Source organism: Klebsiella sp. GG_Kp175 (genome assembly GCF_040062325.1).
GTDB classification, from domain to species: domain Bacteria; phylum Pseudomonadota; class Gammaproteobacteria; order Enterobacterales; family Enterobacteriaceae; genus Klebsiella; species Klebsiella quasipneumoniae.
This window is the reverse complement of the sequence record NZ_JBEAFX010000004.1, coordinates 334,422-449,384: the sequence shown is the minus strand read 5'-3', so window position 1 is coordinate 449,384 and position 114,963 is coordinate 334,422. Positions and strand designations below refer to the sequence as shown.

Sequence of the window (114,963 nt, the reverse complement as noted above, 5' to 3'; positions counted from 1 at the left end):
GTATTACTGATGGTTTTCTTGCTCACTTTCACTAAATCCTGCGCGCTGGTGTCGCTGGCCATCCCGGGCACCTCCGGCCTGCTGCTGCTGGGGACATTCGCTTCCGCCAGCCTCGGTCATTTCCTGCTAATGTGGTCCAGCGCCAGCCTCGGCGCCATCGGCGGATTCTGGCTCTCGTGGTGGTTGGGCGTTCGCTATCGTCACCGCCTTACGCAGTTACGCTGGCTGACCGCCGAGCGGCTGGCCCGCAGCCGACTCTTTTTTCAGCGCCGCGGGCTGTGGGCGGTCTTTTTCAGCCGCTTTCTCTCTCCCCTGCGCGCCACCCTGCCCCTGGTCAGCGGCGCCAGCGGCCTGCCGCTGTGGTCGTTTCAGCTGGCTAACGTCAGCTCCGGTCTGCTGTGGCCGTTTCTGCTGCTCTCCCCCGGCGCTTTAAGCCTGAGTTTGTGGTAAAAAAAACTTTGTCTTTCAAAGAGATTCCTCAAATCCGCGATATGCTCTAGAATTAGGATAAGCACCTGCCATTTAAACTATTTTTTAATAATTGTACGATTATTTTAAATATGCTACCGTGACGTTATAATCACTGGAGAAAAGTCTTATGAAAATCGCGGTTTACAGTACGAAGCAGTACGATAAAAAGTACCTGCAGCACGTGAATGATACCTACGGCTTTGAACTGGAATTCTTCGACTTCCTGCTGACTGAGAAAACCGCCAAAACCGCCAACGGTTGCGAAGCGGTATGCATCTTCGTCAATGACGACGGCAGCCGTCCGGTGCTGGAGGAGCTGAAGGCCCACGGCGTGAAGTATATCGCCCTGCGCTGCGCCGGGTTTAACAACGTCGACCTCGAGGCGGCGAAAGAGCTTGGCCTGCGCGTCGTGCGCGTCCCGGCCTACTCGCCGGAAGCGGTGGCTGAGCATGCGATCGGCATGATGATGTCGCTTAACCGCCGCATCCACCGCGCCTACCAGCGTACCCGTGATGCTAATTTCTCCCTGGAAGGCCTCACCGGTTTCACCATGTATGGTAAAACCGCCGGGGTGATCGGCACCGGGAAAATTGGCGTGGCGATGCTGCGGATCCTCAAAGGTTTTGGCATGCGTCTGCTGGCGTTCGACCCGTACCCAAGCGCCGCCGCGCTGGAGTTGGGGGTGGAATATGTCGACCTCGCCACGCTGTACAAGGAGTCGGACGTGATCTCCCTGCACTGCCCGCTGACCGACGAAAACTACCATCTGCTCAATCGCGGGGCTTTCGATCAGATGAAGGACGGAGTGATGGTGATTAACACCAGCCGCGGCGCGCTGATCGACTCCCAGGCGGCCATCGATGCCCTGAAGCACCAAAAAATTGGCGCGCTGGGGCTGGACGTTTATGAGAACGAACGCGATCTGTTCTTCGAAGACAAATCCAACGACGTGATCCAGGATGACGTCTTCCGTCGCCTCTCCGCCTGCCACAACGTGCTGTTCACCGGCCATCAGGCGTTCCTCACCGCCGAGGCGCTGATCAGCATTTCGGAGACCACCCTGGGCAATCTGCAGCAGGTCGCCAACGGTGAAACCTGCCCGAACGCTATCGTCTGATTCCTTTCCCTTTTGTGCTCCTCTCCCCGGGGGGAGCACATTCAGATAATCCCCACAGATCCCCGCTGCGATACCGTTACACTGGCTTTGTTTTATTAGTAATGTGAATGTTTAGGAGTGAAAATGAACAAATTTGCGGCATTACTGGCGGCAGGGTTGCTGCTGTCCGGCTGTGTCTATAACAGTAAGGTGTCCACCGGCGCGGAACAGCTACAGCATCATCGTTTCGTGCTGACCAGCGTCAACGGCCAGGCGGTAAACGCTGGCGACCGGCCGCTGGAGCTGAGCTTCGGCGAGAAGATGGCTATCACCGGCAATATGTATGTTTCGGGCAATATGTGCAACGGCTTCAGCGGGGAAGGTAAGGTGTCGGACGGCGAGCTGAAGGTCAAATCGCTGGCGATGACCCGGATGCTGTGCCACGATGCCCAGCTTAATACCCTTGATGCGACCATTGGTAAGATGCTGCGCGAGGGCGCGCAGGTTGATCTGACGGAAAACCAGTTGACGCTGGCGACCGCCGACCAGACGCTGGTCTATAAGCTCGCCGACCTGATGCACTAGCCGGCGTTTTGAGCCCGCTGCGGGGCTGCCATTAATAGCCGCAGCTTCCGCCCGCCAGCGCCTGCTCGCTGCAGCGTTTACCGTTCGGCAGCGCGCACATGCCAATCGCTGAACCATCGAGCTGACGAGCCACCGATAACGAGCCTCCTATCATGGCGCAGTTGGCCTGACCGGCGTCGCTCATCGCCGCCCGCATTCCTGGCGTGACGTGCGCCGCCGTGGCCTGCTGAACGGGTTCACTACTGCACGCCGACAGCAACAGCGCCGCACACCCCACTAACATCGCAGCTCGCATTTTCTCTCCCCTCGGAAACGTCTTAAAAAGCAAACCCAAGAATAATAGGCAGCGTGGCGCGCGGCGTCGAGAGGGGAAGTACGTATTTATGCGTCTCATTAACATTTTCTAGCAAATTTCTGCGTAAAGGTTGATCTGCACCGGGATAGTCACCGGGCGATGGCTCGCCTTCACGTCCAGAAAAGCTACTTTCTCCGCGAACCGCGCAAAATATTGATCTGGTCACGGGTAGCCGTCGTATTGAGGACACAAATGCAAAAATGGCGGCGCCAACGGTTTGCTAAACTACCTCTTATATAATTACAGGGCGCGTCGCGGTTTCACGCGTCCATTCTTTTGCGCAATGTAAGGGTGTCTTCATATGATTACGATTGATGGTAATGGCGCGGTCGCTTCCGTCGCGTTTCGCACCAGTGAAGTTATCGCCATCTACCCGATCACGCCCAGTTCAACGATGGCGGAACAGGCTGACGCCTGGGCCGGCAATGGGCTGAAAAACGTCTGGGGCGATGTGCCACGCGTGGTCGAAATGCAGTCGGAGGCAGGCGCCATTGGCGCCGTACATGGCGCGCTGCAGACTGGCGCCCTCTCCACGTCCTTTACCTCATCGCAGGGCCTGCTGCTGATGATCCCCACGCTGTACAAACTGGCCGGCCAGCTGATGCCGTTTGTCCTGCACGTCGCCGCCCGCACTGTCGCCACCCACGCGCTGTCGATCTTCGGCGACCATTCCGATGTGATGGCCGTGCGTCAGACCGGGTGCGCCATGCTGTGCGCCAGCAGCGTTCAGGAAGCGCAGGATTTCGCGCTGATATCGCATATCGCCACGCTGCAAAGCCGGGTGCCGTTTATTCATTTCTTTGATGGTTTCCGCACTTCGCACGAAATCAACAAAATCGCCCCGCTGGCGGATGACACGATTCGCGCCCTGCTGCCGCAGGAGAAAATCGCTGAGCATCGCCAGCGCGCGCTCAATCCGGAACACCCGGTGATCCGCGGGACCTCCGCCAACCCTGACACCTACTTCCAGTCGCGGGAGGCCACCAACCCGTGGTACGACGCGGTTTATGATCATGTCGAGAAAGCGATGGATGACTTCGCCGCCGCCACCGGCCGCCATTACAAACCGTTTGAGTTTTACGGCCATCCGCAGGCGGAACGCGTGATCGTCATTATGGGCTCGGCCATCGGCACCTGCGAAGAGGTGGTCGATGAACTGCTGAGCCGCAGCGAGAAAGTCGGCGTCCTGAAAGTGCGCCTCTATCGCCCATTCTCCGCCGCCCACCTGCTGGCAGCGCTGCCGGAGAGCGCCCGGGCGGTGGCGGTGCTGGATCGCACCAAAGAACCTGGCGCGCACGCGGAGCCACTGTATCTCGACGTGATGACCGCCCTGGCGGAAGCCTTTAACCGCGGCGAGCGCGAGACGCTGCCGCGGACCATCGGCGGCCGCTACGGTCTCTCTTCCAAGGAGTTCGGTCCGGAATGCGTGCTGGCGATATTCCATGAGCTGCAGGCCGCCCAGCCGAAGCCGCGCTTTACCGTCGGCATCTATGACGACGTGACCAACCTGTCGCTGCCGCTGGGCGAAAATACTCTGCCATCAGAGGCCAAGCTCGAAGCGCTGTTCTACGGCCTCGGCAGCGACGGCAGCGTGTCGGCCACCAAAAATAATATCAAAATCATCGGCAATTCCACCCCGTGGTTCTCCCAGGGGTACTTTGTCTATGACTCGAAGAAGGCGGGCGGCCTGACCGTCTCCCATCTGCGGGTCAGCGAAAAGCCGATTCGTTCTTCGTATCTGATTTCGCAGGCCGATTTCGTTGGCTGCCACCAGCTGCAGTTTATCGATAAATACCAGATGGCCGAGCGGCTGAAGCACGGCGGCATTTTCCTGCTCAACACGCCGTACAGCGCCGATGAAGTCTGGTCCCGCCTGCCGCAGGAAGTGCAGGCCACCCTGAATCAGAAAAAAGCGCGTTTTTACGTGGTCAACGCGGCGAAGATCGCCCGCGAATGTAGCCTTGGGGCGCGCATTAATACCGTGATGCAGATGGCGTTCTTCCATCTGACTCACATCCTGCCTGGCGACAGCGCGCTGGCGGAACTGCAGGCGGCCATCGCCAAAAGCTACAGCAGCAAAGGCCAGGAGCTGGTGGAACGCAACTGGCAGGCGCTGGCCCTGGCCCGCGAATCGCTGGCGGAAGTGCCGCTGCAGCCGGTGAATGCCAACAGTCCGAACCGCCCGCCGGTGGTCTCCGACGCCGCGCCGGATTTCGTCAAAACGGTCACCGCCGCGATGCTGGCCGGTCTCGGGGATGCGCTGCCGGTCTCCGCCCTACCGCCGGACGGCACCTGGCCCATGGGCACCACGCGCTGGGAGAAACGCAACATCGCCGAAGAGATCCCCATCTGGAAGGAAGCGCTATGTACCCAGTGCAACCACTGCGTCGCCGCCTGCCCGCACTCGGCAATCCGCGCCAAAGTGGTCGCGCCGGAAGAGATGGAGAACGCTCCTGCCAGTCTGCACTCGCTGGACGTCAAGTCCCGCGATATGCGCGGGCAGAAATACGTACTGCAGGTCGCCCCGGAAGACTGCACCGGCTGCAACCTGTGCGTGGAAGTGTGCCCGGCAAAAGATCGCCAGAATCCGGAGATCAAGGCCATCAATATGATGTCGCGCCTGGAGCATGTGGAAGAGGAGAAAGTGAATTACGATTACTTCCTCAACCTGCCGGAAATCGACCGCAGCAAACTGGAGCGTATTGATATCCGCACTTCGCAGCTGATCAGCCCGCTGTTTGAATACTCCGGCGCCTGCTCCGGCTGTGGCGAAACGCCGTATATCAAACTACTGACCCAACTGTATGGCGACCGGATGCTGATTGCCAATGCCACCGGCTGCTCATCCATTTACGGCGGCAACCTGCCCTCGACCCCGTACACGACCGACGCCAACGGCCGCGGCCCGGCGTGGGCCAACTCGCTGTTTGAGGATAACGCTGAATTCGGGCTCGGCTTCCGCTTAACCGTCGATCAACATCGCCAGCGCGTGATGCGCCTGCTGAGCGAATTCGCCGACCAGCTGCCGGCAGAGCTGAACGCGGCGCTGCATGCCGAGGCGACGCCGGAAGCGCGCCGTGAACAAGTGGCGGCCCTGCGCCAGGCGCTGACCGGCGTGCAAGGCGCTGAAGAGCTGCTGACCGATGCCGACGCGCTGGTGGAGAAATCCGTCTGGCTGATCGGCGGCGACGGCTGGGCCTACGATATCGGCTTCGGCGGCCTGGATCATGTGCTGAGCCTGACGGAAAACGTCAACATTCTGGTGCTGGATACCCAGTGTTACTCCAACACCGGCGGCCAGGCGTCAAAAGCCACCCCGCTGGGGGCGGTCACTAAGTTTGGCGAGCACGGTAAACGCAAGGCGCGCAAAGATCTTGGCGTCAGCATGATGATGTACGGTCATGTCTATGTGGCGCAGATTTCGCTGGGCGCGCAGCTGAACCAGACGGTGAAAGCGATTCAGGAAGCGGAAGCCTATCCGGGGCCGTCGCTGATCATCGCCTACAGTCCTTGCGAAGAGCATGGCTACGATCTGGCGCTCAGCCACGATCAAATGCGTCAGCTGACCGCCACCGGCTTCTGGCCGCTCTACCGCTTCGACCCACGTCGGGCGGAAGAAGGCAAGATCCCGCTGGCGCTCGACTCTCGCCCACCGTCAGACGCCCTGGCTGAGACGCTGCTCAATGAGCAACGCTTCCGTCGCCTGAATGCGCAGCAGCCGGAAGTGGCGGAGCAGCTGTGGAAAGATGCTGCCGCCGACCTGCAGAAGCGCTACGACTTCCTCGCCCAGCTGGCTGGCAAAGCGGAGAAATCACCGAGCGAGAGCTAAGGTTATTTTCCATCCCGCAGCCATAAAAAAAGCCCGAACATAAAGTTCGGGCTTGTCGTTTTACCGATAACAAAATCATTCCGCAGAATGCGACGGCAAATAAAAATGCTTGGCATGACAATAAAGGCATATAACGCCCGAATAATACGCGATCAAACTGACCATGTATAATTTTTATTTTGTATATTAGCTGAAGATGTATTCATCATAATTATCACCATTACTTCAGTATTATTTTATTTAGAATTTACTTATATCGTAACAATTGAGTCTTACCATATCTCAGACCGCTCCTTTAGCATGAGTTCACTTCCTTCCCGGAAGCTAAAACATAAAAACAGTTAAAGGAATTTCTTCATGAAAAGAAAAGTACTGGCCCTCGTTATTCCGGCTTTATTAGCCGCTGGCGCCGCACATGCGGCGGAAATTTATAATAAAGACGGAAATAAATTAGATGTCTATGGCAAGGTAGACGGTCTGCACTATTTCTCCAGCGACTCGAAAAAAGACGGCGACCAAACTTACGTTCGCTTTGGCTTTAAAGGCGAAACCCAGATCAACGATATGCTCACCGGTTACGGCCAGTGGGAATACAACGTTCAGGCCAACAATACCGAAAGCGCCGGCGATCAGGCGTGGACCCGTCTGGCCTTCGCCGGTATCAAAGTGGGCGATTACGGTTCCTTCGACTACAGTCGTAACTACGGCGTGCTGTACGACGTCGAAGGCTGGACCGATATGCTGCCGGAGTTCGGCGGCGACTCTTACACCTATGCGGATAACTTTATGGCAGGCCGCGCCAACGGCGTCGCGACCTACCGTAACAGCGACTTCTTCGGTCTGGTAGACGGTCTGAACTTCGCCCTGCAGTATCAGGGTAAAAACGAAGGCCAGAACGCCCAGGACATCAACGTCGGCACCAACAACCGCAGCAGCGACAGCGATGTTCGCTTTGACAACGGCGACGGTTTCGGTCTTTCCACCTCCTATAACTTCGGCATGGGCATCAGCGCGGCAGCGGCCTACACCTCATCTGACCGTACCAACGACCAGATGACCCAGACCAACGCCCGTGGCGATAAAGCTGAAGCCTGGACCGCTGGCCTGAAGTACGACGCCAACAATATCTACCTGGCGACCATGTACTCTGAAACCCGCAACATGACCCCTTACGGCAACGACGGCGTGGCCAACAAAACGCAAAACTTCGAAGTCACCGCTCAGTATCAGTTCGACTTTGGTCTGCGTCCGGCTATCTCCTATCTGCAGTCCAAAGGCAAAGATCTCTATAATACCGGCAGCTACGCCGATAAAGATCTGGTCAAATATATGGACGTCGGCGCCACCTATTACTTCAACCGTAATATGTCAACCTACGTTGATTACAAAATCAATCTGCTGGATGACAACGACAGCTTCTACAAAGACAACGGTATCTCTACCGACAACATCATCGCGTTGGGCCTGGTTTACCAGTTCTGATGCGCCAGCCCGCCGGTTCCGGCGGGCTTTCTCTCTCTGCATCGCAGCAGCTAAAACAAAACAATATATCCCACCGCTTAAAATAAGCGTCCGTTTAGTGATATAGTCGTGCTCAGTCAGTGCCTGCCCGAGGACGTCCATCATGCATCATCACCCGGTTAAATCTTCCCGAATTATCTCTGTCGCCTATGATGACGCCTCCGCCACGCTGGAAATTTGTTTTTATCACCAGCCGCCGTTGCAATATACCGGCGTTCCACCGCGTATTTTTCGTGACTTTTTACAGGTGGTGTCAAAAGGTCGCTTTTATGACGGCGTGATAAAGGGAAAATTTCCCGAACACAAGCCACGTTAATGTCAAAGTGTGACTGCGGTCATGATACAAAACGTGCCATAATGCCGTACAATATGAGGGGATACTTAAACAGGAGGTTTTATGAGCAGAATGATTCTTGTCCCCATCGATATCTCTGATAAAGAATTTACTGAACGCATTATCAGTCACGTTGAATCGGAAGCGCGGATTGACGACGCTGAGGTCCATTTCCTCTCCGTTATCCCTTCCCTGCCTTATTATGCCTCACTGGGAATGGCCTATACCGCCGAACTGCCTGGTATGGATGAGCTGCGTGAAGGAACGGAAACGCAGCTTAAAGAACTCGCGAAACAGTTCTCTATCCCGGAAGATCGGAAACATTTTCACGTTGCCGAAGGATCGCCAAAAGATAAGATCCTGGCCCTCGCCAAGTCGCTACCCGCCGACCTGGTGATCATCGCTTCGCACCGGCCGGATATCACCACCTATCTGCTGGGCTCCAACGCCGCCGCGGTGGTCCGCCACGCCGAGTGCTCGGTGCTGGTCGTCCGCTAGCGCCACAGCCCGCCGCCCGGCGGGCTGTTTATTTTTACTTCTGCTCCACCAGCTTGCCTGCCCGCAGCGGAAAGTGCCGGAAAGATGCTGACATTCCGCCCCTGAATCCGTACCATACACGCCACGGTTGTCTGTCAGACCTCATTAATTGCTACGCGCCAGCGCCACGTTGTCCAGCGGCTGGCACAACGCGTGCTCTTCTGATGCCACACTATGAATTGAGCCACTATTACATGCTGCAAAATCAAGAAATTAGTAAAAAAGAAAAATACAACATCGATAAGCTGCAGAAACGTCTGCGCCGCAACGTCGGTGAGGCGATCGCCGACTTCAATATGATTGAAGAGGGCGACCGCATTATGGTTTGTCTGTCAGGCGGCAAGGACAGCTATACCATGCTGGAGATCCTGCGTAACCTGCAGAAAAGCGCGCCCATCTCCTTCTCGCTGGTGGCGGTGAATCTCGACCAGAAACAGCCTGGGTTCCCGGAGCATATTCTGCCGGCGTATCTTGAGCAGCTGGGCGTTGAATATAAGATTGTTGAAGAGAACACCTACGGCATCGTCAAAGAGAAGATCCCGGAAGGGAAAACCACCTGCTCGCTGTGCTCTCGCCTGCGTCGCGGCATTCTCTACCGTACCGCCACCGAACTTGGCGCCACCAAGATTGCCCTCGGCCATCATCGAGACGACATCCTGCAGACGCTGTTCCTGAATATGTTCTACGGCGGCAAAATGAAAGGAATGCCGCCGAAGCTGATGAGCGACGACGGCAAACACATCGTCATCCGCCCGCTGGCCTACTGCCGCGAAAAGGACATCGAGCGCTTCTCCCAGGCCAAGGGCTTCCCGATCATTCCTTGCAACCTGTGCGGTTCGCAGCCTAACCTGCAGCGCCAGGTGATCGCCGATATGCTTCGCGACTGGGATAAGCGTTATCCGGGACGCATTGAAACCATGTTTAGCGCAATGCAGAACGTGGTGCCTTCGCACCTGAGCGACGTTAATCTGTTTGATTTTAAAGGTATCACCCACGGCTCCGAGGTGGTGGACGGCGGCGATTTAGCGTTTGACAGGGAAGAGATTCCCCTGCAGCCTGCCGGCTGGCAGCCGGAGGAAGAGGACGCCCGGTTGGATGAGCTGCGTCTGAACGTAGTGGAAGTCAAGTAACCCGCAAGCGTCTCAGGCCGCCGCCTGAGACGCGCTATGCTGCCCTTACTTCAGCAGTCGTACGCGGCAGGCTTTGCCTTTGATCTTGCCGTTTTGTAACTGCTTATACGCCTTCTGCGCCATATTCTGGCGGATCGCCACATAGACGTGGGCCGGGTGGACGTTAATTTTGCCGATATCGGCGCCATCAAATCCCATATCACCGGTCAACGCCCCCAGCACATCCCCCGGGCGCATTTTCGCCTTTTTTCCGCCGTCGATGCACAGCGTCGCCATCTCCGCCGTCAGCGGCGTGATAGCGTTGCCCGCCGGCGCCGGCAGCCAGTTGAGGGATAACTGCAGCATGTCGGCCAGAATGGTGGCGCGCTGCGCCTCTTCCGGCGCGCAGAAGCTGATAGCCAGACCTTGTTCGCCGGCGCGGGCGGTACGGCCGATGCGGTGCACATGCACTTCCGGATCCCAGGCCAGCTCGAAGTTCACCACCAGCGCGAGAGATTTGATGTCCAGGCCGCGGGCAGCGACATCGGTCGCCACCAGAACCCGGACGCTGCCGTTCGCGAAGCGCACCAGCGTTTGATCGCGGTCGCGCTGCTCGAGGTCACCGTGCAGCGATAATGCGCTCTGCCCGGCGGCGTTGAGCGCATCGCAGACCGCCTGGCAATCGCGCTTGGTATTGCAGAACACCACGCAGGACGCCGGCTGATGCTGGCTGAGCAGACGCTGGAGCAGCGCAATCTTGCCGTGACGGGAAACTTCAAAGAACTGCTGTTCGATAGCCGGTAGCGCATCGACGCTGTCAATCTCAATCGTTTCCGGATGACGCTGCACCCGACCGCTGATCGCCGCGATCGCCGCAGGCCAGGTGGCGGAAAACAGCAGCGTCTGCCGGTCAGCCGGCGCGAAGCGGATCACCTCGTCGATGGCGTCGCTGAAGCCCATATCGAGCATGCGGTCCGCTTCATCCATCACCAGGGTCTGCAGCGCGTCGAGAGAGACCGTCCCCTTCTGCAGATGATCGAGCAGACGGCCCGGAGTGGCGACGATAATATGCGGGGCGTGCTGCAGTGAATCGCGCTGGGCGCCAAACGGCTGCCCGCCGCAGAGCATCAAAATCTTGATGTTCGGCAGGCAGCGCGCCAGACGGCGCAGCTCGCCGGCAACCTGATCGGCCAGTTCGCGGGTCGGACACAGCACCAGCGACTGGGTCTCAAAGCGCGACGGATCGATATGCTGCAGCAGACCCAGCCCGAAGGCGGCCGTTTTTCCGCTGCCGGTTTTTGCCTGCACGCGCACATCTTTCCCCGCGAGGATCGCCGGCAGGGCGGCGGCCTGAACCGGCGTCATCGACAGATAACCCAGCTCGTTAAGGTTGGCTAATTGGGCGGCAGGTAAAACAGTCAGGGTAGAAAAAGCGGTCACAATGTATTCTCGTATTAAAGGACAGACGATCTGCAGGCGCGTATCCTCGCAGATCTCCGCGCCTGATGCGACAATTTAATCGGCTCTTCATCAGGCGGCGGATCGGGCTGCGGCTGCGGACGCGGTCGTGGATCGGGTAAAGGAACCGGATCGTTCGGCTCGGGCGAGATGGGGATAGACTGGGCTGTCAGCCCTGAAGCGTAATGCATAGTGGCCTCCCGGAAAGTGATACGGGCGTACCCGCAGGCGTAAACGGCCTGAAGACCGTCGGGTGTCTTAGTAAGCGTAGAAGCTGGTCAGGAGAGCGCAAAAAAAAAGCCGACTCAACAAAGTCGGCGTCGTACGAATCAATTGTGCTATGCAGTAATTCAAAAAAGGAAGTAAGACAATATGGAGCGCAACGCCCATCGCTTGACGTTGCATTCACCTGCGAGAGAGATATTGCCCTGAATGGGTAGAGGGTTTATTGATTTCGCTCAAACATTGCCGGGTTTTCCCGGCATCATCGCTGCTAAAAGGCGATTCTTTACAACCATTTACTGCGATGTAACCACCATGCAACACCACCGATGACAACGACTAACATCAGGCAGAAGAGGCTAAACCCCAGATGCCAGCTGTTGCCAGGGATCCCGCCGAGGTTGACGCCGAACAGGCCGGTTAAAAAGGTGCTGGGCAGAAACACCATCGCCATCAAGGACATCGTATAGGTCCGCCGCGCCAGCGACTCCTGCATAATCTGGGCGATCTCATCGCTCATGATCGCCGTGCGGGCGATGCAGCTGTCGATCTCATCCAGCCCGCGCCCCAGCCGCTCGGCGATATCCTGCATCCGCCGCCGCTGATCGTCGCTCATCCACGGCAGTCGCTCGCTGGCCAGCCGGGCGTAAACATCGCGCTGCGGCGCCATATACCGGCGCATCACGATCAGCTGTTTACGCAGCAGGGCAAGGAAACCGCGCGGCGGCACCTGCTGATCGAGCAGGTCGTCTTCGAGGTCGATTATTCGGTCGTGCAGTTGTTCAATAAACTCACTGGCATGATCGGTCAGCGCGTCGCAGACTTCCACCAGCCAGCTGCCGCAGTCCGTCGGCCCATTGCCCTCCTTCAGGTCGCCCAGCACATCGTCAAGCGCCAGCACTTTGCGCTGACGAGTGGAGACGATCAGCCGCTCATCCATATAGAGACGCATCGCCACCAGCTGGTCTGGGCGTTCATCGGTGCTGCCGTTGATGCAGCGCAGGGTGATCAGCGCCCCGTCGCCGATCCGCGTTACCCGCGGTCGGGTGCTCTCGCCTGCCAGGGCATCGCGCACGTTATTGGGCAGTAGCGGGGTGGCAGCCAGCCAGTCGGCGCTGTCGCTATGGGTATAGTTGAGATGCAGCCAGCAGGGCTTCTCTTTGTCGATAATATCGTTATCGGCGAGCGGCTTCACGCCCCCCTGCCCGTCTAGCACCCACGCGAAGATCGCGTCCGGTATCTGCAACTCCGAGCCTTTAATCGCGTCCACTCAACCTCCGTTAATCCATGCCTGTCACATTGCACCCACTCTGTATAAGGTACGCGAAAGCGCGCTTTTTCGCTGTTTATTGCCCGGTGAAAGGGGCTAATCGCTTCATTAAAAAGCGCTTTCCCCCGGGCCGCGCCCACCTTCCTCATTTAACGTTAAAGTGTAGTGAAATCAAGTTCTTCAGGTTTTGCGCGCCTCAGTGCGACTTTTTGCGGTTTATTTTGCGACTTTATGCTGTATTATGCCGTTTATTGCGTCAACTTGCGGAGTCTCTCGTCATGCATAAGCTCGCCCGACAAAAACACATCCTCGACCGGCTGAGTGAAACCGGTCAGCTGAGCATCAGCGAACTGGTTGATGCGCTGCAGGTGTCGGCCGATACCATACGCCGGGATCTCAGCGAGCTGGAAAACCAGGGGGTACTGCAGAAAAGCCACGGCGGCGCCATCGCGCTTAACGTCCCGGCGATGACGCGCCAGGGAAGAAACGCCCTGCTCCCCGGAACCAAGCAGCGTCTCGGCCAGCAGGTCGCCGCGCGCATCCCCTCCGGTTCGACGCTGTTTCTCGACGCCGGGAGTACCCTGCTGGCCGTCGCTAGCCAGCTGAAAGGCCCCATGACCGTGATCACCGCTTCGCTGGATATCGCCCAGCTGTTTAGCGACCGCGCCGATATCCAGCTCATCCTGCTTGGCGGCCAGTGGGACAGTGAGCAGCGGCTGTTCGCCGGCAGCGCCACGCTGTCGCTGGTAGCGCGCTACCGCGCCGATATCGCGATTCTCGGCGCCTGCGCGTTGCATGCCGAGCTTGGACTGAGCGCCAGCCAGGAGGCCGATGCCGACGTAAAACGCGCCATGCTCGCCGCCAGCGCGGAACACTGGCTGGTGGCGGACCATACCAAAGTCAACCATTGCGAACCCTGGCTGGTGGCCGGTCTCAGCGACATTCACCATCTTTTCCTCGATCGTCCCTGGCCTGAGCTGGGGGATGACCCTGCCCTCTCTGTACATATTGCTGATGCTTAACAACGCGGAGAACCTGATGAGTAACAACACGATAAATATCGCCCTGATTGGCTATGGCTTCGTCGGTAAGACCTTCCACGCGCCGCTTATCCGTTCGGTGCCGGGCCTGAACCTGGCCTTCGTCGCCTCGCGTGATGAAGAAAAAGTCAAACGCGACCTGCCGGACGTCACGGTGATCGCCTCCCCCGAAGCGGCGGTCCAGCATCCGGATGTCGATCTGGTGGTCATCGCCTCCCCCAACGCCACGCACGCGCCGCTGGCCCGCCTGGCGCTGAACGCCGGCAAGCATGTGGTGGTGGACAAACCCTTTACCCTTGATATGCAGGAGGCCCGGGAGCTGATCGCCCTGGCGCAGGAGAAACAGCGCCTGCTCTCCGTCTTCCATAACCGCCGCTGGGACAGCGACTATCTCGGGATCCGTCAGGTTATTGAGCAGGGCGTCATCGGCACGGTGAAACATTTTGAGTCCCATTTCGACCGTTTCCGCCCGGAAGTCCGCGTCCGCTGGCGCGAGCAGAACGTCCCCGGCAGCGGCTTATGGTTTGATCTGGGGCCGCACCTGATCGATCAGGCGCTGCAGCTGTTTGGTCTGCCGCAGTCGGTACAGGGCAACATCGCCACCCTGCGCGACGGCGCGGAGATCAACGACTGGGCGCACGTGGTGTTAAACTACCCGGCGCATAAAGCGATCCTGCACTGTAGCATGCTGGTTGCGGGGGGCTCCTCGCGCTTTACCGTGCATGGCGATAAAGGCAGCGTTGTCAAAGCGCGGGCCGACCAGCAGGAGAGCCAGCTGCTGGCGGGTGTGGTACCGGGGAGCGCCGGCTGGGGTCAGGATGATGACAAGCTGGTGATCTATGACGCCTCGCTGCAGGCCCAAACTCAGCCTACCCCGTCGGGCGATCAGCGCCAGTACTATATGCAGATCCGCGACGCGCTGAAGGGCCAGATCGCCAATCCGGTGCCGCCGGTTGAAGCGCTGGCGGTAATGGCCGTTCTGGAAGCGGCGGTGCGTTCCGCGGAAAGCGGCGTGGCGCAAACCCTCGACCTGACCGCCGACGAGCGCAACGCGCTGCGCTAAGCCTGTCGCTACTCCGGTTATCTGCGCGGCCCGCAGGTAACCGGGTCACCGCCCTGACTCCAGAAATAATCACTGCCTGTCAGCAGATTATCCTTTCTTTATCCTGCCTTTTTGCGTAAAGCACCGCTGGAAATTTCAGCCAATTGGGAGGAGGATAGAGAACAGATCGATCGTGATGAGAAAAAGGTTGCTGACGCTGTGGACGCGGTGACCGCAATACCGGACAGGAGAAGCTCATGTACTACACGTTAGGAGATACCACTCTCCATTTTTATCGCTATCAGTGCAAATTTTACGTCGCCCACTGGGAAGGAGGGAACGTGATGAACGAAAAATTTAAACCGTTTATCGAGCAGATCACTGAGAAGACCGGGCTGGACGCGAAGCGCGTCGAGACCGCCGCGCGCGATTATTTTACTAACGTGGATTAACAGGCAGCCTGTTGCTGTATACCAAAGGCCAGGCCGACGCGCCTGCCGTTGATGTTTCCCCTTCCGCCGCCAGGGATCTCGTTGCCGCTGGCGGCTTTTCTTCCTGCCGGCGCTAAACGGTGGTCAGTTTTGCAAGGATCGCGGCGAAGGTGTCGCTGACGTTATCGCCGGCGAGCATTTTTTTGCGCAAGGTGATACTTCTGCCTGTCGACGGGATGAGCAGCCGGACTTTCGCATCATGACTGCCGCGCTCAGCGAGAACTACCTCGCGCAAAGGAATAATGTAGGTGTCGGCATAGAGACCCGGTGTAAATATCATCGACTCGTCGCTGACGCCAATCACCACCCGATTCTGCAGACGATAGCCGTTGCACAGCGCCAGAATACCGGCGGCAATAAATACGCCGCCAATACCCATGCCAATCATTAAGATAATTATCCCGGCGATGAGCGCCAGCGCTCCCTGCGGATAAAAAGCGGATGCATTAAAGGTTAATAGCTGGTGATTATCGTTGCGGCCCATCGCCCCGGTTGTTGACCGCCACGGGGTAAAACCGGCGTTAATCCGCGTTTGAAAACTGAACATACTGCCGACCAGAAAGATCATGCTGATGGGTATCATCACGATACCGCCAATAAAGGCCAGCACAATGGCCAGATAAGGATAGCGGCCAGACAGCATAATGCTGAGCGCCTGAACCACCACGGCGATAAACAGGGCAAGAACCAGCCAGGACCACATGCTGTCCACCCGACTATGGAAATTCAGTTGTCCTTCATCGAGTAATAAATTACGCGCGACAAAACAGATAATAATATTGACGAACAGGCCAATCCAGGCCAGCTTGTGCACATGCTTCATACCCTACTCCATTATGTATTTTATCATTCCATTTCCAGGCATTATAAAATAAAGACTCAATGCCGGCTGGATAGTAGCAAAGCGGTACGCAAGATCAATAAAAAGCGCGCGGTCACCTCACATTCTCATTTATATTCAGCGTGATATTGTTAGTTATCATTTATCGTAATTATATAAACCATCCTATATATTGGCGCTATATGTTTTCAGCGCAATAATATCGCCCTGCCGCCAGGCAGGGCGTCGCAGATTAACGCTCCTCCAGCGCCGCCACCGGCTCCAGCGCGCTTTTCCTGCGCAGCAGATAGCCTGCGGCAAGGATCAGCAGCCATACCGGGATCAGGCAGACGGAGATGCGGATGTCCGGGGTCAGATACATCACTCCGAGGATCCCGGCGAGAAACAGCAGACACAGCCAGTTTGTCAGGGGATAGGCGAAACTCTGGAAAGCCGTTACCTTCCCGGCCCGCTGCATCGCGCGGCGGAACTTAAGATGAGTGATGCAGATCATCGCCCAGTTGATGACCAGGGCGGCCACCACCAGGGCCATCAGCAGGGCAAAGGCTTTCCCGGGCATCACATAGTTAATCACCACGCAAAGCGCCGTGGCGACGGCGGATACCGCCAGGGCGGTCAATGGGATCCCGCGGTGGTTCACTCGCAGCAGCGCACGCGGGGCGTTGCCCTGCTGAGCCAGGCCGAACAGCATCCGGCTGTTGCAGTAGACGCAGCTGTTGTAGACCGACAGCGCGGCGGTGAGCACCACCAGATTGAGGGCGTTGGCCACAATATTGCTGTCAATGGCGTGAAAGATCAGCACAAAAGGGCTTCCCCCTTCCACGACGTTCCGCCACGGGTAGAGTGACAGCAGGACCGCCAGCGACCCCACGTAAAACAGCAGAATCCGGTAGATCACCTGGTTGGTGGCTTTGGGAATGGTTTTATGCGGCTCATCGGCTTCCGCCGCGGTGATCCCCACCAGCTCAAGCCCGCCGAAGGAGAACATGATCACCGCCATAGCCATCACCAAGCCCGTGATGCCGTTAGGGAAAAATCCCCCGTCCTGCCATAGGTTGGCCACCGTCGCCGCCGGGCCGCCGTGACCGCTAAATAACAGATAGCAGCCAAAGGCGATCATGCTGATGATGGCGGCCACTTTGACAATCGAGAACCAGAACTCCAGCTCGCCATACACTTTGACGTGCGTCAGGTTGATGGCATTGATCGCCACGAAGAAGATCGCCGCCGACAGCCAGGTGGGTACCTCCGGCCACCAGTACTGAATATAGATCCCCACCGCCGTCAGCTCCGCCATGCTTACCAGCACGTACAACACCCAGTAATTCCAGCCTGACATAAACCCGGCGAAGGGCCCCCAGTAGCGGTTGGCGAAATGGCTGAACGAACCCGCCACCGGCTCCTCTACCACCATTTCGCCAAGCTGACGCATGATAAAGAAGGCGATAACCCCGGCGATGGCGTACCCCAGCAGGACCGAAGGGCCTGCCATACGGATCGTTTGCGCAATACCTAAAAACAGTCCAGTGCCGACCGCCCCCCCGAGGGCAATCAACTGGATGTGGCGGTTTTTTAACCCGCGTTTTAACTGATGCTCTTGCTGCGTTGTCATCTCTGACCTGCCCCTGTCTGTAAAAAGTCACTTTCGCCGGTAGCAACTTTCAGGCCAGCGGATCGCCGCGCAGCGGCAGACAAAAAGTAATTCATTGAATTATATTGAATTATTGTTTTCGCATCAGTTCCGGTAGCTGCTCATCGCGGCGCTGACCTGGCGCATCACACGCGAAAAATGGCCAGATTACGCACAGATCATGAGAAAAAGAGCGACTTAATGCATGAACCTGACCCGTTTTGGTGCATCCGCTTTGCCGCCGTCCGCCCAGGCTTCACGCCAGGCAAAAAACTGTTAGGCTGTTAGCCACTTTTACGTTCCGCTAGTGGCCACTATGTACAACATCGACGACTATGATCTGAAAATTCTTACCCTGCTGCAGGCCAATGGCCGTTTAACCAATCAGGAACTGAGCGAGCTTATCGGACTGTCCGCTTCCCAGTGTTCGCGCCGCCGTATCGCCCTTGAACAGGCGCAGCTTATCCTCGGCTACCATGCGCGTCTGGCGCCGGATGCCGCCGGGCAGGAGATGCTTGGCCTGATTGAGGTGCGTCTGCTGAATCACACCCCGCAATGCGTGGAGAGCTTTCATCAGATGCTCAGTGAAGTGGACGCCATTCTGGACGCCTGGAAAACCACCGGCGACGCCGATTATCTGCTGCGGGTAACGGTCCCGGACCTGCCCGGTCTGAGCCATTTGATCAGCCATATTCTGGCGCAAAACAAAGGGGTGGCCCATCTGAAAACTGCCGTTGTGCTCAACCGCCTGAAAGAGAACGGCCAGCTGATGCCGGGCACGACCCCGCTGCGCTGAACCGGGGCACAGTGCCCTGCGCTGGTGCAGACGCGGGGCCAGACAATGCGCGACAAGCGGCAAATTCGCACAATTCACGCATTAGGAAACCATAAAACGCACGACCCGTGCAATTTTCTCTTCCTGTCAGAACAACAGGTTAGGCTAAACCACGGCTATTTTTTCCGCAAACGATCGCCCGGGCACGCTCCTCTGGTGCGATTTTTGCAAACAAGAGCTTATCCTTGTTAACGAAAAGATAGTGCTTATTTATGGATAACGTCCTTTCCCCTGAAAAACTGACTCACACCTGGCTGGAGGATGCCCTGGCGCTGCTGTTCGGCACGCTAATGATCTCCTTTGGCATTATCCTGTTTCGTCAGGCCGGTGCCCTGACCGGCGGGACGGCAGGCATGGCCTTTCTGATCCACTACGCCACCCACCTGCCGTTCGGCGTGGTTTTCTTCGCCATTAATCTGCCCTTCTACTGGCTCTCCGTCCGGCGGATGGGCGCCGCCTTCACGCTGAAAACCTTCTGCGCGGTCGGACTGGTGTCGCTGTTCTCCGACCTGCACGGCTACTTTATCCATGTCGATCGCCTGAACCCCTATTACGCCACCCTCTTCGGCAACATCATGGTCGGTATCGGCTTTGTGGTGCTGTTCCGCCATAAAGCGAGCCTCGGCGGCGTCAATATTCTGGCCCTCTATCTGCAGGATAAAAGCGGCATCCGCGCTGGTAAATTCCAGATGGTAGTGGACGCCTGCATCGTCACCGCCTCGCTGTGGGTGGTTAGCCTGCCGATGCTGCTGGTCTCTGTCCTCGGCGCCGTGATTTTGAATTCGATTATCGCCATGAACCACCGCCCCGGACGCTATGCGGTGTAATGGCTTCACCTTTAACGGTCATTTCAGGAGTAACCACTGTGTTCCAGAACGTCGACGCCTACGCGGGCGATCCTATCCTGTCGCTGATGGAAGCCTTTCAACAGGATCCCCGGGCAGACAAAGTTAACCTCAGCATCGGGCTGTACTATAACGAGCAGGCCATCATCCCTCAGCTGGAGGCGGTCCGCCAGGCCGCTGACCGGCTACAGAGCCAGTTGCAAAAGGCCAGCCTCTATCTGCCGATGGAGGGACTGGCGCCCTATCGCCGCGCGGTCCAGACGCTGCTGTTTGGCGAACATCATCCGGCGTTGCGTACCGGACGCATCGCCACCATCCAGACGCTGGGCGGCTCCGGCGCGCTGAAGGTGGGCGCGGATTTTCTCAAGCGCTACTTCCCCGACTCCGCGGTCTGGGTCAGCGATCCGACCTGGGAGAACCATGTGGCCATCTTTGCCGGGGCAGGCTTCGAGGTGCATACCTATCCCTGGTTCGACAGCGCCACCCACGGGGTCAATTTCCCCGCCATGCTTGCCGCCCTCCAGCAGCTCCCGCCGCGCAGCATCGTGCTGCTCCATCCTTGCTGTCATAATCCGACGGGGGCCGATCTCACCCCCGAGCAGTGGGATCGGGTGATTGAGGTGTTGATCGCCCGGGAGCTGATCCCGTTCCTCGATATTGCCTACCAGGGCTTTGGCCGTGGGCTGGATGAAGATGCCTATGCCATCCGCGCCATCGCCAGCGCCGGGCTGACGGCGCTGGTCAGCAACTCGTTCTCGAAGATTTTTTCGCTGTACGGCGAGCGCGTCGGCGGCCTGTCGGTGGTCTGTGACAATGCCGATGCCGCCGGGCGCGTGCTGGGCCAGTTGAAAGCCACCGTGCGCCGCAACTACTCCAGCCCGCCGGGGTTTGGCGCCCAGGTGGTGTCGCAGGTGCTCAATGATCCCGAGCTGAATGCCCTGTGGCAGGAAGAAGTGGAGGCCATGCGCACCCGCATCAGTACCATGCGCGTCGCGCTGGTGAAGGCCCTGCAGGCAGCCCTGCCGGTGGGGGATTTTTCCTATCTGCTGACCCAGCGCGGCATGTTCAGTTACACCGGCTTTAGCGCCGATCAGGTAGACGTTCTGCGTGAAGAGCACGGCATCTATCTGATCGCCAGCGGCCGCGTCTGCGTGGCCGGGCTCAACCACGGCAATATTGCACGGGTAGCCAGCGCCTTCGCCGCGGTCTGCGCACGCTAGCCGGGGCAACCCCGGCGCGGATTAGCGGTTATTCGCGACGCAGCCGGCGAGCCAGGCGGGTACCCAGCGTCTGAATAAGCTGGACAATAACAATCAGCACCAGGGCGGTGGTGAGGGTGGCAAAGGCGTCGAAACGCTGATAGCCGTAGGTGATCGCCAGATCGCCGATCCCGCCGCCGCCCACCGTTCCCGCCATGGCGGTCGCGCCAAGCAGACCGATGGTCGCGGTGGTAAGAGCCAGAATCAGCGACGCCGCCGCCTCCGGCAGCATAAAGTGCCAGACGGTCTGCAGAGGGGTAGCGCCCATGGCGTCTGCGGCCTCAAGGATCCCCTCATCCACCTCCAGCAGCGAGCTCTCCACCAGCCGGGCAATATAGGGGGCGACAAAAACGATCAGCGGCACGATGGCCCCCGCGGTGCCGATAGTCGTGCCCACCAGCAGCCTGGTGAAGGGCAGGATCACAATCAGCAAAATGATAAACGGCAGCGAGCGCAGCACGTTAATCAGCGGATTCAGCGCCTGATGCACCACCGGGTTGGCCACGATGCCGCCGGGACGGCAAACCACCAGCACAATTCCCAGCGGGACGCCGATCAGCGCGCCAAAGCCCAGTGAGATGGCGACCATAATCAGGGTATCATGCAGCGCCAGCAGAAACTGCTCGCCGGTAATCGCGGTATCAATCAGATCAAACATGGGTGATTTTCACTCCTGCGTCGGCCAGATGGGTGATAGCGCCTTCGGTTTCGTCAGGCTCGCCGAGGAGTTGCACAATCATAAATCCCAGTATCCGGCCCTGAACTTCGGACATGCTGGCAAACAGGATATTCACCTCGACAGCATACTCGCGGATCAGGTGGTTAATGATCGGCTGCCGGGCCGTCGCGCCGATAAATTCGAGGCGTAAAGCCCGGGCGCCGTTATCGCGCTGCAGGAGCGACGCCACCCTCTGCGGCAGGCGATCGTGCACCACCGACTGCACGAAACTGGCGGTGACCGGATGCTGCGGCTGGGCAAAGAGATCGAACACCGTCCCCTGCTCAACAATGCGCCCGGCCTGCATCACCGCCACCTTGTGACAGATTTTCTGGATCACTGACATTTCATGAGTAATCAGCACAATGGTGATGCCATAGCGGCGATTAATCTCCTGCAGCAGCAGTAAGATCTGTACCGTGGTGTGGGGGTCGAGCGCCGAGGTGGCTTCATCGCACAGCAGCACCGACGGGTTGGTGGCCAGCGCCCGGGCGATACCGACCCGCTGCTTTTGCCCTCCCGACAGCTCATTAGGGTAGCTGTGCATTTTGTCGCTCAGGTCGACAAACGCCAGCAGCTCCGCAACCCGCGCCTGGATAAAGGCCTTGTCGCGGCCCTGCAAAATAAGCGGGATAGCGATGTTATGAAATACCGTTTTCGAATTCAGCAGATTAAAATTCTGAAAGATCATGCCGATATCTTTTTTGATCGCCTGCAGTCGCTGGCCGCTGCAGTCCTGTAGCGGCTCACCATTCAACACCACCTCGCCCTCGCCCGGCGTTTCCAGCCGATTAATCAGCCGCAATAAGGTGCTTTTTCCTGCGCCGCTGTAGCCAATAATGCCGAAAATATCGCCCCGGTCGATACTGAGATTAATATCCTGCAGGGCCAGAACCGGGTGCCCTTTTCTGGAAAAGGTTTTACTGACATGGCGAAATTCTATCATCGCGTTATTCATTTTAAATAATCAGGCAGCAGGTAACCATCATACTGCGGATGGCTGAGAATATATTTTTTGAAATCGGCAGAGTGATAGCCGTCGATAATATCTTTGGCAAACTGCGCCTTCTGATTTTTACCGGCAACGGTCACGACGTTAATAAAATGGCTGGTGGCGGCCTCCAGCTTTAATGCTGAGGTGAGCGCCATGCCGCTGGAGACGGCGAAATTGCCCTGAATCAGGCCATAGTCGACGTCCGGCAGCGCGCGAACCTGCTGGGCATTGTCCATCTCCTTAAGCACGATTTTATAGGGGTTAGCAACGATATTGCGCTGGGAAAAGGTGGCGGGATCGCTGTCCGGTTTAATCTTCACCCAGCCCAGACTTTCCAGCACCAGCACCGCGCGATATTCGTTCGACGGCTGGTTTGGCACCGACACCACCGTGCCGGCTGCCGGGGTGCCCAGGGTGGTCAGTTTACCGCCATACAGGCCCATCGGCGGTGTGGGTACCTGCACAATGCCCACGTTATCGGTCCCCAGCCGCTCATTGATCGCTTTCAGGTATACCGGATGCTGCATAATATTCGCTTCGATATCGCCGCGGGCTACCGCGTCATTGACCTGAATACCGTCGCTAAAATCTTTATATTCGATTTTATACCCTTTACTCAATAAATAGGGGGCGACCCCTTTTTCAAATTGCTCTTTATACGGCCCGGGATTGAAGCCGATACGAATAATTTGATCTGCGGTGGCGTAAAAAGAGGTAGCGGATAACAGGGCAAGCGTCATCCCGAGCGCAACTGACTTGTTCATAAGGTATTTTCCTGGAAGGTTGGCGATATTGAGCGATTAAATCACAGCCGCAAGAGGGTTGTAAGCCAGAACGCCGGATTTCCTTTTGCTTATTCCTCATAACCTTTTGCCATCCTGACATATCCTAAAAATAATCATCCTTTGCAGATATTGTTATTTAGCCAGGCGCCATAAATCCCTTAAAGATGGCAGATTATTGATGACGTAAACCTGGAAAATTATGCCTGATTTTGCTGCTTCACCGCTGGTGGACGCCCTGGAAGAGAATCTGTTCAGCCTGCTGGAAAACCTGGCCGCGGAGGTCAACACCGACATGCTGCCGTTGATCGACCTCTCCAGCGGCAGTCCGGATCAACCCACCCCGCCGGAAGTGATTGACGCGCTGCAGAGCGCCATTCATCGTCGTGAAAACCATGGCTACCCCTCATTCTGGGGCAAGCCGCAGGTCCGCGAAGCGATCGCCCATTTTTATCGTCGCCAGTATGATGTGGAATTCGATCCGCACAGCGAAGTCGCGGTATTTCAGGGCTCGCATATCGGTATTGGCGGCATCCCGCGGGCGCTGCTCCGTCCCGGGCAATACCTCATCTCCACCGATCCCTGCTATCCCATTTATCGCTCAGCGGCGCTGCAGTCCCAGGCGACGTTTTATGGCCTGCCGCTCAGGGCTGAGAACCATTTCCTGCCGGATTTTAACGACCTCCCCCGGGAGGTGGCTGACAAGGCCGGGCTGGTGGTGCTTAACTATCCGCATAACCCCACCGGCGCCCTCGCCACGCCGGCGCTGTTCGCCAGCGCCCTGCAGTTTGCCCACCGTCACCAGGTGCCGATCCTGCACGATTTTGCCTATGCGGCCATCGGCAGCGCGGCCAGTGACGCGCCGCTGAGCCTTTTCTCTCAGCCCGGCGCGAAGGCGTGGGGAGTGGAAACCTACACCTTCTCCAAGACCTTTAATATGGCCGGCTGGCGCTTCGGCTTCGCGGTCGGCAACGCCTCGATTATTCGGGCATTTAAAAAGCTGCACACCCACAGCTACAGCACGGTGTTTGGCGCGATTCAGGATGCGGCGATCGCCGCGCTCAGCCTGCCGGCAGAACGGATTGCGCAGCTGACGGAGGCGTATCATCAGCGCCGGGAGTGGGTTCTGCGTCGACTGGCCGCGCTGCGCTGGCCGGTTCGTACCGCACAAGGCACGTTCTTCCTCTGGCTGAGCGTGCCGCCCGGGTACCGTTCACAAGAGTTTGCCCGCCTGCTGCTGCAGGAGGCGCATATTCTGGTGGCGCCAGGCACTGGTTTTGGCGAAGGGGGCGAAGGGTTTATCCGCATCAGTCTGACGGCTGGGGACGACGCGCTGAGCAACGCGCTGGACCGTCTCGCCCGGCTGGCGCTGTTTTAGCGCCCGCCTCGCAGAGTCGTTACACCTTCAGGTAGCCCGCCATGCGTTGAATACGCGCGGCGGAATAGTCATAGCAGGCGCTGGCGGGTTTACCCAGTACGCGATATTTGGCGCCATTGTAAAAGGCGGTCTTATTCTCCTCTTCCAGAAAGCGCCGGGAGACGGTGTCGCTGAAAATACGGTCGCCATCCGACTGCGGCTGATAGCGGCTGGATTTGACGCTCTCCCACGCCACGCCGATCGGCTTATGGTCATAGCCGGTCATACAGAACAGCCGGTTGGAGGCCAGCAGATCGGCCTCGATGGTTTTAAATTCCGCCGCCGTAGCGGCGCAGGTCATGCTTAACAGGCAGGCCGAAGCCCATCGGTAAATTGTCATTATTCAGGCGATCCCAGAGTGTTTCCTCCATTGTAAGCGGCTGAAAATTCCGGATGTTCGCTTTTACCTATCGTTGTGCGTGAAAACCGCTTAAAATTTCCCACTCGGACTCCTCGTGAGTTGTCTTAACGACCTGTAGGCCCTCCCTGCGCAGGTCGTCACGCCGGGCCAAACACCGAGACGCCGGCGCAGAGGAGGTATCGCCTTTAACGATTAAACGCCCAGCTGGCCCCGCTGGTCAGCGCCCGCTCAAAGGCGGGACGGCCGGGGCCCGCCAGCCAGCCGGCGAAGGTGTGCAGCTGCGGATGCAGCTGGCGCAGGGCGTCGAGGTCGGCATGGCCCGCCAGCCGCCCGTCGTCTACCAGCCCGGTCAGCTTGTGCAGAAATGGGCTGGCGGCCAGCACCTCGTCGGAAAATCGCGAATAGGGGATCGGCCGTTCCGCCGCCGCGGAAAATAACGCCTCCAGCTGGCGACCGGTCACGCTGTCGCTGGCGATCTCGAACGTCTTGCCGGCAAACCGCGCCGGCGCGGCAAAAATCGCCGCGACTAGATGGCCGATATCCTCCACCGCCAGCACCTGCATCCTCCCCTCGGGCAGCATAAAAAAGTGAAAATGACCTTCATCAAGGCCAAAACCGGGCATCACCAACAGCTCCATAAAGGTGGCGGGACGCACGATGGTCGCCGCCAGCGGCAGGCGGCGGATATGCCGTTCAATTTCCGCTTTGGTGTCATAATGCGCTACGCCGGTGGGCGTCTCCCCCGCCGCGCTGCCGGAGCTGTACACCAGATGCTTCACCCCGCACTCGACGGCGAGGTCGGCGATGGTTATCCCGTAGCGTACCTCCTGCTCATCGGTCACCGTCCCTCCCGGCGAACTGGGCTGGACGCTGAAGACGCCGTCGACCCCGGCCATCGCCGCCCGCATTGCCGCCCGGTCTTCAAAGGTACCCACCACCAGCTCGGCTCCCCGCGCCGCCAGCGCGACGGCCCCGGCGGAGAAAGGATCCCTGACCAGCGCCCGAACCCGCCAGCCGCGGTGCAGCAGCGCCCGCGCCACCGAGCCGCCCTGCTGACCGGTGGCGCCAAAAACCAACACGCTTTGCGTATTATTCATCACTGTTTCCCCTTATCTGCAGCTTGTTGCCCGGCCTCTCGCCAGCGATAGTCACCTTGCTTATCCTCCTCCAGCCAGCCGCAGGAAGACCCGGCAAAATGCCCGGTGAACCATTGAGCATGATGGCTGGCTCCCCACGCCATCATCTCCCGTCGGGAGGCTTCCGCCTGCCGGGGATCGCCGCAGAACGCCGAGTTCCAGTGCGGATGGGTAAACTGGCGCGGGGAATGAAGAAGATCGCCGGAGAAACAGGCGTAATCATCTCCGGCGGCGAGGATCAGCGCGGCATGGTCCGGACTGTGGCCGGGGGTGGGCACAAAGGCGATCCGCCCGCCGACCCGCGGCCGGGCCGCCACATCGACGGTTTCCAGCAGGCCGGCTTCGATCACCGGCAGCAGGCTGTCGAGCCACAGCGCCCGGTAGCGTTCGCTGTTTTTCACCCGCGTCAGCTCTTTTGCCGAGCACAGGTAGCGGGCGTTGGGGAACAGCGGCACCCAGCGATCGTCCTGCCAGACGGTATTCCATCCGACATGGTCGGTATGCAGGTGGGTCAGTAGCACCAGGGTCACGTCCTCCGGGTTCACTCCCGCGGCGCGGAGATTCTCCAGATACGGCGTGTTAAGTTGATGATAGAGCGGATTGCCGCCGCGCTCCCGACCGTTGCCGGTGGCGGTATCGATAACAATCAGATCGTGGGGAGTCTGTACCACCCAGCTGTGGATCGACAGCGCGATTGGCTGATTATCGGCGTCCGCCTCCGTCGCAGGGAACGCTGCGGGATAGAGCGCCGCCGGCTGCAGGCTAATCTCGCGCTCCGGAACTTTGAATATCAGGCTGTCGCCTGTCTGGTAAGCTTGCATCACTCCCTCCGCGCGCATTGCGCTGGTTGATTTATCGGGGTGATATTCACTATGCTGCCGGGATAACCCACATTCAAATTGATTATCATAATGAAGAAAATCATTGAAAATGATTTTAGTCGTATCGATCTGAATCTGTTGACGGTCTTGATGGTGCTGTACCGCGAAGCCAGCGTCACCCGCACCGCAGAGGCGCTGCATCTTGGCCAGCCGGCCATCAGCGGGGCGCTGAAACGGCTGCGCGAGATGTTTGACGATCCACTGTTCGTGCGCAGCGCCAGAGGCATGCTGCCGACGCCGCGGGCGCAAGCGCTGATGACCGAGCTGCAGCCGCTGATGGAACACCTGCATTCGGCAATGTTTGGCGCCGGGGAGTTTTCCCCCGCCAGCGCCCAGCAGCTTTTCCGCGTCGGCCTCAGCGACTGGAGCGAACACTGGCTGATGCCCCAGCTGTTACCCGGACTGATGCAGGAGGCGCCCGGGGTGTCGCTCCAGACACTAGCCGCCGACCCCTTCCAGGTACGCCAGCTGTTGGAGGAGGATCGCATTGATGTCGCGGTATCCCTCAACAAACAGAGCCGCGGGGAGATCGTCAGTGAACCGGTGATGAGCATGGGGGTGACCACTCTCTGGTCGCCGCAGCAGATCCCCTGCCGCGGGCCGTTGTCGGTGGGCGATTTCGTCGCCTGGGAACATGTGATGGTGGCCTATCGCGAAACCGGCCACGGGGAAATAGACCGCCAGCTCGCCAGTCAGGGACTCGCGCGGCGCGTGCGCTTTGCCACGCAGAATTTCTCCACCTTTCCCCTGCTGCTGACCACCCTGCCGCTCTTCGCCACCGTCCCCCAGGGTCTGGCGCAGCGCTGGCAGGCGCAGTATGCCCTGCGCACGGACGCCCCGCCGGTGGCCTACCCGGAATTTACCCTGTGTATACTGCGTCACAAACGCCGGGCTCAGGATCCGGCGCTGAACTGGCTGATAGCGAGGATAAAACAGGCCATGCGCGGACCATAGCGGGAGCGAATACCACCGACATCAGGCCTCGCTGAGCGGGGGTTGCAGAACACGTCTGCTCCAGTCATAAAATGCGCGTACCGCCGGCGGCAGATAGCGGTTTTGCGGATAGACCAGCGACAGGAGAAGATCAGAAGCGGCCTGCTCCAGACAGGCGACCAGCGCGCCGCTCTGCAGATAAGGTTGCGCCAGATAGCTGGCGACGCGGATCAGGCCCAGTCCCTGAACGCCGGCCTGGATATAGGCATCGGTATCGTCGACCACCAGCGTCTCCTGCATGCGGATCGCGCAATCGCCGTCATCGAGGGAGAAAAGCCAGTCGATGGTCCGCCCGGTACGGTGGTTCAGGTAGCCCACCGCCCGGTGCTGGTGCAGATCGTCGATGCTCTGCGGCCGGCCGTGGGCCGCGAGCCAGGCCGGCGAGGCGAGGACCATCCAGCGGTAGCGGGCCAGAGGACGCGCCACCAGGGTGGTGGAATCTTCGATTTGTCCGCTACGGATCACGCAGTCGAATCCCTCCTGGATAATATCTTCCACGTTGTCGCTTGAGCAGAGGATCATCTCCAGGTCAGGATACTGCTGCAGAAACTCGCCGATCCTTGGCAATACGCAGTGCCGGGCAAGAGATTGCGGCATCCCCACCTTGAACCGCCCGGCGGGCTGGGCCGAGCGGCCGGGAAAGGAGGCTTCCATCGCCGCCATCTCGGCCAGCAGCCGTTTACACTCCGCGTAATACCGGCGTCCCTCGGCCGTCACGCTGAGCTTGCGGGTGGTGCGCTGAAGAAGCTGCGCCCCCAGCCAGGCTTCCAGCTCCTTCACTACCCGCGACACCGTTGAGCGCGGCTGCCCCAGCACCTCCGCCGCCCGGGCGAAGCTGTGGGCATCCACAACCGCAACATACAACTGCATGGCATCCAGTCTGTCCATTTCGTTCTCCACTGGCGGTTATTATCCCATTAAGACGAACAGTCTAACCCGAAATCCTGTTCTTATCTAATGATGCCCACCCCCCTACACTGAGCCTGTAGCCAGTCAATACAAGGCTTAACTGAGTAAGGAGTTAAAATGAAATCTGATAATCTTAACCACGAGGAAAAGGCATTGGTGCTGGGAGCGGGACAACTGGGCGCCGCCGTACTGGATGCGCTGGTACCTGCGGTGATCCAGCGCCAGGGCGCGGTCTCGGTTATCGTCTCGCCGGCGGCCTGGGATGAAGCCGGCCAGCTGCGGTCGGCAAACCACCGGGCGCTGGCCGACGCCGGGGCCACCTTTCTCGCCGTCGACATTGCCGGTAGCGACATGGAGACGCTGGCCGATCAGTTTCGCGGATTCACCACCGTGATTAACTGCATGGGGTTTGTCGCCGGTCCGGGGACGCAGCTAAAAATTACCCGCGCGGTGCTGGCCGCCGGAGTGCCCCGCTATTTTCCCTGGCAGTTTGGCGTCAATTACGATGTGGTCGGCAAAGGCAGCGGCCAGCCGGTGTGGGACGAGCAGTATGATGTCCGGACCCTGCTGCGCGCGCAGCAGGCCACGGAGTGGGTCATTGTCTCCACCGGCATGTTTACCAGCTTTCTCTTCGAGCCAGACTTCGATGTGGTGAATTTATCCACCCGAACCGTTCACGCCCTTGGCGGCTGGGACACCCAGGTGACCGTCACCTCGCCGGCGGATATTGGCCGCCTGACCACCGCGATTTATCTGCATCAGCCGCGGATCGTCAACGAGGTGGTGTTTGTTGCCGGCGAAACGACCTCTTATCGCCAGCTGGCGGAAACCGTGGAGCGCGTGACGCAGCAGACGTTCAGCAAAGCCGTTCACACGCTGCCCGCCCTGCTGGACCAGCTGCGGACGGACCCGGATAACGCCATGCTGCGCTATCGCGCTTCCTTCGCCCGGGGGGATGGCGTGTGGTGGCCGATGGGCGACACCTGGAATGCCCGCCACCATCTGCCGACCCAGGACATTGCCGGCTGGCTGCAGGCCGCGCGCTGATTTTCTCTCACAGGACAGAATGAAAATGAAGATGAAAAAGTTAATTCCACTGATCGTATTGAGTTGTCTGCTGCCGCTGGCGGTCAACGCCAGAACCATCACCGTCACCGGCCATACCCTGGACAACGCGGAGAGCAAAATTCGCCAGCAGGCCGCCCGCGAGGGCGCAACCGCCTATCGGATCATTGAGGCGCGAATGGGCAACAAAGTGCATATTACGGCGACACTCGACAACTGAACCACCGCTACCCGGCTCAGGGAGGAGCCGCCGCCATCCCGCGCGCCAGGTCAGGCGCTCATTTTTTCCCGTCGGCGATCGCGGCCCGGCGGCGCACCGTACAGGCGAGCATATTCCCGGGTGAACTGGGACACGCTGATATAGCCCACCTCGCCGGCCGCCTGGGCAATGCTCATCCCTTCCGCCAGCATCAGGCGGCGGGCGTGGATCAGGCGCAACTGCTTCTGAAACTGCAGCGGCGACAAGGTGGTCATGGCGCGGAAATGACGGTGAAAGACAGAGACGCTCATCCCGGCGGCGTCGGCCAGCGCGTCGACGCTGACTGGCTGCATAAAATCCCGGCGCAGCATCGCCACCGCCCGGCGGATCCGCGCCGAATGGCTGTCTACAGCGCCCAGTGCCCGGATGGCTGGCCCGTGAACGCTCTGCAACAGCCAGTAATGTAGCTCCCGCCGCAGCCCTTCGCCTAACACCGCCAGCGCCCCCGGTTGATCAAACAGCCTTGCCAGCCGATAAGCGGCGTCCGTCACGTCAGCATTCATCGGTTCGATACCGACGCGGGGCGCCTCATCCGGACCAGATGGGCCGGCCTCCTGCAGCTCGCGCAGGATAGCCAGGTCCAGCTCCAGCACCAGCGCGTAATAGGGAAAGCGCTGACTGGCCTCGGTGATCTGGCTGGTGGTGGGAACATCCGCGGCGATCACCATCGCCTCCCCCGGACCGTAGTCAAAGCTTGCCAGGCCGGTGGTCACGCTTTTGCGCCCCTGCAGCAGCATGGCCACCAACGGCCTGGCGATGGCCGCCTGCAGATCGCCGGGGTGCAGGGCCCGCACCAGGGTGATGCCGGGAACCGGGGTGACCGCCACCCCGCTGCTATCGACATGAGCATCGGCATACCGGCGGCAGAGAGCGAAGAGTTCGTCGCGCATAAGATCCTTTCAGGCAAGTTTTAAAGCCTGAGTATGCGCTATTTCCCGCCAGAGGGGAGTGTATGGAGAGGAATGGGCAAAAAATAACAAGGATTGGGCAACCCGGTCTGGTAGGCACCCCCTATTGTAAGGACTCCACACACCAGAGAGGATCGAACATGACTAAGATTGCACTTATCACCGGCGCCAACCGCGGCCTTGGCCGTCAGACCGCACTGGATATCGCCCGCCAGGGTGGGGACGTTATCGTCACCTACCGCGGCAATATTGAACAGGCGGAAGCGGTGGTGGCCGACATTCACGCTCTCGGCCGCAAGGCCATCACCCTGCCGCTGGATATGGCGCAGACCACCCGCTTTCCGACTTTCGCCGACAGCCTGAGCGCTGCGCTGGCCAGCGTCTGGGGACGGGACACCTTCGATCATCTGATCAATAACGCGGGACACGGCGAATTTGCCCCGCTGGCCGAAACGCGCGAGGCGCAGTTCGACGGGCTGTTTAACGTCCACGTCAAGGGGGTGTTTTTCCTCGTTCAAACCCTGCTGCCGCTGCTGGCTGACGGTGGACGGATCGTTAACTTCTCTTCCGGACTGACTCGCGTCTCATATCCTGGCTTCTCCGCCTACGCTGCGGCCAAAGCGGCCGTGGAGATGCTGAGCGTGTACATGGCCCGCGAGCTGGGCGGGCGCGGCATCACCGTCAATACCATCGCCCCCGGGGCTATCGCCACCGATTTTGGCGGCGGGCTGGTGCGGGACGACGCGGGGGTTAACGCGCAGTTTGCCGCGATGACGGCGCTGGGACGGGTTGGCGTTCCCGAGGATATTGGGCCGATGATCGCCAGCCTGCTGCGTGACGATAACCGCTGGGTAACCGCCCAGCGGATCGAAGTCTCGGGCGGACAGACTATCTGACCACTCAGGCCGGCAGGATACGCTCCAGCGCCACGCCTGCCAGCCGCACGGTCTCCAGAAGACGCGGGAGGCTATCCCCCTCCCGCGCTTTCGCCGACAGACCAAGCATCAGCGTATCCATATAGTCAGTCACCCGCAGCGCATCCTGCGGGTGATGGCGGGCGATATACTGCTGGATTTTGGCCCTCGCCGCAGCATGCCATTCGCCTGCCGCCACCCGAGCGTCGGCATCCTGACAATGTCCCCCCTCCAGCACCAGGCAGCCGGCGGCGGCCGGATCGGCTACATAGCGTCGAGCCGCCTCCTGCAGCACGGCGATGAGCGACGCCGCCACCGGCTGGTCGTCCTGCAACAGCGTCTCTATGGGGATGGCCCCGGTCTGGCTGTAGCGCTGCAGGACGCGGGTATACAGGCCGAGCTTGCTGCCGAAAGCGGCATAAAAGCTTGGGGGGTTGATGCCGAAAGCCTGGGTCAGATCGGCCACGCTCACCGCGTCGTAGCCTCGCGCGTGAAAGAGGCGCTGAGCCGTTTCAATAGCCTGTTCCGCATTGAACTGACGGGGGCGCCCCGGGGTACGCCCTTGTTTTGTAGTGGTCACTATATTAATCCTTGACAGCCTGTTTTGCCGCAGCATATTGTAATCATCACTACAATATCATGAGGTGCGGGATATGACAGCGTTTCACAACAAATCAGTGCTGGTTTTCGGTGGAAGTCGGGGAATTGGCGCGGCGATCGTCAGGCGCTTTGTCGCCGACGGCGCGTCGGTCAGGTTCAGCTATTCCGGTTCGCCGGAGGCGGCCGAGCGGCTGGCGGCGGAGACCGGCAGCACGGCGGTGCAGGCGGACAGCGCCGATCGCGATGCGGTGATAAGCCTGGTCCGAGACAGCGGCCCGCTGGACGTGTTAGTGGTCAATGCCGGGATCGCCATTTTTGGCGATGCCCTGGAGCAGGACAGCGATGCCATCGATCGCCTGTTCCGCATCAATATTCATGCCCCCTACCATGCCTCCGTGGAAGCAGCGCGCCGGATGCCGGAAGGCGGGCGCATTATTGTCATCGGTTCGGTCAATGGCGATCGCATGCCGGTGCCGGGAATGGCGGCCTATGCGCTCAGCAAGTCAGCCCTGCAGGGGCTGGCGCGCGGTCTGGCACGGGATTTTGGCCCGCGCGGCATCACGGTCAACGTCGTCCAGCCCGGCCCAATTGATACCGACGCCAACCCGGAGAACGGCCCGATGAAAGAGCTGATGCACAGCTTTATGGCCATTAAGCGCCATGGCCGACCGGAAGAGGTGGCGGGCATGGTAGCCTGGCTGGCCGGTCCGGAGGCGTCGTTTGTCACAGGCGCCATGCACACCATCGACGGAGCGTTTGGCGCCTGATGATCCTCGGCGGCGGCGCGCGCTTTGCCACGCCGCTGTCCTGACGTCATGGCCCACTGGATTCATCAGGCCAGGCTGTCGATCGCCATAAAATACGATCTTCGATGAGGATCAGTCTCGCCTCGGGGGACTGGTGCGCTTTGCGGATCCGTCCCCGGCGCCAGACTTAGATAACAAACCTCTCGCGCCACCGCGCCGCCGGGTGCCTCAAGGCTCAGAATTAAAACCCCTTTTCCACGCCATCCCACAGCTGCTGCGGCACGATATTGCCGCGGCGCTCGCCGTTTTTCCTGCAGCGTGGTGTGCCCCTGAACAGGACGCTTTTCTGTGGTAACAGACATTAGCGTTGGCGAAAAAGTTGCCGTTACCAAAAAAACATGAACCCGGTTACAAGATGCGCATGCCACCGTCTTCAGCATCCTGAGGAGGTCGCATTCTGCGGATCGCCAGGCTATATCTATGACACCTTTCTCCCACAACGAGTAAAAATAATGAGCAAGAAGATCCTGATGCTGGTCGGCGATTACGCCGAAGATTACGAAACGATGGTCCCTTTTCAGGCTCTGCAGATGATTGGCCACCAGGTCGATGCGGTCTGCCCGGATAAAGCCACCGGCGACTATGTGATGACGGCGATCCATGATTTTGACGGAGCCCAAACCTACAGCGAAAAGCCGGGGCACCGCTTCACCCTGAACGCCGATTTTGCCGCGGTGAAGGCCGAGGATTACGACGCGCTAGTGATCCCCGGCGGCCGGGCGCCGGAGTATCTGCGTCTGAACGAGCAGGTGATTAAACTGGTACAGGCGTTCGACGCCGCGCGTAAACCTATCGCCGCCGTCTGCCACGGGCCACAGCTGCTGGCCGCCGCCGGTATTCTGCAGGGGCGGACCTGCAGCGCCTATCCGGCCTGCGCCCCGGAGGTGCGTCTGAGCGGCGGGCATTATGCCGATATCGGTATCGATCAGGCGCATGTTGACGGCAATCTGGTCACTGCTCCCGCCTGGCCGGCCCACCCGCAGTGGCTGGCGAAATTCGCCGCCCTGCTGGCGGAGTAACGCATTTTCTCTGACCAGACAAATGGACTATCGCCGCGCTGGTGCTCTCTTGCTTACCGGCCGGCGGTTTTCGAGCTGCCGTTTCCGCTACAGTCAAACCTGACCAGCTCAGCGATACGCTGGCCGGGTTATCTCCTCGACTCAGATGCGCATTCCCCCGGAAACTTCAATGCGCTGAGCATTAACCCAGCGATGATCATCGGATAACAGCGAGGCGATCATCGGCCCGATATCTTCTGGCACCCCCGGTCGGCCAAGCGCCGTCATGTTCGCCACCGCCTGAGCGACCTGCGGGTTATCCCGCACCACCCCGCCGCTGAAATCCGTGGCGATGGCGCCCGGCGCTACGCAGTTTACCGTGATCCCGCGGCCGCCCAGCTCAAACGCCATATAACGGGTCAGGGTTTCCACCGCAGATTTCATGATCGCATAGGGCGCCCGGTTCGCCATCACGATACGGGTCAGTCCGGACGAGATATTCACAATTCGCCCGCCATCCGCCAGCAGCGGCAATAATTTTTGGCTGAGGAAAAAAACCCCCTTCACATGGATGCGATAAAGCGCATCGAACTCCGCTTCGGTAGCATTCAGAAACCCCATGCCGCTGGCATTGCCGGCATTATTAACCAGGTAATGAAACCGATCGGCCCCCAGCGCCGCCAGCGCCTCCTGAAAGGCGCTGACAAACCCGTCAAAGGTGTCGGTTTCGCCGGCGCTGAAGGGCAGCGCGATCGCCCGCGAGCCCTGAGCTTTAACCCGCGCGATCTGGCATCCGGTGTGTTAACGGAGGTGCTGGCTGATTTTCGCCCTGCGCCGCTGCCGCTCTCCCTGCTCTACCCCAGCAGCCGGCAGCTCTCTGCCCGGGTACAGGTATTTATCGACTGGGTGACGGCGCTGATGAAGGCGCTCCTGGCGCAGCAGGCATCCGGAAGGCTAAAATAATGTTTGCTATTATTTGCGGCTCGTGCGTTAATCGTTAAGTTGATTTACCAGACGAAAAGTTATTATCTAAGTACGTGTTCTCATCTCCAGGCGTTATCCCTGATACCACCTTCCTTTGAGCAGTCCCGTTAGTATTTTGCTTTTTCTGTAAACAGGCCCTGTCAGCCCCCTGTTGGCTCGTTAAACAAGCCCTCCGACTGACCCAATACCCGGCTTACTCCTAACAAAAATCAGCCGCGTTAATTTCCCTGAAAACGACCATTGTCTTTTCAACAGAACATTACCCATACAAGGTTTACATTATGATTGAACATATCCATTTTAGATGCCCATGCTGCCATGGCTCCCAGTACAGAACGTCCCAGTTTGACGTGACGGAAAAAAATCCCTTTGGTGCGAAATGCATTTTCTGCAAATCGGCCATGATGACGTTAGATACTCTTCGCCCTTATCACCTGGGCGCGCTGTCCACCGCTCAGGCCCAGCCATAAGACGGATGAAGAGGGTGAACGCGGGCGGGAAAATTCCCCCGGGGATTCACCTGGGGGCAAGCTCTGTTCCTTCACCTGACGCGATCGTCGGTGGAATGGCGAAGAACGGCATCCGGCAACGCTTTTGTCAGGGTCGTCACATTCTCCCCGGCGCGGGTTTCCACATTAAAATAGTCCACCGCGCGCAGAATAAGCCGCAAACCTCTGCCGCTTTCCGCTAACGGATCGACATCGAAGCGCTCATCGCCACGCGCCAGCGCCAGGCGCTCGGCCGGAAAGACCTCTCCCGCATCAATAAAGCGCAGCGTCACCCGGTCTTCCGCCGCGATAAATTCGACACGAAAAACACGTTGCCGATCCTCATGCAACGCATAGCGAATGATATTGGTGGCCGTCTCACAGACGGCAAGATCGAGCGCGAAGCGCCACTCCTCCCCGACGGACAGCGGCGCCATTTGTTGAGCCAGCCATGCCGCCAGCGGTGATAGCGAGCTGAGTTGGGCAGGAAAATTCATGACGTTATTCACGGGCGCGTCACGGATTGAACTGCGCAAGGGCTGAAGTGCGATCCTCGCAAATACGAAAAATACGATCCATCCTGGTCAGGGTAAACATATTGCGAATGCCGGGGTTCAGCGCGCACAGTGTCATTTCTCCTTTACCGTTCATCATTTTCATCAGGGAAACCAGCGTTCCCAAACCGCTGCTGTCGATAAAATCGATTTTACTGAAATCAACAATCAGATCGGTGCTATCTTCGCCTATCTCCTGGGCGATTGCCGCCTTAAAGGCTACCGCGACGGAAGCATCCAGCCGACGCACCGCCGGCGTCAGGATCGTCACCGAGGCCTGCCGTTCGGTTTCAATTTTCATCACTGTCCCCTGTACGTTCAATAATCAAGAGTGAAACATCATCGGCCATCGCCTGGGTCTCCTGCGCGTCGCCGCTGCGCCAGCGGATCAGGTGCCGGGCAAACCGCGGCAGCAGCGCGGGCAGTGGCTGCGTCACGCTGTCCTGCAGCCACGCTTGCAAACGCGCCTCGCCAAACTGTTCACCGCTCCGGTTTTCACATTCGGTGATACCGTCGCTGAACAGGCACAGCCGCTCTCCCGGCGCCAGCGAAAAACTGACATCTGCCCACGAGAGATGGTCTATCAACCCCACCGGCGCCCCGCCGCTGCCGACCGGGCGGACGGTAGCGTCCGGGCTAACGATAAAAGGCGTGGGATGCCCGGCCTGACAGAGTTTGCCCGCGCCGGTCTGCAGGTCGATCACGCCATAGATCAACGTGAAATAGCTGACGATCTCTGTTTCGTCACTGCAAAAACGACCATTGAGGATCGCCACCACCTCGGCCGGCGACGCCGGCTGGTTGTCTGCCGTAAAAAGAAAGCGCTCAACGGCCCTGCCATGCAGAAACTGGCGGGCGACGGCGAGCGACATCATCGCCGCCCCCACACCGTGTCCGGAGACATCCACGCAGTAAAATCCGAGACGATCGCCCAGCGGGAAGACGTTAAAAATATCCCCCGACACCCAGGCCGAGGGCAGGAAAATCCAGTCGGCGAAAAATCCCTGATGGCGCAGCTGATGAGCCGGGAGAACCGACTGTTGAATGCGCGCCGCCAGCTCCAGATCCTGTTCAATCTGTCGCAGCGCTTCGCTCAGCCGCGCATTGCGCGCGGCGAGGTCAGCCTCGAGGGAGAGGATCCGCGCCCCGGCGTGCAGCCGCGCCCGCAGCTCGCTCTGCTCTACCGGTTTGCTGAGAAAATCATCGGCCCCGGCCTCAAACCCCTGCGTTAGATCGCCAGGATCTTCGCGGGCGGTGAGCAATATCAGATAAACGTAGTGACCAAACTGGCGGCGGCGCACTTCCCGGCACAGCGTCAGGCCATTCATCTCCGGCATTTCCCAGTCGCTTATCACCAGGCTGACAGGCTGGTTTTCGAGGATCGCCAGCGCGTCGACGCCGTTTTCCGCCTCACTGACGATATAGCCCCACTGCGTCAACATCCGACTTAGCAGCCGACGATAAACCAGCGAATCTTCAACAATCAGGACGTGCTGTGCCGACATCGCGCCTCCTAAATCGGCAAGAACCAGATAAGGCTGATCGTGCCTTCACGAAACTTGCCGCTGCCGCTGTCATGCCCCGGGTAGCGGGTACCGGCATAGTTGGCATACTGCACAGAGAACGATCCCGGCGTATAGCCCGCGTAGCCAAAACTGTAACTATAATCGCCATTCCACGGCTGCTGCTGGCTGCTGTCCGGATACCAAAACGCGGTGGCGCGCACAAAAAAATGTTGTTTAAAGGTATATCCACACCCCCCAAGCAGCACATTTTTGTTTTTGCGGATATCGTTACTCTCCAGATCGTAATAACGCGGCACCCAGCTGTAGCCTGCCTGGCAGATAATGGCGTCGCCTTTGTTAATCAACAGCGCATGCTCCATGGGCTTCGGCAGCGAAAATTTATACGCCAGGGTAATCGCCCCCTGCTCAAAATAGGTGTGACGCTTGCTGCCCGAGGTCCAGAAGTGGTTATCGCCATAGTTACTGTAAACCAGGCTGAAGGTGTTGGCATGCCAGTCGTCGTAGCCAAAACTATAGCGAAAATCGGCGGTATAGCGGCTGGTGTCAGTCACCGGTAAACGGGATGTCACGTTGGCGAACCAGAAGCTGTAGGGCGAGTATTGCAGGCTAAGATTCAGAGTCTGATTATATTTTTTCTTCTGTTCTGCGCTGTCTGAGCTGTTGGGGACGGTCATCCACTGCTCTTTTAAACCCGAACTAAAGCTCAGCGCTCCCGAAAACACCTTGTCATTCCCGGAAAAAAGCCGTCCCCAGCGGCTGGTAAACACGCCGGCCTGCACCGGTTCACCATTTTTATCACGCAGCGGTTGTGCGTCGTTCTTCTCTGCGCCTTCCGCACCTGCGATGGCGCACCATAGCGCGCAGGCCAGCATATATTTCTCCCGCATTTGCCCTTCCTTAGTTAGGTATCCAGCGTGCGGCGACGCGGTATTTGGCCATCAGCCACAGAACGCCCAGCGCAGCGGCATGGATCAAGGTGTTCACTATCCACGCCTGGCGCCACAGATCGAAGGTGACCAGCTGGCTTACGGCGAGCACGATGTAAACATGCAAAATAAAGGTGTAGAGCGAACGCTGCCCGAGCGGGATCAGGAACCAGCCTGCCAGCCGGTTAAGGGGGCGCCAGCACCAGGTCAATAGCAGATAAATGGTGACCATCAGACTGATATCATTGAGGATCCGTACCGGACCGAGGCCGTTTTTCGCCGCCCAGGTATGGTAAAAGGCGTTAAAATCCGCCGGCGGGATTACGTGCATCAGCAGCGCGGGCGGCATAAAAGGATTGGTATGATTCTGGGCGACAAACGCAAGGATAAGCGCGATGAACACCAGCGCCGCCACGGCGACTTTGCCGGGCGGCGTGCGGGCGAAAGAGATCAGTTCCGCTTTGTACCAGCCGCAGCACATGCCCAGCACAAAGATAAATTGCCAGGCCAGCAGGGGAAAGGCGAATTCAAATTCGCAGGGCGTGACCCGTATCGGCCAGCGTTGCCAGCAGCCGTATATCAGCAGCGAGGCGCCCAGTAAGGGGTAGACGTGACCCTTTTGCAGCATTCCCAGAAACAGCGGGCTGAGCATTAACAAAAAAATATAGAGTCCGAGGATCTGCGTCTGATGCGGGCCAATCTGCAGATAGAGGATAATGTTAAACCACGTCTCTTTTATTTGCGGGGTGAGCGGATAGAGCGACCAACTGGTCCCGGAAAAGCGGTCGGTAAAATGAGTGACTTCATAGACATTAATATAAGGCAAATATCTCAGCAAAAGAAAAGAGACAATAATAATAATATTAACCTGATATATTTTCCATGCGCGAAGATAAAGCCCCCAGCTCACCGTCAGTAATACTGCCTTTTGTAATCTGACACGATTTAGCATCCCTAACATGAAGCCGGACAGGATCACAAAGCCCTCGGCACCGGTAGTCAAACCAAATCGTTCCCAGCTGAAAATATTAAATATCGACATCACTTCGGTATGCGCCACCACCATCATCACGAGAGCAATACCGCGCATAAAGTCGATACGCAGGTCGCGATCCCCGGTCAGAGAGTAACGCCAGGGCATTGATTTATGAGTTTCTTTTTGCGAAATCGCTGAAGCAACCTGGCTCATTAGGGATCCTGCTGTCTACCCTGCAACATTTATTACAAATTATTTAGATAGTGTAGAATGGGCTATCTTGCAATGCTCGTTTTATAAATTCCGCCGGCGTGCATCACACTATGTTAAGTCATCCCGGTGACTATCAGTTCGCGCTGTTGAAATTTTTGCGCCACCATCTACACTCACTTTACTGTTATTTATAAGCCCCTGTGCGTTCTGCAGAACGCCCCCAATCGATAACAGACCTGTCATTCAAACTCAGCGCGGAATCAGGATATCCTTGCTATGGATTTTTATTTTTCCCGTTTTGAACATCGCCGACCGCCTGAACCGCTCAGCACCCCGCGCTGGGTGAGAATGATTTGGCAGGTATTAGCTGTGGCCGCCCTGGTGCTTGGCGCTAATTATATTTACTGGCGCTGGACCGCCTCCTTAAACACGGACGCCCTGTGGTATGCGATTCCTCTGGTGCTGGCGGAAACCCTGGCGTGGATTGGCACAGTTCTGTTCACCATTAATTTATGGCAGGAGAAAGATCCTCCGCCAGGGGTCCCCCCGACGGAGATCAACGACTGTCTGCGCGCGGATGAAGCGGTGGAGTCGAGGCCGATTAAAGTCGATCTGTTTATCGCCACCTACTCCGAAGACGTGGAGCTGGTCAGGCTATCGATTCGTGACGCCATGCGGATGACCTATCCTGGTCCGCTCGATTATAAGGTGCATGTCCTTGACGACGGGCGTCGCCCGGAGATGAAGGCGGTCTGCGAGCAGGAGGGGGCGAACTATATCACCCGTCAGAGCAATATCGGCTATAAGGCCGGTAACCTGCGCAACGGGCTGGAACATACCGATGGCGACTTTCTGATCATCTGTGATGCCGATACCCGCGTTTTCCCGACCCTGCTGAGCCACACGCTCGGCTATTTTCGCGATCCGGACGTCGCCTGGGTGCAGACCCCACAATGGTTTTTCGATCTCCCGGAGGGGGAGGATCTGGCGCGCTGGCTGCGGCGTAAAGCAGGCGGCGCAGGCTATGGCGTGGGCTGGCTGGCGCAGAAAATCGTCGGTCCGGTGACCATTGGTCGCGATCCTTTTTTCAACGATCCGCGCATGTTTTACGACGTGATTTTACGGCGCCGCAACTGGGCTAACGCCGCGTTCTGCTGTGGCGCCGCCTCCGTTCACCGACGGGAAGCGGTGATGCAGGCGGCGCTGCGCAGCTATGTCTGGAGCGTTGACGCCGAAATCGCGCGTCATACGCGGGATATTTGCGACCCGGCAACGCGGGAAGCGCTGCAGGACGCCATGCGCCCCCACGTTGCCTTCGATACTGAACTGACGCCCTATAAGTTCCACGTCTCGGAAGATATTTATACCTCCATCCTGCTGCACGGCGACGCTGCCCGCCGCTGGCGCTCGGTAATGCACCCGCGGATTGAGTCGAAAATGCTCTCTCCGCAGGATATGCTGACGTGGATGATCCAGCGCTTTAAGTACGCCGCCGGATCGCTGGATATCCTGTTCCATGACAACATCTTCAACCGACGCCGCTTTAAACTCTCGCTGCCGCAAACGCTGATGTACGCGACCACCTTCTGGTCGTATCTGGCCTGCGTGTGGAACACCGTGTTCCTGATCTCGCCTGTTATCTATCTCTTCACCGGCATTCCGCCGGTGTCGGCGTGGTCTACCCCTTTCTATCTGCACTTTTTACCCTTTTTTATTGTCTCCGAACTGGCCTTTATGTTCGGCACCTGGGGCATTTCTGCCTGGGACGGCCGGGCCTCTTACCTCTCCTTTTTCTCGATGAATCTGCGGGCGCTGGACACCGTTTTGCGCGGGGAGCAGATCAAATTTCACGTTACGCCGAAAGAGCGACAGACGGGTCGTTTTCTCTATCTCGTCAAGCCGCAAATTGCCATCGTTTTGCTCACCCTGACGGGGCTGATATGGGGCGGTATTCAGGTGGCGCGCGGTCAGGTTGACGACCCCTCCGGGTACGTCATCAACATTTTCTGGGGCGCGGTGAATATTGCCGCCATGCTGCCACTGATCTTCGCCGCCATGTGGACGCCCCCCGAAGAGCAGGAGGCGAGCCGATGAGGATCCGCGACGCCCTGCTATCCGCGCGCAGCTATCTCACTATCCTCATTGGCTTCCTGCTGGGTTTTGCGATTGTCGTGTGGGTGGAAAAACAAATGCCCGCGCGCGTCGAGAGCAGCGGCGGGATGACGTTGAGCCAGGATTTTCCGCCGCTCCCTCCCCCGCGCGAGCTGACCTTTGACGAGGCGATCTGGGCGCGGGTGGCCTGGCAGTATTATGTCAACAATACCCAGCCAAACGGCCTGGCCAACGCGCACGATGGCGAACCCTGGCTCAGCCTGTGGAGCGTCGGCAGCTATCTTTTCGCCGTGGTCGCCGCAGAGCAGCTGCATATTGTGACCGCCGCCGAAGGTGATGAGCGCATTGCCGCCGCCCTGTTTACCCTCGGTCAACTGCCCCTCAACGCCCAGGGGTTGCCCGCCGCTCAGTACCATGCCGACACGCTTCAGATCCTCGGCAACCCGGACTCCTCCGCCATCGGTATGGGACGCCTGCTCACCGCCCTGCAAACCCTGCTCTGGCGCTATCCTCAGCACGCCGCCGCGGTGCGGGATCTGTTTAATCAGTGGCGGGTCGGCGCGCTCATCAGCAACAGCCCCGCCAGCCAGGCCGCGGCGCCGCTGCACCACTGGGCGCTGGCGGCAGATGAACCGCGGGACAGCTTTGGCTACCGGCTGTACGCCAGCCATACGCTGCGGTTGATCGACAGCGCGGCGGGGCTGGCGGTGACCAACCCGCCGCAGGGGCAGCAGATGATCGATATCGACGGCATCATGGTGCCCGACGAGGGGCTGCGCACGCCCTGGGGTCGGCAGCCTTCGCTGATCAGCCTGCCGTACCTGCTCACCGGACTTGAGCTGGGCTTTGACGCGCAGAGTGCGGAGATCGCCTGGCGCATCATGCAAATCCAGCAGCGCCGTCATGGCCTGAGGGTCAGCAAGCCGCCGATCAGCACTGACTACGCCGAGCCCGCGCCGGATTATGCCAGCGCGCTGGCGGACCGGCAGCCGCAGAGCGCCTTCGCCCCACGCAGCGCCGCCCCGGAGCAAACGGCGATCACCTCCACCCGCACCGCCTTTGCCTGGTACGCCCTGTTCCGTAATAGCTGGAGCGAGGCGCTGCGCCAGCAGGTGCAGACGCTGCAGGTCCCGGGCAAGGGCTGGCAGCGAGGGTTAAATCTCAACCGCAGCGTCAACGACGTTATTGACGGCGATACCAACGCGATCGTGCTGGAAAGCCTGGCCTACATTTCCCGGGGGCAGATGCTGTGTCTGGCCTGCCTGAGCCCTGCCCCTCTACCCTCTTCCTCAGCAGGAGCAACGCCATGAAGCTGACCTATTTTTCCCGTTTTCCCCTGCTGGCCGGACTCATGGCGCTGTGGCTCTCGCTCTCCGGCGCGCAGGCCGCGACCGGTCTGCCAGCTGCGGAATACGCCCCGCGCAGCGGGGAGCTGACGCCGAGGGAGATGACTATCGCCAGAAACGCCTGGCAATACTTCGTGGCCAATTTTCAGCCCACCACCGGGCTGGTGAATGCGGTAAACAAATACCCCTCCACCACCATGTGGGACAGCGCCTCCTATCTGGCCGCGATGACCGCAGCCCGTGAGTTGGGGATTATTGATAAGGCGGAGTTTGACCGTCGGATGCTGAAGTTTCTCGCCACGTTGAATAAGCTCGATTTATTCCGTAACGAACTACCCAACAAAGCCTATAACACGATAAGCGGACAAAAGGTTAACTACCAGAACAAGCCGGGTGAAATCGGCTTTTCGGCGCTGGATATCGGCAGAATGCTGATCTGGCTGAAGGTGATCAAGGAGCGCTATCCGGAATACAGCAACAGCATCGATAATGTGGTGCTGGGGTGGGATTTTAGCCATGTGGTCGATCCCTGCGGCACGCTGTACGGAGCGTATCTGGAAAACGGCCAGCCCAAATACGTTCAGGAAGGCCGTCTGGGATACGAGGAGTACGGCGCGGCGGGCTTTCAGCTGTGGGGATTTAACACCTGTCAGGCCAGCCGGCCGCAGCCCTACGAGCTGGCGGAGATTTACTGCGTGCTGGTCCCCTATGATTCGCGCGACCCACGGCAAACCAGCCAGCATAACTATGTGGTCAGTGAATCCTACGTGCTGTATGGCATGGAGTTTGGCTTTGATAACCCTGGTGACCGGAACAACAGCCCGCGCGAGTACTCCCATCCCTGGATGAAAAACTTCGCTGACCGGGTCTACCAGGCCCAGGAGAATCGCTACGCCATCACCGGGATCCTCACCGCCCGCTCCGAGCATCAGCTCGATAAATCCCCGTACTTTGTCTATGACACCGTGTTCAGCGACGGCTTTAACTGGAACACCATAACCGACAAGGGCCAGTTCGTACCGAATAGCGCCGCCGTGTCGCTCAAAGCGGCGATGGGGATGTGGGTGCTGTGGAACTCGCCCTATACCGATCGTCTGCTGGACGCCATTGAAAACGCGAACGAAGCGGGAAAAGGCTATTACGAGGGGTTGTATGAGAACGGCGACGGGCCAATCAATGAGTTTACCGCCAACAACAACGGCATCATGCTGGAAGCACTGCTATTTAAAAAGGAGGGAAAACTGCTGCAGTTTTCCAGCGACAATCCGAAAAACCGCGATTTCGCCCCGTCGCTGTGGGACAAGAAGCTGGTGGATCTCTTTGAACCCAATAACGGCCCGCGCAATCGCCCGTTCCTGAGCAACACCCCCGCCGTCAAAACATGGTGCGAGCAGACCGGGACCACCCAGCGCACCAAACCCGCCTGCCAGGCCTGCCAGTGTGCCGCCTGCAAGGCTGACGAGCCCGTTAAACTTCCGCCGGTGACCGCGCAATGCTTAAAACCATAGCCCGCTGGCTGGCCATCGCCGTCGTCCTTTTTCTTATCGCCCTGGCGCTGTTTGGTCGCGAAGGCGCGGGGTGGCGCTGGCTGACCAAAGGCGGCTGGCACACCACTGCCCGTATCAGCAGCCTGACGCCGCAGGAGCGAACGTGGGCGCAGATCGCCTGGCGGTACGTCGAGAACAATACCCAGCCGCAAACCGGCCTGGTCAACGGCAGCGACAAACAGCCCCGCGCAACGCTATGGCAGATGGGCGACACCCTTATCGCCCTGCTCGCCGCCAGAGAGCTGGGGTTGGTAAAGGAGGCGGAATTCGACGCCCGCCTGACGCCCCTGCTCGGCACCCTCAATCGCCTGACGCTGACCGACGGCGGTTCGCCGGGCAGGCTATACTCCACTCAGACGGCGACCCCTGTCGACTTCAGCGGCAAACCGGCGGCCAGCGGCTGGTCAGCAAAAGATATGGCCCGACTGATGCTCGCCCTGCGGCTCACCGCCGAACGCGCGCCGCAGTATGGCGAATACATTGATAAAATTGTCCTGCGCTGGAACTTCTGTCCGGTTATCGATAAAGACGGGGAGCTGTGGTCCGCCTCACTGCAGAACGGTCAGCGGACGATCCGCGAGGAGCTCCGGCTGGGAGACAGTGAATACGCCGCCAGCGCGTTTCGCCTGTGGGGATTTCCGGCCGGCAAGGCCCTCTCCCCCCCGGCGCGCCATGTGATTATTTATCAGCGCCGCCTCGCCGTTGACGACCGCGACCCGCGAGCCACCTGGCAACCCGTGGTGCTCTCTACACTGCCCGCCATGCTGCCTGGACTGGAGTTCGGCTGGCAGCCGCCCGGCGTGCCGGAGATGGCGCAAAAAGCCATGCGCGAGCGGGCGGAAGGGATATGGCTCAGCCAGAAAACGCGCTGGACGCAGGATAAGGTGCTTACCGCCCGGGCCGATTTTTCGCTTACCCAGGCGCCCTGGCACGTGGAAGACACCGTCTGGGGGAATGGCTACGCCTGGAATACGCTCGGGGACGACGGGAAGTACTACCCCCGGCTGGCGCAGGTGACCACCAAAGCGGTCTTTGTCCTGTGGACGCTGTGGGAAACCGAGTATACCGATGCGCTGATGGCGGTCACTACCCATCTTAACGACCCGCAGCGCGGCTGGTTTGAAGGACGGGTCGAGGCCACCGGCGACGTCAACGCCACCCTCACCCTCTCCACCAACGCCATGGTGCTGGAGGCGCTGTTTTACAAACACAACGCCGGGCCGTTGTTCAAAAACGGCCTCGCGGATGACAACAGCTACTTTGCCCACCGCGCGACGGACGAATTTAACCCGCCCCGCCGCTGCCTGCCGGGCGAACGGGTCATGAGGAGCGCACCATGAAGTTTTATCGCGATCTCTTTGAAGCCAGCCTGAATCGCGTCGTACCAGAGCACGACAAACAGCGCTTCTTCCAGGCCTTCTACAGCACCTTTATCCATATGTCACCGGAAACCGAGCAGCACTTCTCCCAACGCTCCGGTGAGGAAGGCCAGCAGATGATCTTTAAGAGCTTTTTCGCCATGCTGGCGGTCAACGGCGACCTCTTTGTACCCGATTTTCTGGAACGGCTGGCGCGAGCGCAGAGCGAGGAAGGCCTGCGTCTACCGCCGCGGTTTTTTGCCCTCTGGCGGGAAGCGATGCTCAAAACCGTCCGCGCCTGCGATCCGTTGTGCGATGAGGAGATCCTCACCGCATGGGCAATGGCCATCGCCCCTGGGCTCGAGTATCTGCGCCGCCAGGCGGAGCTCCACTATCAAACTGTTGGCCAGTAATCATGCATGCCGCTAACCGTAACGACCTTAACCTCCTGCCCTCGGCGGTGATGATCTACGATGAGCGCGAACGACTGCAGGCCTGGAATGATAAGGTGGCGCTGTTTTATCCAACGATCGCGCCCTGGCTCGCCGTCGGCGCCTCTCTTGAGAGCCTGGCGGAGAAGTTTATCGATGCCGGATACAACATCGACCCAGGCCGGCAACAGACGCTGCGCGAGGCGATTATCCGCAACTGCCGCCAGACGAACCACTGCGAGGTCCGCCAGTCGGGCAACCGCCGGATTTACGTTCAGCATCAGCGGCTGGCGGATGGCGGGATTGTCAGCCTGCATACCGACATCACCGAGCTTGACGAGGCCCGGCGTTCGCGTCATCAACTGCATGATGACTTTTTATTCACCGCGGAGTCGATCCAGATCGGCATCTGGGACTGGCAGGTCTCCGGCGACAGCCTGCAGGTGAATGACACCCTGCTGGCGATGGTCGGCCAGTCGCGGGCGCAGTGGCGCTTTCCGCTGCGCTTTATGCTCAACCTGGTCCACGAGGACGATCGCGCCACTCTGCAGCAGGCGATGATCGCCTCGCAAAACGAGCACATGCCGGTTTTTGAATGTGAGCTTCGCGTCCAGCACCCGACGCAGGGCTGGCGCTGGATGCTGCTCTCGGGGCAGATCGTCACCCTCAACATGCAGCAGCAGGCAGAGCGGGTGATCGGCACCTTGCAGGATATTACCCGGCGTAAAGCCGCAGAGCTGCTGGCCATTGAGGCGGCGAAGGAGGCCCGCGAGGCGAACGAAGCGAAAAGCGCTTTCCTCGCCAATATGAGCCACGAAATCCGCACCCCGATGAACGGCATTCTCGGCATGACGCAGCTCTGCCTCGACACGCCGCTGACCGCGGAGCAGCGAGAGTACCTTTCGCTGGTGATGAGCTCAGCCCAGTCGCTGCTGCACATTATCAATGACATTCTTGATTTTTCACGCATTGAGTCGGGCAAGATGCAGGTGGACGTAGAGCCGCTGGAGATCCGCCCTTTTGTTCAGTCGCTGATCCGCCCGCATATGCCTGCCGCCAGCGAAAAGGGCATTGAGCTGCTGGTGGATATCTCCCCTGCGGTGCCTGAGGTGCTGATCGTCGATGGCCCCCGGCTGCGGCAAATCCTGACCAACCTGCTGGGTAATGCCCTGAAGTTCACTCATCAGGGGGAGGTCCTGCTGGCGATAGCGCCGGCCGAGGACGACAACCGCTGGCGCTTTCGCATTCGCGATACCGGCATCGGCATTGCCCCGGAGAAGCAAAAGGCGATCTTCGAGGCCTTCAGCCAGGCCGATAGCTCCACCACCCGTCGCTACGGCGGCACCGGACTGGGGTTAACCATTTCGGCCCGCCTGGTCAGCCTGATGGGCGGTGAGCTGACGGTGGAGAGCCAGCCTGGGGCAGGCAGCGAATTTGCCTTCACCCTGCCGCTGGAAGGCCTGAACGCCGCGGCCTCCGGTAGCGTCCCGCTGAGCCGCTTCAACCACCAGCGTGTGCTGGTGGTTGACGACAACAGCACCAACCTGCGCCTGCTTGACGCCATGCTTCGCCAGATGGGACTGATGCCAACCTGCGTGAACAACGCTGGCGAGGCGCTACGCCGGGCCGCCGAAGGGCCGCCATGGCCGCTGATCCTGCTGGACGCGCAGATGCCGGATATGGACGGCGTATCCCTGGCGCTGGAGCTCTCCGCTTTGCCTGAAGCCCGGCAAAGCCAGATTATTATGCTCAGCTCCATGAGCCGTCATTTTGACGCCAATATGCTTAAGCGCATCGGCATTGCCCACTATCTGCATAAACCGGTGGCACAGCGCGAACTGCATCTGGTTATCGCCGGCATTCTGGTGCCCACGCCGGTGGTGACGACAACGCCTGCCCCCGTTGCGCAACCGGTCAGGGACCAGACCGGGCTACATATCCTGCTCGCCGAGGACAACCTGGTAAACCAGAAGGTCGCCAGACGGCTGCTGGAGCAGTTGGGTCACCGCTGCGAAGTAGTGAACAACGGTCGGGAAGCGCTGGAGCGCTGGCGCGCAGCCTGCTGGGATCTTCTGCTGATCGATCTGCAAATGCCGGAGATGGACGGTGAAACCGCCATCCGCCTGCTGCGGGAAGAGACCCAGGCGCTGGGCAGGCAACATCAGCCCGCGATTGCCATGACCGCCCACGCTATGCAGGGCGATAGAGAACGCTGTCTGGCGATGGGTTTTGACGGCTATATCGCTAAGCCGGTGAGCCAGGAGGCGCTACGGGAAGCCATCGCCCGCGTCGGCGCGGCGGAAGATAGCGCGCCGGAGGAAGAGGAAGGCCTGCCGGACGAAGCCCGCCTGCTGAAACAGTGCGCCGACGATCCTGAGCTTGTCGAGGAGTTGCTGGGACTCTTCGCTGCAGGACTTAATGCTGCGGCCGCCGCCCTCAACCACGCCATTGACGCCAATGACCGGGAGACATGGCGCCGCGCCGCCCACAAACTGCGCGGCGAGGCGGCCACCCTTGGTTTTCAACGCCTTGCCAGTGTGCTCCAGCGGCTGGAGAGCCAGGCGGCCTCGCCAGACCAAAGCGTGCCGGGCGACCTGCGCGACGCGCTGACCGAGGCGATCGCGGGCTGCCACCTGTGGCTGCGCCGCAGAACGCAGGAGGTTCCCCGTGATCGCTAGACGTCTTCTGCTGCTGGTCATTTGCCTGCCGCTGGCGCACGCCGATTCTGCGCCGGTGACCTGGTCACTGGCCGGACAATGGCGGGTGCATGACGCCAACGACAGCGCCTTCGCCGGCGCGCAGGCTTCGGACGGCGACTGGCGCACGCTGCGGGTACCGGCAAACTGGTACAGCGCCGGATACGATCATCAGGGTGCCCTGTGGTATCGCCATCAATTTACCCTGCATGGCCTGACGCCGGACGCCATGGCTACGCTGGTGTTTGACGGCGTCGATTACTTTGCCGAGGTAGCGCTCAACGGCAAGACGCTGACCCGGCACGAAGGCTATTTTCAGCGCTTCCCGGTGGACATCACCGGGGCCGTTCGCCGCCATAATCAGCTCGCCGTGCGGGTCGACAGCCCCTATGAAGACCCGCAAAAAATCTGGCCGCTGCACAAGACGCTGATGAAAGGGATCCTGAATCAGCACGATACCCGTCCGGGCGGCGCCTGGTCGGTTCAGGGGCAGGATGCCAACTCCGGGGGGATCTGGGCGCCGGTGAAGCTCCATCTGAGCCGCGGCGTCACTATCGACGAGGTGATCCTGCGCCCGGACTGGCGACAGGGGCTGGAGAAGCCCATGCTGCGTGCCGAAATCCGCTATCGGGCCGTGACGCCCGGCCCCGTCACGCTGCGCCTGACGGCCACCCCGGACAATTTTTCCGGCCCGCCTTTTCAGCAGGCCTTTGCGGTCACCCTGGAGAATACCGCAGGCACTCTGCGCGTCTCGCTGCCCATGCCCTCGGCAAAGCTCTGGTGGCCGGTGGGCACAGGTAAACCGAACCTGTACCGCGTGCGCGCCACCCTCGTGGATAAGCGGGGGATCATGGATACCGCCGTCACCCGCACCGGATTACGCAAGGTGGAAGCGCTGGCGGATAATCAGGGCTGGCGCATCAATGACAGACGGCTGTTCATCAAGGGCAGCAACTATATTGGCTCGCCGTGGCTGAGCACCATGACGCGGAAAAAGTATCTCCGGGATTTCAGACTGGTCACGGCGATGAACGCCAACGCCATCCGCGTTCATGGCCACGTGGCGGGCCGCGCGCTGTATGAGGTGGCCGATGAGATGGGACTCATGATTTGGCAGGATGTCCCGCTGCAGTGGGGTTATGATGATAGCGCCGCCTTCGCCGATAACGCCGTGCGCCAGACCCGGGCGATGATGGACCAGTTCGGCAATTCGCCGGCGATTATTGTCTGGGGCGGTCACAACGAGCCGCCGTGGAACTCGCCGTGGATGGAGAAACGCTTCCCCGACTGGCGTAAAACCTTAAACCAGACCCTGACGCAGCGGGTGGGCGATGCGCTGGCGGAAGACACCTCCCGCATCGTGCATCGCTTTTCCGCTGTCGAAGAGCACTACTGGGCAGGGTGGTATTTCGGCACCCTGCGCGACCTGCTCGCCCCGGCGAAAACCGGGATTATTACCGAGTTTGGCGCCCAGGCGCTGCCCCGCCTCTCCACCCTGAAGACCATTATCCCGGCCCGTCTGCTGTGGCCGAAAACCACCGCCGCCGACGATCCCGGCTGGGTGCGATGGAAGTACCATAATTTTCAGCCTTTCCAGACCTTTAAATTCGCCGGGATTCCGCGAGGCAACAATATTCAGGAGATGATTGAAAACACCCAGGCGTATCAGGCCAGGCTGGTGGCCCTGGCGGCGGAGAGCTATCGTCGCCAGCGTTATCAGCCGGTGACCGCCCTGTTCCAGTTTATGTTTGTCGAGACATGGCCCTCCATCAACTGGGGGGTGGTGGATTATCTGCGCCAGCCAAAGGCGGGTTACTATGCCCTGCAGCGCGCCTATCAGCCGATCCTGCCGTCCATCGAGCCGGTGACCGCCAGCTGGCGTCAGGGTAGCCCGGCGACGGTGCGCCTGTGGGCGATTAACGATACCTGGACGGCCTGCGAGGATTGCCGCCTGACCTGGCAGGTCAGGCAAAATGGTCGGATACTGACCCAGGGGGAAACCACGCGGACCCTGCCGCCCGACGCCGGCCAGATGGTCAGGGAGCTGACCGTCACCCCCGCCGGCCAGCAGCCCGTGACGATCGTCTACCGTATTGACAACCGTCGCGGCAAACGCGTGGGGGCTAACCAACATAGCGAACCCGTCGCCGCGGCTCAGGCAGCGAAATGAAGGAGGCTTCCCGCTGAGCCGCGATCAGTCGTGGATTTTCACCCCCAGACAACCGCGAACGAATTCAGGGTTAAAGTGTTTTACCGCTTCGCCGACATAGCCTAAATCCAGAGCGCTGATTTGCGCCATTTCGCGCACGGTGAGCGAGAAATCCCAGATGGCAAAGTTCTCTTCAATACGCTCCTGGCGGGTGGATTTTGGAATGACCGTGACGCCACGCTGCACGTTCCAGCGCAGGATAACCTGCGCAATGGTTTTATGATGGGCATCGGCAATCTCCTGCAGCGTTGCCTCTTCATACGGGTTATGTCTGCCGCCGCCTAACGGCGCCCAGGCCTCCGGCTGAACGTGATAGTGCTTCATGGTTTCCAGCGCCGCGGGCTGGGCGAAATAAGGATGCAGTTCGACCTGGTTCACCATCGGCTTAATTCTGACGGTTTCGCAGAAGTTCGCTAACACATGGGCGTAGAAATTGGACACGCCAATCGCTTTCAGGATACCGGCCTCATAAGCCTCCTCCAGCGCGCGCCAGGCGCTGAAATAATCGCCCATCGCCTGATGCAACAGATAAAGATCGAAGTATTCCAGCCCGGATTTTTTTAAGGACGCGGCGATACCGGCTTTCGCCATCCCGGCGTTGGCCATGTCCTGAACCCACAGTTTGGAGGTGATAAATAGCGCCTCGCGGGTACACAGACCTTCGGCGATGGCTTCGCGAACGGCCTCCCCCACCGCATCTTCATTATCGTAGACGGCAGCGGTATCGATAAGGCGATAGCCGGCACGAATAGCGTTCAGTACCGCCCGCTTACACTCTGCTTTATCGGTCACCTTAAAAACGCCAAAACCCAGCATCGGCATTTTACGGTTGTTACTTAATACACAATATTCCACGGTGCAGTCTCAGTTTGTTAAAAATTTCATGATAGACCAGAAACATCGCCGCGATTACCCCGTCATTTGTGATTTGACTTATGCATCCAGCTCATTAATCGCAGTGCGCTGATATCTCCTGTGTTTGACAGAAAGCAGGAAGCTCCCCCCTGCCGCGCCCAAAAGTAACAGACCGCTCAGAGCAAAAGTGCTGCGCCATCCCAGACTATCAAACACCAGGCCTCCTGCCGTTGACCCGAGGGCAATCGATAGTTGGATCACGGCGACCATCAGACCGCCGCCCGCCTCCGCATCCTCGGGCAGCGTCCGCGCAATCCATGTCCACCAGCCGGTGGGCGCTGCCGTCGCCAGCAGGCCCCAAAAGCTTAACAGTACGGCGACTGAACCTGTGTGGTGCCCGGCCAGCAGAAGCGTTCCGGCAATCGCGGCCATTAACAAAGGGATAGCCACCAGTGTCGGATAAAACCGGGCGTTCAGAACGGTCGTAATAAGCAGCGTGCCGACAAAACCGGCGGCGCCAATCGCCAGTAATATCAGGGAGAGGCCAGAAGGCTTGACTCGAGTCACTATCTCCAGAAACGGTCGCACATAGGTAAATAAGGTAAACTGCCCCATAAAGAACAGCCCGCAGGCCAACAATCCAAGGGATACCGTCGAGCGACGGAACAGACGCAGCACGGTTCCCTGCCGCTCTGGTGCGCGCTGACTTTTCATCGATGGCAGGCTAACGCATTGCCAGATGAAGGCTACCATCGCCAGCGGGACGAGACATAAAAAGGCGCCGCGCCAGCCGACGGTGGCCCCCAGGTAGCTGCCCAGCGGGGCCGCGACGACCGTGGCCAATGCGTTACCACCGTTAAAAATGGCCAGCGCGCGGGGAACCTGGCGTTGCGGCACCAGCCGAATGGCCGTTGCTGCCGACAATGACCAGAATCCGCCGATGACGATCCCGATGAGCGCCCTGCCCAGCATATAAACCGGAAAACTGGACGCCTGGGCAATCATCAATCCTGAGGCCGCCATCAGCGCCGTGAGCCCCAGCAGCAGCCATTTACGGTCCAGCGACCCGGTAAGACGGGAAATCGTCAGGCTGGTCAGTACCGCCAGCGCGCCGGAAAGCGCGATCCCCTGGCCTGCTAATCCCTCGGTAATGTGTAAATCACCCGCGATGGGTGTCAACAGACTGACCGGCATAAACTCTGAGGCAATGAGCACAAATACGCAGAGCGTCATCGCCAGGACGCCGCTCCAGTATGCGCGGGTGTTATGTAATCCAGACATTATTTATCTCCGACAAAACAAAGCCGCCTGCAGGCGGCTTTGGGGATGTCTCCGGTACAGGAGAGCGATTACAGGTTGGTTTCGAAAAACTGCGCGAACGTAGCAAAGGGAATTTTGCCCGCGGCGTTGTCATAGAGATCGACATGGTTTGCCCCAGGGACAATCACCAGCGCTTTCTCTTTGCTGCCGATCGCCTTGAAAGCATCTTCGGCAAAATAGCGTGAATGGGCTTGTTCGCCGGTCACAATAAGCGTCGGAATAGTCACTTCGCTGGCGTAACTCAGCAGCGGCATATTCATAAACGACAGCGGCATCGTCGCATTCCATGCCCCGGTTGAATTAACCGAACGCGCATGGAAACCTCGCGGCATACGGTAATAATCGAAGAACTCTTTCAGCACCGGGTTGGGGTTGGCGGGCAAGGTTTCCGGCAAAATACGAGCGGCAGCGCTGACGTTGCCTTTATCATCAACATATATGTCATGCCCACCTGGGGCGAAAGTGCCGTTTGCCGCATCCTTCCAGCGCTGCGCGTTCAAGTACTGCAGTACTGCTCGGCGGTCGGCTGTCGTGTAGCGGTCTTTGCCATCGCCTACCCCATGCCCCATCGCGCGGCTCATGTCATACATGACGCTGGTCGCCACCGCTTTGACGCGTGTATCCATCGCCGCGTCGTTTAGGGCCATACCACCCCAGCCGCAAATGCCGAGCAAACCGATACGGTTGCGATCCACCTCTTTTTGCAGGCCCAGAAAGTCCACCGCGGCACTGAAATCCTCGGTATTGATATCCGGTGAGGCCACGTTGCGTGGGTAGCCACCGCTTTCGCCCGTATAGGATGGGTCAAAAGCCAGGGTGACAAACCCCTGTTCGGCCAGCGTCTGGGCATACAGGCCGCTGGACTGCTCTTTTACCGCGCCGAAGGGACCGCTCACGGCAATAGCTGCCAGTTTGCGTTCACCGCGATCCTTCGGCAGGTAGAGATCTCCAACTAAGGTAATCCCGTAGCGGTTCTGAAAGGTCACCTTACGGTGATCCACTTTTGCGCTCTCCGGGAATGTTTTATCCCATTGTTCAATCAATGAAACAGGTGCGTTCGGGTTAGTTGTATCAGCATAACTCATCGTTGTGGCTCCACTTAATAAGGCGCATAGCAGCATGGCGGGTATCGTGGCTGTCATTTTTTTGCTGAAAACCGTCATTAAATCCCCCTAAATAAACGTGTAAAAACCAGTCTCCAGAAGACAACGCTGCTGGGCTTTGTTGTCATGCGCTTATTGTAGCTAGCAATAAAAGTGCTTATTAGAGGCTAAAAAATGCTAAGATTAATACCATTTAGTTCTGAATAGCGCGATTGTTACGAGGCGGAAGATGGCGAAACGGGAAAACTATAATGACCTCTACCTGTTTATGCAGGTGGTGCGGGAAGGCAGTTTTACCGCCGCAGCGCAACGACTGGGTCTGGCGCAGTCCGGGATCAGCCGTGCGGTTCGCGAACTCGAAGAGCGGCTGGGCGTTCAGCTTCTGGTGCGCACCACCCGCCGGTTGTCGCTCACTCAGGCGGGTGAGCAGCTCTATCACAATGTCGAATCCGGTTTCGACGCCTTAGATATGGGACTCGCCACGCTGGCCCATTATCGGCAAACACCGTCCGGTACGGTTCGCATCAATGCCAGCCAGCACGCTATTGATAAAGTTCTGCTGCCTAAGCTGGCGATATTTAAACAACGCTATCCCGATATCCGCCTGGAACTGATCACCGAAAGCCGGTTCGTCGATATTATTGCGGAGCGTTTCGATGCGGGCGTGCGTCTGGGCCCGGAAGTGGGGAGTGGCATGATTGCGGTACGTATTTCGCCCGATATGGAGATGGCGGTTGTCGGAACCCCGGAGCATTTTCGTCGCTACGGCTTTCCGCAAACCCCTGCCGATTTAACCGGTCATCCCTGCATCGCCTATCAGTTCGGCGACGGCAGCCTGTACGCCTGGGAACTTAACGTGGATGGCAAAAAAATCACTCATCCGCCGCAGGGACAGTGGGCTTTCGCCGATAGCTATATGGAAGCCAAAGCGGCCAGGCTCGGTCTGGGGCTGGCCTATGTCCCGGAAGAACTGATTACCGACGATCTAGCGCAGGGCACGCTTATCCGGGTGCTCCAGCGTTATAGCCAGCGTCTGGAAGGTTCATTTCTCTATTACCCGCACCGCAATGTATCGCCCGCGCTGAGAGCGGTCATTGATACATTGCGAATGTAGTAGAGGATGCCTGGATCGTGTTTAGAACTGTGGCAAAATGTACCTCTATCCGCACTAAATCAAGACTCAATATTCGCAGCCTTACGTGAGTCAGCCTCCCTGTGGAACCGGCTTTTTTAATATATCGTTAGCATTTTCAATGGGAAAACGGATATATCCTTCTTTTTTTTCACATTTTACAACTTCCACATTAATTTTATTTCCTCTAATATAGATAACACGGTAACTATCAGATGTTTCAGCGAGATACCTCGCATCCTTCCCTAACTCTGGAATCGTCCAGTACTTATTATTGCATTGAAAAGAGCTCCTGGTATCATAAGAATAAACCTTTTTCGTCACAGCATTAAATAACCAACCTGCGCTACCCAAATAAGAAATATAACTAATGCTAAAAAAAACGCAAGATAAACATAATATCGAATAATGGATCATCGAAGGCACTTTAATTTTTCTTATCCGGAATAAATCTGTTGTACCTTCTAAAATCATCCCCCCCACGTGGGAAGTAATCAAAAAAAATGGAATGGCAAACAGAATCGAGAATGACCAACTAATATAAGGAACTTTAGCGATATCAACATCAAAAAACTCTTTAACAAAACCATTTGCAATCATCTTAGAAAAAAACAATATAATCGAGAACACAATAAAAAGGATTTTATTTATTATTTTGACTATCTTTTCTTTTACTCTTGACATACACAGAAAATAATAATTAACAAACAAGAAAGTAAAATAGCCTGTTGAAATGGCTAAGAGAGTAAGACCATAATTCAAATCACTCCCTGAAAATACTATTGAGCCTGATACAAAAAAAACCAGGATTAGTACCATCGAGTCTGTAATAATTCTTTTTAGCTTACCTCTTCGTCCGGGAAAGACACCTTTTATTTTCTTTTTCTCACTAGTTGCAAAGGTCGGAACAGAGTAGAAATTTATAATATATGTAGAAATTAATAACATACCAGTAAATGTTATGATGATGAATAGATCAGTTTCCGGATGCTTCCTGGCATAGATCAAACTAAACAGGATGGCCAGCAATAGATTAAAACCAATCAATAATAGTATAGGTATTGAGCGAAGTGTATTTGCCATCATTAATTCCCTTTTGTAACAAATAATATTGCAGACAGTTATAACAGAAATAGTCCCCCCCGTCTATTCTATGGTGCTACCGTCCATACCGGACATCTGAAATCAATGTACATTGTTAGTAATTCAGGATTACAGAAAACTGGTATTTTCACTTAAGTCGATCTTCGGTGCGACCAGTTACTGAATATATAATATGAAAAGGACAGCCTTTTTATATATTTCGAACATAAAATGTTATTTAATTATGGTTCATCATTATAGGAATGACGATATTAATTTTTAAGATCTGGCAAAGCTTAAAGCACCAAATTCTCAATTGGCTGATTTACTTATTAATAAATAACTGGCGCCGCAATCCGCGCCAGCTCTGGGTTCAGCAATGGCTACCTGCCCTGAGCAGGAGGCCAGTACGCATCAGTGTTTAACGATATACATGGTACGGCTGTAGGCCACATCTTCCGGGTTGGTGATCGGGTAGCCTTTCAGCCACGGCTTAATCAGCCGACCGTTGGTGTACTGGTAGATCGGCGCAATTGGCGCTTTGGCCATAATGATCTTCTCCGCCGCGTTGTAATCGTCGTTACGCGCTTTGGCCGAATTCTCCACCGCCGCCTGGGCGAGGATTTTGTCGTACGCCGGATCGTTAAAGCGGGAAATATTTCCGCTGTGGGTGGAAGTCAGTAGCGACAGGAAAGTGGACGGCTCGTTGTAATCCCCTACCCAGGAGGCGCGGATCACATCGAAATTGCCGGTGTTGCGGCTGTCGATATAGGTTTTCCACTCCTGATTCTGCAGTTTCACATCCACGCCGAGGTTCTTCTTCCACATCGACGCCACCGCGATGGCAATCTTCTGATGGTTCTCAGAGGTATTATACAGCAGCGTCAGCTTCAGCGGGCGATTCGGGCCATAGCCGGCGGCGGCCAGCAGGGCTTTCGCCTGAGCGTTAAGCTCGGCCTGACTCATGCTCTCAAACTGCGACGGCTGCGGCGTGAAGCCCGCCGTTACGTCCGGTGTGAAACGCCAGGCCGGTTTTTCCCCGGTCCCCAGCACCTTCTCCGCCATCACCCGGCGATCGATGGTCATACTCAGCGCCAGTCGCACCCGCTCGTCCGCTGTCGGCCCTTTTTGGGTATTAAAGGCGTAATAGTAGGTGCCCAGCTGCGGCGGGGTATACACCTGTCCCGGAATATCCTTCAGCAGCTTCTGGTACATATTTTTCGGGAAAGATTCGGTGATATCGATATCGCCGGCCAGATAGCGCTTGGTGGCGGCGGACTCCTGGTTGATCGGCACAAAGGTGACCTGCTGGATCACCGTTTTGGCGTTATCCCAGTAGTGGGTGTTCGGCACCAGCACCAGCTTTTCATTCACGACGCGATCTTTCAGAACATAGGCGCCATTGCCCACCAGGCTGCCGGGCCGCGTCCAGTTTGCCCCGCTGTCGACGTTCGCCTTTTGTACCGGGTAGAAGGCAAAGCTGGCGGTCAGGTTGCTGAACCACGGCAGCGGCTTATCCAGCTGCACCCGCAGGGTGTGGGCGTCGACGGCGGTGACCCCCAGGGTCTCCGGCGCGGCTTTGCCGTCAATGATGTTCTGCGCGTTGGCGATCCCCGCCAGCGCGGCAAACCAGGCGAACGGCGAGGTGGTTTTCGGGTCCACCAGACGCCGCCAGCTATAGACGAAGTCCTCAGCGGTGACCGGCGTGCCGTCGGACCAGCGGGCATTATCGCGCAGGGTAAAGGTCCAGACGCGGTTATCGTTGCTCTGCCAGCGGGTCGCCACGCCCGGGATCAGGTTGCCTTTCGCATCCTGATTGACTAAACCTTCAAACAGATCGCGGATCACCTGGATTTCCGGCAGGCCCACCGCTTTAGCGGGATCTAACGAGGCGGGTTCATCTTTGATATGGCGCACTAACTGCTGGTTTTCCGCCAGTACCGTGCCCGGCGGTACGTCCGCCGCCCAGGCCAGAGAAGATACGCTGGCTAACCACAGCGCGCCGCATGTCAAAGCGACAGGATACTTCATAAGATCCCCTTTAAAATGAGAAAAAACACCGCCAACAGAGCGATAATTATTTGTTTCATCACCTGAAATTGCAAACAACATATGATAGAAAATTGATGTGCCGTCGGATTTCACGCCTCCGGGAATGGGTTTGATTCCAACACGCTTTTCGCCAACACTGAATAATAACGACACACAGGAAGCTCTATGTCTATTTCACGTCCTCGCCCGCAGCGCGGCGACTTTCCGCCGGGAACCCGGCAGTACGGCAGCTCGGAACTGGGCGCGCCGCTGCTGTGGTTTCCTGCGCCGATGGCCGACAGCCGCAGCGGCCTGATTATTGCCGGCACCCACGGCGATGAGAATTCGTCGATTGTGACCCTCTCCTGCGCCCTGCGCACCCTGAAGCCGGAGCTGCGCCGCCACCACGTGGTCCTGACGGTCAATCCTGACGGCTGTCAGCTCGGGCTACGCGCCAACGCCCGCGGCGTGGACCTCAACCGTAACTTTCCGGCCGCTAACTGGAGACAAGGGGAAACGGTGTACCGCTGGAACAGCGCGGCGGCGGAACGAGACGTGGTGCTGTTGACCGGCGAGCAGCCTGGTTCGGAGCGGGAGACCCAGGCCCTGTGTCAGTTGATCCATCAGATCCATCCGGCGTGGGTGGTCTCCTTTCACGATCCGCTGGCCTGCATCGAAGACCCGGGACACAGCCCGCTGGGACACTGGCTGGCGGACGCCTTCTCACTGCCGCTGGTGGGCAGCGTGGGCTACGACACCCCAGGTTCCTTTGGCAGCTGGTGCGCCGATATCGGGCTCCCCTGCATCACCGCCGAGTTTCCGCCGGTCTCTGCCGACGAGGCAACGGAGCGTTACCTGCCGGCGATGACCGACCTGCTGCGCTGGCAGGCTTAAACTTAAAGATGAAGCACGCCGGTGCTGAACCGCAGCGCCGGCTCAACGTCCACCGCCAGCCATGTCGGGCCGTCGAGGTCGGCGAAGCGCGCCAGCGGCGCCAGGGGGAGCGCGGCGGCGATCCCGCGCGAGGTGCAGAGCATACAGCCCAGCATCCGTTCAAAGCCCTGCCGTTCCGCCTCCCCGGCCAGGGCCAGCGCTTCGGTCAGGCCGCCGGTTTTGTCCAGTTTGATATTGATCATCTCATAGCGCCCGCGCAGCCTCGGCAGGCTCTCCCGGGTATGGCAGCTCTCGTCGGCGCAAATCGGTAACGGATGAACGAAGTTTTCCAGCGCCGCATCGGCGTCGGCGGGGAGCGGCTGCTCAAGCATCGCCACGCCGAGGTCCGCCAGCAGCTGGCAGCGCGCCGCCAGCCCCTCGCTGTGCCAGGATTCATTGGCATCGACAATCAACGTGGCCTGCGGCGCCGCCTGGCGAATAGCGATTAACCGCTCGCTGATAAGCCGGTCGTCGAGCTTCACCTTCAACAGTTGAGCACCCTTCTGCCACAGCGCCGCGGCGCTGGCCGCCATCTGATCCGCCGTGCCAATGACCACCGTCTGGGCGGTGATCACCCGCTCGGGCAACGTCACTCCCAGCAGTTGGGGCAAGGTTTTGCCTTCGCGCCGCGCCTGCAGATCCCACAGGGCGCAGTCAATGGCATTGCGCGCGGCGCCTGCGGGCAGCAGCCGCTGCAGCTGTTCGCGGGTAAGTCCCGCCTCCAGCTGCTCGCCGATCGCCATCACCTGGGCCATGACCGACGCGATGCTTTCGCCATAGCGTGGATAAGGCGTGCATTCGCCCACGCCTTTCACACCGTCCTCTTCCAGTTCCACCACCACCACTTTTGCTTCGCTGCGGCTGCCGCGGGCGATCACAAAGGGGGTGTGGAGCGGCCAGGCTTCCTCATACACTCGCACGTTACGCATTCCCTTGTCCTCTCTGGTCAATGTTAAATAGGGTTTGCCGTGTAGCTGGCGGATGTCATACACTACTCGCGACGTTAACTATATGTAAACAGGAAGATAACCATGTCACAAACCGTGCATTTCCAGGGCAACCCCGTTTCTGTTCAGGGCACCATTCCGCAGGCAGGCGCTAAAGCGCAGCCGTTTACGCTGGTCGCCAAAGATCTCTCTGACGTCGCGCTGAGCCAGTACGCCGGCAAACGTAAAGTACTGAATATTTTCCCGAGCATTGATACCGGCGTGTGCGCCGCATCAGTGCGTAAATTCAACCAGCTGGCCGCTGAACTGGACAACACCGTGGTGCTGTGCATTTCCGCTGACCTGCCGTTCGCCCAGTCTCGCTTCTGCGGCGCCGAAGGCCTGAGCAACGTGGTGACCCTTTCCACGCTGCGCGGCGCATCGTTCCTCGCTGACTACGGCGTCGCTATCTCTGCCGGTCCGCTGGCTGGCCTGGCCGCTCGCGCCGTGGTCGTTATCGATGAAAACGATCAGGTCGTCTACAGCCAGCTGGTGAACGAAATCACCGAAGAGCCAGACTACGACGCCGCGCTGGCCGCCCTGAAAGCCTGATAACAGACTGCCCTGGCGCAGCGCGCCTGCGGACATTCGCTTTGCTCAGCCCCCGCTCTGCGGGGGCTTTTTATTGCCGCGGCGCATAGCGGGAAATCGTCCGCGCCATCGCCGGACCGGTCAGCAAAATGGTAAACAGCCGCAGCGTCTGCAGCGCCATGATGAACGACATATCCGCCCGGGTACCGGCGGCGATAATCGCCACGGTGTCCAGCCCGCCGGGGCTGGTGGCCAGATAGGCGGTCATAAAGTCCATCGGCAAAATATGAGTCAGGGCAAGGGCCATCAGGGCGCACATCAGGATCAGCCCGAGGATGGAGGCGATAATCTGCGGCAGCGTCTTCAGGGCCAGTAGAAAAACCGCTTTGTTAAACTGCAGGCCCACCGTCCAGCCCAGCACCGCGTAGGCCATCGCCAGCAACCACTCCGGCAGCTCCAGCATCACCCAGCCGCCGCCCTGGACCAGCGCGCCGAACAGCATCGGCAGCAGCATGGCTCCGGAAGGGATACGCAGCCGGACGCCCAGCCAACAGGCCGCCGCCGTCAGCAACAGCGTGATAGGAAAATTGAGGGTCAACGGCGCAAACCAGACGATGGCCTGGCTCATTGCCTGCGCCTCGTTGCCCAGGGCATAGCGCACCACCAGCGCCGCCGCGCCGACGACAAACAGCACCCGTAGATACTGCATCAGCGCCACCAGCCGCACATCTGCCCCGTACTCCTGAGCCATCACTACCATTGCCGACGCCCCGCCGGGAGAGCTTCCCCAGGCGCCGGTGGCGCCCGGCAGCGCGCTATAGCGAACCAACAGCCAGCCGGTGAGACCACTGATCGCCAGGGTGGTCAACAGGATCGCCAGCACCAGCGCCCAGTTAGCGAACAGTACGCCAAAAACAGAGGGATTAATCGCCCTGGCGATCATGCAGCCAACAATGGCCTGCGCCGCCAGATAACAGGGGCGAGGTATGCTCAGCTTCACCCCGCGCAGGCTCAAAATGAGACCGGCGATCAGCGGCCCCAGCAGCAGCGCTGCCGGCAAATGAAGGCGTAACAGCAGCGAGGAAAAGAGAACGGAGAGCAGCAGCAATATCAGCCACTGCCCGATCGCGCGACGCGACGCCAAGATGCACCACCCCGGAAAAAGAATTAAAAAACCAGTATATACAGGTTTGGCCCGCTTTGCAGGCCGAATGCCGGCGACATAGGTCGCCGGCCTGGCGGGATTATTCGTCGCCCTTTTTCTGACTCAGGCCATATTCACGCAGCTTATTAGCGATGGCGGTATGCGACACCCCCAGCCGCTTCGCCAGCTTACGGGTGCTGGGGTAGCTGCGATAGAGCTGGGTTAGCACCGAGCGCTCAAAACGGCGGGTAATGTCGTCCAGCGACCCTTCCATGGCCTCCTCGCCCACCGGCAGCGAGGCGACGTCGTGGTCCGGCAGCAGAATGTCCTGCGGACGCAGTTCGAATCCTTCCAGCTGGGTTAGCGCACGATAGACAGCATTCTTCAGCTGACGAACGTTGCCGGGCCAGCTGTATCGGGTAAGCACCGTACTCAGGTCGGCGGAGAGCTTCGGCCGCGGGATCCCCTGCTCATCAGCAAAGCGGGCAACAAACAGCTCCGTCAGCGGCATAATGTCCTGCGGGCAGTCGCGCAGCGGCGGCAGATACAGGGTCAGGACGTTGAGGCGATAGTAGAGATCTTCGCGGAACAGCCCTTTCTGCACCAGCTCGACCAGGTTTTTCTGCGTCGCGCAGATCACCCGCACATCGACGTGTACTTCATGATCCTCGCCGACGCGGCGGAAGGTGCCGTCGTTGAGAAAGCGCAGCAGCTTGGTCTGCATTCGCGGCGACATCTCGCCAATTTCATCCAGCAGCACCGAACCGCCATTGGCCTGCTCGAAGAAGCCTTTTTTGCCCTGCAGGGCGTCGCCGAACAGTTCGCTCTCGACCGCGTCCTCGGGAATGGAGCCACAGTTAAGCGCCAGATAGGGTTTGCCCGCCCGCGGGCTGGCCAGATGGCAGGCATGCGCCAGCAGATCTTTGCCGGTGCCCGTATCGCCGACAATCAACAGCGGCGCGCTGAGCATCGCCAGCTTGCGCGCTTGCTCCACCACGTGGCGCATTTTCGGCCCCACCGCGAGGATCTGACTGAAGGCGCTGGTGTCCTGGCTGGTCATGGTCTGCAGCTGCCGTCCCATGCGCACGGTTGAGCGCAGCATCGCCACGGCGCCGGTCAGCACTCGCTCGTTATGCTCCCCTTCCAGATAGACCGGGGTCACTTCCAGCAGGTAATTCTGCCCGTTCACCACCACATGCTCCGCATGCGTCTCCTGCGGGCTACTTTCCAGCCAGCGCTGGACGTTGAAATCGGCGATCAGCTGGGCCACCGGATGGTTGCGCAACTTCGCCTGGCTTTGGCCAAACAGCAGGCAGCTGGCGGGGTTGGCCAGTTCGACCCTGCCTTTGGTATCCAGCGACAGCACCGGCTCCGGCATCGCCACCAGCAGCGCGCTGAGCGCAAGATGTTCACGCTCAGATGGCATCCACGGCACGGTGCGCACGTCTGTCACGCCGGCGATACGGCGGATCTCCGCCATCAGGCTGCTGAAGGTGGCAAACTCCAGTTCGGCAAAATTGAGGTAGATACGGCCAATAGGGTCAATATCGATACCACGCAGATCAATGCCGCGCAGCACCAGCAAATCGAGCAATTCACGAGTCAGACCGAGGCGGTCTTCACAAAAGACTTCAAGACGCATGGGAGTGTTCACCCTAAAAGTGCCAATGACCGGAGAATAATAGGCCAGGAATGGACTTTCGGGAAGCTAACTGTCAACAATTATTGACAGCATGGCGGAAAAATGGGCGTTGCGCCGTAAAGTCAGGCGGTCAGTGGTGAAATTGACGCCAGGGCGAGCCGGGATTCATCATAACCTCAAGGCCGGGCAAGGCGAAGCCGCCGCCCGGCAATGTCTCTGAGCGGAGGTTACTTCTCCGGACTGGTTTTGCTTTTCTGCAGGGTTTCTTTCAGCTGGCCAATCAGCTCGCGACGAAAATCGCCGAGCCGCGGTTTATCATCGGCGAGCCACGGCAGTGGGCGGCACAGCTCCATCGCCTTGATCCCGAGGCGGGCGGTGAGCAGGCCGGCTCCGATGCCCTGCGCGGCGCGCGCCGACAACCGGGCCGCCAGATCCTGCGACATCCAGTCCATGCCCACCTCGCGCACCAGTTCGCTGGCGCCGGCGAAAGCGATATTCAGCAGCACCAGGCGAAACAGGCGCAGGCGGCTGTAATACCCGAGCTCAATGCCGTACAGGGTGGCAATCCGGTTGATCAACCGCAGATTGCGCCAGGCGATAAACGCCATATCCACCAGCGCCAGCGGGCTGACGGCGATCATCAGCGTCGACTCCGCCGCCGAACGGCTGATTTCCCGCCGCGCCTGAGCATCAAGCACCGGCTGCACCAGTTGGGCATAGAGGCTGACCACTTCCCGGTCGCTTTGCGTTTCGTGGATGGCGGCATACCAGCGCTGCAGCGCCGGATGCGACTGATCCAGCCCGGCCTGCTGCGCCAGCTTCTCACAAAAGGCTTTCCCTTTACCGACCGCGTGACTGTGCAGCATATCGCGGGCTTCATCGCGTTCGTGGGCGCGCTGGCGCAGTCGCCACAGGCGGCGCCACTCGGTGGCCACCGATCCGACGCCGGCGCCGACGATCAGCGCCCCGGCGACGCAGCCGCCCAGCGCAATCCAGTCCTGGGTCTGCCAGGCGTTGGCGGTCCACTGCACCCCTTGCGCCACGACGCTGACGCCGAAGATCGCCAGGCCAGCGCTGACCATCCGCCGCCACAGACTGCGTTTCGGCCGCAGCACTGACTCCACCACCGCCTCTGCCGCCCCCTCTTCCTCTTCGCCGGTCACCAGACGCGCCGGCGCGAAGTTATCGGCTTCCAGTCGGTCGAAGGCGCGAGCGCTTTTCAGCGGCGGCGTTTTTTCCGCCTGCAGCGGGCCATCAAAATCAATCCGCGGTTTTAACGGTTCGCTCATCGCAGTTTATCTCCAATCAAAAATTCCAGCGCCGCATCGAGGCGTATGTGCGGCAAGGGCCGATCGACATCCATGACCTGCGGACGAAAGTTTTCAAACTGAAAGCCCTGCTGCTGCCAGAAGGCCTGGCCCGGCAGGCGCGCCGGCACCTCGCCGGGATAGATGGTCAACGGCTGGCCGTCGCTCAGCCGATTGCCGCGCAGGGCGGGAATTTTCTCGCCGTTCAGCTCAATCAGCCCGCTCTGGGTCGCCTGAATGGACGCCAGCCCTAGGCAATCCATACTGATCCCCTCGAAGGCGGCATTCTGCCACGCATCCTGGATCAACTGCTGCAGGAGCGACACCATATTGCTGTGCTGATCCACCGTGACGTGGTCGGCTTTGGTGGCAGCGAACAGCAGCTTGTCGATGACCGGCGAAAACAGCCGGCGAAATAAGGTGCGCTGCCCGTAATGGAAACTTTGCATCAGCTGGGTCAGCGCCAGGCGCATATCGTTAAACGCTTGCGGCCCGCTGTTGAGCGGCTGCAGGCAGTCCACCAGCACAATCTGCCGGTCGAAGCGCAGGAAGTGCTCTTTGTAGAACCCCTTCACTACCTTTTCGCAGTAGTACTTATAGCGTTCGCGCAGCATGCCGGCGTTGCTGTGTTTATCAGCTTGCGCCAGCTTGGCTTCGCCGACGGCGTCGACGTCTGGCCATGGGAAGAACTGTAGCGCCGGCGCGCCGGCCATTTCGCCGGGCAGGACAAAGCGCCCGGGCTGGATAAAGTGCAACCCTTCGCGCTTACAGGCGTGCAGATAGTCCGTCCAGGCGGCGGCGATGTCGGCCAGACGGGCCTCGTCGGCAGGAGCCAGCGGATCCAGCCCGGCGCAGAGCTGCCGCCAGCGGGCCGACCACACTGCACGCTGTCCCTGCAGGAGTCCGGTCATCTGCCGCGACCAGCTCAGATAATCCTGCGCCAGCATCGGTAAATCGAGCAGCCACTCCCCCGGATAGTCGACAATCTCCAGATACAGCGTGGAGGTGTCTTTAAAGTGGCGCAGCAGGGAGTCATTGGAACGGTAGCGCAGCGCGAGACGGATCTCGCTCACGCCGCGCGTCGGGGTTGGCCACATGGGCGGCTGGCCGTACAGCTGGGCCAGCCCTTCATCGTAGGTGAATCGCGGAATGCCGAAGTCCCGCTGCGGCACGCGCTTGACCCCAAGCAGTCGCTCTTCGCGCGCGGCGCTCAGCAGCGGCAGGCGGGCGCCGGTGTGAATATTTAGCAGTTGGTTGACCAGCGCGGTGATAAACGCCGTTTTGCCGCTGCGGCTCAGGCCGGTCACCGCCAGGCGTAAATGCCGGTCAACCCCGCGGTTGACCAGCGCATTCAGTTCAGTTTTCAGTCGCTTCATCGCCAGTCCGTTATGCCCTGAAGGTGTGTCTCGTCATCATAAGCTATCCGCCGGGAATAAGCAGGACAACGTTAATCCTTTTGCGCCTTCCCCACGGCGGCGTTATTTCATCCCGCGCGTGACGCGGTTGGCCAGCCGGCTGAGCAGCGGCTCCAGCGCCACCGCCAGCAGCATTTTCAGCGGCCGCCGCGCGACCGATTTGACCGCCCAGCCGGCAACGCCCGCCGGGCCATAACGCAGCGCGGTCAGCAGCGCCAGCTTACCGACGATTTTCAGACCGGGCTTCACCTGCTGCCCGGCGCGTTGCCATTTGCTATTCATGCGTTGCCTCACTCGTTAACAACAGGGTTTACAGCTGACGAAAGCGGCTGCGCAGCGTGAAGGTGTCGGAGGTGACGTACCGTTCCATCTCACGCAGACGCTGTTCGCCGGAGGTCAGTTCGGCATCCACGGCGGCCAACAGATCGCCATTGCTCGGCGCTTTATGGCCGTACAGCTCACTGTCCGGCATCGGGTCCAGGGCGAAGGTCAGAATGATGTAGGCCACCAGGACGAAGAAAAAGAGGCCAAAAATCATCGCCAGCACGGTAATCAGGCGCACCAGCTTCACCGGGACGTCAAGATGCTGAGCAATGCCCGCGCAGACGCCCTTCACCATTCCGCGCTGCGGAATACGCCACAGTTTTTTATTCAGATCCAGTCCAGCCATTATTTGTCTCTCCAGTTCGGATGTTCGGCATCCAGGATCGCTTCCAGCGCCTGAATGCGCTCGCGCATCCGCTTCGCGTCATCGGTCAACTGCAGCAGCCGTTGCTGCTCATTTTGCGTCAGACTGCCGTTGGCGCCGCGATTATTGTAGTGCAGCCATAGCCAGACCGGCAGAACAAACAGCACAAACAGCGTCAGCGGAATGGCGAGAAAAAGCATGCTCATGTGTACTCCTTACAGGGGGTGAGCCGCGGCGCAACGCCGCGCCGCGCAATCGTACTTACTGGTTGGACTGATTCATTTTGGCTTTCAACGCCGCCAGCTGCTCGCTGATTTCATCGTCCGCTTTCAGTTCGGCAAACTGCTGATCCAGCGTCTGCTGCTTGCCAAAGCGGTGGCTCTCCGCTTCCGCTTCCATCTGATCGATGCGACGCTCAAAGGATTCAAAGCGCGCCATCGCCTCATCCAGTTTACCGCTGTCCAGCTGGCGACGCACATCGCGCGACGAACTCGCCGCCTGATGACGCAGCGCCAGCGCCTGCTGACGAGCGCGGGTTTCGCTGAGTTTGTTCTCCAGCTCGCCAATCTCTTTCTTCATCCGCGCCAGCGTTTCATCCACCAGCTGCACTTCGTGGTCCAGCTGCGCAATAAGGTCGGTCAGCTTCTGTTTTTCGATCAGCGCCGCCCGGGCCAGATCCTCTTTCTCTTTGCGCAGGGCCAGCTCGGCCTTTTCCTGCCATTCCGCCTGCTGGGCGACCGCCTGCTCAATACGACGGGTCAGCTGTTTCTTTTCGGCCAACGCGCGGGCCGACGTGGAACGTACCTCAACCAGCGTGTCTTCCATCTCCTGGATCATCAGACGCACCAGCTTTTGCGGGTCCTCAGCTTTCTCCAGCAGGGAGTTGATGTTGGCGTTCACGATGTCGGCAAAACGAGAAAAAATACCCATAATTTCAGTCCTCATAGTTCTGGTTGCAGGCATTCACCTGTGGGTTAGCTAATACAAATGGCGTGCCAACTTTTTATCTTATTGATTTTAAACAGAGTGGTTGCGAATTGCGCAGGGCATTGCTACATTCACCTGGTTAATCCCACTATTTAATGGCGAAATTCATCATGGCGCAGTACAAGGATAATCTGCTGGGCGAGGCCAACAGCTTTCTCGAGGTGCTGGAACAGGTTTCCCGACTGGCTCCGCTGGATAAGCCGGTGCTGGTCATCGGCGAGCGCGGTACCGGGAAAGAGCTTATCGCCAACCGTCTGCACTACCTCTCCGCCCGCTGGCAGGGGCCGTTTATCTCGCTGAACTGCGCGGCGCTGAACGACAATCTGCTCGATTCGGAACTATTCGGCCACGAAGCCGGGGCCTTCACCGGCGCCAGCAAGCGCCATCCCGGGCGCTTCGAGCGCGCCGACGGCGGGACGCTGTTTCTCGATGAGCTGGCGACAGCCCCAATGCTGGTGCAGGAGAAGCTGTTAAGAGTGATTGAATATGGCGAGCTGGAGCGCGTGGGCGGCAGCCAGCCGCTGCAGGTTAACGTCCGGCTGGTGTGCGCCACCAACGCTGACCTGCCGCGGATGGTGGAGGAAGGCCACTTTCGCGCCGACCTGCTCGACCGTCTGGCCTTCGACGTGGTGCAGCTCCCGCCGCTGCGCGAACGGCAGAGCGATATCATGCTGCTAGCCAACCAGTTTGCCATTCAGATGTGCCGTGAGCTCGGCCTGCCGCTGTTTCCCGGATTCAGCGAACGTGCCACAGCCACGCTGCTCGGCTACCGCTGGCCGGGGAATATTCGTGAACTGAAGAACGTCGTCGAGCGCTCGGTCTATCGCCACGGAGACAGCGAGCACGAGCTGGACGCCATTATCCTCAACCCTTTCCGTCAGACCGCCGCCTCCGAGCCGGAGACCGTGTCCGGGGACGAGCTGCCCGCCCTGCCGCTGGATCTGCGCGATTTTCAGCTACAGCAGGAAAAACGCCTGCTGCAGCGGAGTCTGCAGCAGGCGAAGTATCATCAGAAGCAGGCGGCGGAGCTGCTGGGGTTAACCTATCACCAGCTCCGCGCGCTGCTGAAAAAGCATCAGCTGTGAGAAGTGCGCGGCAGCAGCAGCGCGCTCACCGCCATCGCCCCCAGGCATAAGGCGGCGTTGAACCACAGGGCATACTGGGCGGCATGGGCCATGCCCAGCGGCAAAAACAGCGCGAAAAGTGACGCCGTCACGGCAATGCCCATCGCCCCGCCCAGCGAGCTGCCCATCTTGTAGATCCCCGAGGCGACGCCAATTTTGTTCTCCGGCGCGTTGGCCACCGCCGTATCCGTTGACGGCGTGGCGTAGCAGCCCAGGCCGAGGCCGAACAGCACGTTGCTGGCGAATACCACGCCGATATACAGCGCCTTATCGAGGAAGGTGCAGGATATCAGGCCGATGGCGATGGCGGTCAGCACCGGGCCGGCCATCATCGGCAGCCGGGCGCCATAGCGCTGCAGCAGCTTCTCGCCGACCCGGATCATCGCCAGGACGGTGACCAGATAGCCGAGGGTCATCATTCCGCTCTCCAGCGGCGTCAGGTGGTGCCCTTGCTGTAGCCAGATGCTGGCGATCATCATGGTGCCAATCGCCCCGTTGAGCAGAAAGTTCGATAGCACCGCCGCACCGTAGGCCCGGTTGCGAAACAGCGCAAAATCGATCAGCGCTGCCTCGCCTTTGCGCAGCCCGCTGCGAATAAACACCGCGCCAGCGATCAGCGCCCCCGCCAGCATGGTCAACGACAGCGGACTGGCCCAACCCCAGCCGTGGCCTTTGCTGATAAACAGGTTCACCAGCACCAGCCCGACGATCAGGCTCAGCAGGCCACCAACGTCCAGCTTATGCTGGCTGGCGCTGGCGCTGCGGCTCTCCGGCGTGCCGCGCAGCAAAAACAGCGCCAGCAGAGCGACGGCAATGGAGAAGACGAAGATCCAGCGCCAGCCCAGGCCGGTGGCGATAGCTCCGCCAACGAAAGAGCACAGGCCGCTGCCGCCCCACGAGCCGATGACCCAGAAGCTGACCGCCCGCTGACGCGCGCGCCCCTGGTACCAGGTCTTAATCAGCGCCAGCGTCGCCGGCATAATGCACGCCGCCGACAGTCCCTGCAGCACCCGGCCTGCGAGGAACAGCCCCGGCCCCTGGGCCAGTACCAGCATGGCGCTGCCGATGATGCTCAGCCCCAGTCCGAGGGCGGTCATCCGCATGCGGCCAAACTTGTCCGCCAGACCGCCGCTGGCCACCACGAAACAGCCGCTGAACAGCGCGCTGAGGCTGACGGCCAGGGTTAGGGTCTCAAGGGAAATATCAAGACTGCTTTTCATCGCCGGCACGACGTTTATCACCGACTGGGCAAACAGCCAGAAGGTTAAAACGCTCAGCACAATCCCTACCAGCAGACGATCGCTGCCGACAAAGGGGGTGTCGCTTACGGTGACAGTGCTCATTGCATGGCCCTCCCGTTTCCGGTGATTAACGCAGATAGTGTTCCGTCAGGCCGCACCACAGCGCCGCCCCGCTTAGCAACAGCGCGTCGTTGAAGTCATAGCCCGCGTTATGCACCATGCAGCGATCCGGCTCGTCGCCAGCGCCGATAGTGAAATAACTGCCGTGGGGGTGCTGCTCCAGCATGAAAGCGAAATCTTCACTGCCCATAAACGGCTTCACCTCGCCCACCTGCTCTGCGCCAAACAGCGCTGTCGCCACCTCCCGCACCATAGCGTTTGCCGCCGGATCGTTACGCAATACCGGGCTGCCGTTGACGTGGGTCAGCGTGGCCGTGGCGTTGAAGCTCTCCGCCTGGGCCACGGCAATGTCATGGATCCGCTGCAGCACGGTCTCGCGTACCTGCTCATTGAGGGTGCGCACCGTGAGCTTCATCAGCACGTGATCGTTAATGATATTGGGCGCATGTCCGGCCTGGATGCTGCCGACGGTCACCACCGCCGGCTCAAACGGGGTGATATTGCGCGAGACGATGGACTGCAGCGCGAGGGTAATATGGCAGGCCACCAGCGTGGCATCCACCGTATGCTCCGGCACCGCGCCGTGGCCGCCAACGCCCTTCACTTCAATATGCAGCGTATCGGAGGAGGCCATCATCGCCCCGTCGCGCAGGCCGATTTTACCCAGCGGCTGACCCGGCATATTGTGCAGGCCGAAGATGGCGTCGCAGGGAAACTGGTCAAACAGACCGTCCTCGACCATTACCCGCCCACCGTACAGTAACTCTTCCGCGGGCTGGAAAATCAGCTGCAGCGTCCCGTTAAACTGGCGTGTACGCGCCAGATATTCAGCCGCGTAGAGCAGCGTAGTGGTGTGCCCGTCATGGCCGCAGCCGTGAAAGCGCCCTTCGACCTGGCTTGCCCACGGCTTCCCGCTCCGCTCCTGCATCGGCAGCGCATCCATATCGGCCCGCAGGCCGAGGCGTTTTTTTCCGTGGCCGACGCGCAGCGTGCCCACCACTCCGGTGCCCGCCAGGCCGCGGTGAACCTCGTATCCCCACTCGCCAAGCAGTCGGGCGACCTCGCTGCTGGTCTGATGCTCTTCAAAGCCGATCTCCGGCTGCTGGTGGAACCGGCGACGTAAGGCAATAAATTGCGCCTCGTTGACCTGCAAGGCTTCAAGCAACGGATGTGTCATTTTTTTTATTCCTGTGTTGTGTTTGCACGACACTTTCGAGTTTATGCGGGTGAAACAGCTTTCAGGCGCGGTTTTTTGTTTTATATTGACGAGAAATCAATGAGTGTTTTTCATACATATCGGTTATGACAAAAAACAACCGGTTGCTTTTTGTCGACAGAGGAGAGCCATGTGGAGCAGCATTCAGGCGACTTTAGCGTCACCGTGCGCGATGTGCGTCAGCTGAGCCAGCCGGAAAGCGATCTGCTGACGCTGCTGTGGGTGCTGGAAGGGAGCGTAAATCTAACGGAGGCGGAAGGTGCGCCGCAGCAGCTTGCCGTCGACGAGCTGGCGATCGTTAACCGCAACCGTCGCTGGAGCCTGCGCAGCGCCGGGGGCAACGCGGTGATGATCCTGACCCTCGCCGCCAGCTGGCTGGCCCGCCTCGACACCACTTTTTTTGCCGTCGACTACCAGATATCGCCGCGCACCCGGGATGCCGATGACGGCCTGCGCCGCCTGATGCGCCAGCTGCTGGTGAGCGGTCTGGTCAATCATCCCGGCCATTACCGGCTGGAGGCCAACCGCTGGTTGAGCGAGATAGCGCTGCTGCTGGCCACGCGCTTCAGCCAGCCCATCGTCTCCACGCCGCGGCGCGATTCAGAAAAATGGAGCCGGAGGATAGCCAGCGTGGTGGCGCGGATCGACGCCAACTATCAGCGCCGTCTCTCTTTACAGGAGGTGGCGGCCGCAGAGTTTGTCTCCGAGGCCTGGCTGTCACGCCTGTTTCACAAGGAGGTTGGGGTCAGTTTTGTTCAGTACCTCACCGCGCTGCGCCTGCGCCACGCCGCCGACCAGCTGTTAACCACCCGCAAACCCGTTCAGCAAATTGCCCGCGAACAGGGGTTCGCCAGCACGCGAATGATGAGCGATCTGTTTAAGCGCCACCATGGCGTGACGCCGCGCCAGTATCGCGAGCAGTCCCCCCGGGAGCCTGGCCGACCGCGCCCGCCGCAGGGAGATCGCTGGCAGCCGGTGGCCGTGGACCGGCTCTACGCCCGCCTTAATGAGCCGGAACCACCCGACAGGGAGAGCCAGTCGCTGCTGATCAATCCGCCGCAAACCCGGGAGATCAACCTGCACCAGCGACCGGCGCGCGCCGCAGTGCTGCGCCATACCCGGATGGTGGTGACCGTGCGCGAGCTGGACGATCTGCTGCGGGAGGACGTGCGCCGCGAGCTGGAGCAGTTGCACCGCGTCCTGCCTGTGTATGCCATCGATATCAACGACGCCTTTCTCAGCAGCCGCCTGTTCGGCACCGGCTGGGACGATCCGCAGATGGCTGGCGGTGATGGGCTGGCAGGTGATCCTGCATACCGGGGTCACCACTCGCAGCGACCTGCTGCAGCGCTTCCTGCAACTCGCTGCCAACCATTTTCCGCCGGCGACGCTCAGCAGTTGGCGCTTTGTCTGGCACTGGTCGCCGCAGGCGAGCGAAGCGGCTCGCCAGGCCGCCTGGCGGCAGCAGCGCGAGGTTCTTCACCGTCTTCTGCCCCAGCCGCAGCTGGGGATCTGGCACCGCTTTGCCGCCAGCGCACCCGGGGACGATCCCCTGTTCCACTCGCCGCTGCTGGCGGAAGCCGATTTTCTCGCCTGCCAGGCGGATGCCAACGAACAGCTCGATCTGGCCCAGGCGGACAGCAGCAGTCTGGCCTCCAGCGAGCACTATCCGGCGCATAAGCTGCGGCAGATCCACAGCGCCCTGCGTCAACGGCAGCTCAACCTGCCGCTATGGCTGCTCTCGTGGAATACGCTGACCGGCGATACGCGGGACACTAACGGGCGCTTTTTTCGCGGCGCGCTGTTGATGGATAATCTGCTGGGGGTCGCTGACCAGGTCTGGCTGGCGGGCTTCTGGTTAAATTCCGGCCTTCAGGGCGAAGCCCGCGCCAACGGCAAGCTGGATACCTCAAGCCTGGCGCTGCACTATCTGCACGGGCTGCCGCGCCCGGTTTACTGGGTGCTGTGGCTCTGGCGACGGCTGCGCGGCGAGATCCTGTTCCACGACAAAAACCTGCTGCTGCTCCATCATCAGGGGCACTACCAGCTACTGCTGCGCAATACGGTGGTCTACAACCCCTGGCTCTCCAGCGAAGCGGCTTTTATTCAACGCTTCAGCCAGCCGTACAGTGTGCGGCTGCAGGGGCTCAAGGGCCGCTGGCGCGTCAAACAGCACCTGTTCGATCAGCACCACGGCGCGCTGTTCCCGCTGGTGGACGCCTTTCGCAGCCGCAGCGGCCCCGACGCCGAAGATTATCAATGGCTGATGCATCAGGCTCGTCCGGCGCTCAGCGTGGAGGAGGCCCGGCTCGATGGCCACTGGCTGCGGGTCGACTCGCTGGAGAGCAACGCACTGGCGCTGTACGAATTTACCCCTCAGCTCTCCCCCGGCGAGGATCCTGACGCCTGAAGCAAACCGTGAATTTTGCGCTGGCTCTCCGTCGTCGCCGAATTGAAAACCAGCAGCGACAGATCGGGACGGCCTTCCACGGCAAAAGAGGTGAACTCCAGATCGAGCGGGCCCATCTGCGGGTGGTTAATGCGCTTATAGCCTTCGCCGTGGCCGGCGACGTCATGGCTTTGCCAGAAACGGGCGAACTCGACGCTTTGCTGGCTGAGCTCCGCGATCAGTTGGTCAGTTTCTTTCGTGGCGCCCATTCGCGTGACGTCGGCGCGAAAGGCGTTAACGATAAGCTGCCCAACCGTCTGCCAGTCCTCCAGGGTGCAGCGGGCCTCAGGCCGGGTAAACAGGCGGCGCAGCACGTTGCGCTCCGCCAGCGGCAGCTGGCCGTAGTCGGTCAGCACCCTGGCCGCCGCCGTGTTCCAGGCGATCACGTCCCAGCTGGCGGTACGGATAATCGCCGGAATGGTGAAGGCGTCAAGCACCCGCTGCAGCCGCGGCGTCATATCATCCGTGACCGTCAAACGGGTCTGCGGCGGATGGCCGAAGGCGAGAATAAACAGATGTTCGCGCTCCGGGGTGGTCAGCCGCAGACCGCGGGCGATCCGCTCCAGCACCTCGCGGGAAGGCGCCCCGCCGCGGCCCTGTTCAAGCCAGGTATACCAGGTCGGGCTGATGCTGGCCAGCTGGGCGACCTCTTCACGACGCAGGCCCGGCGTGCGCCGGCGTCCCGCCGGGAAGCCAAACGTCGCCGGGTCGAGACGCTGACGCCTGGCGCGGAGAAAATCGCCTAAAGCATGATTGTCAGAAGTGTTCATCATCTGCCTGTGAGTCTGCCTGTTAGAATTTATACCCCGATAATGTCTCTACTTTTATAGTATGACATCGTGGGTAGGATACGCCTGAAAACCCGTTCAGGAGGTTCATGATGCGTATATTTCTTACCGGTGCGAGCGGATTTATCGGCTCGCGTATTCTTCCGGCGCTGCAGGCGTCGGGTCATCAGGTTATCGGCCTCGCGCGCAGCGACGCTACGGCGCAGGCCCTGGAAGCGGCAGGCGTCGAGGTGCATCGCGGCACGCTGGATGCCCCCGATTCGCTGCTGGCGGGCGTCGAGCGCGCCGACGCGGTGATCCATACCGCTTTCGACCACGACTTCAGCCGCTTTGCCGCCAACTGCGAGAAAGACCGCCAGGCGATCCTGACCATGGGCCAGGCGCTGCGCGGCAGCGCGCGGCCGCTGGTCATTACCTCCGGCACGCTGATGGGCGACGACGGGAGCGGCGCCCCGGCCCGCGAGTCGTGCTTTAACGCAGCGCACCCCAGCCCGCGCACCGCTTCAGAGCTCGCCGGCCAGCAGCTGCTGGAGGCGGGAGTGGACGTCCGGGTGGTTCGCCTGCCGCAGGTGCATGACACCGTGCGCCAGGGGCTGCTGACCTGCTATATCGAGCGCGCGGTCGCCAGCGGCGCGGTGGCCTTGCGCGGCGAGGGGAACAACCGCTGGTCCGCCGCCCATGTCGATGACGTCGCGCGCCTGTACGTCAGCGCCCTGCTGCAGGGCGCTGCGGGCGAACGCTACCATGCGGTGGCTGAAGAGGGGATCGCGTTACGAGAGATCGCCGCAGTCATCGCCCGGGGTTTAAATCTGCCGCTGACCCAGTTGGATGAGACGCAGGCCGACGCCTGGTTCGGCTGGTTTGCCCCCTTTACCACCCTTGAGCTGCGCGCCAGCTCGGCATGGACCCGCGAGCGATTGCAGTGGCAGCCGGTCGGCCCCGGGCTGCTGGAGGACTTACGGAATATGGATTACCAAAAAGTGACGTTGTCACAATAAGCAAAGACGTTCCGCTCCTTTATTACATCCGACGGGTAGGGTTAGCCGCCCGTCGGACCATCTGCTTTCTCCCCGCTATACTGAATTTATCCTCGGCGTTAGCGTCGCTTCCACCGTCCGGTCAACCGCGGCCAAACAGAGCTGACTGGCGATATCGGCGATAAAAAGTTACCATGTTTCATTATACAGACTCGGTTCCGCGACTATTTTAATCAATTGACTGAATACTATACGCCCCCGGTAACCGCATTATCCCTCAGGCTTGTTGAAGGCGGTGGTGAATGTCTATGAATCTTAATAAGATAGAGTTCAACTCTATAATCAAACAGAAAATATGCGCCTGAAATTGTCATCTCTCCTGGCAGCGGTTTCCCTGCTGTGTGGGCAGGCTTTTGCCGCCCCTGCGCTCCCCGACCGCGCCGATATTCGCGACAGCGGTTTCGTCTATTGCGTCAGCGGCCAGGTGAATACCTTTAATCCGCAGAAAGTGAGCAGCGGACTGATCGTCGATACGCTGGCTGCGCAGATCTACGATCGCCTGCTTGACGTCGACCCTTATACCTATCGGCTGGTCCCCGAGCTGGCGGAGAGCTGGGAAGTCCTTGATAACGGCGCCACCTACCGTTTTCACCTGCGTCGCCACGTCCCGTTTCAACGCACGGCATGGTTCTCCCCGACGCGGGATTTCAACGCCGATGACGTGATCTTTACCTTTGGCCGCATCTTTAACCGCGATCACCCTTGGCACAACGTCAACGGCAGCAGCTTCCCCTACTTCGACAGCCTGCAGTTTGCCGACAGCGTGGAAAGCGTCCGCAAGCTCGATAATCAGACCGTGGAATTTCGCCTCAAGCGGCCGGATGCCTCATTCCTCTGGCATCTTGCCACCCACTATGCGTCGATTACCTCTGCCGAATATGCCGCCCGCTTAACGCAGGACGATCGTCAGGAACAGCTCGATCGCCAGCCGGTGGGCACCGGCCCGTTCCAGTTGTCCGAGTACCGCTCCGGACAGTATGTTCGCCTTCAGCGCCACTCCGGCTACTGGCGCGGCAAACCGTTGATGCCGCAGGTGGTGGTCGACCTCGGCTCCGGCGGTACCGGCCGCCTGTCAAAACTGCTGACCGGCGAATGCGACGTGCTGGCCTGGCCGGCCGCCAGCCAGTTGACGATCCTGCGTGACGACCCGCGCCTGCGCCTGACGCTGCGTCCGGGGATGAACATTGCCTGGCTGGCCTTCAACACCGCCAAGCCGCCGCTGGACAACCCGGAGGTACGCCACGCGCTGGCGCTGGCCATCAACAACCAGCGCCTGATGCAATCCATCTACTACGGCACCGCGGAGACGGCGGCGTCGATGCTGCCGCGCGCCTCCTGGGCCTACGATAACGACGCTAAGATTACCGAATATAATCCCCAGGAGGCTCGTGCTCGTCTGAAGGCGCTGGGGCTGGAAAATCTTACCCTCAAGCTGTGGGTTCCCACCAGCTCGCAGGCGTGGAACCCCAGCCCGTTGAAAACAGCCGAGCTGATCCAGGCGGATATGGCGCAGATTGGCGTCAAAGTAATCATCATGCCGGTGGAGGGGCGCTTCCAGGAGGCGCGGCTGATGGACATGAACCATGACCTGACGCTCTCCGGCTGGGCGACGGACAGTAACGATCCGGACAGTTTTTTCCGGCCGCTGCTGAGCTGCGCGGCGATCGCCTCGCAAACCAACTTTGCCCACTGGTGTAACCGGGAATTTGATGACGTGCTGCAAAAAGCGCTGCTCTCGCAACAGCTCTCCTCGCGGATGGACGCTTACAAAGAGGCCCAGCGCATCCTCGCCCGTGAACTGCCGGTCCTGCCGCTGGCCTCGTCGCTGCGGTTGCAGGCCTATCGCTATGATATGAAAGGTCTGGTGCTTAGCCCCTTCGGTAACGCTTCCTTCGCTGGCGTATCGCGGGAGAAAACCGAAGAGGTGAAAAAACCATGATTATTTTTACCCTGCGCCGTCTGCTGCTGCTGTTGGTCACCCTCTTTTTTCTGACCTTTGTCGGCTTCAGCCTGAGCTACTTCACCCCCCATGCCCCGCTGCAGGGCGCGACCCTGTGGAATGCGTGGCTGTTCTGGTTTGAAGGGGTACTACACTGGGATTTTGGCGTCTCCAGCATCAACGGCCAGCTGATTTCCGAGCAGTTGCGCGAGGTGTTCCCGGCGACCATGGAGCTGTGCATCCTCGCCTTCGGCTTTGCCCTGCTGATTGGCATTCCGGTGGGGATGATCGCCGGCGTGATGCGCAACAAATGGCCCGATACCCTGATCAGCGCCGTTGCGCTGGTCGGTTTTTCGATCCCGGTCTTCTGGCTCGCGCTGCTCCTGACCCTCTTCTTCTCCCTGACCCTCGGCTGGCTTCCGGTCTCCGGCCGCTTCGACCTGCTGTATGAGGTGAAAAACGTCACCGGTTTCGCGCTGATCGACGCCTGGCTTTCGGACTCACCGTGGCGCCATGAGATGATCGTCAGCGCCGCCCGGCATATGGTGCTGCCGGTGCTGACCCTGGCGGTAGCCCCTACTACCGAAGTGATCCGCCTGATGCGCATTAGCACCAGCGAGGTCTATGACACCAACTACGTCAAGGCGGCCGCCACCCGCGGCGTGTCGCGACGCAAAATTCTACTGCGCCACGTGCTGCACAACGCCCTGCCGCCGGTGATCCCGCGCCTCGGCCTGCAGTTTTCCACCATGCTCACCCTGGCGATGATCACCGAGATGGTGTTCAGCTGGCCCGGACTGGGCCGCTGGCTGATCAACGCCATTCGTCAGCAGGACTACGCGGCGATCTCCGCCGGAGTAATGGTGATTGGCGCGCTGGTGATTATTGTCAACGTGATTTCCGATATTCTCGGTGCCATGGCTAACCCACTGAAACATAAGGAATGGTATGCCCTACGATAGTAGCTACAAACTAAATAATTTTATCAATTAAAAGCAATGAGTTAAATTTTTTCAATTGTGCGATTTTTCTGATTTTAATACACAATTTTGTACACATTGTTTTTGACGTCATCTCCGACAGTCATCAGTTAGATGGCTGTCGGAGTTCCCTTCCTACGTTTCCTCCACACCTTCTATACTTCCAGTCTGACCACTGGAGGTTGATATGTGCTGACGCTTTTCTCAGTCAATGACCCGTGAAGATTATCTGTCCTACCTTGCAGATGATGCCGATCGTGACATTGCATATGACCCGGCGCCGATTAGTCGATATAACGTCGCGCCCGGTACCAAAGTTTTGCTTCTGAGCGAACGCGGCGAACAATTGCATATCGATCCTGTCTTCTGGGGTTATGCGCCCTGGTGGTGGGATAAGGCTCCACTGATTAACGCGCGTGTTGAAACTGTGGTCACCGGCAGGATGTTTAAGCCGCTATGGCAACATGGCCGGGCGATCTGCTTTGCTGATGGGGGCTTCGAATGGAAGAAAGAAGGTGACAAGAAGCAACCCACTCTACTTTATCCATCGCGCCGATGGCCAGCCGATATTCATGGCGGCAATCGGAAGCACACCATTTGAACGTGGAGACGAAACAGAAGGCTTTCTGATCGTCACCGCAGCAACAGAAAAAGGTCTAATAGATATCCACGACCACCAGCCTCTGGTACTGTCGCCAGAAGCAGCAAGATAATGGATGAGGCAGGACATTGGAGGGAAAGAGTCAGAGGAGTTAGCTGCGGATGGCACCGTGCCCGCAGACAAATTTATCTAGCATGCAGTGACGCGCGCCGTAAAAAAATGTGAAAAATCAGGGAAATAATTGATTGAGGCAATCAAATGCACATAGCCAGACGTGCGCCTAATGCCGAAAGCGGAAATAAATAATAATTTTTCGATAATAACTTACTGGGTCAGAAAATGGAATATCCGGTGAAAAAGCCCTTGCTGCATTGTCTGGATGTATCAATATGATGCCGGGTTCCTCCCGGTAAATATTTAGGTATCCCCCCATGACTCGCGGCTTCAGTCGTGCATGATGAACATTCCAGCAGCAAAGTCATCAGGTTAGAAAGATATCTGCATTTTGTCAGTGCACAAAGAGTGACTTCCTTATATGAGAACGATTATTAAAAATGAACATGTAAAAAAAGGCCTGCTATTAGCAAGCCACAAAGATTTTAACTCATTTCTTGTTCGCTTCTGATAAATAGGGTAAATACGCAATTAAATTTGAAGCAGAGAACATAACGAAAATGCTATAAATATTTCCGGGACGCATCGAGAATTTCCTGTGACATTAACTGTCTGTCAGAGGCTACGTAAATAACATCATGATCACCGGTTAATGAAGGAAAGCCTGCAGACATAATCTGTAGATGTGTTTCTTCACCGTTTGGGTATTCCTGTCTGATTGAGGATGTCCCCTCAGGAACGGTCATGACTTTACAGGATTCGGTATTAAAGAAAACGAGTACTTTTATCATATGCCACCATAATTCTGTTAGTCTTTCCCGTCACTCTCTTCTATCAGTGATGTTAAATGACAATGCCATTAAAATACAATCAGGGACGTGATGATTTCGAAGGCAGCCTCGACTCTTACATATTTTATTATTTAACAATCAGTTAGCTTCTGCTTTCATGCTTTCATGCTTTCATGCAGCAGCCCTGCACTTCATCACATCGGTCAGCACACTCATAATTGCGAAAAACATGTTGACCTGATATTAAAAATAACCGACTTTCTCTGATTTAATGTATGGACCTGTCTACTCAGGAATAATCCTTCATCGTTGTCGCAGGCCCACAAATCTTCATTTATCGCAAAGTATTACGTTTGTAGCAGCAGGCCCTTTTTCACCACTCTGCATGGCGAACTCAACTTTCTGCCCTTCAAATAAGGTATTGAAATTCTCACCATGGAGCGCGGAGAAATGGACGAAGACATCCTTGCTTCCGTCAAGAGGTGAAATGAAACCAAAACCTTTATCTTCGTTAAACCATTTTACCAAACCTTTAATTCTTGTAGACATACTGACTCCCGTTATACATGATAGTATTAATAGTAAACGTATAGTATTAAAGGTATGACTCAAAAAGAGGGGATATCAGCGATAGCACCTGGTAATGAGGACTGACCAGAAAATGTTTAACGTTCGTTTGTACATTGAACTAACAGGATTCATTAAGGCACAGGGAATCGATATAAGCAAATTATTTTTTTAGCCATCCAGAAGTCCTGCAGGAAAATTAAATGTGGCAATATACTATTTTGAATGTATAGTCTTTACGTGTTTTCAATAAGGATTTGACTTGTCCCATAAAATGACAGGCATTGTCAAAAGCTTTGACATTCTCAGTGGTAAAGGCCTCATCATCCCATCTGATGGACGAAAAGACGTTCTGCTTCACATTTCAGCCGTTAACTCCCGCGAATCAGAATTACTCATCCCAGGAAGCCGCATAGAATTCTGTCGGATCAATGGTCCCAGAGGGCCTGTGGCTGCGAACATTTACCTCTCCTGAATTTCAGGGTCTCAAAATAAACAGATTAAAACTTAACCATATGTGATACGGTGAAGTTCATTCATTGAAAGGTTAATGGTTATGTCTATTATCAATTACGCAATGAAATTCTTCAGCGGTGCATCTACTGCCACTGTTGTCTGCACTGTTTGTGGTTTCAAATCAGTTCAACCGATGGCAAAAATCCGGCGCAATCAGGCCATGCTTTGCCCTCGGTGTAAAGCCCTGTTTATCTCACGGCGCTAGTATCAACTGATCCACCGTGGACAGAACCATCGTCTATACTTAAGTTAAATCCCAGCAGCTGTTAAATCCCTGATGCCTTACGCCCATCCTGAGAGAACGTTTCTGAACTGATTTCGCAACTGCTCCTGCGCGCTAATGTCGCATCAGAGCAATGCTATGAAAATGAACCCCAGAGCGTGGTTTAACCGCTCCCGTATTCCGGTGAATGCTGCCGAAAACGTAACGTTTTCGGCGAACGATCCTGCAAGCGAAAGCACTCCGCGGTCAGAACTCTTTTCGACTGCCCAGATGGAACGCTATGGTCAGAAGCTGGCGCGGACCCATAAAGTATCACCGGATAAACATCCCTATTATCTTCTGAAACGGCTTGGCGACAATGAGGCCGTTATCACCCAAAACTGCTATGAGCTTAATGCAGGTAAAAAGACCAGTATCATGCCCGCCGGGGAGTGGTTGCTGGACAATTATTATCTGATTGAGGAACAAATCCGTACCGTCCGCCAGCACTTGCCGAAAAGTTTTGGTAAAGGTCTCCCGTCGCTGATGTCGCCGCTGAATTGCCCAAGAATTTATCATATCGCATCAGAGGCCATTGCTCACGGTGATGGCCGCTGGGATGCCACCAGTCTGACCAGCTATCTCGCTGCCTATCAACAGGTGACGCCGCTGACACTAGGTGAAATCTGGGCATTACCGGGAATGCTGCGCCTGGCGCTGATTGAAAATCTTCGTCGTATCAGTATGGAAGTGATAAAAGCGCAACAGGACAGAAACCTGGCAGATACGTGGATAACCAGGATTTTCGAATGTGCAGAGAGTGCGCCTGGTGATTTAATTATGGTGGTTGCCGATTTGGCGCGCTCCCGTCCTCCGTTATCCAGCGCGTTTGTCGCAGAACTGGTGCGGCGTCTGCAGGGGCACGGCAACGCGCTGTCGTTACCTCTTACCTGGGTTGATCAGTGCCTTCGGGAACAGGGAGTCACCACTGACATTCTCATAAATAACTTCAATCAACAGCTTGCCGCCAGCCAGCTGTCTGTCAGTAACAGCATCGCAGGTCTGCGATTACTGGGTGAAACGGACTGGGCTGATTTCGCCGAAACGATAAGCGTCGTCGAACAGGCATTAAGCAATGATCCTGCCGGTATCTATCCCCGGATGCACTTCAATACCCGGGATTATTACCGGCACGTAGTTGAGGTCCTGGCCAGAGACAGTGGGCTCAGCGAGCCTGAGGTTGCTGACAGGGTGCTGGCGCTTTCAGAGGAAAAAGCCCCCAATACACCGGAACATCATATTGGTTATTATCTCGCCGGCGAAGGTCGACAGGCACTGGATATACATCTTCTGGCAGACACCTCAAGACTCATACGCTTGCGGCACAGTTTCAACAGAATAACCCTGCTGTCATGGCTTGGCAGCCTGGCGTTGTTGACAACCGCAGCGACCGCGGCAATATTGCACGAAACTGCCATGCAGGGCGCAGGTTGGTTGTTAATCGCGGTGATATTACCTCTGGTTATCGCTTTAACTCAGTTAATGAGTGATTTACTCAGTGACGCAACCACCCGTTTTCGCGTTCCTCGCCCCTTGCCGGGGATGGATTTTTCAGCCGGTATTCCCGCTGACAGTGCCACTATGTTAGTCATTCCCTGCATGTTGACCAGCCGCGAAAGTTTCAGCCAGCTCCTCACCAGTCTTGAAGTTTGCTGGTTGGGGAATGAAAACGAAAATCTCAGGTTCGCGCTGCTCACTGATTTTGCAGATTCTGAAAATGAACCCTCGCCGGAAAGTCACGCGCTGCTCAGACAGGCTATCGCTGATACGCAGGCGCTGAATCGGCGCTACCCCTCCGGTCGACCACGTTTTTATCTGTTACATCGTCAGCCTGAATGGAACCCCTCGGAAGGAATGTGGATGGGCTACGAACGCAAGCGGGGAAAACTGGCGTTGCTGAACAGCTGGTTGCGCCATCCGGGAACGCAATTCGTCAGCGTTGCAGACATGCCGGCCCACCTTTTACCGGATCACATTAAATACGTCATTACCCTGGACAGTGATACGGTGTTGCCGCGCGATACGGCTCACAAACTGGTCGCGGCGATGGCCCATCCGTTGAATACGCCAGAGTATGATCCGGTACGCCAGAGGGTGGTCAAAGGATTTGGTATTTTACAACCCGGTCTTGCGGAGGAGATACCACGTAACGGTCAGGGGCGTTACGCCGCCCTGCGCAGCAGCATACCGGGTAATAACCCCTATTCTATGATGTCTTCGGATATCTATCAGGATCTCTTTGGGGAAGGATCGTTTGTGGGCAAAGGGATTTACGATGTTGACATTTTTATGCAGGCCACTGCCAATACCTGCCCGGAAAATCTGGTTCTCAGCCATGATCTTCTCGAAGGATGCTATGCACGTTCGGGTCTGCTGAGCGAGGTATTACTGTATGAACAGTACCCTAATAATTATCTGTCGGATGTTGCACGACGTTCACGCTGGATCCGGGGTGACTGGCAACTGCTTAACTGGCTAAAACCACGCGTCAGAAAAGCCGATGGAACCCGGGTCAGGAATCCGCTGACCGCACTTTCTTACTGGAAATTACTCGATAATCTACGTCGCAGTCTGGTCGCCCCCTCCTTACTGGTATTGCTGTTCTTCACTCTGCTTTGGGTACCCAATCCGGTTTACTGGCTGGGCATACTGTTGCTGATATGGCTGTTGCCAGCCATCCTCTGCATTAGCCACGACCTTCTGCATAAACCTCTGCGTCGCCGCGTGAAGCCGCATCTGTTACTGGTGGGGGCGGGCGCGCTAAAGCGTCTGTCAGGTATCAGCCTTAATTTTGCGATACTGCCGCACGAAGCCGGATATTCGCTGAAAGCGATCGCCGTGACGCTATGGCGACTGGGGATCAGCAGGCGTCACCTCAGCCAGTGGGTCAGCCACAGCCAGGACAGCAGTCAGGCCAGACCCACTGTTGCACGTTTTTATCAGGCGATGTGGCTGAACGTTGCCGGTGGCGTGGCGCTGACAATACTGACCGGACAATTTGCCCCCCAGCTGCTGTGGATTGCGTTACCGATCGGTTTGGTATGGTGTGTGGCCCCGCTGCTGATGAGCTGGCTGAGTCGCCAGCCCGTGCGTAAGGTTTTTTCGCCAACTCAGGAACAAAAACAGCTGTTACGCCAGACAAGTCGTGAAATCTGGGCATTTTTTGAAACCTTTGCCACAGAAAAAGAGAACTGGCTTCCGCCTGATAATTATCAGGAAATACCACAACCGACGGTGGCACACCGAACTTCTCCTACCAATATTGGTCTTTCCCTTATGGCTAACCTGACGGCATGGGACTTTGGCTACCTGCCCGGCGGAGAGGTGCTCCGGCGCGTGTCGCTCACGCTCGACACGCTGGATAAAATGGAGCACTACCGGGGCCATCTCTACAACTGGTATGACACCCGTACGCTGGTCCCCCTCAGTCCACGCTATATCTCAAGCGTCGACAGCGGCAACATGGCCGGGCATTTGTTGACCCTGCGTGCAGGCCTGTCCGCCATGCGTCTTCAGCCTGTTTTAAACAGCCAACAGATACTGGCAGGACTGAACGATACGCTGGATATTCTGGAAAAACAGTGGGGTAAGAACCCACCTGACAGCCTGAGATTGCTGCGCAAGCATTGCCTGAATGCGATGTCGCTCACTCCGCAGGCGTTTTTCAGCGAACTGAAAAGCATGCGCACCCAGTGCAACCATCTGACCAGCGCATGTCATCAGGGATCTCCTCTTCAGATGCGCTGGGCTGGACATCTGGAGCATCAACTGGTTCAGCTTTGCCATGAGTGGTCTCTGTTGCTTGGCTGGTTACCTGCATCCTGGAATGAACAGACGCTGCCGACGCTGAGCGAGCTTGCCCGTCCGACATTAACCGGTACAGGAACGCCTCCGGCATCAGTGGCGGAGCAGGCCCGAATGCGACTCAATATTATCACCGAGCTGGAACAGCGGCTGGATGAGCAAGCCCGGATGGATTTCGCCTTTCTGTACAGTGAAGCAACCAGTCTGCTCAGCGTCGGTTATAACTGTGACACCAATATGCCTGACAAGAGCCACTACGATCTCCTGCCGTCTGAAATCCGCCTGACCAGTTTTCTTGCCATTGCGACTAATCAGCTGCCTCTTAAAAGCTGGTACGCGCTGGGTCGATTGTTTACCACGATTGATAATGAAACTGCCCTGATGTCATGGAGCGGATCCATGTTTGAATATCTGATGCCGAATCTGGTGATGCCCACCTGGCCCGGCAGCCTGCTCGATGAAATGAGTCAGTCGGCGGTTATGCGCCAAATTCACTGGGGGAAAGAACGCGGGGTACCATGGGGTGTTTCAGAATCTGGCTATCATGCTTTTGATGTTCAGCATAATTATCAGTATCAGGCATTTGGCGTACCGGGGCTCGGTCTGCGCAGGGGACTTGCCGATGACATGGTTGTTGCGCCTTACGCCACGCTGCTGGCGCTGATGGTTTCCCCACAGAGAGCCTGTGAGAACCTGTTCAGGCTGCAAAAAAATGGTGCACGCGGAGAATACGGTTTTTATGAAGCGCTGGACTATACCCCCTCACGTCTTGCAACCGGTCAGCTCTATGCGGTGGTACAGTCCTGGATGGCGCATCACCAGGGTATGGCATTTCAGGCGCTGGCTCATGTGCTGCTTGACGCCCCCATGACTGAACGCTTTATGTCCAGCACGGTATTCCGGTCAGCGAGTCTGCTGTTACAGGAGCGCGTGCCGGATGCGGTCGATCTGTACAGTCCGCGCCGTCATTTTGAATCTCATGAGGGCAGGGTCAAACCCGTTCGCTATGAACCCCGTATTTTCTATAGCGTGGATACCCCCGCCCCGGATATTCAACTCCTGTCCAACGGCCATTATCATCTGATGTTGACCGCGGGCGGCGGTGGTTACAGTCGCTGGAATGATATTGCACTAACGCGCTGGCGCAGTGATACCACCCGTGATAACTGGGGAGCATTCTGCTACATCCGCGATACCCAGACGGGAGATGTGTGGAGCAATACCTGGCAACCAACAGGCTGCACCAGCGGACAAGACGAGGAAGTGTTGTTCACCGATGCGGGGGCAGAATTCAGACGCAGCTTAGGGGGACTCAGCGTCAAAACTCAGGTGGTGATCTCTCCGGAGGATGATGTTGAATTGCGACGGCTCACACTGATTCATCGTGGTCGCAAGCCTCGCTCTCTGGAGCTGACAACCTATGCTGAAGTGGTACTGGCACCTGATGCCAGCGATCTGGCACACCCGGCATTCAGCAATTTGTTTATTCAGACTGAGCTGGCTCCTGAGCGTGACGCTATTCTTTGCCACCGGCGCCCGCGCTCACCGGATGAACCGGGCCCTTGCCTGTTTCACATGATGGTGGTGCACGGCGATAACCGACATAACGTGTCGTTTGAAACGGACAGGGCAAGGTTTATTGGACGTGGCAGAAACCCTGCGAATGCACAGGCAATAGAGACGGGAGGGATGCTAGGCAACACGTCGGGCTCGGTGCTGGATCCGATACTGGCAATTCGCAACGCCATCATTCTGCAGCCGGGGCAGCCGGTTACGATTGATATCATTTATGGCATCAGCGAGACCCGTCAGCAGAGCCTGGCGTTGCTGGAGAAATATCGCGATTACCCTATCGCCGATCGCATCTTTGAACTGGCCTGGTCTCACAGTCTGGTGGTATTGCGCCAGATGAACGCCAGTGAAGATGATGCCACGTTGTTCAATAGTCTCGCCAGCGCTGTGCTTTACCCTGTCCAGGAGCTGCGCGCCGAAGGCCAGGCGATCGGCCGCAACCGGCGTGGCCAGTCCGGACTGTGGGGCTGGGCAATTTCAGGGGATCTGCCGATAGTGCTGCTGAGTATAACCAGCGAGGAAAGTATCACCTCAGTGACCACACTGATTCAGGCACACCGTTACTGGAGACAGAAAGGGCTGGATGTTGATTTAGTTATCCTGAATAACAGCCCCGGCGGCTACCAGCAGGGATTACAAAATCAGATTATGGAGTTAATTTATGCCGGGTCTGAAGCCAGTCTGCTGGATAAAAAGGGAGGGCTTTTTGTCCGCAACGGTGAGCATCTCTCCGCTGAGGATAAGTTGCTTTTGATGAGCGTGGCCTGTCTTTATCTTGATGACCGCGCAGGGGGTATTAATGAGCAGCTTAACCAGCGTATTCATACCCTGAAATCGCCGGCAAGGGCATTCATTCCGCGTGCTGTGCGCGAGCGTAATCAACATACTGACTGGAGCCCTGATACCAGTCAGTTATGCCATTTCAATGGGTACGGTGGATTTTCTCAGGATGGGCGGGAGTATCAGATCGTCCTTCGGGAAAATGCGCTTACACCGGCTCCCTGGTCGAACATACTGGCAAATTCTCGTTTTGGCAGTGTGATCTCAGAGGCAGGGCAGGCCTATACCTGGTATGAGAATGCCCATGAATACCGGTTGACGCCGTGGGAGAACGATCCGGTGAGCGATCGCAGCGGCGAGGCATTTTACCTGCGCGATGAAGAGAACGGGGAGTGCTGGTCGCCGACGGCTTTACCTGTTCGCGGACACGGTGATTACCTGACCCGCCATGGTTTTGGCTACAGCGTTTTTGCCCATCGTGAGAGTGGTATAGACAGCGAGTTGACGGTCCTGGTTGCTGAAGAAGATCCGGTTAAACTGGTGCTCCTGACGCTCAGTAACTCTTCGGGACGGACACGTCAACTTTCCGTCACAGGCTATGTAGAGTGGACGCTCGGAGAAACACGAACGCGCTCAGCCCCTCACATTGTGACACATGTGGCCAGAACGCCCGGCGGCTGCGGGATACTTGCGAATAACTTTTATGGTGATAATGGTGGCGGCCGAACTACATTTTTTGCCGTCAGCGGTAATGACTGTTCTCTGACAGGGGACCGACGGGAGTTTATTGGCCGTAATGGTTCCCTTCACGCCCCTTCGGCTATGAAACTGCAAAAGCTTTCTGGTAAGACGGGGGCCGGTCTGGATCCCTGCGGAGCGGTGCAATCGGCGGTTACATTAATTGACGGGGACCAGAGGACGTTTATTTTTATCCTCGGCGCAGAGGAGAATGATGTTTGTGCTCAGGAGACGCTGGCCCGCTACATGAACGAGGATACGGTCCGCCAGGAGCTGAACCGGATTCATAATCACTGGCACAATGTTCTCGATAAAATCGTAGTTAACACCCCCGACACGTCCGTAAATTTACTGGTTAATGGCTGGCTGTTGTATCAGACGGTCGCCTGCCGTCTTATGGCCCGGAGTGGCTACTATCAGTCTGGCGGTGCATTTGGTTTTCGCGATCAGCTGCAGGATACGCTGGCTCTGAGCCACGCTGCTCCGGACCGGATGCGTGAACAGATAATACTCTGTGCATCACGGCAGTTTATCGAGGGGGATGTGCAGCACTGGTGGCACCCGCCACACGGCAACGGTGTGCGTACCCGCTGTTCCGATGACTATCTTTGGCTGCCGCTTGCTGTTTGCCACTATGTTGAAACGACGGGGGATATGGATGCACTGGAAATACGCATTCCTTATCTGGAGGGACGCTCGCTTCAGCCTGGTGAAGAGTCTGTCTATGACACGCCGGTCATCAGCGGCACCGAAGAGACACTCTGGTTACACTGCGTCAAAGCTATTCACTATGGACTTCGCTTCGGGGAGCATGGCCTGCCGCTGATGGGGGCTGGTGACTGGAATGACGGGATGAACCGGGTGGGTATCGAAGGCAAAGGTGAAAGCGTCTGGCTGGGCTTCTTCCTGTACGACATTTTGCAGCGGTTTGCAGCGCTGGCGGAGCGCAGGCTGGATGAAAGCGTCGCCGCGATGTGCCGTTCACAGGCTCTGCGCCTGCAAAGTAATCTCGAAGCCCACGCCTGGGATGGGGAATGGTACCGGCGCGGGTATTTTGACGATGGTACTCCCCTGGGATCGAAAACCTCACAGGACTGCCGGATTGATGCGATTGCGCAGAGCTGGTCTGTATTGTCCGGCGCCGCGAGCCCGGGACGGTGCGCAAAGGCCATGCAGGCGCTGGATAAGCATCTTGTGGATAACGAAGGAGGGCTGATCAAACTGTTAACGCCTCCTTTCGACGGACACGGTCCAAATCCGGGCTACATACAGGGGTACCTGCCCGGCGTGCGGGAAAACGGAGGGCAGTATACGCATGGCGCCATCTGGGCAGTGATGGCCTTTGCCCGAATGGGGAATGCCGGACGAGCCTGGCAACTCTGGTCAATGCTCAACCCTATAAATCATACCCTGAATGCGGACTCTGTCGGGATTTATAAAGCTGAGCCTTATGTCATGAGTGCTGATGTCTACAGCGTCGCTCCCCATACCGGACGTGCAGGGTGGAGCTGGTATACCGGTTCCGCAGGCTGGGCCTGGCGTTTACTTACCGAGGAATTACTGGGGATAAAACGTTCCGGCACTGAGTTTAGTGTTCATGCCCGGTTACCGGATGAGTGGTCGTCTTTTTCTATGGCATATCAATATGGTGAAAGCCATTATCAGATTAGTGTTTCACGCGGCGATGCAGAATATTGCGTGACACTGGATGGTGTTCTCCTCCCTGATGACAGAATACCGCTGAAGGATGATGGACAAAACCATACGGTTGAGATCATTCAGAACTGACACTGAGCCCGGAGGTGCATTAACGTCTGCCGTTAATGCGCTGATTATCCCTGAGAACATCAATCGCAGTCTGCATGGCGATTTTGTCATCCCGCCTTTTTTGTTTGTCCTGCATGACCTGAAGGTATTCCAGCAAGGTGCGGGTATTAATCGGCCGGCCCTGTTTACCCACAGCCAGCACGGCTTCGCCAAGAATAATTTTCACTGGCGGTAGTTGTGCCGGATACCAGTCAAGGGTGTCTTCTGATTTCATCTTAAATTTCTCACGGAAGGGTAGTGTACCATAAATCAGACGTTCAATTTTCAATATCTGATATACTGATTCAGACACAACTTAACATAACTTATGCCAGTTATTTTTATATTAAAGCGTATAATAATTACTGTATTCCTCAGAGAATTATTTATGTCTTATACAAATGGGCTCAGGTATTTTAAAGAAAAACCGGTTCATGTTGCCTGCCCGGCATGCGCACACAGAGCCGATCAGAAAGCAGGTAAACTAAGAAAAGATGCGGTTCTTGAGTGCCCTGCCTGCGGACTGCTCTTCAGACCTTCAGAATGCTGGTGTATCGGCGGCTGATCAGCTTCTGCCACTTAACGTCAGTGATGTCGGGAAATGACAACATTTCTCCTGTACTGCAGTTGTCGAGGGTATGATAATGAAATCTAAAAAAACTTTTTTTATTGAAGGACATATCCTGTCAAACAGCTGTCACGGGCAGGCCGGTCAACCTTTCTGTATTCACCGGGTCAGGTTTAGTAATGGTAAATATGCGATTATACGGGTGGCATCCGGGATATGTTTCAAACCAGGCGAAATTATTCAACGAAACGATTGTGAGTGGTTTTATAAATTTACCAAAATTCGGCTTCTTTCTTTTGAGTACCTTGATGATGATGAATCAAGAAGACAATTTCTTGAGTATCAATGATAAAACATGGATTTATAACAGAATAACTTTGCTGGCTTACAATTCATTCCTGACTCTTTAAATTCTTTACCAGTCATTGCAAAAATATTTTTTCTGAATTTAGATGGGTTTAAATTGTCTAAAACAAAATGTATCGCTCAAGACGAATTGCTTCATTGTTTCCCTTTTGCGTTATAACCTTCATTAGCATTAAGGAAATTTATGGCACAGACTTTTACTCATAATTTACTCCATCCCCGCTACTGGCTTACCTGGACTGGTTTGGGTCTGCTGTGGCTTCTCGTTCAACTTCCTTACCCGGTTTTACATACTCTGGGCTCTGGTCTTGGAAAAATATCCAGACCCTTTCTGAAACGCCGGGAAGGGATTGCGAGTAGAAATATCGAACTGTGCTTTCCCGAGATGACACCGTTTGCCCGGAGCCAGATGGTCAATAAAAACTTTGTTTCTCTCGGGCTGGGACTGATGGAAACAGGAATGGCCTGGTTCTGGAGCGATGCGAGAGTCAAAAAATGGTTTGATGTCGAAGGGCTTGAAAACCTGACCGGTGCGACCAGAGGGGTAATGGTTGTCGGGATACATTTTATGTCCCTTGAATTGTGTGGAAGAGTAATGGGGTTATGCCATCCTATGATGGCAACGTATCGTCCACACAATAATCCATTAATGGAATGGGTACAGACAAAAGGGCGTATGCGTTCAAATAAGGCGATGATTAATCGACGTAATTTATCCGGTTTTGTTCATGCGCTAAAAGCTGGTGAAGCCGTGTGGTTTGCACCAGACCAGGATTATGGGTCTAAGGGAAGCGTTTTTGCACCTTTTTTCTCGGTAAAAAAAGCAGCCACGACGAACGGAACGTATGCTCTGTCAAAACTCGCTGGTGCAGACTTGCTCACACTTAGCATGATTCGACGTAGCGATAAAAAAGGTTATCACATGTATATCAGCAATCCGCTGTCAGGCTATCCAGGGGAGGACAAGGTCGCCGCAGCGGCTTATATAAACAAGATTATCGAGCGTGAAATTCTCCGTGCCCCTGAGCAATACCTGTGGATGCATCGCAGGTTCAAAACGCGTCCCGAAGGCGAAGCCTCTTTATATAATTGAACCATTCTACTTGTCATGTACCATGAATCTATCTTGCTGACTACTTTTTAACAGCAGCAGGCTTTACCACGTTGAAATCCTTCAGTTTATAAGGATGAGGCAATGTTTTTCGGGGAAATATCATAGTAGTCTTCAAACTATCTCCGATAATCCCTGCAATTTTCTACAAAGAGGTTCCCGAGTAAGTGCTACAGGGAGATATTTGTAAATCGTCTTCACTCCCACCCCTGTCACATCTGCGATCTCCTGCCTGGTAGCGCCGTTCTCCAGCATTCTGCGGCACCGCTCCACAACTTCAGTGGTCATTACCCGGCGGCGTCCGCCTACTCTCCCCTGCTCCCTCGCTGCGGCTAACCCGGCTCGGGTACGCTCGACGATCAACTCGCGTTCCATCTCCGCCAGGGCGCTCATAACGTGGAAGAAAAAGCGGCCGGCTGGCGTCGAAGTGTCAATCGAGTCGGTCAGGCTGCGGAAATTCACCCCGCGCGCCTGCAGCTCCGACACGAGTGTAATCAGATCGCGTACGCTTCTCCCGAGCCTGTCCAGCTTCCAGACCACCAGCACATCGCCCGGGCGCAGCCGCCGTAAGGCGCGCTTTAACCCTGGCCGCCGGGCATTTTTCCCGCTGGCCATATCCTCATAGACCAGCTCACATTCTGCGCGGATCAGCGCGTTTTTCTGTAGATCGAGGTTTTGATCCCCGGTTGATACCCTTGCATAGCCAATCAGCACTATCTAACTCCTTGAAATAGCTGATTGTAAAAAGCCACGGCCATTCGCTCAAACCCTCGTTTGGGCGAAAGCCTTTTTTGGAGCAAAAAACATGGCCTTTGATCCGGAGCTGGGGAGCACGTCTCCCGCTGTGCTGCTCGATAACGCCACGCGACTGGATAATTTGCTGAATAGTCTGGAGCTGGCAATTCCTGACCGAGAAGGGGTAGATCTGGATACATGGCGCGGGATAATGGCAAAAGTCGCCAGCTCGATAGATGATATCCGACAAAATCTGATCCCGCTGAGTAAGCAATACCAGACGCTGGCAGCGGCTCAGGCAGATATCGCGAATATCCCGCTGGGGGCGACCACATATTACCGCAGCCCGGACGATAGCGCACTGGCTGTTGAGGTCATGAACGTTAGCGGGACGCTGCAGCCTACCGGGCGGAAAATGCCATCTCAACAGGCGATTGACGCACTGCTGCAGTATATTTCCAGCCTTATCAGTAATGACCCTTCTGTTACCCCATTCGTGCAATGGGAGGATGTTGGCGGATTTATTCTGGCGCAGCTTGACAAGGATTATCTGAAGACGGCTGGTTTCGAAGTTGGCGCAAAGCGATTGTCGATGGACAGCATGGATACAGAGGCAACTAACGTTCCGGAAATTGTTCTTCAGGATGAGCATGGTTTTATTATCCAGCGCCAGACATCACAGTACCTGGAAAATAGCGCAGGGAAATTTATCCCGGCAGATAATAACGATTACGTTATTGAAGATGAGCATGGATTCCATATTTTTTCAGCAATGCAATCTGGCTCTCCGACCTCGGCTGAAGACAAGACTGCCGCGCGTGAAGCATATATTGCAAAAATGGATAATCTGGCGCTTGCGGTCAGTGCTGCGGTGAACAACACGCTGGTTACCGGCATTCAGCGTCCTGTGTTTGATTACAACCTGGTTATCACAGACGGGCAGTCATTATCGACCGGGACGGAAGGATGGGCGGCTCTTTCAACTGTGGCATTTGAGGCTGAAAACCTTTTAATGTTTGGCGACTCAGTTCGCCCTTCAACTGACCGTGCAACCGGCGGCAGTACCTGGAATCCTCTGGGTGGCGCAGCATTAAAACCGCTGAAAGCGGTCACGCAATCAATCGGCGGCGGTAGCGTTCTGACAGATGCAGAAGTTTCCGCCCTGGCTCCCGGTGCGGTTAACGAGGGTGAAACGGTCGATGTGGGCGCGGTTAATTTCTGGCGTCAGTTGCAGAATGATTTTCACGGAGTCAGCGTTGACCCTGCACGTAAAATCATTGTGCTCAACTGTGGTGTTCAGGGCCGTACAGTGGAGGAACTTTCAAAGGGCCATCCGTATAACCACTATAACCGCGTCATTCAGGCGGTGACGAAAGTCAAATCTTATATCGCCAGCCAGCAGCCTGGCGCGACTGTTGGTATCGTCGCGTTTCTTTATATGCAAGGCGAGTGGAATTACTGGACATCAACAACCGGTACGCATGACCGTGCGACGTTTCTTGAGCTGACAAAGCAACTTCGCACCGATTTGATTACAGATTGCGCGTACGGCATTTGCGGCCAGAAATTACCTCCGGCGTGGATAACCTATCAAACCGGCGGAAGTTATACAGACGACACCTACAACCTGGCAATCGGGATGGCTCAGTTAGACATGGCAGAGCAGGTTCCTGGGTGTTATCTGGCAACGCCGGTATATCAGGTAACTGATAAAAACGGACACCTTGATCCAAATGGGTATCGATGGGCCGGAATGCAGTTTGGCAAGGTATTGCACCGTATTCTCGACAGGGGCCTCGACTGGAAACCGATGAAACCGATAAAAGTCGTCAGATATTCCGACGATGAAATTCTGGCCTGTTTTAATACGCCATCCCCGCCAGCAAAGTTTAAAGAAACCTATGTGGTGAATACGGCAACAATGTACCCGAATAAGGGATTCCTCGTTACCGATGCAAACGGTGTTGTGGGTGTTTCGTCAGTAACGACCGTCGGCCAGGCGACATTATCTGTAAAACTCAGCGCTCCAACCACAGGCGATGTGTACCTCTGGTACGCGCCAAAAACCACATACAACGGCAACGGTAATCTCTGCGATAGCGATTCCACCATTGCCCCATATAACTATGAATACCACGCAGGTAGCGGCCAGTACCCGTCAGCAAACATAGCTGCCCTGGTCGATAAACCATACCCGCTTGAAAACTGGTGCTGTGCTTTCAGAATTAAAGTAGAGGAAAAATAGAATGGGTCAGAGACAAATCATCAAGGGCGTGAATGGTTCCCCGATTGCAATCGGCTATTCCGCAGCAGTACCTGCAGGGCTTCAGTTTATTAATTACTATGGCGGGGCTATGCCGCAGGGCAGGAATATGGCGCCGGACGGTGTTGCGGCCCGTGTTGTCGGTTCGCCGGTAGTCGGAACAATGGCTGAAGGGGTTTTGTGTAAATCACATACCGCTTATATTCAGAGTCAGGTGCAACAGGCAGCCAGAATGACAGTGCTTGGTGTCTTCTGCCCAACATCTGACCTGCGAGCATATGCAATCTCTAACGCTAACGGGGCACGGCCAATCGGATTGTCTGTGTACTCAGAGCCGTCAGGAACTACCGGAGTTCATAATCTACGCATTCAGTTTGGTGGGGTGCTGTCCGCAGGTGGCGGAAACGGTAACGCCAGTGCTGCCATTGCTAATGCCATCACGAACAATGTCCCGTTCGCGTTTGCAGCGCTTCTGGACTATTCCACCCTGACCGCAACAAAAGTTACGATCAAGGACCTGAAAAAAGCGGTTACTCAGAGCGCTACAGCATCATTTTCTGCAGCAGGCTCTGGTTCCACAGGTATGATGTTTGGGTCAGAACTGGAATCAGTCGTGTATGGTGATACCCGTCTGTTCGAAATGGCTGTATGGAGCAGAATATTAACTGATGATGAAATCGCAGCTCAATATTTGCAGATTAAGAATTACTATCAGGAAATACATGGTATCAATATATAGCAGATAGATTTCAGGTGCTTATTTCAATATTTTTTTATATTTTGAAGAAGAGCTATGCAGTATTAATCCCCCGGAATACTTCCGGGGGGAAACATGGAGTTTACCTTTTAGAAAGGCAGGCTTTCTTTCGCCCCAAACACTTTCAACTGGTTGTAAGCACTGAGCAACTCAGCATCAGTCAGAGCTCGGTTATAGATGAGGAAGCCGAAATGGTCGTAATCATTACTCTGCGTTGAGCTGTCCACCATCGACCCGGCATTGATCGTTTTGGTTAAGTCCGTCTGCCGGGCGAGCGTTGTGGAATCTATTTTTGAACGGACCGCTTCCAGATTATCGGTAATATTTTTTAGACTTACCGAGTTAGCACCTCCGGCGATTCCATCAACAGCGACACGTTGCGCCAGGCATTTCCACGCGGCGTTTGCCTTTCCCGAAGGAAGGCCAAGTGTCCCCGATGCATTGTACGTCGTATTTGCTCCCGTTGTTTTATTCTTCACTCCAACCACTCCTATAACACCCGAGGTCGTTAAAAGAATACCCGTCGAGTTAATCAGCGTACCTGCACTGTTGATATTCAGGTTATCGCCGATGAGGAGGTTATTATCCCCGGCAGCAGGGAGATAGCATTTCGCTACCGAGATGTAAGTAAAATCAGGTGTAGCGATTAAAGGCGTTTTAACGTACTTATTTACACCGAGCGTTGATATTCTGTCCGACACTTTAGGAATTGTTCCCACGGCATCAAACTGTGCGTCACCATACATATTGCCGCCTACGTTATTCCCCATAAATCCAAACCCGACCAGCCCGCCTGGAACAGCCGGTTCGATACCTATAGCGTATTTGAATTCGCTGTTCACCATTCGTTGAATCATCGTCATATTAATATTCCTGTGCAGTAATTTTCTGGATTAATGCAAAATTTCTCAGCGGATAATGTTTATTATTCAGGGCCGCGATGTTTTCCGTGGCGGGCTGATTTGGAAGACCAGACTCCCAGACGTAATCTGAAATCTCGGTGTCACTGTCAGCGATGTTATGTACTCCGGCGTGTGACGTACCATCGCCCAGCATGATTGTTACCGTGCCCGACAGTGTTCTACCGGCCACAATTTTTATAACGTTGTCACTGACGATGGACACAGTTAAATCCGTACCGGTTAATACTCCGCTGCCATCTGAAACGGTGATCCCCTTGTCTGCATACATGGTTTCTGTAAACACGACATACGCCGATTCAAACTTCAGTGGAGGGACACGTGTTGAGAATCCAGCGTAAGCTGTATTGCCAGACCAGTACGCTGCCACCATCTGGAAATTCGCCTCGTCATTTCCCCACATCACGCGGTCAGCAAGTTTGGCGAACTGCGCACCAAACCAACGATATGAGTTCGCGAAAAGGTGATCGACGGGGTTAGGAAGACCTGCGTAACTTCCCATCATGAATGCCAGAGGGTTATTCTCGACAAACTGCCGTTGAGCCTCGACAACGCCAAAATTTCGGCCAGAGATAAAGCTACTGCCAATCTGGTTTAGCAGGAAAATGGGCTTTGTCTTCTGCCCGGATGCAGCCATAGCATCAGCGATCATGTTGTCATACATTGCCTGAAGCTTAGGCAAATAGATTTCGGTGGTTGTGCCGTTGTCCTGCTCACCCTGCATGTAAATGAGACCGCCGACTTCCCACTCATAACCTGCTGCGGCAGCTGCGGCTGCAACACCTGAAAGAGCCGTCAGGAACCGGTTGTAATAACCCGCGGCTGCGCCTTTTGTCAGGTCGGAGATTGCCGCACCGGACACACCGCAGCAGGACACACCGAAGATATGATCGGTGTTATTTTGCTGCCGGGTTCGTTCGTTATAGCGGCGTTTAAGCTCATCAGCGAACGCTTTCGCGATCGTCTCTCCGTGACTCCCGCTGGTTTCGGAGATAACGCCAGCATCAGTCTGCCGCACTTCTTTGAGGGGATAAAAAACGTTACCGCCGACCGCACCAAAGTCATATGAGGGCAACCCTTTTACAAAGGTGCTCCCTCTGGGACTTTGACCCAGCATGATATTTCCAAAGTCTGTTGTATCAGGGATAGCGAAACTACTCCCACCGCCGTTACCGAGAGACTGGCTGTATATGAACCAATAGGTAAGTTTTTTCAGGTTCGCCCCACGCGGCACCGGAAATCTCACCTGATTATGTCGCTTTGACGCATAAGCGGCGCCCGCCCCATCCAGCAGATTAATAACCTGTTTTTCTGTCAGAGTTCCTGTGGCTTGCCCCTGATTTTTACCCAGGTCCTGCATCCCTGAAAATCTTACTTTCCCGCTTTCAGTCACCTCGAATGCGATCAACCCGTTTTTATCCTCAATACGGAAAGGGCCCTTATGAGATACGGTGGCTCCTTCCGCATCAATTTCTGTCCCGCCCTGACGTAAGCCAATTTTCTTAACATCAAAATTAATGAACGGGGTTCTCAGCGTAAATCCCGGCACCTTAAGCAGGTTACCCAGCAGCTGCAGAAGGATCAGACCATTCTTGTCTGAGATAACCAGGTCTTCAGTTCCTTCTGAGGTAAACCACTCGATGATCTGGCTATAAATACGGGATGCCGTTACCCCGGCATTGCTGGCAGAAAACCCGTCCGGGCCAAAGCTGAGAAATCGAGACTTAAAAGCCAGCCCGGCCTCAGTTTCCAGCCACCTGGCAATGACTACATCATTTTTATCGAGCCACTGAAGGAAAACATCGGAAACCAATCCATCCGAACTGATCATTCTAAGCAGCGCATCAACTGCCTCCTGAGAGGGCATTTTCCGCCCGGTAGGTTGCAGCGCCCCGCCATTGTTAATGACCTCGATAGCCAGCGCGGAATCATCAGGGCTACGGTAATAGGTGGTGCTTCCTTCGGGGATATTCACGATATCCGCCTGCGCCGCTTCCAGCGTCATATATTGCTTACTGAGAGGGATCAGGTTCTGCCTGATCTCATCGTTTTTCGCCATCATTTGGCGCCACGTATCGAGCGGTTCACCTGCGCGGTCGTTAACCGTTCCGGCCGGACCGTTAACCAGCTCGTCAGCGCGCTTGACGTTATCCAGGAATATTTCAGGCGTCGTCGTTCCCAGTGGCGGGTTAAGTTCGGCCATGTTTTTTGCTCCAAAAAGAGGCTTCGCCCAAACGAGGGTTTGAGCGAAAGAAAAGTTGAAAGGGATTTTTTTGGTATTAAGCAGCGTCGCCGGGGTATGTGGCGTCGTCGTACTGGTAGAACGATTCGAGGTATTCTTTTGCGGTGACCTGGCAGGTTCCGTCAGACTGCGGGGCGATCTCCTCTACAATGGCGTCGTAGACGTGGCGCGTTGAGCCGCAGAACACCAGGCGGATCGGCTCGATGGTTGCCGACGACAGGTCAACCTTCATCGGGTCATCAAACTCGCTCAGGTGCGGGACTGACAGCTGAAAATCACCCACCCTGCTCACCACCATCAGCCCGGATGCAGAGCCATCCTGATAGCGGATCAGCGCTCGGGGATTTTCGAAAGACCAGTCCAGCGGCTCCGTAACGGTGAACGTTGTCACGCCACCAGCCGTTGTCATCGCCTCCACCAGACAGGAAATCGTGTTGTTACCCGGAATATCATCCGTGAGCACAATGCGATCGCCCGTGTTGTAGCACAGCGCGTCCAGCTCGGTAGTGGTCTGGAACGTCACCCGCTGCTGCAGGTATTTCATCAGGCGGCGCATCCCGATTTGGTAGGCGTGATCCTGATTCAGTACCCCATCGAGTTTGTAGGCCTCGATTTTCACCGGCGTGGGATTGTCTGGCGTCCGGCATTTAACGGTCTCCTCTGCCCAGGTAGTCCCGTTGATGTACGTCACGTCGACGCCATCAAAATCATCGTCGGACGGCACCGTAAATCCGCTCTGCAGCTCTTCCACCATCTCATGCGGCGTAATGATCCCCGTCCAGGGCTTAATCCCCTCACGGTTGACCGTCGCCAGGCCATCGCTCAGCAGAAAACGTGACTTCCCGGCATTGGCTATCATCTGCAGCATTTCCAGCGCTGAGATACTGTCTCCGGTAGCGAAATCGAAATACTCTCCCCGTGGCGTCCAGTACGCAGACTCCAGCGCGTTGATGGTGTCGGCATCCATCTCCAGCCCCAGCGAGTTCCCAACATGCAGCAGCGCCCCAGAAATGGTTCTGGCCGTTCCTGAGTCATAGGCCCGCGTGGCCACCACGTTTACGCGGCGGTCCGACTGAGCCGCCAATTTGCCCCCCGTCTCAACGGTCACCGCCATCAGCGACACGCCGGGATAGGATGAAGGGCGCGTCAGCAGTCGCCCGCGCAGTGCCTGCCAGTACATCGAATCCCTGGCGTTGTTTGAGCCCTGCTCATTGCGCCGGCGACAGCGAACCTCTACCAGCCCTGGTGAGCTGAGGGTGATCCGCTCAGTGAATCCCAGCCCGTTGACGTTTTTAAGCGCATACTCGCCCTGGTGACTCACCCACCCCGAACCGGAACCGTAGACGCGATACTGAATCTCCCACTCAACGTGGCGGATCCGTTTTTTGCCCTTACTGTCAAAGCCACAGATGCCGTTCGGGAAGGAGAAATTCACCTCGAATGCATCCACCACTTCATTCTCTGGGCATACGAGGAAAGGCCCAAGCCAGCTCAGCGTGTCGTTAAGACCAGTGGCCTCATAGTCGATCATCGTCCGGGCGGTGAATCCCGGCCATGACTCATCAACGGCACCATTAACCAGGCGCGCCACCGTCGCCGTCGTGCCGTCGGTCGAGACAATGCGGTACTCATTCCCGCGGTGAGCAAGTGAAAGCCGTTGCACCCCCTCCGGCATGCCGGAAAAGGCCGTTCCCGTGGCAGAATTATAGGCAAGCGTCACATTCGCCGTTACGGCCGGGCTGCCGCCAGTTGATGCCGTGCCGGAGGTGTAAACCGGGGCATCACCGAAAGCAGCTGCAGGCAGCGAAGAGGACGTGATCGCCCCACCCGCGAACGGACTGGCCGACTCGGTTATCAGTACGGTGCCGCCGTTGTCCTGCGCAACCAGGCCGGAGCCGGTGAGTCCCTCGGTGATGGCCGCCAGCAGTCCCGACATCGAGACATAGTTAGCCACCAGCGACACCGGGTAGGTAACCCCCTGCCAGGTGATCGTGAACGTGCTGGAGCTGGTTGAAAAATCGTAGGTGGTTGGGGCCGCACTGGCCTGGAGTTTTGCTGCACTCCCCCCGGTGCCGGGCACTGCAGCCAGGCCGGGGGTATATGACGCGATAAACAAATCGTAATCGACAGAGTTAAACCCCAGCGTCACCGGCATTCCAACCACCGGCGCGATCTCCGTCAGCAGCGGGCTTGCGATAACGCTGTATCCGGCCGCCGTGGTGATCTGGTAGTTAGCCGGGGCTTTCAGTTCGACCACGGCGCCAGCGACCCAGCTGGGTGGCAGCGCGTTATCGTTCTCGTCATTATCGTCATCATCATCCGTATCAAGCCCGGTAAACGTCACGCTCGATCCGGAGACGGTCATGCTGTCTGCGATAATGTCGTCTGTGTCCGGCGACGTCTGGGCCATATCCAGCCCGGTGCCGGATGACGTCCCGCCCACTTCGGTGGAGTTGACCCAGTTTTCGCTGCGCTCATCGCCGGAAACGTCCGCGCCTGGCGGAAAATAGGTGATGTTGAAACCCGGCAGCGTTGAAGCTGGCGTGCTGCCAACCCGGATATCGCCATTGGTATAAATAAGATCACCGACACCGAGGCATAACAGCATCTGGACACGCATTTTCGTGGGATCGGCGGCATCGAACCGGGTAACGGGCTGCACCACATAATCAGGATAAATACGCACGCGCCCAAAAACTTCACGAATCGCATCACCGAGTTTTGCGGCATTCGCCTTTGCCGGGTTCAGATCGAGACTCCGCCCTGTGGATGAGGTATAGCCACCCGTATCGATGTTGCTTATCATAAACAGCGAATAGGCTGCAGCGGCAACGGAGATACCGACGCCGATCCACGCGATTGTGGCGGCCTCCAACCCGAATGGAACCGGATAAAGCCTGACATCACTATCAGGGCGAATCACGCAGGTGGCCCACTCGCCTGGCGGAATTGACTGACCCTCAACCTCAACGGTCAGCGGTGGGACATCCCGATCTTCGTAGCCTTCAACATTTGACACCAGCCAGTTGCGAATACTGGTTACACCATGCTCATGCGTTTCGAGTGGTTCACCGGGAAGCCGGGACGGGTAAAAACGAATGGTCATTGCCAGAACTCCACTTTGACAAATCGCCGCTTAAACCGCGGCAACGGCAGAAAGGTGACGTTCGTTCCCGGGTTGCATTCCGCCACATGCAGCAGGCCACCGATACTGACCACGATCCCCACATGGGTGACGGTTGACCCGGAATAACAGGCCACCCCTGCCCCTTCGCAGGGTTCGCAGCGCTCAAGGGTAAGCATCATCCGGCGCGCTTCCCGGTCGAGGCCGCCGTCGTCTTTGGTTACCCCGGCAAAATCGGGCCAGACGGGTAAATTCAGATCGCGGCGTATCTCGTTCACAATGCCGAAGCAGTCAAGTAGCGGGTAGGCTCTGCCGCCCTTCTGCCATTTAACAGAACGGTATTTATCAGGGTTGAACATTGGGATTCCTTAGCTGATATAACGCAGTCCGGGGAATACAGGGAGCGTGTAGCGGTAACGCGGCCAGGCGGTATCGAGGATGTTCATGTAACCCGCAGTGATCTGAACCTCTGTCGCCGTCCAGGAGCCCGACTTGATTTTCAGCGTATACGGCACTGCCGCAGGCGCTGCTAAATCCGTAGAGATATAACTCCGGTACGTCAGCCATGCAGGCAATCTGTTAGCCAGGGCATTGCGGATCGCCGTGGACACAACACCATCGATATTGCACAGGGCAAATTTGAGGTCCTGCGTGCCGTCCGCATTGCGCGCCGGCAGCGCAATGTCTATCGCACAGGCTGAAAACGTTACGGTATCGCCGTTCTCCGTCGTTGCCGTAATATCCTCGTAACCCTGGCACAGGTAATGGACATTAGAACCAATGGTGATCTGCAGCGTCTCAATGATCACCTCCGGCCCGCTGCTGGCGTAGAGGCGTTTAATCTGCGTCATGCTTTGGCCACTCCTTATTCAGCGCAATATCCAGCAGTGAGCTGCCGACGATCCATTCCGGGTAATTACCCCATGGGGCAGGAGCAAGGGGGCGTTCCCATAATTCAAGCGTCGCCGTGTACTTCCAGTAAATCGGGGCCACTAGCACCGGTCCCTGATAAATATCTGTGAAGCGGCATTTGTAAAACTTAATGCCTGACGGCGTCTGCAACTTCATCATGAACCATGCAGCCCCGTCAGATAACGCATCACGGAACCAGGACTCAAACGCCAGGCCCTGCGCATCGGTTTCCATAAACCAGGTGATGCTGGCCTGCGTCGGCGTGGACGTAAAAGCTCGCCTTTGCCGCGCGCGGCCGGTGGTTAACTGGGTTCGTTTTAACGGGCTGACAGGCTGGAATCCGTACCCTTCCTGTAATGGCATAGGGAGGCTGTCATGTGGGTAGTAGATATCAATCACGCAGTCTCCCGGTAAAGTATCTCGAATAAAATTTCACCATTAACCTCAGGAGGGTATTCATTTCAGAATAAAGCACGATGGAATCGAAGAAATCTCTGATTTTTTGGTTCAGATTAACGAAGATAAAAATCTTATTAAATCGACACAAACACACAAGGCGATATATTTATCAACTCATTTCAAGAGCCAAAAGAAATAAAAAAGCAGCATTATCAATATATTAGTTTTATTGACTTTAATGTGACATTAAATTGTTTCGGCACAGCCCATGCCAAAATAAAAAAGGGCGATGTGCCGACAGGCAATATACGTCAATGTGACTGCTTGTTTAAAAGCAACTCCTGAAGAAGAAGCGCAATAGAAACAAAGATCAAAACCCCACAAAAAACAATTTTTGCAAAATCATAGTTAAACACGGTTGTAAGCGTATCATTATTATATAAGTGATTATGCCTATAGGAATAAGTTGTGTAGATGTCATCGCATATTTCAAGAATTCCACCGACAATCAAAACAAGCCAAAGAAATGAAAACTTCACTCGGACCTCCTTACGTTTACGTCTCCTATTGAAGATAAGTCCGCCAATAAAAAGAGGAATCATAAAAGCTATGAAGTCTTTAAATGTAAATGTTAACAACGCTTCCATTAATAAGATCCTTGTGTTTTCTTGCATCTACTCAGATTGTTAGACTTACCTACCTAATCAAGTCTCAGCTAATGCAGTTTAGCTTACCTAGGACCGTGTCGTGTATAGTTTCCTTTTAGAGCGTTGCCAAAAGCCCCTTGTGGCATGGTAACCTCCTTTGTGAGTTCACCTTTTAACTGCCTGGAAAGCAGTCGATTATTCTGATTGAGTGTAGCGCTCAACTGCTCCGGAGTAATACCCTGGAGATGAAACTCCTGATTAATCGGCGCGTGTACAGTTGTTTGCCTGCGGTTATCGCTATTAACGTTCTGAACACCAGTACCAAACCCTGTGCGCCCCAGAGTTGCATCAAGCGGTTGGCCATTTCGAAGTGCCTCAAGCTGAGACACGCCGATCCGGTTCGTTGAAGCCTGGTCGAAGACGTACTCACCTTTGTGAACAATACCCGCTGGCTGAAACTTACCACCGGGGCCGGTGTAACCGCCGGAGGCGAAGCCAACTCCTGAAACAGCCTGGATATTTGAGACGATACTGGCGGTCTGCGCAGCGATTGAGGCCATAGCGATGATGTTGGCCGGATAAGGCGCGCTAACTGCACCGCTTGCTATAGCCTGCTGGATTTTCACCATTGAGTCCGCGATAGCGAATGCCTTGCTCGCAGCAAAAGCGACCTTGTAGATTGCCGATTGCTCACCAAACCCCGTTCGCATGATTTCAGCGGTGCTATCAAACAAGGACTGCGTGGCCGCAGATATGATGGTGTTTTTCTGAGCCTCTATGACCTGATTTGCATCCGCTGCACGCTGACGAATAGAGGTCATTCTGGCCTCACCCTCGGCAGTTATTTCACCGGCCTTCGCATAAGCTTCCTCCTGAGCTGCCAGCCAGCGCTGGAGCTCTTGCTGAGCCTGGTCATATTCGTTGATTTGCCCCTGCATCCCCTCAAAAGTTCCAGAGAGTCGCCCTCCTGTGGGTGTCAGGTTTCCTACAACATTACGAACCGTCGAGGGCAGTTGCATATCGGTGTTTTGATAAATATCTGCCCGCGTTTTTTCATATTCACCGGGTTTCAGTTGCCCGGTTGCTTTGGCCTTCTCCAGTAGTTCAAGGCGGGTTTTAAGCAGATCGTTGGTCCGCTCATCCTTCGTCTTTACCTGTTCCTGCATCTTCCGGTAATCGTCCAGGGTTTTTACGGAATTTTGCAGTGCCTCCTGCTGCTTATATGCCTGGAGGATTTCATCTGAACGGGAAAGGATCGACTTCTGGTCAGCGGTGAGCTGCGTTTTAGATTTGAGGTCAGCAATCTGCTGCTCGAACTTGATCCGTGCCTGTGTCGCGCTGTTAAGCTTGTCACTGGCATCCAGCTGGGAATGCATGGCGATAGTCTGCTGGTTTATCTGATCAAGCAGCCGGGTTGCTGCGTCCTCGGTATAGGCTTTTTCTTTGTGGGTCTTAGGCTGCCCAGCTTTTTTGGCCTGCTCAAGTTCCTTTTCCCTTACAGCAATTAGCGCATTGGCCTGATCGATTGCTTCTTTATTTCCTGAGAAAGCAATTTTTCTGGACTGTGCTCTTGCCTCCTTTAACCGAGCTTCTGCACCGGCAACCCTGTCTGCCGCCAGATACTCCTTATTAATCCAGTCTACGGAATTTTTTACCGCCTTATTACCTTCAATGGTAAGTGTGTTCATCGTGGTTTGCAGATCTAATGCCTGGCCGATAAACCTCATCGTAGGGTCAATTGCGCCACCAAGCGCTACGTTTTGCCTACCCTTATCCGCTGCTGTGTAATAATTTTTGACCTCAATAGCTGCAGCTGTCCACGAATCACCTATTTTCAGGATCTCCCGTCGATGCTGATCAATATCAGCATTCAAGGCGGTGAAATTAGCAGAATCCTTGTATTGGGCTACCTTTGTCCTTGCCTCGTCATAACTAAAACCAACGTCGATAAGCTTATTTATTGCTTCGCTCGCACCGTCATTAGTCGTTATAAACATACTACCGACTTCATCGATCGTCTGACCCGTCTTATCAGATATAGCAACCATATTGAGTGCAAGTCGCTCAGCAGCATCTCCATTAGCGCCAAGGGACGTTGTGGCTATTTTTGTGGCAGCATCAATTTCCTGTCGGTTCTGATAGACGGCATAAGTTAATAACCCAACTGAAGCAGCTGCTACGCTATAGGGATTAACCAGACCCATGACATATGTGCCAACGCCCTTAATCGCTGGCCCAATGCCGCCAAACATATCTTTGAGCTGACCGCCCTGCTGCATAAGAACCATAAACGGTGACTGCCCTGTAGAAAGACCGACAACGATATCGGTCATCTGAGCAGGGATCATGCGCATAGCGTTGGCAGTCTGAGCTGCAGATTGGCTTGTTTTACCCAATTGCGCCTGGGTTTTCTCCAGAGCATCGCGGGATTCTGCAAGTTTACTGTTGAGGCGATCGTAAGCCAGGGGCGACAGCATCCCGGATGTTTTAGCTGTATCCAGCTGGCGCTGCTGCTCGTTAAGGCGACGGAATGCTTCACCTACGGGATCTATTTGGGCCTCAAGACGACGCAGTGCATTTACCTGCTCATCATGTGCTTTTACAGCCTCGCGCTCGGCTTGTGCTTCGCCAGTGACTTCCCGACGAGTCTCCTGAAGTTTTTTGCTGTATGCATCATATTGGGAAGTATTAATTGCGCCCGATTTAAAGGCACTATTCAGTTCACTTTGTTGTTGTTCAAGATTGCGAAGAGCAGCTGCCAGAGGGTCGATTTTATCGAGCATTCTCTGGAATGCATCAGCCTGCGCCTCCTGCTGCACAGCAGCCAGTTTGCTGGCCTTCTCTGCTTCTCGTTGAGCTTGTGCAACACCACTTAGTTCCTCAGTGGTGTCATTCAGCATCTTAGACAGCGAACGAAACTCTTCCTCGTCAATTAGACCCTTATCGAAGTATTTTTTTAGCTCACTATAGCGGCGACCGACTGTATCAATTGCAGCACCAACCGGATCAATGGCTGCTCGTAATTTATTGAGAGCATCTTTTTCATCGTCAGTCGCTTTTGTCACTTTGAATATGCTGGTTACAGCCTTATCACCAGACTGAGTCATCTTATCAAGCGCAACAGTAAGGCTGTCAGCCTGCTTCTCTGCCCCGGAGCTGTCCAGGCGTATCGCTAGCCGTGATTCTTGTTCTGCCATTTACCTTATCTCCGGGCAATAAAAAACCCGCCGATAAAGCGGGTTAGGAAATACTTAAAAAATGATAATCAGTGAAGGCTATCTTCATCCCTCGATTGAGTTACTGCAATTTAACGCCTCCCATAACAAACCGTTTGTCATCTTTGTTATAGGCTTCAAAATTTAAGGATTTCCCTTCATTGGATCTAACGATATTTACTTCACCATTGTCGCCACCAACGCCTTTCATTATGAAGGTAGTTGTCTCCTGACCCGCAAAGGTGTTACTGCTGATATCGCTTTGATAGTAAGCCTTGCCGTCAATAATCATATCTACCATCCCGTTGTTATGCAGGTACAGCTTGGTATGATGCCACTTTCCCGTCCCGGTTAAATCGCCAGTGAGGAATTCACAGTTAAAGGAAACATCGCCTTTTTTACATTCCGACGTTATTTCCTCTTTCCCCGTAGCTATCATCTCAGCAATTGAAGGTGGGTCTTTAGGGGGGAGTAGTTTTGATATTTGAAACTTGTCATCACAGCCCAACAATGCCATTAAACCAAGCCCGACCACCAAAGCCCTTTTCACATCCCTATCCTCATCATTAACATTTGCTCACAGGTTAGCACAGGAAAAGATAGGGACAATGATATGACTACTTCACTTTTGCCTGTCTTTTCTGCTCTTCAGCCCACTCAACTCTCCAGGCATCATCGAGGGCCAGTATTGCTGCGTCAAACTCAATGCGGTCGATCAGGATGGTGCGCGATGCCAGGTAAAGCTCAATATCATTCAGGGAGAGAGGGAGCGGCACTCCGGCCATGCCGGCATACTTCCTGCCGCGCGATATCATGGCGTAAGCGTTGAGGATCTCCCCAGTGACCGCATCGATTTCAGGCTCTGGAATGGGTGGGAGATTTAGCTTCTCCCTGCGCCACTTTGCTTTCTCGCCCTGCTCGCCAGCGAAATCCTTTAGCCACTTTTGGGCCTCTATGGCTTTTTTACGGTTTCCTGAGTCTGCTGCTCCTTACCCTGAGCAATGTTTGCCGCCTCAGCCAGTATCAGCCAGTATAGCGCCGGGTGCTGTTTCAGCATGGCGGCCCCAAGTTCTGGGGTGTAGTCGAGAGCAACCTCTATGCCGTCGACTAACTGACCTACTCCCTCCCAGCCTTTCAGCAGGAACCGAGCGGCGTTATCGATTAGCAGGTCATCAACAGAGTCGATATCGTCCACGCTGGCGAGATTAAAATCCGTTGTCCCCACCTTATAACCTGCGTCCATCTTATCGATGTGGCGACGCACCAGCGCGTTACGTGAGCGATATTGCGGATTCTCGCTGCTGGCCACCAGCAGGCGAAGTTTGAACAGCGATTCTTCTTCCGGCGAGAATTCCTTTTTGCTGCCTTCTGGCTTTTTGTAGGGGTAAAACCAGCGCTCGCCATTTAAATCAATTTTCGGGGTAACAATCAGCATAAAAACTCCATAAAAAACCCCTCCAAAGAGGGCCAATGTTAATCACCACCGCCAGTAGTGGCAGGAACGCGGGTAATAGTTGGCGGAGTATTGGCCGCGGTGATATCCAGCTGAACCTGAACAATGTCAGTGCTCCCCGCATCCGGCCAGTCGCCGGAGATCTGCACTTCCGGGAAATCGAAGGTATAGGCGCCTTCAGCATTCTCCAGCGTGAAGCTAAACGGCACCGTTTCGCCGGTGAACGTTTTTTTGTAAACCTCCCAGGCAGCCTTTGACCATGACAACGTGATTTGGCCTGACGGGGTAAAGGTTGTCGGAATGTTTGCGCCGGCGAATGCCGAACCGGTACCGATGCAGCGCTGAGTCTGCATATTGTTGTTGAATTGGATGTTAAAGGTGTCGACACAGAAGCCTGTCCCACCATCAACACCATTCAGCCGGATGTTCGTGACCTCCTTGAAGGAGTAACGCAGCGCCCCCGCCAAATCCACCGGTGTGGTGAAATAGCTGGTATCGTCCCCCTTCGTCTCCCAGTCCAGCCCTGCAAACGTAATGGTTGCAGTGATATCACCATCGGCCGGGATTTCCATCTGGAAGGTGCCAACCTGGCAACCGCGGGCAATATGGGCGATCCCCACATCACTGGCAAAAGTCGCCACGGAGAACGTAATGCGACCGTTACCCATCGTCAGCACGTTATTTTGCCATTCGGAACCGAAACAGCTGGCAAGAAAATCATCATGCTGGTTCCAGCGAAACCGCGTGCCGACATCGCCGCCGACATCCACTGTGCCGCGTGAAACACCCTGCGCCATGCGGTCACCAGCGATTTCGTCATTGTCGTTGGTATTCTGCGTTGGTTTCAGACCAAATGAAGAACGACGCAGCAGGTTCCACGCCCCTGCTGTAGGCGTGATTCCTGGCGTTGTCTCGCGAATAAACGCGGCTACTACTTTTGCACCTGAGCTCACAGGAGCCTCCTGTTTTGTGTGCGCTACAGAGCGCGATAAGGAATTTGAAGATTGAGCTGCAACCAGCCATCGGTCTCGCCTGCCGGCACAGCAGAAACGGCGAAATAACTCAGCTTACCGTCGTCCCTGAACTCGAATAGCTCCGTTAGCTGATCGGCCGTCCGGGAGATAAGTAACGACCCTGAGCCGACCGGAACAAACAGCTGAATGATGAGTAAGCCCGTCCTGTGGACGACCGGCCCGTCCCCGATCTCGGTTGCGCCAGCCTGTCCTGCAATGTTGGTAAGGCGGGCCCAGATATCGCGGCCGCCGGGGTCAAATACCGGACCATTGGGATAATCCACCGCATCAGAGGCAATAGCGGTTTGTGCCGCCATTCGGGAAATGACAGCGTTTCTGATTTCTGTAAGGGTCATTTGTAGGCCTGAATCACACCATTAAACGAGACGGCATAGACGCCTGTCGGCGCCTGCGTTGAGTGGCCATTCTCCAGAGGTACGGAGTAAGGCAGGTTCGACTGGATGTAAATCACCGAGTAGGCTGGCGCCTGGTCAATGATATTTTTGCCATTAAGAAACGTCATTGTCCCACGCGGATCCGGTTCGGTCGGGACGGAATGATCAGGTTCGCCGATGCTGACAAAATGCGATGCCCTGAAGGTTCCTGCGCGATACTCAGCCGGGCGCCTGATATCCATGCTGTCATTAACACGGACTTTCTTCCTGAGCCTTCCAGCTTTGGTCAGGTTAGCAGGATCGTCATAAAGAGATTCGTTCCATTCCCCAACAGCTTTGTTGTATTGAACCGCGGTCGCGTTGATAGCCCACAACTCCGGGTTTCCTACCGGCGACCGTTGAACAATTTCATTCAGCAGTTGAATGGCGATTGTCCGCTGGCGTAGTTTGACTTCTTCGGCCACCAGCCCGGCGAATGCCGCCGGGTCAATGTTCCAGCCTTTAGCCATATCACACCCTCCGCAGTTGAATGGAGTACGCAGCGCCAGCAGAGTCGGCAGAAGCGGTGATGACCTCGTAGCGCTGAAGCTCACCCGTAATCGGATCCAGTGCGGTGATGATATGCCCGACGGCCGGCTTATCAGTCACCTCGTTAACCAGGGCGGTTAGCTTCACATCACCATGCAGAATATTAACGCCATCGATACGGCGGAGTTTATAGCGCGCCAGCACTCCGCGCCCCGAGTAAGTCACCTGTGTTTCAGTGCCGGTTTCCGTTACCGGGTCCCAGGCACCCCGAACGGTGTAGCTTCCGGCGAATTCGTTAACCGCATCCTGCAGATCGGTATCGAATGCTGCGGCGACCTCGGTCTGCAACTCGTCACGAATTCCCATATCACCCCCTCACCAGCCGCACCTGTGACTGACTAACGCCATAGGGCTTAAGCATGGCCAGCGCCAGCTGCAGGTCCGAATCAAGCAATGCCGAACTGTTGGTACCGAGTTCTGCGAAGGTCTTTGAAACAGAAACGTCGTCAGCGTCAACCGTCTTACTCAGCAATACCCCCGAATCAGTTTTCTGCTGATACAGCCCGCCATTTGCCGCCGACAGCGCCGCATAGGCGCCAGCCTGTTTCACATCGTCAGGAATAATGGTTTCGTAAGTTGCCTTATTGCACGGCAGTTTCAGGTTAAGTCCATTCATCCAGGTATTGGCCATCAGCACAGATTTGGCTTTTTTGCTTTCATCTGTCCAGGTGGCACCGAGAATCGAATTGACGTCTTCAACGGTGATGAAAGTGATCATGCATCACTCCATTTCTTTCCAGCCGTGCGCCTTCCAGTTCTCCACTTCATCAGGGTGAACGTTGGCGGTATTGGGCGCACCCGGGAATGCCGGGAAATCGGTAACCATCGCCACCAGCTGCGATGTGGTCGATACGGGTTCGTTGTTATCCGCCTGCGTAGACGCAGTTTGCTCAGCAGCTCGTTGGGCGCGCTGCTCTTTTGTTAATCCGGCCATTAGCCCTCCACTAAAAAAAGGGGCCGAAGCCCCTGTTTATCAGCCCAGCAACAACGCTGAGTGCGCCGACTTAACTGCCGCTACGCCCCAGGACAAACCGACTTCGTAACGCACCTGGCGATACTGGCGGTACAGTGCTACCTGGTAAGTGATGCCAGATACGGGGTCAGTAACGTTCATCACATCATCCGCGGTATCCCCGCCCTGCGGCATTGCCGGGGTTCGGGATGCAAGCAGGAATGCATTGCGATCAAACGCCATGTTTGCGGTGTAGGCGCCACCAGCGGTAATAGCGGTGTTGTCGGCCAGTGCCTGACGTAAGCCAGGAGCAGCCAGGGTGATTGCTGTGGCCGTCGCAGCAGCAACAAGGTATTTATTGCTGTCCCCGTCAAACGTCACGATGTCACCCGCAGCAAAAGCACCTGTGCCGGTATCAATCGCAATCAGAATATCGCCTTCGGCTTTTGCTCCATTCACCAGGTATCCGGCAGCCGGAGATGCAGCGCGTTTCTTAACATGCGCGGATTCGTGGATATTGAAACCTTCCAGTCGCCCCACGATACCTTCGCGCAGAAGCGCATCAGTACCGGACTCGTTTACTTTGAACAGAACAGACTGTTTACCGCGGAGGTTAGCGATAGCCGAAGAACCGAGAACCATCTGCAGATCAGTTGTCGGCGAACCATTGTCAGAGAGAACCTGGCGCGCATTTGCCGCATCCGACAAATCACCTGCAATTCCGAAAGGAGCGGTGCCGGCCGAACCAACAGCACGAGAGGATGCGAAATACAAAGCCGCGAGATCTGCATCCATCTCATTAGCCAGCGCGCGAAAAGCCTGCTTAAACTGATCAGCAAGGATGGTGTTGTATGTCCCTGCGGGGCCCAGCGCCAGTTGTTCCTCACCGTTCCATTTGACCGGGGCCATTTTGGATTTGGTGATTTTGACATCAACGGTGCCGATCGTCTGGTCGCCGTCATTTGGCGCAGTAGCCCCCGGGGTAATATCAACAGTGGTTGCCGGTGGCGCAACTGGCGCAGTAACAGTCTGGTCCTTCGCCGCCGCATCAGCTTTAGCATTGCGCGATACAGCCGGGATAAAACCGACCTGTTCGCGAGATACGGTATCCAGAGCCGTGAAGATAGTCGGGATCAACCCGGTAAGCGTATTAGCCATGTTTATGTATTCCTTGGAGATTAAAATATAGGGTTGGTTGAGCTATCCAGCTCCGGCACCAGCTGCCATCCGGCGACTGGCAAAGAATTAATCGACGATGGTGATACCGTCTTTGAGAGTTGATTGCTGATCTGTCGGGCTCAAACTGGTAAACGCATCGCGTTTCATCGTTTTCTGCCCGAGTGAATGCTGAGACTGCCGTGAGCCGCCTCCCTGGTTGCCACTGGCCTTCAGAATGTGGTCTTTCTGTGGGTACTGCTCCACCAGGAATTCCAGCGCCTCATCAAAGGCCGCCAGTTCGCCCGGTTTAGAGCGGGAATAAATTTTGTTGCCAGAGCCATCATAGGCAACGACTTTGCCGTCCTCGACTTTGAAGGACTGACCGAACCGCGCCTGAAGCATATCTGCCGGAATTGCTACTTTATCTGCGATGAATTTCGAGCCAGAGAACCGGCCGCCGATCATTTCCTGATAAAGCTGGCCTTCAAGGGTCGTCGCACGCTGAGTAGCTTCATCAAGCTGGGCCTGGAATGATTTGGTGATATCCGCTTTAACCTGATCAACAGCGCCTGCGTCGATCAGTTTTTTCTGGTCGATTTTAGTCATCATCTCCAGCGCTTCGAGCGCCTTTGCCGGATCGCCGATTTTGGCAAACTTAGCCAGACC

At 56.9% G+C, this 114,963-nt stretch carries 103 protein-coding genes and 5 pseudogenes (2 of these 108 running past the window's edge); 46 read left to right on the top strand and 62 right to left on the bottom strand.

The genetic code is table 11. The annotated features are described in order from the left end of the window. The 3 genes from ABLU73_RS10935 to hslJ all read left to right on the top strand — a co-directional run. Positions 1 to 450, top strand: the 3' portion of a protein-coding gene (locus ABLU73_RS10935) for a DedA family protein (RefSeq protein WP_004204015.1). 51 nt of this gene lie to the left of the window's left edge; only the last 450 of its 501 coding nucleotides appear in the window; its start codon lies beyond the left edge, outside the window; its stop codon occupies positions 448 to 450. 148 nt (positions 451 to 598) lie between these two features. Continuing rightward, positions 599 to 1,588 (top strand): 2-hydroxyacid dehydrogenase, encoded by a 990-nt coding sequence (locus tag ABLU73_RS10930; RefSeq protein ID WP_004204014.1) that lies wholly within the window; start codon positions 599 to 601, stop codon positions 1,586 to 1,588. 123 nt (positions 1,589 to 1,711) lie between these two features. Further along, positions 1,712 to 2,152: a heat shock protein HslJ gene (gene hslJ, locus ABLU73_RS10925; protein ID WP_004204013.1), complete on the top strand. Its 441-nt coding sequence runs from the start codon at positions 1,712 to 1,714 to the stop codon at positions 2,150 to 2,152. A 31-nt stretch (positions 2,153 to 2,183) separates the two neighbouring features. On the opposite strand, the gene ABLU73_RS10920 is transcribed toward hslJ, so the two are convergent. Beyond that, positions 2,184 to 2,447, bottom strand: coding sequence for a DUF333 domain-containing protein (locus ABLU73_RS10920; RefSeq protein ID WP_004140155.1), 264 nt, complete (start codon positions 2,445 to 2,447; stop codon positions 2,184 to 2,186). 361 nt (positions 2,448 to 2,808) lie between these two features. On the opposite strand from ABLU73_RS10920, the gene nifJ reads away from it, so the two are divergent. The 5 genes from nifJ (at position 2,809) to ttcA (ending at position 9,858) form a co-directional block, all read left to right on the top strand. Further along, complete coding sequence (gene nifJ / locus ABLU73_RS10915; protein ID WP_264923502.1) at positions 2,809 to 6,336, top strand: pyruvate:ferredoxin (flavodoxin) oxidoreductase; 3,528 nt, start codon at positions 2,809 to 2,811, stop codon at positions 6,334 to 6,336. Positions 6,337 to 6,693: 357 nt separating this feature from the next. Then, positions 6,694 to 7,818: a porin OmpK37 gene (gene ompK37, locus ABLU73_RS10910; RefSeq protein ID WP_348850197.1), complete on the top strand. Its 1,125-nt coding sequence runs from the start codon at positions 6,694 to 6,696 to the stop codon at positions 7,816 to 7,818. A gap of 142 nt (positions 7,819 to 7,960) precedes the next feature. Then, on the top strand, positions 7,961 to 8,173 hold the full coding sequence (locus tag ABLU73_RS10905) for a KTSC domain-containing protein (RefSeq protein WP_048294652.1): 213 nt from the start codon (positions 7,961 to 7,963) through the stop codon (positions 8,171 to 8,173). Positions 8,174 to 8,254: 81 nt separating this feature from the next. After that, complete coding sequence (gene uspF / locus ABLU73_RS10900) at positions 8,255 to 8,689, top strand: universal stress protein UspF (protein ID WP_017898748.1); 435 nt, start codon at positions 8,255 to 8,257, stop codon at positions 8,687 to 8,689. 233 nt (positions 8,690 to 8,922) lie between these two features. After that, positions 8,923 to 9,858, top strand: coding sequence for a tRNA 2-thiocytidine(32) synthetase TtcA (gene ttcA, locus ABLU73_RS10895; RefSeq protein ID WP_008805150.1), 936 nt, complete (start codon positions 8,923 to 8,925; stop codon positions 9,856 to 9,858). A gap of 45 nt (positions 9,859 to 9,903) precedes the next feature. On the opposite strand, the gene dbpA is transcribed toward ttcA, so the two are convergent. The 3 genes from dbpA to zntB form a co-directional block, all read right to left on the bottom strand. Next, positions 9,904 to 11,277 carry an ATP-dependent RNA helicase DbpA gene (gene dbpA / locus ABLU73_RS10890; protein ID WP_004203986.1) on the bottom strand — a complete coding sequence of 458 codons (1,374 nt, stop codon included), beginning with the start codon at positions 11,275 to 11,277 and terminating at the stop codon, positions 9,904 to 9,906. A 14-nt stretch (positions 11,278 to 11,291) separates the two neighbouring features. Further along, positions 11,292 to 11,486 (bottom strand): hypothetical protein, encoded by a 195-nt coding sequence (locus tag ABLU73_RS10885; protein WP_071592553.1) that lies wholly within the window; start codon positions 11,484 to 11,486, stop codon positions 11,292 to 11,294. 317 nt (positions 11,487 to 11,803) lie between these two features. Next, complete coding sequence (gene zntB, locus ABLU73_RS10880) at positions 11,804 to 12,787, bottom strand: zinc transporter ZntB (RefSeq protein WP_004203984.1); 984 nt, start codon at positions 12,785 to 12,787, stop codon at positions 11,804 to 11,806. Between the two features lie 278 nt (positions 12,788 to 13,065). On the opposite strand from zntB, the gene ABLU73_RS10875 reads away from it, so the two are divergent. From ABLU73_RS10875 to ABLU73_RS10865, 3 genes are all read left to right on the top strand, one after another. Further along, entirely contained in the window at positions 13,066 to 13,809 is a 744-nt protein-coding gene (locus ABLU73_RS10875; RefSeq protein ID WP_053810500.1) for a DeoR/GlpR family DNA-binding transcription regulator, read from the top strand. Further along, positions 13,772 to 14,890 (top strand): oxidoreductase, encoded by a 1,119-nt coding sequence (locus ABLU73_RS10870; protein ID WP_080837638.1) that lies wholly within the window; start codon positions 13,772 to 13,774, stop codon positions 14,888 to 14,890. Before ABLU73_RS10875 ends, ABLU73_RS10870 begins: the two co-directional genes overlap by 38 nt. A gap of 236 nt (positions 14,891 to 15,126) precedes the next feature. Then, a complete protein-coding gene (locus ABLU73_RS10865; protein WP_049002858.1) occupies positions 15,127 to 15,321 on the top strand; it encodes a hypothetical protein in 195 nt (64 codons plus the stop codon). A 112-nt stretch (positions 15,322 to 15,433) separates the two neighbouring features. On the opposite strand, the gene ABLU73_RS10860 is transcribed toward ABLU73_RS10865, so the two are convergent. Together ABLU73_RS10860 and ABLU73_RS10855 are read right to left on the bottom strand one after the other, a co-directional pair. Continuing rightward, positions 15,434 to 16,183 (bottom strand): hypothetical protein, encoded by a 750-nt coding sequence (locus ABLU73_RS10860; RefSeq protein ID WP_049002860.1) that lies wholly within the window; start codon positions 16,181 to 16,183, stop codon positions 15,434 to 15,436. Between the two features lie 250 nt (positions 16,184 to 16,433). Further along, positions 16,434 to 17,813 (bottom strand): amino acid permease, encoded by a 1,380-nt coding sequence (locus tag ABLU73_RS10855; RefSeq protein ID WP_004203977.1) that lies wholly within the window; start codon positions 17,811 to 17,813, stop codon positions 16,434 to 16,436. Between the two features lie 334 nt (positions 17,814 to 18,147). Here ABLU73_RS10855 and ABLU73_RS10850 point away from each other — a divergent pair, with 334 nt between their 5' ends. From ABLU73_RS10850 to ABLU73_RS10840, 3 genes are all read left to right on the top strand, one after another. Further along, positions 18,148 to 18,627, top strand: coding sequence for an Lrp/AsnC family transcriptional regulator (locus ABLU73_RS10850; RefSeq protein ID WP_002902405.1), 480 nt, complete (start codon positions 18,148 to 18,150; stop codon positions 18,625 to 18,627). Between the two features lie 251 nt (positions 18,628 to 18,878). Beyond that, entirely contained in the window at positions 18,879 to 19,493 is a 615-nt protein-coding gene (locus tag ABLU73_RS10845; RefSeq protein ID WP_004176405.1) for a YitT family protein, read from the top strand. 38 nt (positions 19,494 to 19,531) lie between these two features. Continuing rightward, positions 19,532 to 20,731, top strand: coding sequence for an amino acid aminotransferase (locus ABLU73_RS10840; RefSeq protein WP_264923504.1), 1,200 nt, complete (start codon positions 19,532 to 19,534; stop codon positions 20,729 to 20,731). A gap of 28 nt (positions 20,732 to 20,759) precedes the next feature. Here the strand turns inward: ABLU73_RS10840 and ABLU73_RS10835 are convergent, their stop codons facing one another. The 3 genes from ABLU73_RS10835 to ABLU73_RS10825 are packed head-to-tail and all read right to left on the bottom strand — an operon-like array spanning position 20,760 to position 23,246. Beyond that, complete coding sequence (locus ABLU73_RS10835) at positions 20,760 to 21,428, bottom strand: methionine ABC transporter permease (RefSeq protein WP_004203975.1); 669 nt, start codon at positions 21,426 to 21,428, stop codon at positions 20,760 to 20,762. Next, positions 21,421 to 22,434, bottom strand: a complete 1,014-nt coding sequence (locus ABLU73_RS10830) for an ATP-binding cassette domain-containing protein (RefSeq protein WP_151628556.1) — start codon at positions 22,432 to 22,434, stop codon at positions 21,421 to 21,423. The genes ABLU73_RS10835 and ABLU73_RS10830 overlap by 8 nt, the downstream gene beginning before the upstream one ends. 8 nt (positions 22,435 to 22,442) lie before the next feature. Continuing rightward, positions 22,443 to 23,246 carry a MetQ/NlpA family ABC transporter substrate-binding protein gene (locus ABLU73_RS10825; protein WP_004203972.1) on the bottom strand — a complete coding sequence of 268 codons (804 nt, stop codon included), beginning with the start codon at positions 23,244 to 23,246 and terminating at the stop codon, positions 22,443 to 22,445. 220 nt (positions 23,247 to 23,466) lie between these two features. On the opposite strand from ABLU73_RS10825, the gene ABLU73_RS10820 reads away from it, so the two are divergent. Further along, entirely contained in the window at positions 23,467 to 24,642 is a 1,176-nt protein-coding gene (locus ABLU73_RS10820; protein ID WP_023318078.1) for an aminotransferase class I/II-fold pyridoxal phosphate-dependent enzyme, read from the top strand. 19 nt (positions 24,643 to 24,661) lie between these two features. Here the strand turns inward: ABLU73_RS10820 and ABLU73_RS10815 are convergent, their stop codons facing one another. From ABLU73_RS10815 to ABLU73_RS10805, 3 genes are all read right to left on the bottom strand, one after another. Continuing rightward, positions 24,662 to 25,021 (bottom strand): hypothetical protein, encoded by a 360-nt coding sequence (locus ABLU73_RS10815; protein ID WP_023318077.1) that lies wholly within the window; start codon positions 25,019 to 25,021, stop codon positions 24,662 to 24,664. Positions 25,022 to 25,227: 206 nt separating this feature from the next. Then, entirely contained in the window at positions 25,228 to 26,139 is a 912-nt protein-coding gene (locus tag ABLU73_RS10810; RefSeq protein ID WP_264923506.1) for an NmrA/HSCARG family protein, read from the bottom strand. Then, positions 26,139 to 27,002 (bottom strand): MBL fold metallo-hydrolase, encoded by an 864-nt coding sequence (locus ABLU73_RS10805; protein ID WP_074377599.1) that lies wholly within the window; start codon positions 27,000 to 27,002, stop codon positions 26,139 to 26,141. The genes ABLU73_RS10810 and ABLU73_RS10805 overlap by 1 nt, the downstream gene beginning before the upstream one ends. A gap of 87 nt (positions 27,003 to 27,089) precedes the next feature. Between ABLU73_RS10805 and ABLU73_RS10800 the strand changes: the two genes are divergently transcribed. Continuing rightward, positions 27,090 to 28,013 carry a LysR family transcriptional regulator gene (locus ABLU73_RS10800; RefSeq protein WP_264923507.1) on the top strand — a complete coding sequence of 308 codons (924 nt, stop codon included), beginning with the start codon at positions 27,090 to 27,092 and terminating at the stop codon, positions 28,011 to 28,013. Positions 28,014 to 28,034: 21 nt separating this feature from the next. Here ABLU73_RS10800 and ABLU73_RS10795 read toward each other — a convergent pair whose 3' ends face one another. Then, positions 28,035 to 28,940 (bottom strand): LysR family transcriptional regulator, encoded by a 906-nt coding sequence (locus ABLU73_RS10795; RefSeq protein ID WP_264923508.1) that lies wholly within the window; start codon positions 28,938 to 28,940, stop codon positions 28,035 to 28,037. 138 nt (positions 28,941 to 29,078) lie between these two features. On the opposite strand from ABLU73_RS10795, the gene ABLU73_RS10790 reads away from it, so the two are divergent. Both ABLU73_RS10790 and ABLU73_RS10785 read left to right on the top strand, forming a co-directional pair. Then, the gene (locus ABLU73_RS10790; protein WP_264923509.1) at positions 29,079 to 30,008 is read left to right on the top strand and encodes an aromatic alcohol reductase; all 930 of its coding nucleotides are present in this window, start codon (positions 29,079 to 29,081) and stop codon (positions 30,006 to 30,008) included. Between the two features lie 31 nt (positions 30,009 to 30,039). Beyond that, entirely contained in the window at positions 30,040 to 30,246 is a 207-nt protein-coding gene (locus tag ABLU73_RS10785) for a DUF1471 domain-containing protein (protein ID WP_264923510.1), read from the top strand. Between the two features lie 50 nt (positions 30,247 to 30,296). Here the strand turns inward: ABLU73_RS10785 and ABLU73_RS10780 are convergent, their stop codons facing one another. Continuing rightward, positions 30,297 to 31,175, bottom strand: a complete 879-nt coding sequence (locus ABLU73_RS10780) for an AraC family transcriptional regulator (protein ID WP_049116259.1) — start codon at positions 31,173 to 31,175, stop codon at positions 30,297 to 30,299. 158 nt (positions 31,176 to 31,333) lie between these two features. On the opposite strand from ABLU73_RS10780, the gene ABLU73_RS10775 reads away from it, so the two are divergent. Then, on the top strand, positions 31,334 to 32,089 hold the full coding sequence (locus ABLU73_RS10775) for an SDR family oxidoreductase (RefSeq protein ID WP_135730130.1): 756 nt from the start codon (positions 31,334 to 31,336) through the stop codon (positions 32,087 to 32,089). A 4-nt stretch (positions 32,090 to 32,093) separates the two neighbouring features. On the opposite strand, the gene ABLU73_RS10770 is transcribed toward ABLU73_RS10775, so the two are convergent. After that, on the bottom strand, positions 32,094 to 32,687 hold the full coding sequence (locus ABLU73_RS10770) for a TetR/AcrR family transcriptional regulator (protein WP_004203957.1): 594 nt from the start codon (positions 32,685 to 32,687) through the stop codon (positions 32,094 to 32,096). Positions 32,688 to 32,760: 73 nt separating this feature from the next. On the opposite strand from ABLU73_RS10770, the gene bdcA reads away from it, so the two are divergent. Both bdcA and ABLU73_RS10760 read left to right on the top strand, forming a co-directional pair. Next, complete coding sequence (gene bdcA / locus ABLU73_RS10765; RefSeq protein WP_264923511.1) at positions 32,761 to 33,474, top strand: SDR family oxidoreductase; 714 nt, start codon at positions 32,761 to 32,763, stop codon at positions 33,472 to 33,474. Positions 33,475 to 33,965: 491 nt separating this feature from the next. Then, positions 33,966 to 34,532: a DJ-1/PfpI family protein gene (locus tag ABLU73_RS10760; RefSeq protein WP_032446983.1), complete on the top strand. Its 567-nt coding sequence runs from the start codon at positions 33,966 to 33,968 to the stop codon at positions 34,530 to 34,532. Between the two features lie 141 nt (positions 34,533 to 34,673). On the opposite strand, the pseudogene ABLU73_RS10755 reads toward ABLU73_RS10760, so the two are convergent. After that, a pseudogene (locus ABLU73_RS10755) lies at positions 34,674 to 35,300 on the bottom strand (SDR family oxidoreductase); the annotation flags it as partial. On the opposite strand from ABLU73_RS10755, the pseudogene ABLU73_RS10750 reads away from it, so the two are divergent. Then, positions 35,295 to 35,474, top strand: a pseudogene (locus ABLU73_RS10750) (LysR family transcriptional regulator); the annotation flags it as partial. The pseudogenes ABLU73_RS10755 and ABLU73_RS10750 sit on opposite strands and share 6 nt — an antisense overlap. 302 nt (positions 35,475 to 35,776) lie before the next feature. Then, positions 35,777 to 35,965, top strand: a complete 189-nt coding sequence (locus ABLU73_RS10745) for a hypothetical protein (RefSeq protein WP_004183775.1) — start codon at positions 35,777 to 35,779, stop codon at positions 35,963 to 35,965. A gap of 71 nt (positions 35,966 to 36,036) precedes the next feature. On the opposite strand, the gene ABLU73_RS10740 is transcribed toward ABLU73_RS10745, so the two are convergent. The 5 genes from ABLU73_RS10740 to opgC are packed head-to-tail and all read right to left on the bottom strand — an operon-like array spanning position 36,037 to position 40,178. Beyond that, a complete protein-coding gene (locus ABLU73_RS10740) occupies positions 36,037 to 36,480 on the bottom strand; it encodes an ATP-binding protein (RefSeq protein WP_075205485.1) in 444 nt (147 codons plus the stop codon). 19 nt (positions 36,481 to 36,499) lie between these two features. After that, positions 36,500 to 36,838 (bottom strand): STAS domain-containing protein, encoded by a 339-nt coding sequence (locus ABLU73_RS10735; RefSeq protein ID WP_004183770.1) that lies wholly within the window; start codon positions 36,836 to 36,838, stop codon positions 36,500 to 36,502. Beyond that, complete coding sequence (locus ABLU73_RS10730) at positions 36,828 to 38,042, bottom strand: SpoIIE family protein phosphatase (RefSeq protein ID WP_065697062.1); 1,215 nt, start codon at positions 38,040 to 38,042, stop codon at positions 36,828 to 36,830. The genes ABLU73_RS10735 and ABLU73_RS10730 overlap by 11 nt, the downstream gene beginning before the upstream one ends. A gap of 8 nt (positions 38,043 to 38,050) precedes the next feature. Beyond that, a complete protein-coding gene (locus tag ABLU73_RS10725; RefSeq protein WP_004203934.1) occupies positions 38,051 to 38,950 on the bottom strand; it encodes a hypothetical protein in 900 nt (299 codons plus the stop codon). 10 nt (positions 38,951 to 38,960) lie between these two features. Then, positions 38,961 to 40,178 carry an OpgC domain-containing protein gene (opgC, locus tag ABLU73_RS10720; protein ID WP_264923512.1) on the bottom strand — a complete coding sequence of 406 codons (1,218 nt, stop codon included), beginning with the start codon at positions 40,176 to 40,178 and terminating at the stop codon, positions 38,961 to 38,963. 276 nt (positions 40,179 to 40,454) lie between these two features. Between opgC and ABLU73_RS10715 the strand changes: the two genes are divergently transcribed. The 7 genes from ABLU73_RS10715 to ABLU73_RS10685 are packed head-to-tail and all read left to right on the top strand — an operon-like array spanning position 40,455 to position 51,838. Then, entirely contained in the window at positions 40,455 to 42,272 is a 1,818-nt protein-coding gene (locus tag ABLU73_RS10715) for a glycosyltransferase (RefSeq protein WP_264923513.1), read from the top strand. Next, positions 42,269 to 43,600, top strand: a complete 1,332-nt coding sequence (locus ABLU73_RS10710) for a DUF3131 domain-containing protein (RefSeq protein WP_064150204.1) — start codon at positions 42,269 to 42,271, stop codon at positions 43,598 to 43,600. The genes ABLU73_RS10715 and ABLU73_RS10710 overlap by 4 nt, the downstream gene beginning before the upstream one ends. Next, positions 43,597 to 45,144: a DUF3131 domain-containing protein gene (locus tag ABLU73_RS10705; RefSeq protein WP_004203929.1), complete on the top strand. Its 1,548-nt coding sequence runs from the start codon at positions 43,597 to 43,599 to the stop codon at positions 45,142 to 45,144. Before ABLU73_RS10710 ends, ABLU73_RS10705 begins: the two co-directional genes overlap by 4 nt. Further along, on the top strand, positions 45,129 to 46,523 hold the full coding sequence (locus ABLU73_RS10700; protein ID WP_117131652.1) for a DUF3131 domain-containing protein: 1,395 nt from the start codon (positions 45,129 to 45,131) through the stop codon (positions 46,521 to 46,523). The genes ABLU73_RS10705 and ABLU73_RS10700 overlap by 16 nt, the downstream gene beginning before the upstream one ends. Further along, positions 46,520 to 46,954, top strand: coding sequence for a globin (locus ABLU73_RS10695; protein WP_004179506.1), 435 nt, complete (start codon positions 46,520 to 46,522; stop codon positions 46,952 to 46,954). The genes ABLU73_RS10700 and ABLU73_RS10695 overlap by 4 nt, the downstream gene beginning before the upstream one ends. A gap of 2 nt (positions 46,955 to 46,956) precedes the next feature. After that, complete coding sequence (locus ABLU73_RS10690; protein ID WP_264923515.1) at positions 46,957 to 49,650, top strand: response regulator; 2,694 nt, start codon at positions 46,957 to 46,959, stop codon at positions 49,648 to 49,650. After that, positions 49,640 to 51,838, top strand: a complete 2,199-nt coding sequence (locus ABLU73_RS10685; protein WP_087771655.1) for a glycoside hydrolase family 2 TIM barrel-domain containing protein — start codon at positions 49,640 to 49,642, stop codon at positions 51,836 to 51,838. The genes ABLU73_RS10690 and ABLU73_RS10685 overlap by 11 nt, the downstream gene beginning before the upstream one ends. A 24-nt stretch (positions 51,839 to 51,862) precedes the next feature. Here the strand turns inward: ABLU73_RS10685 and ABLU73_RS10680 are convergent, their stop codons facing one another. The 3 genes from ABLU73_RS10680 to ABLU73_RS10670 form a co-directional block, all read right to left on the bottom strand. Beyond that, entirely contained in the window at positions 51,863 to 52,732 is an 870-nt protein-coding gene (locus tag ABLU73_RS10680; protein WP_023318057.1) for an aldo/keto reductase, read from the bottom strand. A 78-nt stretch (positions 52,733 to 52,810) separates the two neighbouring features. Then, a complete protein-coding gene (locus tag ABLU73_RS10675) occupies positions 52,811 to 54,013 on the bottom strand; it encodes an MFS transporter (protein ID WP_264923516.1) in 1,203 nt (400 codons plus the stop codon). Positions 54,014 to 54,081: 68 nt separating this feature from the next. Continuing rightward, entirely contained in the window at positions 54,082 to 55,215 is a 1,134-nt protein-coding gene (locus ABLU73_RS10670) for an alpha/beta hydrolase (protein ID WP_043521183.1), read from the bottom strand. A gap of 169 nt (positions 55,216 to 55,384) precedes the next feature. Here ABLU73_RS10670 and ABLU73_RS10665 point away from each other — a divergent pair, with 169 nt between their 5' ends. Further along, the gene (locus ABLU73_RS10665; protein ID WP_094311602.1) at positions 55,385 to 56,269 is read left to right on the top strand and encodes a LysR family transcriptional regulator; all 885 of its coding nucleotides are present in this window, start codon (positions 55,385 to 55,387) and stop codon (positions 56,267 to 56,269) included. Between the two features lie 90 nt (positions 56,270 to 56,359). Here the strand turns inward: ABLU73_RS10665 and ABLU73_RS10660 are convergent, their stop codons facing one another. From ABLU73_RS10660 to ABLU73_RS10650, 3 genes and pseudogenes are all read right to left on the bottom strand, one after another. Beyond that, the gene (locus tag ABLU73_RS10660) at positions 56,360 to 57,373 is read right to left on the bottom strand and encodes a hypothetical protein (protein ID WP_216555621.1); all 1,014 of its coding nucleotides are present in this window, start codon (positions 57,371 to 57,373) and stop codon (positions 56,360 to 56,362) included. 411 nt (positions 57,374 to 57,784) lie between these two features. After that, entirely contained in the window at positions 57,785 to 59,401 is a 1,617-nt protein-coding gene (locus tag ABLU73_RS10655) for a peptide ABC transporter substrate-binding protein (protein WP_216555638.1), read from the bottom strand. 21 nt (positions 59,402 to 59,422) lie between these two features. Beyond that, positions 59,423 to 59,515, bottom strand: a pseudogene (locus tag ABLU73_RS10650) (hypothetical protein); the annotation flags it as partial. A gap of 72 nt (positions 59,516 to 59,587) precedes the next feature. Here ABLU73_RS10650 and mpaA point away from each other — a divergent pair. Then, a complete protein-coding gene (gene mpaA, locus ABLU73_RS10645) occupies positions 59,588 to 60,295 on the top strand; it encodes a murein tripeptide amidase MpaA (protein ID WP_023318054.1) in 708 nt (235 codons plus the stop codon). 2 nt (positions 60,296 to 60,297) lie between these two features. On the opposite strand, the gene ycjG is transcribed toward mpaA, so the two are convergent. Further along, positions 60,298 to 61,263: an L-Ala-D/L-Glu epimerase gene (gene ycjG / locus ABLU73_RS10640; RefSeq protein WP_043521190.1), complete on the bottom strand. Its 966-nt coding sequence runs from the start codon at positions 61,261 to 61,263 to the stop codon at positions 60,298 to 60,300. Positions 61,264 to 61,365: 102 nt separating this feature from the next. On the opposite strand from ycjG, the gene tpx reads away from it, so the two are divergent. Next, the gene (gene tpx, locus ABLU73_RS10635) at positions 61,366 to 61,872 is read left to right on the top strand and encodes a thiol peroxidase (protein ID WP_004203917.1); all 507 of its coding nucleotides are present in this window, start codon (positions 61,366 to 61,368) and stop codon (positions 61,870 to 61,872) included. Between the two features lie 70 nt (positions 61,873 to 61,942). Here tpx and ABLU73_RS10630 read toward each other — a convergent pair whose 3' ends face one another. The 8 genes from ABLU73_RS10630 to pspA form a co-directional block, all read right to left on the bottom strand. Beyond that, positions 61,943 to 62,995: an AbrB family transcriptional regulator gene (locus ABLU73_RS10630; protein ID WP_004203916.1), complete on the bottom strand. Its 1,053-nt coding sequence runs from the start codon at positions 62,993 to 62,995 to the stop codon at positions 61,943 to 61,945. A gap of 100 nt (positions 62,996 to 63,095) precedes the next feature. Continuing rightward, positions 63,096 to 64,637, bottom strand: a complete 1,542-nt coding sequence (gene tyrR, locus ABLU73_RS10625) for a transcriptional regulator TyrR (protein WP_004203915.1) — start codon at positions 64,635 to 64,637, stop codon at positions 63,096 to 63,098. Between the two features lie 227 nt (positions 64,638 to 64,864). Further along, the gene (locus tag ABLU73_RS10620) at positions 64,865 to 65,926 is read right to left on the bottom strand and encodes a YcjF family protein (RefSeq protein WP_017900790.1); all 1,062 of its coding nucleotides are present in this window, start codon (positions 65,924 to 65,926) and stop codon (positions 64,865 to 64,867) included. Next, complete coding sequence (locus tag ABLU73_RS10615; protein ID WP_064187328.1) at positions 65,923 to 67,320, bottom strand: YcjX family protein; 1,398 nt, start codon at positions 67,318 to 67,320, stop codon at positions 65,923 to 65,925. Before ABLU73_RS10615 ends, ABLU73_RS10620 begins: the two co-directional genes overlap by 4 nt. A gap of 102 nt (positions 67,321 to 67,422) precedes the next feature. Then, entirely contained in the window at positions 67,423 to 67,641 is a 219-nt protein-coding gene (pspD, locus tag ABLU73_RS10610) for a phage shock protein PspD (RefSeq protein WP_002901915.1), read from the bottom strand. A 28-nt stretch (positions 67,642 to 67,669) separates the two neighbouring features. Then, positions 67,670 to 68,029, bottom strand: coding sequence for an envelope stress response membrane protein PspC (gene pspC, locus ABLU73_RS10605; RefSeq protein WP_348850185.1), 360 nt, complete (start codon positions 68,027 to 68,029; stop codon positions 67,670 to 67,672). Further along, a complete protein-coding gene (gene pspB / locus ABLU73_RS10600; RefSeq protein ID WP_002901911.1) occupies positions 68,029 to 68,253 on the bottom strand; it encodes an envelope stress response membrane protein PspB in 225 nt (74 codons plus the stop codon). The genes pspC and pspB overlap by 1 nt, the downstream gene beginning before the upstream one ends. A gap of 55 nt (positions 68,254 to 68,308) precedes the next feature. Further along, positions 68,309 to 68,977, bottom strand: coding sequence for a phage shock protein PspA (gene pspA, locus ABLU73_RS10595; protein ID WP_004203910.1), 669 nt, complete (start codon positions 68,975 to 68,977; stop codon positions 68,309 to 68,311). A gap of 152 nt (positions 68,978 to 69,129) precedes the next feature. On the opposite strand from pspA, the gene pspF reads away from it, so the two are divergent. Continuing rightward, positions 69,130 to 70,119 carry a phage shock protein operon transcriptional activator gene (pspF, locus tag ABLU73_RS10590; RefSeq protein WP_074195238.1) on the top strand — a complete coding sequence of 330 codons (990 nt, stop codon included), beginning with the start codon at positions 69,130 to 69,132 and terminating at the stop codon, positions 70,117 to 70,119. On the opposite strand, the gene ABLU73_RS10585 is transcribed toward pspF, so the two are convergent. Together ABLU73_RS10585 and ABLU73_RS10580 are read right to left on the bottom strand one after the other, a co-directional pair. Further along, positions 70,110 to 71,501, bottom strand: coding sequence for an MFS transporter (locus tag ABLU73_RS10585; protein ID WP_062913850.1), 1,392 nt, complete (start codon positions 71,499 to 71,501; stop codon positions 70,110 to 70,112). The genes pspF and ABLU73_RS10585 overlap by 10 nt on opposite strands. A 25-nt stretch (positions 71,502 to 71,526) precedes the next feature. Beyond that, positions 71,527 to 72,696: a M20 aminoacylase family protein gene (locus ABLU73_RS10580; RefSeq protein WP_043521203.1), complete on the bottom strand. Its 1,170-nt coding sequence runs from the start codon at positions 72,694 to 72,696 to the stop codon at positions 71,527 to 71,529. Between the two features lie 171 nt (positions 72,697 to 72,867). Between ABLU73_RS10580 and ABLU73_RS10575 the strand changes: the two are divergent. Continuing rightward, positions 72,868 to 75,145 (top strand): annotated as a pseudogene (locus tag ABLU73_RS10575) (helix-turn-helix domain-containing protein). Here ABLU73_RS10575 and ABLU73_RS10570 read toward each other — a convergent pair. Continuing rightward, positions 75,112 to 75,954, bottom strand: coding sequence for a helix-turn-helix transcriptional regulator (locus ABLU73_RS10570; protein WP_080837582.1), 843 nt, complete (start codon positions 75,952 to 75,954; stop codon positions 75,112 to 75,114). The pseudogene ABLU73_RS10575 and the gene ABLU73_RS10570 sit on opposite strands and share 34 nt — an antisense overlap. A 107-nt stretch (positions 75,955 to 76,061) precedes the next feature. Between ABLU73_RS10570 and ABLU73_RS10565 the strand changes: the two genes are divergently transcribed. The 4 genes and pseudogenes from ABLU73_RS10565 (at position 76,062) to ABLU73_RS10550 (ending at position 80,641) form a co-directional block, all read left to right on the top strand. Further along, on the top strand, positions 76,062 to 76,970 hold the full coding sequence (locus tag ABLU73_RS10565; protein WP_074195239.1) for an SDR family oxidoreductase: 909 nt from the start codon (positions 76,062 to 76,064) through the stop codon (positions 76,968 to 76,970). Between the two features lie 334 nt (positions 76,971 to 77,304). After that, complete coding sequence (gene sapA, locus ABLU73_RS10560) at positions 77,305 to 78,948, top strand: ABC transporter substrate-binding protein SapA (RefSeq protein ID WP_069603619.1); 1,644 nt, start codon at positions 77,305 to 77,307, stop codon at positions 78,946 to 78,948. Then, positions 78,945 to 79,910 carry a putrescine export ABC transporter permease SapB gene (gene sapB, locus ABLU73_RS10555; RefSeq protein WP_017900865.1) on the top strand — a complete coding sequence of 322 codons (966 nt, stop codon included), beginning with the start codon at positions 78,945 to 78,947 and terminating at the stop codon, positions 79,908 to 79,910. Before sapA ends, sapB begins: the two co-directional genes overlap by 4 nt. 229 nt (positions 79,911 to 80,139) lie before the next feature. Further along, a pseudogene (locus tag ABLU73_RS10550) lies at positions 80,140 to 80,641 on the top strand (SOS response-associated peptidase family protein). Positions 80,642 to 81,206: 565 nt separating this feature from the next. Here the strand turns inward: ABLU73_RS10550 and ABLU73_RS10545 are convergent. Together ABLU73_RS10545 and ABLU73_RS10540 are read right to left on the bottom strand one after the other, a co-directional pair. Continuing rightward, on the bottom strand, positions 81,207 to 81,434 hold the full coding sequence (locus ABLU73_RS10545; protein WP_071787616.1) for a hypothetical protein: 228 nt from the start codon (positions 81,432 to 81,434) through the stop codon (positions 81,207 to 81,209). A gap of 330 nt (positions 81,435 to 81,764) precedes the next feature. Next, on the bottom strand, positions 81,765 to 81,983 hold the full coding sequence (locus ABLU73_RS10540; RefSeq protein WP_023279058.1) for a cold shock domain-containing protein: 219 nt from the start codon (positions 81,981 to 81,983) through the stop codon (positions 81,765 to 81,767). A gap of 280 nt (positions 81,984 to 82,263) precedes the next feature. Between ABLU73_RS10540 and cspF the strand changes: the two genes are divergently transcribed. The 3 genes from cspF (at position 82,264) to ABLU73_RS10525 (ending at position 91,461) form a co-directional block, all read left to right on the top strand. Further along, the gene (gene cspF / locus ABLU73_RS10535) at positions 82,264 to 82,476 is read left to right on the top strand and encodes a cold shock-like protein CspF (protein WP_071787615.1); all 213 of its coding nucleotides are present in this window, start codon (positions 82,264 to 82,266) and stop codon (positions 82,474 to 82,476) included. A gap of 75 nt (positions 82,477 to 82,551) precedes the next feature. Continuing rightward, positions 82,552 to 82,722, top strand: a complete 171-nt coding sequence (locus ABLU73_RS10530; protein WP_306305617.1) for a YnfU family zinc-binding protein — start codon at positions 82,552 to 82,554, stop codon at positions 82,720 to 82,722. 156 nt (positions 82,723 to 82,878) lie between these two features. After that, positions 82,879 to 91,461, top strand: a complete 8,583-nt coding sequence (locus tag ABLU73_RS10525; protein ID WP_348850183.1) for a glucoamylase family protein — start codon at positions 82,879 to 82,881, stop codon at positions 91,459 to 91,461. A gap of 19 nt (positions 91,462 to 91,480) precedes the next feature. Here ABLU73_RS10525 and ABLU73_RS10520 read toward each other — a convergent pair whose 3' ends face one another. Beyond that, positions 91,481 to 91,714, bottom strand: a complete 234-nt coding sequence (locus tag ABLU73_RS10520; protein WP_004132711.1) for a hypothetical protein — start codon at positions 91,712 to 91,714, stop codon at positions 91,481 to 91,483. Between the two features lie 409 nt (positions 91,715 to 92,123). Between ABLU73_RS10520 and ABLU73_RS10515 the strand changes: the two genes are divergently transcribed. Both ABLU73_RS10515 and lpxP read left to right on the top strand, forming a co-directional pair. Beyond that, positions 92,124 to 92,396 carry a hypothetical protein gene (locus tag ABLU73_RS10515; RefSeq protein WP_264923518.1) on the top strand — a complete coding sequence of 91 codons (273 nt, stop codon included), beginning with the start codon at positions 92,124 to 92,126 and terminating at the stop codon, positions 92,394 to 92,396. Between the two features lie 201 nt (positions 92,397 to 92,597). Beyond that, on the top strand, positions 92,598 to 93,506 hold the full coding sequence (lpxP, locus tag ABLU73_RS10510; RefSeq protein WP_023322469.1) for a kdo(2)-lipid IV(A) palmitoleoyltransferase: 909 nt from the start codon (positions 92,598 to 92,600) through the stop codon (positions 93,504 to 93,506). A gap of 132 nt (positions 93,507 to 93,638) precedes the next feature. On the opposite strand, the gene ABLU73_RS10505 is transcribed toward lpxP, so the two are convergent. Next, positions 93,639 to 94,238 (bottom strand): recombinase family protein, encoded by a 600-nt coding sequence (locus tag ABLU73_RS10505; RefSeq protein ID WP_122463889.1) that lies wholly within the window; start codon positions 94,236 to 94,238, stop codon positions 93,639 to 93,641. Between the two features lie 91 nt (positions 94,239 to 94,329). Here ABLU73_RS10505 and ABLU73_RS10500 point away from each other — a divergent pair, with 91 nt between their 5' ends. After that, positions 94,330 to 96,504 (top strand): hypothetical protein, encoded by a 2,175-nt coding sequence (locus ABLU73_RS10500; RefSeq protein ID WP_264923519.1) that lies wholly within the window; start codon positions 94,330 to 94,332, stop codon positions 96,502 to 96,504. Between the two features lies 1 nt (position 96,505). Further along, positions 96,506 to 97,261, top strand: coding sequence for a hypothetical protein (locus ABLU73_RS10495; RefSeq protein ID WP_264923520.1), 756 nt, complete (start codon positions 96,506 to 96,508; stop codon positions 97,259 to 97,261). Positions 97,262 to 97,368: 107 nt separating this feature from the next. Here ABLU73_RS10495 and ABLU73_RS10490 read toward each other — a convergent pair whose 3' ends face one another. The 19 genes from ABLU73_RS10490 to ABLU73_RS10400 all read right to left on the bottom strand — a co-directional run. Then, the gene (locus ABLU73_RS10490) at positions 97,369 to 98,142 is read right to left on the bottom strand and encodes a hypothetical protein (RefSeq protein ID WP_109232896.1); all 774 of its coding nucleotides are present in this window, start codon (positions 98,140 to 98,142) and stop codon (positions 97,369 to 97,371) included. Between the two features lies 1 nt (position 98,143). Continuing rightward, positions 98,144 to 100,402, bottom strand: coding sequence for a sialate O-acetylesterase (locus ABLU73_RS10485; RefSeq protein WP_348850182.1), 2,259 nt, complete (start codon positions 100,400 to 100,402; stop codon positions 98,144 to 98,146). A 76-nt stretch (positions 100,403 to 100,478) separates the two neighbouring features. Continuing rightward, positions 100,479 to 103,547, bottom strand: a complete 3,069-nt coding sequence (locus tag ABLU73_RS10480; protein WP_264923522.1) for a host specificity factor TipJ family phage tail protein — start codon at positions 103,545 to 103,547, stop codon at positions 100,479 to 100,481. Beyond that, positions 103,544 to 103,924: a hypothetical protein gene (locus ABLU73_RS10475; RefSeq protein ID WP_004104210.1), complete on the bottom strand. Its 381-nt coding sequence runs from the start codon at positions 103,922 to 103,924 to the stop codon at positions 103,544 to 103,546. The genes ABLU73_RS10480 and ABLU73_RS10475 overlap by 4 nt, the downstream gene beginning before the upstream one ends. Before the next feature lie 9 nt (positions 103,925 to 103,933). After that, a complete protein-coding gene (locus ABLU73_RS10470) occupies positions 103,934 to 104,416 on the bottom strand; it encodes a DUF1833 family protein (protein ID WP_348850181.1) in 483 nt (160 codons plus the stop codon). Further along, entirely contained in the window at positions 104,403 to 104,876 is a 474-nt protein-coding gene (locus ABLU73_RS10465; RefSeq protein ID WP_264923523.1) for a hypothetical protein, read from the bottom strand. The genes ABLU73_RS10470 and ABLU73_RS10465 overlap by 14 nt, the downstream gene beginning before the upstream one ends. Before the next feature lie 311 nt (positions 104,877 to 105,187). Further along, entirely contained in the window at positions 105,188 to 105,523 is a 336-nt protein-coding gene (locus ABLU73_RS10460) for a hypothetical protein (RefSeq protein WP_015958316.1), read from the bottom strand. An 83-nt stretch (positions 105,524 to 105,606) separates the two neighbouring features. Next, positions 105,607 to 108,720, bottom strand: a complete 3,114-nt coding sequence (locus ABLU73_RS10455; protein WP_110212816.1) for a phage tail length tape measure family protein — start codon at positions 108,718 to 108,720, stop codon at positions 105,607 to 105,609. Between the two features lie 100 nt (positions 108,721 to 108,820). After that, positions 108,821 to 109,288, bottom strand: a complete 468-nt coding sequence (locus ABLU73_RS10450; RefSeq protein ID WP_062913839.1) for a hypothetical protein — start codon at positions 109,286 to 109,288, stop codon at positions 108,821 to 108,823. Between the two features lie 67 nt (positions 109,289 to 109,355). Next, complete coding sequence (locus ABLU73_RS10445) at positions 109,356 to 109,523, bottom strand: hypothetical protein (RefSeq protein WP_004184440.1); 168 nt, start codon at positions 109,521 to 109,523, stop codon at positions 109,356 to 109,358. Positions 109,524 to 109,690: 167 nt separating this feature from the next. Beyond that, the gene (locus tag ABLU73_RS10440) at positions 109,691 to 110,173 is read right to left on the bottom strand and encodes a hypothetical protein (protein ID WP_023159435.1); all 483 of its coding nucleotides are present in this window, start codon (positions 110,171 to 110,173) and stop codon (positions 109,691 to 109,693) included. Between the two features lie 38 nt (positions 110,174 to 110,211). After that, positions 110,212 to 111,144, bottom strand: coding sequence for a phage tail tube protein (locus ABLU73_RS10435; protein ID WP_264923524.1), 933 nt, complete (start codon positions 111,142 to 111,144; stop codon positions 110,212 to 110,214). A gap of 23 nt (positions 111,145 to 111,167) precedes the next feature. Continuing rightward, entirely contained in the window at positions 111,168 to 111,560 is a 393-nt protein-coding gene (locus tag ABLU73_RS10430) for a phage tail terminator-like protein (RefSeq protein WP_348850180.1), read from the bottom strand. Further along, positions 111,557 to 112,108: a hypothetical protein gene (locus tag ABLU73_RS10425; protein WP_062913836.1), complete on the bottom strand. Its 552-nt coding sequence runs from the start codon at positions 112,106 to 112,108 to the stop codon at positions 111,557 to 111,559. The genes ABLU73_RS10430 and ABLU73_RS10425 overlap by 4 nt, the downstream gene beginning before the upstream one ends. A 1-nt stretch (position 112,109) precedes the next feature. Continuing rightward, a complete protein-coding gene (locus ABLU73_RS10420) occupies positions 112,110 to 112,493 on the bottom strand; it encodes a glutamate 5-kinase (RefSeq protein ID WP_264923525.1) in 384 nt (127 codons plus the stop codon). A gap of 1 nt (position 112,494) precedes the next feature. Continuing rightward, a complete protein-coding gene (locus tag ABLU73_RS10415; protein ID WP_264923526.1) occupies positions 112,495 to 112,905 on the bottom strand; it encodes a protein singed in 411 nt (136 codons plus the stop codon). Positions 112,906 to 112,908: 3 nt separating this feature from the next. Then, a complete protein-coding gene (locus tag ABLU73_RS10410) occupies positions 112,909 to 113,121 on the bottom strand; it encodes a hypothetical protein (RefSeq protein WP_016160819.1) in 213 nt (70 codons plus the stop codon). 39 nt (positions 113,122 to 113,160) lie between these two features. Beyond that, complete coding sequence (locus tag ABLU73_RS10405; protein WP_062913833.1) at positions 113,161 to 114,297, bottom strand: P22 phage major capsid protein family protein; 1,137 nt, start codon at positions 114,295 to 114,297, stop codon at positions 113,161 to 113,163. 87 nt (positions 114,298 to 114,384) lie between these two features. Further along, positions 114,385 to 114,963, bottom strand: partial view of a DUF6651 domain-containing protein gene (locus ABLU73_RS10400; protein ID WP_024359389.1) — the 3' portion only. 186 nt of this gene lie beyond the right edge of the window; the window shows 579 of its 765 coding nt (coding positions 187-765); its start codon lies beyond the right edge, outside the window; its stop codon occupies positions 114,385 to 114,387.

What these genes read in the sequence shown, in the direction of transcription:
- hslJ (WP_004204013.1), top strand. Translation starts at nt 1,712, where the DNA reads ATGAACAAATTTGCGGCATTACTGGCGGCAGGGTTGCTGCTGTCCGGC.
- ycjG (WP_043521190.1), bottom strand. Translation starts at nt 61,263, where the DNA reads ATGCGTAACGTGCGAGTGTATGAGGAAGCCTGGCCGCTCCACACCCCC.
- ABLU73_RS10460 (WP_015958316.1), bottom strand. Translation starts at nt 105,523, where the DNA reads ATGGAAGCGTTGTTAACATTTACATTTAAAGACTTCATAGCTTTTATG.
- ABLU73_RS10455 (WP_110212816.1), bottom strand. Translation starts at nt 108,720, where the DNA reads ATGGCAGAACAAGAATCACGGCTAGCGATACGCCTGGACAGCTCCGGG.
- ABLU73_RS10825 (WP_004203972.1), bottom strand. Translation starts at nt 23,246, where the DNA reads ATGAACAAGTCAGTTGCGCTCGGGATGACGCTTGCCCTGTTATCCGCT.
- ABLU73_RS10760 (WP_032446983.1), top strand. Translation starts at nt 33,966, where the DNA reads ATGAGCAAGAAGATCCTGATGCTGGTCGGCGATTACGCCGAAGATTAC.
- ABLU73_RS10440 (WP_023159435.1), bottom strand. Translation starts at nt 110,173, where the DNA reads ATGCTGATTGTTACCCCGAAAATTGATTTAAATGGCGAGCGCTGGTTT.
- ABLU73_RS10660 (WP_216555621.1), bottom strand. Translation starts at nt 57,373, where the DNA reads ATGATGGCAAATACACTTCGCTCAATACCTATACTATTATTGATTGGT.
- ABLU73_RS10415 (WP_264923526.1), bottom strand. Translation starts at nt 112,905, where the DNA reads ATGATCACTTTCATCACCGTTGAAGACGTCAATTCGATTCTCGGTGCC.
- ABLU73_RS10515 (WP_264923518.1), top strand. Translation starts at nt 92,124, where the DNA reads ATGAAATCTAAAAAAACTTTTTTTATTGAAGGACATATCCTGTCAAAC.
- ABLU73_RS10530 (WP_306305617.1), top strand. Translation starts at nt 82,552, where the DNA reads ATGGTTATGTCTATTATCAATTACGCAATGAAATTCTTCAGCGGTGCA.
- ABLU73_RS10875 (WP_053810500.1), top strand. Translation starts at nt 13,066, where the DNA reads ATGCATAAGCTCGCCCGACAAAAACACATCCTCGACCGGCTGAGTGAA.
- ABLU73_RS10620 (WP_017900790.1), bottom strand. Translation starts at nt 65,926, where the DNA reads ATGAGCGAACCGTTAAAACCGCGGATTGATTTTGATGGCCCGCTGCAG.
- ABLU73_RS10425 (WP_062913836.1), bottom strand. Translation starts at nt 112,108, where the DNA reads ATGGCTAAAGGCTGGAACATTGACCCGGCGGCATTCGCCGGGCTGGTG.
- pspB (WP_002901911.1), bottom strand. Translation starts at nt 68,253, where the DNA reads ATGAGCATGCTTTTTCTCGCCATTCCGCTGACGCTGTTTGTGCTGTTT.
- ABLU73_RS10865 (WP_049002858.1), top strand. Translation starts at nt 15,127, where the DNA reads ATGTACTACACGTTAGGAGATACCACTCTCCATTTTTATCGCTATCAG.
- ABLU73_RS10480 (WP_264923522.1), bottom strand. Translation starts at nt 103,547, where the DNA reads ATGACCATTCGTTTTTACCCGTCCCGGCTTCCCGGTGAACCACTCGAA.
- ABLU73_RS10580 (WP_043521203.1), bottom strand. Translation starts at nt 72,696, where the DNA reads ATGACACATCCGTTGCTTGAAGCCTTGCAGGTCAACGAGGCGCAATTT.
- lpxP (WP_023322469.1), top strand. Translation starts at nt 92,598, where the DNA reads ATGGCACAGACTTTTACTCATAATTTACTCCATCCCCGCTACTGGCTT.
- ABLU73_RS10695 (WP_004179506.1), top strand. Translation starts at nt 46,520, where the DNA reads ATGAAGTTTTATCGCGATCTCTTTGAAGCCAGCCTGAATCGCGTCGTA.
- ABLU73_RS10570 (WP_080837582.1), bottom strand. Translation starts at nt 75,954, where the DNA reads ATGAACACTTCTGACAATCATGCTTTAGGCGATTTTCTCCGCGCCAGG.
- ABLU73_RS10790 (WP_264923509.1), top strand. Translation starts at nt 29,079, where the DNA reads ATGAAATCTGATAATCTTAACCACGAGGAAAAGGCATTGGTGCTGGGA.
- ABLU73_RS10410 (WP_016160819.1), bottom strand. Translation starts at nt 113,121, where the DNA reads ATGGCCGGATTAACAAAAGAGCAGCGCGCCCAACGAGCTGCTGAGCAA.
- tyrR (WP_004203915.1), bottom strand. Translation starts at nt 64,637, where the DNA reads ATGCGTCTTGAAGTCTTTTGTGAAGACCGCCTCGGTCTGACTCGTGAA.
- ABLU73_RS10565 (WP_074195239.1), top strand. Translation starts at nt 76,062, where the DNA reads ATGATGCGTATATTTCTTACCGGTGCGAGCGGATTTATCGGCTCGCGT.
- ABLU73_RS10810 (WP_264923506.1), bottom strand. Translation starts at nt 26,139, where the DNA reads ATGAATAATACGCAAAGCGTGTTGGTTTTTGGCGCCACCGGTCAGCAG.
- bdcA (WP_264923511.1), top strand. Translation starts at nt 32,761, where the DNA reads ATGACAGCGTTTCACAACAAATCAGTGCTGGTTTTCGGTGGAAGTCGG.
- nifJ (WP_264923502.1), top strand. Translation starts at nt 2,809, where the DNA reads ATGATTACGATTGATGGTAATGGCGCGGTCGCTTCCGTCGCGTTTCGC.
- ABLU73_RS10920 (WP_004140155.1), bottom strand. Translation starts at nt 2,447, where the DNA reads ATGCGAGCTGCGATGTTAGTGGGGTGTGCGGCGCTGTTGCTGTCGGCG.
- ABLU73_RS10905 (WP_048294652.1), top strand. Translation starts at nt 7,961, where the DNA reads ATGCATCATCACCCGGTTAAATCTTCCCGAATTATCTCTGTCGCCTAT.
- ABLU73_RS10615 (WP_064187328.1), bottom strand. Translation starts at nt 67,320, where the DNA reads ATGAAGCGACTGAAAACTGAACTGAATGCGCTGGTCAACCGCGGGGTT.
- ABLU73_RS10670 (WP_043521183.1), bottom strand. Translation starts at nt 55,215, where the DNA reads ATGACGGTTTTCAGCAAAAAAATGACAGCCACGATACCCGCCATGCTG.
- ABLU73_RS10430 (WP_348850180.1), bottom strand. Translation starts at nt 111,560, where the DNA reads ATGACCCTTACAGAAATCAGAAACGCTGTCATTTCCCGAATGGCGGCA.
- ABLU73_RS10525 (WP_348850183.1), top strand. Translation starts at nt 82,879, where the DNA reads ATGAAAATGAACCCCAGAGCGTGGTTTAACCGCTCCCGTATTCCGGTG.
- ABLU73_RS10930 (WP_004204014.1), top strand. Translation starts at nt 599, where the DNA reads ATGAAAATCGCGGTTTACAGTACGAAGCAGTACGATAAAAAGTACCTG.
- ABLU73_RS10700 (WP_117131652.1), top strand. Translation starts at nt 45,129, where the DNA reads ATGCTTAAAACCATAGCCCGCTGGCTGGCCATCGCCGTCGTCCTTTTT.
- ABLU73_RS10500 (WP_264923519.1), top strand. Translation starts at nt 94,330, where the DNA reads ATGGCCTTTGATCCGGAGCTGGGGAGCACGTCTCCCGCTGTGCTGCTC.
- opgC (WP_264923512.1), bottom strand. Translation starts at nt 40,178, where the DNA reads ATGAGCCAGGTTGCTTCAGCGATTTCGCAAAAAGAAACTCATAAATCA.
- ABLU73_RS10665 (WP_094311602.1), top strand. Translation starts at nt 55,385, where the DNA reads ATGGCGAAACGGGAAAACTATAATGACCTCTACCTGTTTATGCAGGTG.
- ABLU73_RS10545 (WP_071787616.1), bottom strand. Translation starts at nt 81,434, where the DNA reads ATGATAAAAGTACTCGTTTTCTTTAATACCGAATCCTGTAAAGTCATG.
- ABLU73_RS10860 (WP_049002860.1), bottom strand. Translation starts at nt 16,183, where the DNA reads ATGAAGCATGTGCACAAGCTGGCCTGGATTGGCCTGTTCGTCAATATT.
- ABLU73_RS10490 (WP_109232896.1), bottom strand. Translation starts at nt 98,142, where the DNA reads ATGACGATGATTCAACGAATGGTGAACAGCGAATTCAAATACGCTATA.
- ABLU73_RS10585 (WP_062913850.1), bottom strand. Translation starts at nt 71,501, where the DNA reads ATGAGCACTGTCACCGTAAGCGACACCCCCTTTGTCGGCAGCGATCGT.
- pspC (WP_348850185.1), bottom strand. Translation starts at nt 68,029, where the DNA reads ATGGCTGGACTGGATCTGAATAAAAAACTGTGGCGTATTCCGCAGCGC.
- ABLU73_RS10740 (WP_075205485.1), bottom strand. Translation starts at nt 36,480, where the DNA reads ATGAATTTTCCTGCCCAACTCAGCTCGCTATCACCGCTGGCGGCATGG.
- ABLU73_RS10870 (WP_080837638.1), top strand. Translation starts at nt 13,772, where the DNA reads ATGACCCTGCCCTCTCTGTACATATTGCTGATGCTTAACAACGCGGAG.
- ABLU73_RS10885 (WP_071592553.1), bottom strand. Translation starts at nt 11,486, where the DNA reads ATGCATTACGCTTCAGGGCTGACAGCCCAGTCTATCCCCATCTCGCCC.
- pspA (WP_004203910.1), bottom strand. Translation starts at nt 68,977, where the DNA reads ATGGGTATTTTTTCTCGTTTTGCCGACATCGTGAACGCCAACATCAAC.
- ABLU73_RS10785 (WP_264923510.1), top strand. Translation starts at nt 30,040, where the DNA reads ATGAAAAAGTTAATTCCACTGATCGTATTGAGTTGTCTGCTGCCGCTG.
- tpx (WP_004203917.1), top strand. Translation starts at nt 61,366, where the DNA reads ATGTCACAAACCGTGCATTTCCAGGGCAACCCCGTTTCTGTTCAGGGC.
- pspD (WP_002901915.1), bottom strand. Translation starts at nt 67,641, where the DNA reads ATGAATAGCAAATGGCAACGCGCCGGGCAGCAGGTGAAGCCCGGTCTG.
- ABLU73_RS10675 (WP_264923516.1), bottom strand. Translation starts at nt 54,013, where the DNA reads ATGTCTGGATTACATAACACCCGCGCATACTGGAGCGGCGTCCTGGCG.
- ABLU73_RS10830 (WP_151628556.1), bottom strand. Translation starts at nt 22,434, where the DNA reads ATGATAGAATTTCGCCATGTCAGTAAAACCTTTTCCAGAAAAGGGCAC.
- sapA (WP_069603619.1), top strand. Translation starts at nt 77,305, where the DNA reads ATGCGCCTGAAATTGTCATCTCTCCTGGCAGCGGTTTCCCTGCTGTGT.
- ompK37 (WP_348850197.1), top strand. Translation starts at nt 6,694, where the DNA reads ATGAAAAGAAAAGTACTGGCCCTCGTTATTCCGGCTTTATTAGCCGCT.
- ABLU73_RS10655 (WP_216555638.1), bottom strand. Translation starts at nt 59,401, where the DNA reads ATGAAGTATCCTGTCGCTTTGACATGCGGCGCGCTGTGGTTAGCCAGC.
- ABLU73_RS10850 (WP_002902405.1), top strand. Translation starts at nt 18,148, where the DNA reads ATGTACAACATCGACGACTATGATCTGAAAATTCTTACCCTGCTGCAG.
- ABLU73_RS10470 (WP_348850181.1), bottom strand. Translation starts at nt 104,416, where the DNA reads ATGACGCAGATTAAACGCCTCTACGCCAGCAGCGGGCCGGAGGTGATC.
- ABLU73_RS10405 (WP_062913833.1), bottom strand. Translation starts at nt 114,297, where the DNA reads ATGGCTAATACGCTTACCGGGTTGATCCCGACTATCTTCACGGCTCTG.
- pspF (WP_074195238.1), top strand. Translation starts at nt 69,130, where the DNA reads ATGGCGAAATTCATCATGGCGCAGTACAAGGATAATCTGCTGGGCGAG.
- ABLU73_RS10855 (WP_004203977.1), bottom strand. Translation starts at nt 17,813, where the DNA reads ATGACAACGCAGCAAGAGCATCAGTTAAAACGCGGGTTAAAAAACCGC.
- ABLU73_RS10820 (WP_023318078.1), top strand. Translation starts at nt 23,467, where the DNA reads ATGCCTGATTTTGCTGCTTCACCGCTGGTGGACGCCCTGGAAGAGAAT.
- ABLU73_RS10730 (WP_065697062.1), bottom strand. Translation starts at nt 38,042, where the DNA reads ATGTCGGCACAGCACGTCCTGATTGTTGAAGATTCGCTGGTTTATCGT.
- mpaA (WP_023318054.1), top strand. Translation starts at nt 59,588, where the DNA reads ATGTCTATTTCACGTCCTCGCCCGCAGCGCGGCGACTTTCCGCCGGGA.
- ttcA (WP_008805150.1), top strand. Translation starts at nt 8,923, where the DNA reads ATGCTGCAAAATCAAGAAATTAGTAAAAAAGAAAAATACAACATCGAT.
- ABLU73_RS10835 (WP_004203975.1), bottom strand. Translation starts at nt 21,428, where the DNA reads ATGTTTGATCTGATTGATACCGCGATTACCGGCGAGCAGTTTCTGCTG.
- ABLU73_RS10540 (WP_023279058.1), bottom strand. Translation starts at nt 81,983, where the DNA reads ATGTCTACAAGAATTAAAGGTTTGGTAAAATGGTTTAACGAAGATAAA.
- ABLU73_RS10705 (WP_004203929.1), top strand. Translation starts at nt 43,597, where the DNA reads ATGAAGCTGACCTATTTTTCCCGTTTTCCCCTGCTGGCCGGACTCATG.
- ABLU73_RS10445 (WP_004184440.1), bottom strand. Translation starts at nt 109,523, where the DNA reads ATGGCCGGAGTGCCGCTCCCTCTCTCCCTGAATGATATTGAGCTTTAC.
- ABLU73_RS10475 (WP_004104210.1), bottom strand. Translation starts at nt 103,924, where the DNA reads ATGTTCAACCCTGATAAATACCGTTCTGTTAAATGGCAGAAGGGCGGC.
- ABLU73_RS10815 (WP_023318077.1), bottom strand. Translation starts at nt 25,021, where the DNA reads ATGACAATTTACCGATGGGCTTCGGCCTGCCTGTTAAGCATGACCTGC.
- ABLU73_RS10715 (WP_264923513.1), top strand. Translation starts at nt 40,455, where the DNA reads ATGGATTTTTATTTTTCCCGTTTTGAACATCGCCGACCGCCTGAACCG.
- ABLU73_RS10800 (WP_264923507.1), top strand. Translation starts at nt 27,090, where the DNA reads ATGAAGAAAATCATTGAAAATGATTTTAGTCGTATCGATCTGAATCTG.
- ABLU73_RS10690 (WP_264923515.1), top strand. Translation starts at nt 46,957, where the DNA reads ATGCATGCCGCTAACCGTAACGACCTTAACCTCCTGCCCTCGGCGGTG.
- ABLU73_RS10485 (WP_348850182.1), bottom strand. Translation starts at nt 100,402, where the DNA reads ATGGCCGAACTTAACCCGCCACTGGGAACGACGACGCCTGAAATATTC.
- ABLU73_RS10495 (WP_264923520.1), top strand. Translation starts at nt 96,506, where the DNA reads ATGGGTCAGAGACAAATCATCAAGGGCGTGAATGGTTCCCCGATTGCA.
- ABLU73_RS10520 (WP_004132711.1), bottom strand. Translation starts at nt 91,714, where the DNA reads ATGAAATCAGAAGACACCCTTGACTGGTATCCGGCACAACTACCGCCA.
- ABLU73_RS10745 (WP_004183775.1), top strand. Translation starts at nt 35,777, where the DNA reads ATGATTGAACATATCCATTTTAGATGCCCATGCTGCCATGGCTCCCAG.
- uspF (WP_017898748.1), top strand. Translation starts at nt 8,255, where the DNA reads ATGAGCAGAATGATTCTTGTCCCCATCGATATCTCTGATAAAGAATTT.
- ABLU73_RS10420 (WP_264923525.1), bottom strand. Translation starts at nt 112,493, where the DNA reads ATGGGAATTCGTGACGAGTTGCAGACCGAGGTCGCCGCAGCATTCGAT.
- ABLU73_RS10725 (WP_004203934.1), bottom strand. Translation starts at nt 38,950, where the DNA reads ATGCGGGAGAAATATATGCTGGCCTGCGCGCTATGGTGCGCCATCGCA.
- sapB (WP_017900865.1), top strand. Translation starts at nt 78,945, where the DNA reads ATGATTATTTTTACCCTGCGCCGTCTGCTGCTGCTGTTGGTCACCCTC.
- ABLU73_RS10775 (WP_135730130.1), top strand. Translation starts at nt 31,334, where the DNA reads ATGACTAAGATTGCACTTATCACCGGCGCCAACCGCGGCCTTGGCCGT.
- ABLU73_RS10710 (WP_064150204.1), top strand. Translation starts at nt 42,269, where the DNA reads ATGAGGATCCGCGACGCCCTGCTATCCGCGCGCAGCTATCTCACTATC.
- ABLU73_RS10795 (WP_264923508.1), bottom strand. Translation starts at nt 28,940, where the DNA reads ATGGACAGACTGGATGCCATGCAGTTGTATGTTGCGGTTGTGGATGCC.
- ABLU73_RS10735 (WP_004183770.1), bottom strand. Translation starts at nt 36,838, where the DNA reads ATGAAAATTGAAACCGAACGGCAGGCCTCGGTGACGATCCTGACGCCG.
- ABLU73_RS10845 (WP_004176405.1), top strand. Translation starts at nt 18,879, where the DNA reads ATGGATAACGTCCTTTCCCCTGAAAAACTGACTCACACCTGGCTGGAG.
- ABLU73_RS10780 (WP_049116259.1), bottom strand. Translation starts at nt 31,175, where the DNA reads ATGCGCGACGAACTCTTCGCTCTCTGCCGCCGGTATGCCGATGCTCAT.